The organism is Mesorhizobium sp. L-8-10 (assembly GCF_016756635.1).
GTDB lineage: Bacteria > Pseudomonadota > Alphaproteobacteria > Rhizobiales > Rhizobiaceae.
Genome location: NZ_AP023263.1, coordinates 3,005,446 through 3,119,921, shown reverse-complemented (window position 1 = coordinate 3,119,921; position 114,476 = coordinate 3,005,446). Strand labels below are relative to the sequence as shown.

The following is a 114,476-nucleotide window of genomic DNA, read 5'->3' as shown; positions in this document are numbered from 1 at the left end:
GGCTGATCATGGTCGACCCGAAGATGCTGGAGCTCTCCGCCTATGACGGCATCCCGCATCTGCTGACCCCCGTCGTCACCGACCCCAAGAAGGCGGTGACGGCATTGAAATGGGCCGTGCGGGAGATGGAGGACCGCTACCGCAAGATGGCGCGGCTCGGCGTGCGCAACATCGACGGCTACAACCAGCGCGCGGCCGCGGCCCGCGACAAGGGCGAAGTCGTCGTGATGACGGTGCAGACCGGCTTCGAGCAGGGCACCGGCGAGCCGCTCTTCGAGCAGCAGGAGATCGACCTCGCGCCGATGCCTTACATCGTCGTCATCGTCGACGAGATGGCCGACCTGATGATGGTCGCCGGCAAGGAGATCGAGGGCACCATCCAGCGCCTGGCGCAGATGGCGCGCGCCGCCGGCATCCATCTCATCATGGCCACGCAGCGCCCTTCGGTCGACGTCATCACCGGCACGATCAAGGCCAACTTCCCGACCCGCATCTCCTTCCAGGTGACGTCCAAGATCGACAGCCGCACCATCCTCGGCGAGCAGGGGGCGGAGCAACTGCTCGGCCAGGGCGACATGCTGCATATGGCCGGCGGCGGGCGCATCGTGCGCGTGCACGGCCCCTTCGTTTCGGATGAGGAAGTCGAGAAGGTGGTCGCTCACCTCAAGGCGCAGGGCCGCCCGGAATATCTCGAAACCGTGACCGCCGACGACGAGGAGGAAGAAGAGGCAGCAGACCAGACGCCCGTCTTCGACAAGGGAGCCGTGGCGGCCGAGGACGGCGATGCGATCTACGACCAGGCGGTCAAGGTCGTGCTGCGCGACAACAAGTGCTCGACCTCCTACATCCAGCGGCGGCTCGGCATCGGCTACAACCGCGCCGCCTCCCTGGTCGAGCGCATGGAGAAGGAAGGGTTGGTCGGCGCTCCCAACCATGTCGGCAAGCGCGAGATCATTGCGGGCCGCCACGACGCGGATTGACGAAGCATCCGGCGAAGACGGCCGTCCCGCGACCGTCTTCACTGCTTCTCCGCGAAGGCACCCTTTGCCAATCTCGACGCATAGGCCTTCACGTCCCCGGGCCACATGGCGATCCGCGCTGCAAAAGCCGCTTCGTCGCCTGCGAACAGGGCGCGGACGGCCTCCTCGAAACCCGGCAGATCACCCGCGAGCGCGGCCATGAAGCGATAGGCCCGCTCGCGCTCCATTCTGGCGCCGGTCCGGCCGCCATCGGCATGGCGCGCCAGGTCGACCAACCGCCGCAAGGCCTGGGACGCGCCACCCGGCTGTGCGGCAAGCCACTCCCAATGACGCGGCAGCAGCGTCACCTCTCGCGCCACCACGCCGAGTTTCGGCCGCCCTCGCCCGCGGCCCGCGGTGCCTCGGGCCTCCGCGTGCGGCTCCGGCCCGCCTCCTTGCCTTCCGCGCTCAGCCAGACGCGCCACCACGTCGGTGGTGCTGCCGCGCAGATCGAGATCGATAACGGCACCGGTCGCGTCGTCGAATGTAACCAAGGAACCGCCAGCGCCGGCCTCATGCGCCTTGACCGCAAGCGCTACCTCGGCGAGCGCGCCGCGCGCGATCTGCCTCACACCGCAGAAAGCCGTGCAGGGCTTCGACAGAAAATCCGTCATGGTTTTCGATTTTGGTTCACATATTATTACCCGGGCAATATTGCACGACGCCGGGCATAGAGCTAGACCGGGTCACGTACGATATCGCGGGAAAACCAGATGAAGGGCAACGATCGAAAGGCGGCCGTGGACGCCTACAAGGAACGCAAGGTCGCGGCGGGAATCTATGCGGTACGCTGCGGGCCCTCGGGCGAATGCTGGGTTGGTCGGGCGCCCGACATTTCGACTATCCAGAACCGTCTCTGGTTCACGCTACGCCAGGGAAGCAGCCCGCATCGATCGCTGCAGGCCGCTTGGGGTACGCATGGCCCCGACGCGTTCACTTTCGAGATTGTGGAGCAGATAGACAACGAGGACATCGCCTATCTGCGCGACGGGATGCTCAAGGAACGCCTTGCGCATTGGGCCGGCGCACTGAAAGCGGAACCGATCTGACGACAAGCGGTTCCGACCTTCCCCGGGAGCCGGACGATCCGGCAGCGGCGCGGAGCGCTGCCGGTTCTTTCTCAGAAGGCCTGCCATCCGTCCCGCGCGCGCCGCGGCGCCTCCTCGAACGCCAGCGCCGCAGCCCCTGTCCTCCCCGGCATGGCGCCACGCGGCCGGAGATTGTCCTGGAGCGGAGCGGCGGCTTCCTCGCGCAGATGGCCGGCAAGCACGGCGAGCATCCGCGCCTGCCGCGCGAGGCTGCGGCCCGCGGCCGTGAACTGGTCGGCTGCGGCAGCGTTCTCCTGGTTCGCGGCTGCCAATGCGTTCAGCGCCGTGTCGACGCCCCGAAGGCTGGTCGCCTGGTCGGAGGCGCCGCGCGCCACCGTCGTCACCATGGAGCCCACATCGCCGACCCTGGCGGCGAGGCGCTCGATGGCGGTACCGGTCTCGGCGACAAGTTGCACGCCGCTCCTGACCTCGCCCGACGAGGACGAGACCAGCAGCTTGATTTCCCTCGCTGCTTCGGCGCAGCGCAGCGCCAGCGCGCGCACCTCCTGGGCGACCACGGTGAAGCCGCGCCCCGCCTCGCCCGCCCGCGCCGCCTCGACGGCTGCGTTGAGCGCCAGGAGATTGGTCTGAAACGCGATTTCGTCGATGACGCCCACGATCCTGCCGATCTGCTCGGACGATCTTTCGATGCCGCTCATGGCGGTCACCGTCCTGCCGACGACAGCCCTGCCGCGATCGGCATCCTCGGTCGCGGCCTCGACCGCCGAACGCGCATGCCCCACGCCGCTCGCCGTGTCCGACAGCGAGCGCGTCACCTCCCGTGTCGCCGCCGCCACCTGCTCGACTTCCGCCGCCTGCCGCCCGGCGCGCTCAGCCAGTTCGCCCGCGGCATGGAAGACGTCGGCGGCCTCGGCACGAATCTGCCGGCCGGTGGCGACGACGGCGTCCATCGTCTCCTGGAGCCTGTCCATTGCCTGGTTGAAATCGTTCTTGAGGTTGCCGCAGTCGCGCGGCACATCCACCTTCAGCCGCGCCGTCAGATCGCCCTCGGCGACCCTGGCCAGTGCGGCGCTGATCAGCCGGACCACCGCAGCCTGCAGCTTGACGGCCGCCACACGGGCGCCGTCGCTGTCCCGGCGCCGCACCTCCAGGGCCTCGCGCTCCGCTGCCGCGGCCTCATCCGCGCAGCGTTTCTCCAGTAGTGCCAGGCGAAGGCCGTCGAGCGATCGGGCAAGCGACCCGGCCTCGCCACCACGCCTCAGACCCGGCACAGCCGCGTCGAGGTCCCCACGGCCCAGCCCGGCGATCCGTTCGTCGAGAGAAGCCAGCGGCCGCCCGACTGCCGCCAAAGCGACGATCGGCACGACCAGCACCGAGATGAACGCCGCAACGGCTTGCACGAGCAACGGGATGGTGGAGCCGGACACGCTGCCCGCGACGAGCCATCCCGCCGCCAGGCCGCAGACTTGAACCAGCGCTACGGCGAAGGCCAGCTTCGTCGCGATCGACCATCGCCCGAGAAAACCTGCCGGCTGGTGCGCACTCATACCGGATCCCCGATTGCGCGATCAGCGAACCTCGTGTCGCTCAGGGTGCGATCGCGCTCGCGGCTGACTGTCCCCGACAGAGGAGTCTAGGAGACGTAGCTTGCTTCAGTCTTGCACCAAACTGTGCACGGGACGACCGTCGCGGGTTTCATCGCCGGTATCCGACGCTAAACTGCGCCGAAACGATTCTTGATAAATGCGGTTGGGGTTCCGTGAAGACGACCGAGGCGATCCGCGACCTGTTCGCGGCGATCTCCGCGATTGTATCGCCGGGGGATGCGGCGCGAGTGATGCGCAGCATGACGGCCCTCGTCGGCGCCGAACACTATCTGCTGCTCGACATCCCGCCGACCCATGCGCCTGAGCATATGCGGGTGATCGCCTCCAACTGGCCACACGACACGGTCGAGATCATCGGCCTGGAAACGGTCGCGAGGCTTGCTGGAGCGACGGGCGCCGCTCAGCTCGGCGCAACCTCATCGCAGTTCGTGCGGCTCGCGGGCGCCTCCCAGCGCGTCCTGTTCGGGCCCGAGCGGGCTCGACTGCTCGACGAGTTCGGCCATCGCGAGCTGGTCGCGGCGCGCATTCATGCCGGTCTCGGCCGCGGCCTCCTTGTCTTCTCCAGCCCGGCCGAGGACAGGATCGGGCTCGATCAACTGCCCCGGATCCAGCTCCTGTGCTGCCATGTGTGGTCCAAGCTGAGCCGGGGAGCCGCTTCGGCCCAGTTCGAGGATCCGCTGTCCGAGCGTGAACGAGAGTGCCTGAGCTGGGTCTCCGAAGGCAAGACGACGGAAGAGGTCGCGGTCATCCTCGACGTCTCGGCCAACACGGTGAACCGCTACATCCTGCACGCCACGCAGAAACTGTCCGCCGCCAACCGCAGCATGGCGATCGCGCTCGCCATCCGCAACGGCATCATCTGACGATGTCGGTCCGCAACATCACCAAGGGCAGGAACGGACCGAAAGCGCAGACGCGCAGCCTCGAGGCCTTCGAGGAGCTGGCCTCCGCCTTCGCCGACCTGGCGGCAGAGGTCGGCGCAGAGGAGTTCTGCGTCTTCACGGCAGGCCCAAGCCTCAGCCAGGGCAGGCTGACCCCGGCGATCGATTCGGAATTTCCGAAAGTGTCGCGCACGAGCAGGAAGCTCGCCGCCAAGGCTACGGCGAGCCTGGGCGTCAGGTTGCGCAGTTCGACATTGCCGTTCCGCTGGCGGCGCGACCGACGCACCCCGGCGCCCGACCTGCATCTCGTCGACATCGTCGACCCGATCGGGCTCGAGAGATCCGGCTTCGCCCTGCCGCTTCACGCCGCGTCCGGCCGCAACGGACTGGCGGTGTTCATCGGCGAGACCCCCGGCCTGGGAGACGCGATGCTTCTCGATTTCCATCTCCGCGCCATCGGCCTCTTCTCCACCTTGCTGCAGGCGACGGCGGTCCTGCCGAATAAGATGCCCGCAATGTCGAACCGGGAGCTCGACTGTCTGCGTCTGACGGCCGACGGCAAGACAAGCGAGGAGATCGCCGAGCTCCTGAACCTCTCGGCGCATACGGCGAACCAATATCTCACGGCCGCCGCCCAGAAACTCAATGCCGTCAACCGCGCGCATGCGGTGTCGAAGGCGCTCCGGCTGGGCCTGATAAGCTGAACCGGCAAGGGCGGCGCCCGGGACGGGGTGCGCGGTCAGCCCGCGGAGAGCGTGTCCTGCGCCGCACCGGAAGGGGACGCCTTGCGCAGCCTGGCAGCGTCGAGTGCCGCCTCCAGCAGACGCGTATTCTCCGCCGGGTCGTCGCAGGACTGGTCGAAGGAAACGTAGTTCACCACCACCGCCGCTTGGCGATCGGTCAGCTTGAGCGTGAAATAGACGGTCGCGCCCTCCGGCCGAAGCTGCATGTCGAGCAGGATCTCCGGCTCTCCCGACCAGCCCAGGCGCACCTCGCCGCCATGGCCGAAGCTCAGCGTGCCGGGGAGGAAATAGAGTTCCGCGGCAGATTCGACGATATCGGCGATGGTCGAGAAATGCTCGAGCCTGACATAGGCGACATAGTCGACCACTTCGACCAGGCGAAGCTCGCTCGCCACTTCCTCGATCGCCTTCGCGACGATGACTTCGCGGGCGGCGGTATGCGGTTGACGGATCATGACAAATCTCTGTTACGCTGCGCTTTCGCCGGCTTCGCATAGACCACTTTGATCAATTCGGCGACCGCTTGGTAGAATTGAGGTGGAATCATACTATCCACCGAAACTTGTTTGTACATGGAGCGCGCGAGTTCGACATTCTCGAAAACGGGAATGTTGTTCTCCTGGGCGATCTCGCGGATCTTCAGCGCCACCAGATCCTGCCCCTTTGCCACGACGACCGGGGCCGCATCCTGGTCGCGCACATAGCGCAGCGCGATCGAAAAGTGGGTCGGGTTGGCGATCACCAGCGTCGCCTTCGGCACCGCCAGGATCATGCGCTGGCGCGCGCGATCACGCGCCACCGAGCGAATCCTCGCCTTGACCAGCGGATCGCCGTCGGACTGCTTGAGCTCGTCCTTCACCTCCTGGCGCGTCATCCGCAGGTCCCGGCGCCAGTGGATCCGTTGCCAGATCAGGTCGACGCCGGCGATGATCGCCATGACCAGGGTGATGGTCACCAGAATCTGGATGAGCAGTCCCCGGATCGTGAGGCCGAAGCTGCCGGGCTCGGTGAACATGCCTCCGAGAATGGTCGAGTGGACGCCGCGCAAGGTCAGGGCGAGGAAGGTCACCGTGAGAAGCAGCTTGCCGACGGACTTCAGGAACTCGGCAATGCCCTGCGCACCGAAGATACGCGACCAGCCCTGGGCCGGCGAGATGCGCGAGAGCTTCGGCTGTACACGGTCCAGTACCATGCGGGGGCTGTTCTGCAGCGCCGACGCGGCGATGCCGGCCGTCACCATCAAGGCGATGAAGACGACAAGCAGCTTGCCGATCTCCATGAACACCGTCTCGTAGAGGGCCGAGGCGTCGAGATCCGAATTGAGCGACCATTCCTCCGGCTTCTCCAGGAAGATCGACAGGAACGCGCCGAAGCCGACGATCTGGTCGTAGGCGAAGAACAGCGTGAAGACGAGGAAAGCCAGGAAGGACGCGAAGAGGGGCGCCTCCTTCGAGACGGGAAGCTGTCCCTTCTCGATGGTGTCACGGATCTTCTTCTCCGTGGCTTCTTCTGTTTTGCTGTCCTTGTCGGGCGCGTCAGCCATCGATCAGGCCAAGGTCAATGGAAGAACGTCTTGGATCGTTCCGTCACGCCGCTTCCTCGACCGAGGGAAGCTGAATGATGCCGTCACTGGCCATGGCGGTCGCCTTCGACACGATGGCGCGGCGCGACCTGTTGATATCGACCGGGTTGAGGATGTCGGAAGGCTGCGCCAGTTCGGATTCGATCATGCGGCGCGTGCGCGCGCCGATCGAGGACAGCACGGCCTCGACGATGACGGGGTTGGCGTCGCGCAATGCCGTGGTGAGCATGTCGATCTCGAAGCCGTCGAACAGCGCGACGCGAGCCTTGGCCGTGAGATTGATGACGTCCTCGAAGGAGAAAAGCTGCGCCCGCAGCGCGCCGAGATCCTCCGCGCCGGCGGCCTCCAGCTCTCCCATGACTTCGTCGAGATCCGACTTGTCGAGTTCGTTGAGCACGCCGACCACCTTGGCCTGGCCTTCCCGGGACAGCTTGCCCGATGTCGATTCCAGGAACTCGGCGCGCATCCGGCGTTCGACCAGCCGCCTGGCGGTGTCGGTGACCGAGCCGAGCGACAGCATGCGCTTGACCACTTCGCCGCGAATGTCCCTGCCGAGCAGGAGGACGATCCTGGCCGCCGCATGCGAGGCCATGTTGGACAGGACATAGGCGACGGTCTGCGGATGTTCGTTGGCCAGGAAGCCGGCGATCAGCTCGGGCTCGAGCGCCTCGATACCGGCCCAGGGCGGGGTCTCCTCGAACGTCGCAAGACCCGTCTCGCGACCGAGAATGGCGTTCATCTCGTCCTGCGAGAGGGTCTCGGTCAGGATCGTGTCCATGGCGTCGGCCGAATCCAGCAGTCCCGCGCCCTCGGCGAACTCGTCCTCGAATTCCGCCACGATGCGCTCGAGCTCGCTCTGCGGGATCGTCTTCAGCTTGCGCGCACCCTCGATCAGCGCCTTCAGTTCTTCCTGCTTGAAGAATTTGAGCAGGCGCCCGGCGGCGGGCTTGCCGACCGCGACCAGGATGGCGGCCGCCTTCTGCGGCCGGGTCAGGTCCATCATGCCGGTCGCCCCGGCCGTCTCCCCCAGGTCCAGGTCGGATGCGAAGCTTGCAGCGGACATCATTTGGACGGCTTCGCGTTGACGATTTCAGTCACCCGGATCCCGAAGCGGGAGGGATCGCTTTCCATCACGGTGATCTCGCCCCTGGCGATCTTGCGCCCGTTCACGACCATGTCGACCGGCTCGCCGATCCGTCGGTTGAGCGCGATCGTGGCGCCCTTTTGCAGCGTCAGCAGATCCGACACCGGAATCTCCGTGCTGCCCAGCACGATCTGGACGTCGACCAGTATGTTCATGACGACGCCGGCGTTGGGCATGGCGTCGGCCAGCGCCGTCGTGAAGGTCGGCTCGGCCGGCGCCGGCTGCTGCGGCGGCGCGTCGTGCAAGGCCCCGCGCAGTTCGTCGATCGCCTTGTCCAGTTCGTCCTCGTGCTCGTCGAGAAGCGGATTGGGGAGTGGGGGTGTCATGTTCTGGCTCCACGCCCGGCGTCATCGGCCGGGGCCTGACTATTGCGACAAAAGGCGATCGACGAAGTCCTGGCTTTCATCGAAGGGATGTTTGATGCGGACCGAATAGTTCTGCCCGAGCTTGCCGAACTCGCAGACGAACAGGGTCTTGTTGCGCGCTGACAGCCGGGTTGTCGACTGGGCTGCTGCCGGTATTTCGAGGATCTGGCCGACCTGCAGCGCGGCGAGCGCCCCCAGCGACATCTGCGACAGCGGCACCACGGCATCGAGCGTCACCGACGATTTGCGGACCTCTTCCCGGAGACGCTCCGACCAGGCGCTCTGGTCGACCTGCGCCTCGACCTCGGGTTCCTCCGTCTCGTCACGCGGGGTAAGAAGCACACGCTGCGGCATGGTGACCGACAGGCGTCCCGTCGACCTGGGCGACGTCAGGCGGAAAACGATGCGCACCGAGGGGCCGTCGCGCAGCACCTGCTTGCGGATCTCCTGCCCGGAAAAGGCGGTCGGCACGGGCAGGCGCAGCTTGAGCGAACGGGGGCCGGACCCGTTGAAGGCTTCGGCGACCTCCTGCAAGGCGGTGGTCGCGATCTCCAGTTCGATCTGCGAGAGCGGACGATCGATATGCGCCGGCGCCAGTTCGGGATCGCCGCCCAGGAAGGCGGACACCAGCAGCGACACGGTCGCCGGCTCCAGGTCGAGCAGCAGCGCATCCGGGGAGATGACCGACTGGATGATCGCCACCGCATTGGTTTCGCCCGAACCCGAGAGAGCGTTTCCGTAGCGCCCGAGCTCGATGCCCTCCAGTTCCATGCCGAGCGGCGACGAGAGATGCCGGTTGATGTTCTGCACGATCGTGGCGAGCGCGCGCTGCGCGAATTTGTGGGCGGCACCTGTGATCCTGTCCGGCTCGGCGGTGTCGCCGACCAGTCTTTCAAGGATAAAGGAGCGCGCCTCCGCCGGACTTGCCATGGATCAGGCCGCCTTGCTTTCGGCGTGGCCCATGTTCAGCGTGCTCTGCTCCACCGCGTCGATGGACGGACGGTCGTGCGAAGAGATCGTCTTGCGCCCGAACTCCAGCGCCACCTGCGGCAGCGAGCCGTTCATGTAGGCGAGCAGGGTCTGCTTCACGATGACATAGAGCCGGTTGCGCTTCTCGCGCACGGTCTTGATCTGGGTGGCGATCGGCCCGACCACAGCATAGGAAAGAAAGATGCCGAGAAAGGTGCCGACCAGGGCTGCGCCGATCAGGCCGCCGAGGATCTCCGGCGACTGGTCGAGCGCGCCCATGGCCTTGACCACGCCAAGCACGGCCGCGACGATGCCGAGCGCCGGCAGGCCGTCACCCATCGCCGTCAACGCATGATAGGGCTTGAGCTTGTCGGCTCGGATCGTCTGGATCTCCTCGTCCATCAGCGCCTCGATCTCATGCGGCCGCGCATTGCCGATGATGATGATGCGGCAATAGTCGCAGATGAAATGCGTGAGATCGTGGTTGCGCAGCACCGTCGGGAACGCCTGGAAGACCGGCGATTCCTCGGGATTGTCGATATGCGCCTCGACCTCGTTGCGCGACTTGGTGCGCAGCTCGCGCATGATCGAATGCAGCACCCCGAGCGTCTCGAGATATTCCTGCTCCTTGGGCACGGAATACCTGAACGCCTCCATTATCGCCTTGCCGGTGTCCTTCACCGTCTTCATCGGATTGGCGACGACGAATGTCCCGAGCGCCGCGCCGCAGATGATCACTGCTTCCCATGGCTGGATGAGGACGTCGACATGGCCGCCCATGGCCATGAATCCACCGAGCACGCAGCCCAGTGTGATGACGAGACCGATCAGAATTCCCAAGTGCCACCTTCCCTATTTCGCCGGGCCGCATTTCGCCGGGGGATCGCAAAGGGGGTAACAATCGTGCCTTGTGTGAGGCTTGAAGCGGGCGCCGCCGCCTGGCTCGCTTCGGCAGCCGACAGCCTCGCGCAAGCACGGCCGGTTATCCCCGTTGCGGACCCTGCAGAAGCGGAGCGGCCGCGTGATCAATACCTATATGAGCTACCAGCTTATCACCCGCGACCTGGCGAAGTCGCTGGACCGCGTCGAGGCGCAGCCCATGGTGCAGCGGGAGACCGAATATTATCTCGCCAACATCGGCAAGGTGAAGTCGATCGAGGAGTTCGTCGCCGACGACAGGCTGTTCCGCTATGCGATGAAGGCCCACGGGCTGGAGGACATGGCCTATGCCAAGGCCTTTATGGTGAAGGCGCTGGAAGGTGGCGTCTCCGACCAGAACAGCTTCGCCAACAAGCTCACCGACAAGCGCTACGCCGAATTCGTCCGGAGCTACAATTTCGCCGCGCTCGGGCAGGAGGCCACCGTCTACAATGCCACCCTGCAGGGGACTGTCTCCAAATACACGCTGGCAGCCGTGCAGGCCGGCGTCGATCCGAGCAATCCCGTGCTCAAGGAGCACAACGAGTTTTACGCCGCCAACATCGGGAAGGTGAAGTCCATCGAGGAGTTCGTCGCCAACGAAACGCTGTTCACCTATGCGATGAAGGCCCACGGGCTCACCGACATGCTCGGCGACAAGGACCTGATGATCGAGATGCTGGAAGGGGGCATCGACGATCCGGACAGTCCGGCCAACAAGAGCGACGACGAGCGCTTCGCGCAGTTCGTCGCTGCCTTCAATTTCGTTCGTTACGGCGAAGCGACGACCACGACCAATCCCGCCCAGCAGCCGGCCGTCGACAAGTTCATGCGCCAGACCCTGGAGGAGGATGCCGGCGCCCAGAACGAAGGCGTAAGGCTGGCGCTCTATTTCGAGCGCAACGCGCCCAAGATCAAGGATGCCTATTCGGTGCTCGCCGACACCGCGCTCGCCAAGGTGGTGCGCACCGCCCTCGGCCTCCCCGATTCCCTGGCAACCGCCGACATCGACCGCCAGGCCAAGTTGATCTCGGACCGGATCGATTTCGCCGATTTCCAGGATCCCGAGGCGCTCGCCAAGTTCATGACGCGCTTCACCGCCATGTGGGAAGTCGCCAATCCGTCGACCACGACGCAATCCAATCTCTCCGTCCTGTTCAGCCAGCCGATCGAATACGGCATCTCGCCCAGCGTGATGCTGACGCTGCAGGGCCTGAAGCTGGGAGGTTCGTGAGATGCAGAACGGTCTCTACGTCGCGCTGTCCTCGCAGATCGCGCTCGAAAAGCGCCTCGACACGCTGGCCGACAACGTCGCCAACGCCAACACGGTCGGCTTTCGCGCCACGAATGTGAAATTCGAGGATCTCGTCTACGGTTCGGGCGACAAGGGCATCGATTTCGTCACGCCGGGCGAGACCTATCTGTCGCAGGAATCCGGCCCGATGCGCGAGACCGGCAACCCCTTCGACTTCGCCGTACAGGGCGAGGCCTGGTTCGGCATCCAGACGCCGGCAGGCACCGTCATGACCCGCGACGGCCGTTTCACCATGCTCGACACCGGCGCTCTGGTGACGCTCGAAGGACATCCCGTGCTCGATGCGGGCGGCGCCGCCATCCTGCTCGATCCGCGCGGTGGACCACCGACCGCCGGCGCCGATGGCACATTGCTGCAGGACGGCGCCCCCGTCGGCGCCGTCGGCCTTTTCCAGTTCGACCCGGGGCCGAACTTCACGCGCTACGGCAATTCAGGCGTGGTGCCCGACACGCCGCCGCAGCCGGTGGTCGACCGTTCGGACGTCGGCATCGTCCAGGGTTTCGTCGAGGAGTCGAACGTCAATCCGGTCAAGGAGATGACGCGCCTCATCATGGTGCAGCGCGCCTTCGAGAACGCCGCGGCCCTGATCCGCGAAAGCGAGTCGACCTTCACCGAAGCGGTCAAGACGCTCGGCTCCAAATAGCGTCGGATGATGGACCAGGCCGAGACGTCGACGGACCTCGCGGGCGTGGTGCAGGCAGCGCCCGACCTCCCCTCCCTGGCGGAGAACGATCCCTTGCTGGCGCTCGAGCGCGCCTATGGCCGCTTTGCCGGCGAGCGCGGATTGCTCAAGCGCGGCGGAAGGATCTGCGAGGTGTCGCCGACCCACTACCGCGTGCGTGGCCTGTCGGGAGAGGTCCGGCTGGGCGACATCGTCGAACGCGGCGGGCGCAAGGCGGACGGCTCCGGCGAAGTGGTGCAGATCACCCTCGACGAAGTCGTCGTCGCGCCCTTCGGCCCGTCGAGCGAGATCAGCGTCGGCGACCATGTCTTTTGCAAGGGCGGCTTCTCGCTGGCGCCGGGCGCGTCCTGGCGGGGCCGCGTCATCGATGCCCTCGGCCGTCCGATCGATGGCGGCCCGGCCCTGATACCGGGTGCCGAAGCCGGCTTCGAGGGCGTGCCCGGCGCCCTGGAGCGCCAGCGTGTCGAGACCCCGTTCCTGACGGGCGTGCGCGTCATCGACATCTTCACCCCGCTCTGCTTCGGCCAGCGCCTCGGCATCTTCGCCGGTTCGGGCGTCGGCAAGTCGACGCTGCTCGCCATGCTCGCGGCGGCCTCCGCCTTCGACACCGTCGTCGTCGCGCTGGTCGGCGAGCGCGGCCGCGAGGTGCGCGAGTTCCTGGAGGATACGATCGGCGACGAGAGCATGGCCAAGACCGTCGCGGTGGTCGCCACCAGCGACGAAAGCGCCATGATGCGGCGGCGCGCACCCGGCACGGCCATGCGGGTGGCCGAGTATTTTCGCGACCGCGGCGACCGTGTGCTGCTGCTGCTCGATTCCATCACCCGCTTCGCCCATGCGCTGCGCGAGGTTGCGATCGGCACCGGCGAGCCGCCGGTGGCGCGCGGCTATCCGGCATCGGTCTTCACCGACATGCCCAAGCTCCTGGAGCGTGCCGGTCCCGGCGGCGCCGGCGCGGGCTCGATCACCGCGATCCTCTCCGTTCTGGTAGACGGCGACGATCACAACGATCCGGTCGCCGATTCCGTGCGCGGCATCCTCGATGGGCACATCGTGCTCGACCGCGCCATCGCCGAACAGGGACGCTATCCGCCGGTGAACCCGCTCTCCTCCATCTCGCGCCTGGCGACCAAGGCCTGGCGGGACGACCAGCGGGCGGTGGTCTCGCGGCTGCGCGCGATGATCTCGCGCTTCGAGGACACCCGCGACATCCGCCTGATCGGCGCCTACCAAAGCGGCCTCGACCCGGATCTCGACATGGCGGTGCAGCAGGTGCCCGTCATCTATGAAGCATTGACGCAGTCGCCGAAGGACGGGCCCTCGCCCGACCCGTTCAGCGACCTCGCGCGACATCTGAAGAAACAGGAACGATCGCATGTGGCCAAGGCGGGCTAAGGCGGCGGCGACGGGGCCGGCCGATGTCGGGGCGGCACGCCGCGCATCGAAGAAGGGCCGCCTCCGCGAGGACCTGCTGCTCGGCCTGTTCGGCGTGGCCCTCGGCCTCGGCTGCGCGCTCTTTCCCTGGTACGTGTTCTTCAACCAGGAGAAATTCGGCGTTCGCGCCGTGCAGTTCGAGGGCGGCGGGGACAAGGGCGGAGGCGGCGGTGTCGTGGCCACGCCGCAGATCGCGCGCATACCGGATTTTCCCGAAGTCAAGGAAGAACCCGAGCTCGATCAACTGGCCACGGGAACCACGCCGCCGGACGAGGAGGCCGGGGACGAGACGGCGAAGCTGCTGGAACTGCCCTTCCCTCCGCAACACGTGCCATTCCAGCTCGTCTACGTCGCCAACGGCCGCGCAATGATCCAGGACGACACCGGCATATGGGTCGTGCAACGCGGTTCCGTGCTGCCCGACATGAGCCGCGTGGCTTCGATCGAGGAACGGCAGGGCAGCTGGGTTCTCGTGACGAGCACCAACCAGGTCGTCGGTATCAGCCATTAGTTGGCCCCGGTCGCCGGCGCGGCCTCCCCGGGCCGCTTGGCTTCCGCGCTACCGGATCGGCCCGAAAATCGTACTCGATTTTCGGAAAGCACGAAGCGACACTTGATGATGGCAGAGCGGCCTTTGCGCGTCCGCGCAACGCTCTGACGGGCGTGGGCCATGCGGTCGCGCGCTCCAACCGTCGATCCCATCGGCTGTTGGATATGAGCCCGGCTTTCGCAAGGCCCGCGCAAGACTGACCCCATAGTGTCGGCGTCAGCGCTTGGGAAAGTTTCATGAAACCTGTCCAACTCTTCGATCTCGCGGCGGCGCAGGCGCGCTGGCTCTCCGTGCGCCAGAATGCGGTTGCCGGCAACATCGCCAATGCCTCGACGCCCGACTTCAAGCCGACCGATGTCGAACCCTTCGACAAGGTGCTTGCCAAGACGGCGCCGACCCTCGTCGCCACCAATTCGAATCATGTCGGCGGCGGCGCCTTCGGCTCGGCGATCGGTCGCAGGGAATTCGAAACGGACGTGCCGGTTCGCCCCTCCGGCAACGCGGTGGTGCTCGAGGAAGAATTGATGAAGGCCGGCGAAGTACGGCGCGCCTTCGAGCTGAACACGGCGATCGTGAAGGCCTTCCACCGCATGATCATGATGACGACGAGGAGCTGACGTGGATCCGATCGCAACCGCATTGAAGGTGGCGAGCTCCGGCCTGCAAGCGCAGTCGGAGCGGCTACGCATCGTCTCGGAGAACCTGGCCAACGCGCAATCGACCGGCAACACGCCTGGGTCGGACCCTTATCAACGCAAGACCATCGCATTCCAGGCCGTGATGGATCGGCAGACCGGCGGCGACTTCGTGCGCATCTCCGAGATCTCGCGCGACGACAGCGAGTTTCCGGTTCACTTCGACCCCGGTCACGAGGCCGCCGACGCCAACGGCTATGTCAAGCTGCCCAATGTGAACACACTCATCGAGATGGCCGACATGAGCCAGGCCAACCGCGCCTACCAGGCGAACCTGCAGGTGATCAAGCAGGCGCGGGACCTGATCTCGATGACGATCGACCTGATGAGGAGCCAGAGCTGATGAACCCGCTAAGCGCGATCGGTGCCATTACCCAGAACAGCCCCCTGTCCGGCGCGGTCGAGGCCATGTCGGGCCTCGCCTCGGCAGCCGTGCCCCCCGGCGGCGCCGCCTTCCTGGAAGCGCTTGGTAATGCCGCCCGCAACGTGGTCGGAACGCTGGAGAAATCCGAGACCGTGTCCTTCGAAGCCCTGAAGGGCGGCGAGGTCCAGACGCGCGATGTCGTCGACGCCGTGATGAGCGCCGAGCAGTCGCTGCAGGCGGCGATCGCGATCCGCGACAAGATCGTGAGCGCCTATCTCGAAGTCAGCCGCATGGCGATCTGAGGAGTGCCTAGATGAAAGCGCTCGCCATTGCCGCCACGGGCATGAACGCCCAGCAGACCAATCTCGAGGTCATCGCCAACAACATCGCCAACATCAATACGACCGGCTTCAAGCGGGCCAAGGCCGAATTCAGCGACCTGCTCTATCAGACCGAGCGGCTAGAAGGCGTGCCAAACCGGGCCAATCAGAACATCATTCCGGAAGGCGCCCATATCGGCCTCGGCGTCAAGACGTCCGCGATCCGCAACGTCCACCTCCAAGGCACGATGACCAACACCGGCAACAAATACGACATGGCCATCTCCGGCAACGGCTGGTTCCAGATCGAAGGCGCCGACGGGCAGATCCGGTACAGCCGTGCCGGCGCCTTCAACACGAATGCCGATGGCCAGATCGTCACCGTCGACGGCTTCACCGTCTCGCCGGCCATCACGGTGCCGCAGGACATGGTCGAGCTGATCGTCAACAAGTCCGGCCAGGTCTTCGCCAGGATCGACGGCCAGGCCGACCTGCAGGATATCGGCCAGCTCTCGCTCGCCACCTTCGCGAACGAGGCCGGCCTGAAGCCGCTCGGCGACAATCTGTTCGAGGAGACGGCCGCTTCCGGCGCCGCCGTGGTGGGCGTGCCGGGCGATCCGGGCTTCGGCACGATCGAGCAGTTCTACCTCGAGAACTCCAATGTCGATCCGGTCAAGGAGATCACCGAGATGATCTCGGCGCAGCGCGCCTATGAGATGAATTCCAAGGTGATCCAGGCCGCCGACGAGATGGCCGCGGTCATCTCCAAGAACCTGAGGTGACAGGACGATGAATCGTCGCCGCCCCGGTTCCAGGACGCGCTTTATCGGCATGGCGCTCGCGCTCCTTGCCGGCGTCGAGCCGCTGCGGGCCGGCGAGCTGGCGGTCGTCACCAACCGCGTCGTCTATCCCGGCGAGACCATAGCGGCCGCCATGCTGGAGGAAGTGCCGCTGGTGCGGGGCAACCGCAAGCTCGGCCCGATCTTCCAGCAGGCGGGCCAGCTGCACGGCAAGGTGGCCCGGCGCACCATCCTGCCCGGCCGGCTGATCCCGCCGAGTTCGGTGCGCGATGCCTTCCTCGTCCAGGCCGGTGCTCCCGTCGAGGTGACGCTCGTCGACAAGAACCTGGTGATCACGGTCACGGCCATGCCCCTGGAGGCCGGCGCGGCCGGCGACGTCGTGAAGCTGCGCAACATCGACAGCGGACGCGTGTTCTCCGGCGTGGTCATGACCGACGGCACGGTACGGGTCGGAGCATCATGAAGCGTACCGCCGTTATCATGCTCGCGGTCCTCACCGGCCTGCAGCCGGCCATTGCCGATGGGCTCAGCGAAAAGGCCGTGCAGGAGTACAACAAGAGGAACGGACCGGACGCATCGCACGATCCCGACGCGATCGCGCGCATGTTCCAGGTGTCGTCCACGCCGAGCGACCTGCCGCGCGGACAGACGATCTCGCGCATCAAGGACATCGCGTCGCTACAGGCCTCGCGCGACAACCAGCTTGTCGGCTACGGCCTCGTCATCGGCCTGCAGGGAACCGGCGACAGCCTGCGCAACTCGCCCTTCACCGACCAGTCCATCAAGTCGATGCTGCAAAATCTCGGCGTCGCCACCGAGGACGGACGCGCGCGGGCCAAGAACGTCGCTGCGGTTATCGTCACCGCCAACCTGCCGGCCTATGTGCAGTCGGGCGCGCGCATCGACGTCGGCGTCTCGTCGCTGGGCGACGCAACCTCCCTGCTGGGCGGCACGCTCGTCATGACCCCGCTCAGGGCGGCCAACGGCGAGATCTACGCGGTCGCGCAGGGCTCGATGTTCGTCGCTGGCTTCTCCGCACAGGGCGAGGCCGAAACCCTCACCCAAGGCGTGCCGACATCAGGACGCGTGCCAAACGGCGCCATCGTCGAGCGCGCCCCGCCTGCCCGGCTGGGTGACATCAACCTGATGACGCTGCAGCTCTTCAACCCCGATTTTTCGACCGCCGTGCGGATCGCCGACGCGATCAACGCCTTCGCCTTCCAGCGCTTCGGCAGGGGCGTCGCGTCCGAGCAGGATTCGCGCACGGTGTTGATCAAGAAGCCCGCCAACATCTCGGCCGCGCGCTTCATCGCCGAACTCGAGAACCTGCCCGTAGGCACCGACATGCCGGCGCGCGTCGTCGTCGACGAGCGTTCGGGAACGATCGTCATCGGCCAGCAGGTCAAGATCTCTAAGGTTGCGGTGAGCCACGGAAAGCTGACCGTGCGGATCACCGAGATGCCGAAAGTCTCGCAGCCGCTTCCCTTCTCCAACGGCGTCACGGCGGAGGAACCCTATACGGTGATCGAGGCCAATCAGCAGGGCACCAATGTCGCGGTGGTCGACGGCCCCGACCTTGAAACCCTTGTCAACGCGCTGAACAGGATCGGGGTGAAGCCCGACGGCATCATCGCCATCCTCCAGGGCATAAAGACGGCCGGCGCGCTGCAGGCCGACCTGGTCGTGCAATAGGTGAAGCGATGACCCGTTCGTCCCGGCTGCAAAAAGTTCTCTTCTCGGCGGCGCTGCTGCTCGCCGGCGCGTCGCTCAACGGCGGCGCGGCCCTCTCCCAGGCCGTCGCCGTGGGCGGCCAGGTGACCGACGAGATCCGCGAGTTCTGCTCCAACATCGCCGATGCCGCCAAGGACCGGCGATACGCACTGCAGGTCCAGGAACTCGAGACCCTGAAAAAGGATATCGACATGCGCGTCGCGCAGCTCGAGGCCAAACGCGCGGAATATGAGACGTGGCTGAAGCGACGCGAGGAGTTCATGGCCCGTGCCGAGCGCGGCGTGGTCGAAATCTACTCCAAGATGAAGCCGGACGCGGCCGCCGAAAGGCTTTCCGACGTCGAGCCCATGCTGGCCGCGGCCATATTGATGAAGCTGAACACCCGCCAGGCGGGTTTCATCCTCAATGAAATGAACCGCAAGGCCGCAGCCGAGCTCACCGGCATCATGGCCGCCGCCTCCCGCCCCCAGGATCCGACATGAGACATGCCGCCTTGCTGATCGTGGCCGCCGCGGGCCTGAGCGGTTGCAGCCAGTCTCTGAACGAGCTCGGGACCGAGCCCAGGATGTCGGCGGTCGGCAGCGGCCTGCAGACGACGCTCGATGCCACCAGCGCCTACCCGTCGGCGCCGGTACAGCCGGTCAAGCGCTACTCGCTCTGGGACGACCGCCAGGCGCATTTCTTCACCGACGCGCGTGCCTTGAACGTCGGCGACATCCTCACCGTGTTCGTGCTGTTCGACGAGAAGGCGCAGTTCAACAACCAGTCCGACCGCCGCCGAAAGCAGGGCCGCAAGATCGGCTTCGAGGCCGAAGCCAAGGCCGGCGGCAACGGCAGCGACGTGACAGCCGATATGGACCTGTCGTCGTCCTCGACCTACGAAGGCGATGGCGCAACGGTCCGGTCCGAGAAGGTCCGGCTATCGGTCGCGGCCGTCGTCACCGACGTCCTGCCCAACGGCAATCTCATCATACGGGGCACGCAGGAGATCCGCGTCAATTTCGAGATGCGGGTGCTTACCATCGCCGGCATCGTCCGCCCGGCCGACATCGACGGTGCGAACACCATCCCCTATGAGCGCATCGCGGAGGCCCGGATTTCCTATGGCGGCCGAGGCCGCATCACCGAGGTCCAGCAGCCGACCTGGGGCAAGCAGCTCGTCGACGCGATTTCCCCGATCTGAGGTCTGAAGCGGCGTGTCGATCGTTCCCGAAGCAGAAGTGAAGCGCGGCCCCTCGACGGTGGTCCAGATCGCCGTGCTCCTGGCGCTGACCGTGATGGCGGCCGGCATCGGCTGGCTGTCGGGCGGCTTCCTCAACGGCGAGGCCAGGACGGCGACCCCGCCGCCCGCCGCCGATGCCGGCGCGGAACACGAAGCGGCGACCATCGCTCCTGCCAACATCGTCGATCTCGCACCGATCACGACCAACCTCTCGGTTCCGGAGACGGTGTGGATCAGGCTGGAACTGTCGCTGGTCTTCGATCAGCCGCCGCAGGACCCGATGCTGGCCGATGCCATACAGCAGGACATACTGGCCTATATCCGCACCGTGAAGCTGATGCAGGTGCAGGGCGCCAGCGGCTACCAGCATCTCAAATCGGATCTCGTCGAGCGCGCCGGCATCCGCAGCAAAGGCATGGTCAAGGACGTCCTGATCCGGACGATGCTGTTCGAATGAAGCGCCTTTTCGCCGTCGCTCTCCTTTTCGCGGCCTCGCTGGAGCCCGCAAGCGCCCAGCAGATAGACCTCGGCGCGCTGGCCGGCCAGGCCGACGGCGCGACCGTCGGCTACATCATCCAGCTCTTCGGCCTGCTCACCGTGCTGTCGCTCGCACCGGGCCTGTTGATAATGGTGACGAGCTTCACCCGCTTCACGATCGCCTTCTCGATCCTGCGCACCGGCATCGGCCTGCAGACGACGCCGGCGAACTTCATCATGATCAGTCTCGCCTTGTTCATGACTTTCTACGTCATGGCGCCGGCCTTCGATCAGGCATGGAGCAACGGCGTGCGGCCGCTGATGGACAATCGGATCAGCGAGGAGCAGGCGGTGCAGCGCATCGCCGAGCCGTTCCGCGCCTTCATGCTGCAAAATGTGCGCGAGAAGGACTTCAGCCTCTTCGCCGATCTCGCGCGCGAGCGCGGCCAGACGGTGACCACCGGCGAAACGGTCGACCTTCGCGTGCTGATCCCCGCCTTCATGATTTCCGAGATCCGGCGCGGTTTCGAGATCGGCTTCCTGATCGTGCTGCCGTTTCTGGTCATCGACCTCGTCGTGGCGACGATCACCATGTCGATGGGCATGATGATGCTGCCGCCGACGGTGGTGTCGCTCCCCTTCAAGATCCTGTTCTTCGTGCTGATCGACGGCTGGAACCTCCTGGTGGGCAGCCTGGTGCGCTCCTTCGGCTAGAGCATGTCGCCCCCAAGTGGAGCCCGGAACCGGGATAACGACATGCGCAAAATCAAGATCCTGCAGAATGTTGCGTGACCCCCTTTTTCACGCAACATGCCGGAAGGCCTTGGAGACACCTTCCCGAAGCCTGCCGGGGCTTCTAAGCAGATTCCGGAAAAGTGTCTCACGGTTTTCCGACAAGAATCTGCGACAGAACAAAGGCCTAAGCAGACCATTCGTTGGCTTGCCAAGGAATGTCTGCTTAGCTTCCTCCCCGGCGGAACCTTCCACAGCCTCGGCACGGCCGATCGAGAAAATTCCGTGCTTTATCGATTTGGTAGCATTTGTCCGCGATAAAGGCATCACAGCAGGACGGGGTTGATCAGCAGTACGCGTTCGACAGGCATGATGCCGCGCCGCCCTACCGGTTGAGTCCGGTATGTCCCTTGTGTGTTGAGTAAGTGTAGGGGCAGAGTCCATGTCCAGTATCATGACGAACGTGTCTGCAATGACGGCGCTGAAGAGCCTGCAGCAGACCAACAAATCCCTGGAAACCACCCAGTCGCGCATCTCGACCGGCTATCGCGTCGCCGAGGCCTCCGACAACGCCGCCTACTGGTCGATCGCGACCACCATGCGGTCCGACAACAAGGCGCTGTCGACCGTCCAGGACGCGCTCGGCTTCGGCGCCGCCAAGCTCGACACGGCCTATACGGCGACCAACGCCGCCATCAAGGTCGTCGACGAGATCAAGGCCAAGCTGGTTGCCGCCCGTGAGCCCGGCGTCGACAAGTCCAAGGTCCAGTCGGAGATCACGCAGCTCCAGCAGCAGCTGAACAGCATCGCTACCTCGGCCTCCTTCTCGGGCGAGAACTGGCTGTCGTTCGATGAGGCCACCGTCGGAACCTCGAAGCAGATCGTCGCGTCCTTCACGCGCTCTTCGACCGGCACCGTCAGCACGGGCACGCTGACCATCGACATTGCAGGCGCCAAGCTCTTTGACACGGTAGCCGACGACGGCATCCTCGACACGGTCATCGGCGCCACGGGTGTCTCGGTCTCGACGCTTAACATCTCGGCGCTCACCGACTCGGCTGCGGACGTCGCGACGCTCGACGCGCTGATCAGCGGGGTCGACGCCGCACTGCAGTCCATGACCACCTCGGCTTCGGATCTTGGCGCTGCCAAGACCCGCATCGACCTGCAGAAGGACTTCGTGTCGAACCTGATGGACGCGATCGATCGCGGCGTGGGCACGCTCGTCGACGCCGACATGAACGAGGAATCGACCCGTCTCCAGGCTCTGCAGGTCCAGCAGCAGCTCGGCATCCAGGCGCTGTCGATCGCCAACGGCAACTCGCAGCAGATCCTGTCGCTGTTCCGCTAAGCCAGACGCGGGCCCTGGCGGGCCGGCGACACTGACCGGAATCGGGCCGCGGTTGACCTCCACCGCGGCCCGATTTCATTTTCGCACAAGCTTCGGCACCTAGTCTCCCGGCACCGCAGATTCCGGGAGCCGGTACCGTTGCCAGAGCAATTAAAGCAAATCGTAGCTAACCTCCGCGAACTCGGGCCCAAGCGCCTGGCGATCGCCGGATTGGTCGTGGCGCTGGTGCTGGTCGTGCTCGGCATCGGTTCCTTCTACCTCAACCGCCCGGCCTACGAGACGCTCTATGTCGGGCTCGAACGCTCCGACGTGAACCAGATCGGCATGATTCTCGGCGAGTCCGGCGTCTCCTTCGACGTCGGCTCGGACGGCACGTCGGTGCTGGTACCGACCGGCATGACCGCCCAGGCCCGCATGCTGCTGGCGGAGAAGGGCCTGCCCTCGAGCACCAATGCCGGCTACGAACTGTTCGACAATGTCGGGTCGCTCGGCCTCACCTCCTTCATGCAGGAGGTCACCCGGGTTCGGGCTCTCGAAGGCGAAATCGCACGCACCATCCAGTCGATCGCCGGCATCAAGGCCGCGCGCGTCCATATCGTGGTTTCCGAGCGCGCCAACTTCCGTCGCGATGAGCAGGAGCCCTCCGCCTCGGTGGTGATCCGCTACAGCGGCATCGACGCCACCAAGACCGCCATGTCGATCCGCCATCTGGTCGCCGCCGCGGTACCCGGGCTGGCCGCCGACAAGGTGACGGTGCTCGATTCCAACGGCTCGCTGCTGGCCGCGGGCGACGACCCCGCCAACACCACGCTGACCCGCACCATCGGCGTCGAACGGACCATCGAGAGCCAGATCGAGGACAATATCCACCGGGCGCTGGCGCCCTATCTCGGCAGCGAGAACCTGCGCACTTCGGTGCGCGCCGACGTCAACACCGACAGCCGTCAGATCGAGGAGACCATCTTCGATCCGGAATCCCGCGTCGAGCGCTCGGTGCAGGTCGTGCGTGCCAATGATTCGGCGAACCGCAGCAGCCAGAACACGCCGGCGACCGTGCAGCAGGATCTTCCCAACGCCGACACGCCGACACCCGACGGCCCGCAATCTTCCGAGCAGAGCGAGCGCAAGGAAGAGACCACCAATTACGAAATGAACACCAAGCGGATCGCCACGGTCAGCAACGGTTACACGGTTTCGAAACTCTCCATCGCCGTCGTCGTCAACCAGGAGCGCCTGCTCGCCATCCTCGGCGCCGATGCGACGCCGGAGCAAATCGCCGAGCGCGTCGCCGAGATCCAGAAGGTCGCGGCCACGGCGGCCGGCTACAGCGAGGCGCGCGGCGACAACATCACCGTCACGTCGGTCGAATTCATGGAAGGGCTGAACGGCGAGGCGGTCCACGAGCCGGGCTTCCTCGACGCGATCGCCAGCCAGGCCGGCACCGTGATCAACGCCGCCGCCTTCATCCTCGTCGCCTTCCTGGTCGCTTGGTTCGGCCTGCGGCCGCTCACGGCCGCCCTCGGCAAGTCGGACGCGTCCGAGCAGGAAGCCGCCCTGCCCTTCCCCGCGCCGAACGCGCTGCCGAACTTCTCGGAGAACTTCCAGTTCCCGACGCTGCCCACGATCGGCGCGTTCAACCAGTCGGAGGACGAGGACAGCATCGCGGAACTGCGCCAGAAGATGCGCAGAGGACCGCAGGAACGCCTCGCCCAGATGGTCGACCTCAATGAGGAACGTACCGCGATGATCCTGCGCAAATGGGCCAACCCGGAGGCTGCATGATGCGGGCGCCCGCCCTCGCCGACGTTCTGGAGGATTTCGGCTACCGGCGCCCCGTGGCGCCGGATGTCGTTCCGTTCGCCTTCGCCGACACTTCCCTCCTGCCAGGTGCTCCCTTCATCGCTGATGAACCGGCCGCCAGCGAACCCGACATCGACGAGTTGATGCGGATCGAGGCCGAAAGGGTGGAGCGTGAGCTCACCGAACGCCTGAGGGCCGAATATGAGGCGACGCTCGCCGCCGAACGCGAACGCCACGCGGCCGAGACCGAGGCGCTCGAGCGCCAGTTCGGCGAAGCGATGGGCGCGGCCGTCGCCGACGAGATGACAAGGATGCGGGAAACCTTGACGGCGCTCGTCACGGCGGTCACCGCGCGCATTCTCGGCCCCGTGCTGACAGCCGACCTGCAGCGGCGCGCGGTCGACACGCTCGCCGCCACGGTGCGCGCTGCCCTAGAGGACGACGAGAGCATCCGCGTGAAGGTCTCCGGCTCACCCGCCCTCTATGAAGGGTTGCGCGCGGCGGTCGGCGACGACATCGCGCATTTTTTCGATTTCAGTGAAAGCCCGGCCGCGGACCTTACGGTCCGCATCGATGAGAGGGTGTTCGAGACCCGCCTGTCGGAATGGTCGGCAGCCATGGAAGAGTCGCTCACATGAGTGCTGTTGGAGACGATCGGCGCGAGATCATCATCGTTCGCCGCAGCAGCGACGATGCCGATGAGGGCCATCATGGCGGCGTCTGGAAGATCGCCTTCGCCGACTTCATGACCGCCATGATGTGCTTCTTCCTCGTCATGTGGCTGATCAATGCCGCCAACGAGGAAACCAAGCTGGCGGTCGCCAGCTACTTCAACCCGATCAAGCTTGTGGACCGCAGCAGTTCCCCGCGTGGCCTAGACAATCTGAGCGACGATCAGCCCGCCAGCGAGAACAAGAGCAAGCCCGCCGAGGCCGACGCCAAGCAGGATTCGGCGGAAGGCGCCGCAAAGGCCGGTCCGTCGCCAAAGGACAATTCGGCGCTGTCGGCAGACGACAAGAATTTCTCGGACGAGAACCTGTTCCGCGACCCCTATGCGGTGCTCGCCGAGATCGCCGGCGATACCGGCGCGCAGCAGAACATCAGCGCCAGGGGTGACGGGGGAGCCGCCGACTCTGGCCCGGCCACAGGCGCCTCGGGCGGCGATGCCTATCGCGATCCCTTCGCGCCCGACTTCTGGTCGCAGGAAATGGCTGCGCCTCCTCCCGCCGAGACGGCCATGACCAAGGCCGACAGTACCGAACTCGCGGAGGCCTCCACCGGACAGCAGCCGGCGGCGACCCCGGCCGAGACCGGCATGAGCGAACTGCAGCAGGCCTTCCCAACCGCGCCGGAGGAGGAGCCCGAAGAAGTAGCGGCGCAGATTGAAGAGCCGGTTGATCAGGCAGGGCAGGCAGACAAGGCGTCACCTGACGAGGATAGCCCTGACGCCGCCGTCGAGCAGACCGCGGCCCGCATCGGCCAGGAACTTCACGAAGCCTTCAAGGACGGCGACAAGATGTATGGCGGCATTACCGTCGTACCGACCGACAAGGGCGTCATGATCTCGGTGACCGACCAGCTCAATGTCGGGATGTTCGAGATCGGCTCGGCGGTTCCGCGCCGCGAACTGGTGCTGGCCATGGAGAAGATCTCCAAGGCGCTGATGGCGGAGAAGGGCAACATCGTCATCAACGGCCACACCGACAGCCGGCCCTTCGCCAGCAAGACCTACGACAACTGGCGGCTTTCGACGGCGCGCGCTCACTCCGCCTACTACATGCTGGCCCGCGCCGGGCTGGACGAGCGCCGCATCGTCGAGGTCGCCGGCTATGCCGACCGCAAGCTCAAGGTGAAGGACGATCCGAATGCGGAAGCGAACCGCCGCATAGAAATCCTGCTGGAGACAGGGAATTGAGGATCGACCTCCCCCGCCTGGACAGGTTTGCGCGGCATCGCCCACGCTTCACCTGGCCAGGCCCTTCTCTTGCCGAGGGTTTCTGTCGGAAAATCCTGGGACACCTTTCCGAGACCTCTCTGGTCGCGGCGGCGCTGTGCCTGCCCGCGACCTGGGCTGCCGCCTCGGGCGAAGCGGTGCCGGTGCTGGCTCCCTACCAGATGGTGCGCTCGCTGCAGGTGCTGCAGGAGCGGATTGCCGACGGCGACCATGCCGCCCTGCCGATGCAGAAGAAGATGATCGAGCTGATCGACCGCAGGCTGGGCGCCGCCGTGGCCGCGGAGTTCGCCGACCGCCGCAATGTCGATGCGTTGATGATCTACGGCATGAGCGGCGGCAGCCCGCGCACGCTCGAGACCGTGGCGACCAGGCTGGAGCTCGCCGGGCGCGACAAGGTGCTCGCCGAGGGTCTGATCGCATATTACCGCAGCGAAACCGGCAAGGCCGCGATGATCCTCGCCCCGCTCGACCCCATGGCCGAGGGACCCGAGCTCGGCGCCTTCCTGGCGCTGGTCAAGGGCAACATCCAGGCGGTCGACGATCCGCAGCAAGGGCTGGCGCTTCTGGACCAGGCGCGGCTGCTCGCGCCGGGCAGCCTCGTCGAGGAAGCGGCGCTGCGCCGCTCGATCGCGCTCGCCGCCGCGACCGGCGATCCCGCCCGCTTCATCAGGGCGTCCGAGCAATATATCAGGCGCTTCCTGCGCTCGCCCTATGCCAGCCATTTCGCCGACGGTTTTATCAATGGCGTCGTCGAGATGCAGGACAAGCTCGACATGGCCGCGGTCGAAACGATCATCGCGGCCATGAACGCCGAACAGCGGACAGCCATCTATCTGCGGATCGCCCGGAAAAGCGCGATCCTGGGCCACGGCCAGCTCGCCGCCTTCGCCGCCGAGAAGGCGGGCAACGCCGGAACCGAGGGACCGGCGGCGAAGCCCGATCCGCGCGCCGAGCTCTACGATGCGCTCGGCTCCGTCGCCTCGGCCTCCATTGACGACGTCGCCAGGCGTCTCGCCGAAATCGACAGGAGTGCGCTGTCGGCGCGCGACATACGCCTGCTCGACGCCGCGACCGAGGTTGTGAGCGGCGTGCTCTCGCCGCCGATAAAGCCGGCCGACATTCAGAATGCGCCGTTGCCGATCGATGAACCCGTGGCGACGCCAGCCGATGCGCCGGAACAGGACGGGATGATGGAGGCGGCGGCGATACAGGTTGATCCTGCTCCGGAAACGGCAGCGGCCGGCGCACGGGCAGCCAGCGCCGACGACACGCAAGGTGCTGCCGCCTCGGGCGAGGAACTGCCCGATCCGGGCGCCGCGGCGCCGACAGCCGGACCGGCTTCCGGCGAGGAGCCGGTCGACGTCGCCTTGCCGGAAGCCGAATATGTCGGGGCGGCCCGCAAGAAATTGCAGGAGATCGACAAGCTGCTGGAAGGAACACGGAAATGAACGTCTCGTCGCCGGCAATCGAGCAGCACGCGCCGAAGGCCACCGCCAGGAATGACCGGGGAACCGTATCGAACGGCGAGCGAGGCTTCGGCAAGCTGCTGAAATCGATGGGCGGCGGACAGGGTGGGCGTGGTCTCTCGGCGGACCGTTCCGAGACCGTCCGCGCCCCGAGCGCCATGAAGTTGAGGGTTGCGCCCGACGAAGCCCTGACCGATGTGCCTCCTCCCGACGGTGAAATGCTGGTCCAGCCGCGAACGGACGAGGCCGCGGAATCCGAACCGCCGGGCGACGCGCCAGACGCCGACACGGTCGAAGATGCCGAGGGACTGCTGCCGCTGCTGACGATGGTCGAGCAGCGGCCGGCGAATGTCGCGCCGGTCCGCAATGCCGAGCCCTTGCAAGACGCCTTCGGCAAGAGACCGGCGACGCAGTCGCGCGCGTCCGTGCCTGAAGTCGAGAGGCCTGTCGAAGGCCGGCAGGAGCGGACCGTGACGGTGCTGGAGCCGGCGAATGCCGACGGAGCCGCCAGCCGGCCCGCTCAGGCGCCTTTCGGCAAGACCCTCGCCGCCAATCTTGGCGCCCTGGCCACCCAGCCCCACGATCGCCCCCTGCCGGCCCAGGACGTCCCGGTGCCGCGGACCGGCGAACCGGCCATATCCGATGTCCAGCCCTCCGTATCCGAACGGAGCGAGAACCGGCAGCGCGGCACCGTGCTGTCCGAAGCCGTGGCACGAGCCTCGCAGCCGCGCGAGGCCGGCGACAAGCGCGCCGAGGCAAAGACTGCGATTGCCGATCCGAAACCGGCAGCACCCGTCCTCCAGCCGACGGCCGTGTCGGCCGGCGCGCCGATCGTCGAGGCGCTCGCCGCCAACCCGCCGTCGCATGCCGCGGCCGGGGCCGCGCATTTGCCGACGCAGCCTGCCTCGACCGGCGCCTTGCAATCGTTGAAGATCCAACTGCATCCGGCGGAGCTCGGCATGGTCACGGCGCGGCTGCGCATATCGGATGGACAGCTTTCGGTCGAGGTCGAGGTCGAGACGTCGGAAGCCTATAACAGGCTCTCCGGCGAGAACGAAGCGATCGCCCGGGCGCTCCGCTCGCACGGTATCAGCGTCGACCAGGTGGTCATCCAGGCGCCGCCGGCGCACGGCAATTCTTCGGCGCGCGACAGCACCAGCTTCGCGGACACCTCGTCCCAGGGGGCCGAACACGATCTCTCGGGCGGCAGCGACTTCGGGCAATCGAACGGCAGCGGGCACAGAAACTCCGGATACGACAATGGTCACGACGCCGACAGGCTTTCGCCCACTCAGTCGCGTGGTGACGGCGGCCCTGCTCACGGCGTTTACATCTAGCGTGCCGGCGCCGGCCGTCGCGGCCGCAGCCAATGCCTGCGAGACCGAGATCCTGCGTGCCTCGGAACGCTACGGCGTGCCGGTCGGCATTCTCTACTCCGTGGGCCTCACCGAGACCGGCAGCAAGGGGAGCCTCCAGCCTTATGCGCTGAATGTCGAGGGCAAGGCGGTGTTCAAGTCATCCCGGCGCGAAGCGATCACGGCGTTCCGGGAGGCACGTCTTCGGGGCGCGAAGCTGATCGACGTCGGCTGCATGCAGATCAACCATCATTATCATTCGGATCATTTCTCGGGCCTGGACGAGATGTTCGATCCGCGCAGGAATGTCGACTATGCGGCCCGCTTCCTGCTCAGGCTGAAGGCGCGCCACACCTCCTGGTCGATGGCGGTCGCCCGTTATCATGCGGGGCCCGACAACGACCCCGCGCAGAAGCGCTATGTCTGCCGGGTCATCGCAAACATGGTGGCGACCGGCTTCGGCAAATGGACGCAAAACGCCCGCGACTTCTGCCGGCCCTGATCCGGCCGGGCACAGCGCTCGGTCCGGATCGCCTCACGCGTGATAACGGATCCGCTCTCGCGCCGCCCGCTTCCGACCTCGTTCTCTCCACACAAAAGCCGCAAATTTACCACCTGTTAACTATATTCAACCCATTGTTCCCAATAGGGAATTTTGCCACGCCGCAGGACCTTCCGGCGACTCCCTAGAACTGACTCACAAAAATTGACGGTTGTTAACAAATCCCGCCAGCGGCTACCCGTTGACACATGGGGTATTGAAACTGATTCGGAGGCGGGCCGATGATCGTTATCGTGGACGAGCGCGAGCGGGTGAAGGAAGGCTATTCCTCGCTCTTCGGGCGCGAGGGCGTGCCGAGCACCGGTTTCGGCGCCAGCGAGTTCGGCGAGTGGGTTTCGACCGCTGCCGAGTCCGACATCAAGGCCGTCGGCGCCTTCCTTATCGGCGAATGCGACAGCAGCCAGTTCTCGCCGCGGATGATCCGCGAACGCACCGGCGCGCCGGTGATCGCGCTCAGCGAACAGCATTCGCTCGAGAACACGCTGCGCCTCTTCGAACTCGGCGTGGACGACGTCGTGCGCAAGCCGGTCCATATCCGGGAGATCCTGGCGCGCATCTCCGCCATCCGTCGCCGCCAGCAGCAGGATCCGAGCTTCACGCAGATCGGACCGATGCGCATCTTCGACGACGGCCGCGATCCCGAAATCGACGGCCAGCCGCTGCCCCTGCCGCGGCGCGAGCGGCGCATCCTCGAATTCCTCGCGGCGAATTACGGCCGCAGGGTGACCAAATCGCAGGTCTTCAATGCGATCTACGGCATCTTCGACGAAGAGGTCGAGGAGAACGTCGTCGAGAGCCACATCAGCAAGCTGCGCAAGAAGCTGCGTGAGAAGCTCGGCTTCGACCCGATCGATTCCAAGCGCTTCCTCGGCTACCGGCTGAACGTCTGACGACGGGAGCCGACGCTCTCCGCCCTGGCGGCCTTTTGCCGCCCGGGCAAGCGGGACAGACCGGAATGCAGACATCAGACAGCCTCACGCAAGTCACGGCGACTAACCTGGCCCCCGGAAACCACCGATCTGAGGGGTATGCTCGATGAGCCTTTACGGGATGATGCGGACCGGCGTGTCCGGCATGAACGGACAGTCCAACCGCCTGTCGACGGTCGCCGACAACATCGCCAATTCGAACACGGCCGGCTACAAGCGCGCCAAGACCGAGTTCTCGACGCTGGTCGTGCCCAATGGCGGCGGCAGCTACAATTCCGGCGGCGTCACCACCGACATCCGCTATCAGATATCCACCCAGGGCGTTCTCAACTACACCACCTCGGTGACCGACCTCGCCGTCGACGGCGACGGCTTCTTCATCGTCCAGAACGGCAGCGGCACGAACTATCTGACCAGGTCCGGTTCCTTCGTGCCCGACGGCGAGGGCCGTCTCGTCAACGCCGCCGGCTTCTATCTCACCGGCTACAGCTTCGCCAACGGCACGCCCAGTGCCACCGCCAACGGCTTCGGCGGCCTCGAAGTGGTCCAGATCGGCGGTGAAGGCGGCATGACCGCAACCCCTTCCACCCGGGGCGAATTCTCGGCCAACCTCCCCTCCACAGCCGAGGATGTCGCCGCCGGCGAACTGCCGTCGGACAATGTCGCGACATCGAAATACACCGCGAAGTCGTCGCTGGTGGCCTACGACAATCTCGGCTCTGAAGTGATGCTCGACGTCTATTTCACCAAGACGGCCGACAACACATGGGAAGTCACCGTCTTCAACAAGGCCGACGCCGCCTCCGGCGGGACGACCTCCTTCCCCTATGCCAACCCGCCCGGCGCCCTGACCACCGGAACGCTCGACTTCGATCCGACCACCGGCAAGCTCACCGCGGGCGGCACGCTCAGCATGAGCATCCCGAACGGCGCGACGCTGGAACTCGACCTCGGTGGCATGACCCAGCTCTCGTCGAAATATGCCGTCGATGAAGCCATCGTGGACGGCAACGGCCCGAGCGCCATCGATCGGATCGAGATCAGCACGGACGGCGTGCTCTCGGCGATCTACGAGAACGGTTCGGTGCGGCAGCTCTATCGCATCCCGCTCGCCACCGTGGCGAGCCCGGATCGGCTGAACGTGCTTTCGGGCAACGTCTATTCGCAGAGCAACGATTCCGGCGACGTACGCATCGGCTTCTCGAATGAAGGCGGTCTCGGCAAGATGGTCTCGCAGGCGGTCGAGAGCTCCAATGTCGACATCGCGCAGGAGCTGACCGACATGATCGAGTCCCAGCGCAACTACACCGCCAACTCGAAGGTCTTCCAGACCGGCTCCGAACTCCTCGACGTCCTCGTCAACCTGAAACGGTGACGGGTGCGTCACAGCATTTGAAGGAACTACAATGTCGCTGACGACCGCCCTGGGCATTGCGCAAAGATCGATTCTGAGCACGTCGCGGCAGACAAGCATCGTTTCCCAGAACATCAGCAATGTCCAGAACCCCGACTATTCGAGGCGGTCGGCGGTTCTGGTCAGCACCGCACCGGGCGCCCGCACGGTCGAGATACAGCGCGCCACCAATGTCGCACTGTTCAAGAACAACCTCGCGGCGCTCTCCTCGCATGCCGGCCAGTCGACATTGCTCTCGGGCATCGAGAACCTGACGCTCCACGTCAACGGGGTCGAGAACGGCCGCTCCGCCTCGACCCTGATCGGCAAGCTCCAGCAAGCGCTGCAGTCCTTCGGGACGACGCCCTCCAACGAGAATCTCGGCGAGAACGTCGTCGAACAGGCGCGCCAGCTCGCCAAGGCGCTGAACGAGGGCAGTGCCGCGATCCAGCAGACGCGCGCCCAGCTCGACAAGGACATCAAGACGTCGGTTGCCTCGCTCAACGACCTGCTCGGGCGGTTCGAGCAGGCGAACAAGGCGGTCATGCATGCCACCCAGGCCGGCAACGACGCTTCGGATGCCCTCGACCAGCGCGACGCGCTGCTCAAGCAGATCTCGGAGATCGTGCCGATCTCGACGATCACCCGCGGCAACAACGACATGGTCGTGACCACCGCCAGCGGCGTGACCCTGTTCGAGGCGGTGCCTCGCAAGGTGACCTTCGAACCGATCCCGTCCTACTCGGCCACGACATCGGGCAATGCGATCTATGTGGACGGGGTGCCGCTGGTCGCCGGTTCGGGCGCGAACACCGATGCCGCCGGCAGCCTGGCGGCCATGCTGCAGATGCGCGACAGCGTAGCGCCCTCCATGCAGGCGCAGCTCGACGAGATCGCGCGCGGGCTGATCTCCTCCTTCGCCGAAACCGACCCGACAGGCGCCGGCTCGGTGCCGCCGCTGACCGGCCTCTTCACCTGGCCCGGCGGCCCGGCCTTGCCCGCAGACGGCACCGTCAGCCCCGGCCTCGCCGGCGCGATCCAGGTCAATCCGCTGATCGACTCGACTGCCGGAGGCGACGTCACGCTGCTGCGCGACGGCGGCATAAACGGCAGCGGCTATGTCTACAACACGAGCGGCGGCGCGTCCTTCGCCGACCTGATCTACAAATACAGCGAAGCGCTCGACGCGCCGATGACCTTCGACGCGGCCGCCGGCATCGGCACCGAGGCGAGCGTGACCGACTACGCCGGAAGCTCGATCAGCTGGCTGGAGCTCGCCCGCCAGCAGGCCTCCGAAGCCGCCGAGTCCAAGAGTTCGCTGCTGGTGCGCACCAGCCAGGCCCTGTCGAACGAAACGGGCGTCAACATGGACGAGGAGATGGCGCGCCTGCTGGAGCTCGAGCACGCCTACCAGGCATCCGCCCGGCTGATCCAGGCCGTCGACGAAATGCTCTCCACACTCCTCGAAGCGGTCAGGTAGTCATGAAAATCTCGTTCGTCTCCACCCAGGCCGTATCCAAGGCGCTCAGTTACCAGCTGGCCCGGCTTCAGACCGATCTGGTGAAGGCGCAACAGGAGGTCTCGACCGGCAAATACGCCGATGTCGGGCTGGCGCTCGGAGCACGCACCGGCCAGGCCGTCGCGCTCAGCCGCGACGCCGACCGCCTGAAGGGGCTGGTCGATTCAAACGCGCTCGTCTCGGCGCGGCTCGACGCCACCGAGGAGGCCCTGACGCACCTCACCAGCGAAGCCGAAACGTTCCTGTCGGCGCTCACCGTCGGCGGCAGCGGCGACACCGAGCAGAAGGTGCTTCAGGTGACCGCCCAGAACATGCTGGAAACGCTGACATCGGTTCTGAACACCAGCCAGAACGGCGAATATATATTCGCGGGCGTCAATACCGACATCCAGCCGATCAAGGACTACAAGGCGGGCTCGGCAAACAAGGCGGCCTTCGACCAGGCATTCTTCGATACTTTCGGTTTCGACCAGACCAATCCGAGCGCCGAAACCATCACCGCCGCCCAGATGACGGACTTCCTCACCAACGTCGTCGAGCCGATGTTCTTCGGGCCGGACTGGTCGAGCAACTGGTCGAACGCGACCGACGACGCGATCACCAGCCGCATCGCGCTCAACGAGACGGCGCAGACGTCGGTCAGCGCCAACACGGCCGGCGCACGCAAGCTCGCAATGGCTTCCTCGCTCGTCGCCGATCTGTTCCAGGGACCGCTCAACGAGAATGCACGCGAGGCGCTGGTCGGCCAGGCACGAACCTGGGTCGGCGAGGCCATATCCGACATCAACAACGCGCAGGCGCAACTCGGCCTGATCCAGAACCGTGTCGACAGCGCCAGCGAGCGCATGAAAATGCAGATCGACATCTTCAAGATCAATCTGAACGACCTGCAGGGGGTCGATCCCTACGAGGCCTCAACACGCGTCAACACGCTGCTTGCCCAGATCGAGACGTCATACGCGCTGACCGCTCGCATCCAGAAGCTCAGCCTGCTCAACTATCTCTAATCAGCGGCATCAGAACTGATCAATGTACCAATTCTCCTACGCCGAGATACAGACCGACTCGATCGCCGATGCCAAGGAGCGCGAGCGGCAACTGCTCGACCGCTCGATCGACCTGCTGATCACCGCACGCGAGAAAGGCGTCGGCTCCATGCAGACTGTGGAGGCGATCCACTATCTCACACGGATATGGACGGCCTTCATCGAGGATCTCGGCCGGCCCGACAACGAGCTCCCGCGGGAGCTGCGCGCCAATCTGATCTCGATCGGCCTCTGGCTGCTGCGCGAAGCCGACGCGGTGCGGCGCGGAGAATCCGACAATTTCGCCGGCTTGATCGATATCTCACAGATAATCCGCGACGGAATCAGATGAAGAACACGCTCAAGATCTCGCTCCGCGCGAAAGAGAAGATCTATCTGAACGGCGCGGTGATCCGGCCCGACCGGAAGGTCTCGATCGAGTTGCTCAACGACGTGCAGTTCCTGCTTGAGAGCCACGTCATGCAGCCGCAGAATGCGTCCACGCCCCTGCGCCAGCTCTATTTCATGACCCAGGTCATGCTTATGAATCCGGACGGCGCCGGCGAAGCCCGCGCGATGTTCCGCAAGTCGCTGCCGCTCCTGCTGACAAGCTACAGCGACGAGCAGATCAAAACCTCCCTGAAATATGTCGACCAGCTGGTGAGCGAAGGCCACGTCTACGAGGCGCTCAAGGTCATTCGCGGCCTCTACCCGCTGGAAGCGAAGATCATGGGCACGGACGAAGAAAACAGCGGCATGCCGGCAGCGGTGGCTTCCGCGTCCGACCTGGCGCTAGCAGCTGGAGAATAAAGATGGCCATCCCCGGACTGAGCGGTGTCTCGAACACCAGCAATACCGGCAATACCGATAACGTCGCGAAGGCGAATGTCGACTACCAGTCCTTCCTGAAGCTGCTCGTCGCCGAGATGAAGCATCAGGATCCGACCAACCCGATGGATGCGACGCAATATGTCTCGCAGCTCGCCTCCTTCTCGCAGGTCGAGCAGTCCGTCCAGATCAACTCGAAGCTCGAGAACATCCTGGCGACTTCTCAGCTTTCGCAGGCAAGTTCGGTCATCGGCAAGCACCTGACGTCGGCGGACGGGGCGGTGAAGGGCGTCGTCGCTGAAGTCAGGCTCTACAGCGACGGCATCATCGCGGTGCTCGACACCGGCAAGGAAGTGCTGGTCCAGCCAGGCGTCAAGGTCAAGGATGCCGCGTGACCCCGATCCGGGCCTCGCACAGAGGACCGACGTTCGGAGGAGCACACCGATGAACGAAGCCGACGCGCTCGAAATCGTCCAGTATGCGATCTGGACCGTGCTGACGGCCTCGGCGCCGGCCGTGATCGTGGCGATGGTGGTCGGCATCGCCATCGCCTTCCTGCAGGCGCTGACGCAGATCCAGGAAATCACCCTCACCTTCGTGCCGAAGATCGTCGCCATCCTGCTCGTCGTGGCGTTGTCGGCGCCTTTTATCGGCGCGCAGATATCGACCTTCACCACGGTCATCTTCCAGCGCATCCAGGACGGGTTCTAGAACGGCGGATGTATCGATGGGGTCGGCGCTGCCGCTCTGTCTGCTTGTCGTCGCATCGGATTCATCCCGACGCCGGTACCCAGTTCGGGTCCGACGCTCTTCTGGCCGAGTTCCGTCACATCGCGCTGCGCGAGGCAGGCAAGGCGTGAGGCGCGGCACGGCCGAGCCGGTCGACACCGCCTGCCAACGCCGATAGCCGGCATCGACTTCTCTCCCGACCAAACCTGGCGCTCGATCCAGAAGCCGAACGACCCGTCAGCGCGCGGCGTGCCGGCGATCCGCCCGGTGCCTGCTTCGCCGAAGCGAGCCTCGCGATAACGCTCCAGTCATCGCGCCCCGCAACGACAAGCTGCTTGACCTTGGCATAATTATTTTCTAAAGTTTAGAAATTAATTGGGAGGACGGCTCGGATGGGCATCCATCACGGCCACGTATTGCGTATCCTGCGCGACGAAGGCCCGCAGTCGCGGGCCGAGCTTGCCCGTAGAAGCAAGCTGTCTGCGACGACCTTGACTCATGTCACCGCGCATCTCCTCAAGGACGGTTCCGTCATGGAGTCGGAAACCGGCGGGCTCGGCTCGGTGGGCCGCCCGGCTCAGGCCATTCGTCTCGTGCCGGATGCCCATGCAATCGCCGGCGTGCACATCGGCGCAGGTGCGGTGCAAGTCACGGTCACCGATCTCAAGGCGTCGTCCAAGGGCACAAGGTTCTTCGACTTCGACGTGCGCGGAGCGGACCCGGCAATCATCGTGAAGCGCGCCTCGGCTGCGGTGACCGAACTCGCGCAGGAAGCGCAGATCGAGACGAGAAGGCTGCTCGGCGTCGGCATCAGTGTGCCGGGCCCGGTCGATATGGCGCGACGCAAGTCGCTCTTCTCGATCAATGTCGGCTGGAGGGACGTCCCCTTCGCCGAGTTGATGGAACAGTCGCTGAGCATGCCCGCCATCGTCGAGCACAATGTGACCGCAATGGCCTTGGCGGAAAGCCGCTACGGCATCGGCAGGGACGTGTCGGCGCTGCTTTACGTCTATCTCCGCACGGGCCTCGGCGCCGGCCTCGTCGTCGACGGACTGTCGTTCCGCCCCGGTGGCCACGGCGCGGTCGAACTCGGCCATATCCAGATCTCGCAGAATGGCGCTGTCTGCGCCTGCGGCAATACGGGCTGTCTGGAGACGTTTCTGCGTGAGGACGCCCTGATGCAGGCGGCGGGGCTGACGGGGCCGGCCCCCGCGCACCTGCTGGCGCATGTCGAGAAGAATGCGGCGGCCTGGGACGTGGTCGTGCGGCACCTCACCACGGCGCTTGCGAGCGCCGTCAATCTTCTGACGCCCGATCTCATCGTCTTCGGCGGTCACCTCGGCGAGGCGCCGGAAAGCCTGTTCGAGCGATTGCGGATCGACCTGCCGCCACGCGTCATGCCGCATATGCGGGACATACTGGAGATACAGCGCTCCGACTTCGGCCCGCTGGCCGGCGCGATCGGTGGGGCCGCGGTGGCGCTCGACCATTTCTTCTATTCGGGAGCACTCCATTGAACGGCGCGGCGACCACGGCAATCGCCGAAGGAAAAAGGCAGGGGCAGTCGATTGCCCAACTGCCGCCATTCCTTCTCAGTCTCATCGCCTTCGCGATCGGCATCGCCGTCTGGTGGGCCATCACCGCCGCCAAGCTGGTGGTGCTGCCAGGGCCGCAGGAAGTGGCGCAACGTGCCGTCGAGCTGACCCGGAGCGGCCAGTTGCCGCTCGATATCGTGTCGAGCCTCAGGCGCGTGCTGTTCGGGTTCCTCCTCGGCGTTGCGCTGGCGATACCCGTCGGCTTCCTGATGGGCTGGTACCAGACCGCGCGTGCGCTGATCGAACCCTACATCCAGTTCTTCCGGATGATCCCGCCACTGGCCGTGATACCGCTGGCCATCGTCACCATGGGCATCGACGAAGCGCCGAAGATCTTCGTCATCTTCCTGGCTTCGTTCCTGTCCTGCGTGGTGGCGACCTATCAGGGCGTGATTAGCGTCGACCGCACCCTGATCAACGCCGCGCGGGTGCTCGGCGCCGGCGATGCGGTGATCTTCCTGCGCGTCATCATCCCGGCCTCCATTCCCTTCATTCTGGTGGGCGTGCGCATCGGGCTGGGCTCCGCCTGGGCAACCGTCGTGGCAGCGGAGTTGATCGCCGCTCAATCCGGCCTCGGCTTCCGCATGCAGCAGGCGCAGCTCTACTACGATCTGCCGACGATCTTCGTCAGCCTCGTCACCATCGGCATTCTCGGCCTCGTCATGGACCGCCTGCTGCAGGCGACGGAACGCCGCCTCACCCGGTGGCAGGAGCGCGCGCAATGAACGCCGAGGCGGACACCATGCAGCCCAAGATCTCGTTCCAGGACGTGACGCGAATCTTCGGTGAAGGCGAAAAAACCTTCCTGGCCCTCGACCGGCTTTCCCTCGACATCGCCGACGGCGAGTTCGTCACGGTGGTCGGACCCTCCGGTTGCGGCAAGTCGACCGCGATGAACATCGCCGCCGGACTGACCGAAGTGTCGCAAGGGCGGGTCCTGGTCGACGGCGAAGCGGTTCATGGCCCCGGGCCGGAACGCGGCGTGATCTTCCAGCAATATGCCCTGTTCCCCTGGCTGACCGTCCGGCAGAACGTCGAATTCGGCCTGCGCATCAAGGGCATGACGGCGGGTGAACGGAGCAGGATCTCCGACCATTTCATCAACCTCGTGGGGCTGAGGGACTTCGCCGATGCGCTGCCGAAGACGCTGTCGGGCGGCATGAAGCAGCGCTGCGCCATCGCCCGCGCCTACGCCGTCAATCCGACCATGCTCTTGATGGACGAGCCGTTCGGCGCGCTCGACGCGCTGACGCGGGTCCACATGCAGGACCAGTTGCTGGACACGTGGAGCCGCGAGCGCCGGACGGTCATCTTCATCACGCATGACGTCGACGAGGCGGTCTACCTCGCCAACCGGGTGATCGTCATGGCTGCCCGGCCAGGCCGGCTGCACGAGATCATCCCGGTCGAACTGCCATACCCGCGTACCGAGGAGATGCGGTTGTCGCGCGAATTCGCGGAGATCCGCAATCGGGTGTGGCACGCCGTCTACCATCAGAAACCGCAGATCGATGCAAGGCAATGAACAGGGAGGAATTGCAGAAATGAACGTCACCAGAAGAGGTTTTCTGGCGTTGTCGGCGGCCGGCACCGTCGCAGCGCCGGCGTTGCTGAGCGTATCCGGCCGCGCGCTCGCACAGTCCAAGCCCATCCGCGTCGGCTATATCGCCGACTATTTCGGCACCAGCCTGACGGCAATCGCTGATGACCAGGGGCTGTGGGCCAAGCACGGGCTCGAGCCGGAGCTGAAGGTGTTCACCAACGGACCGATCCAGATCCAGGCGCTCGGCGCCGGCAGCCTCGACTTCGGCTATGTCGGTCCCGGTGCGTTGTGGCTGCCGGCAAGCGGCAAGGCCAAGATCGTCGCCATGAACGCGCTCGGCCTCTCCGACCGGGTCATCGCGCAGGCCGGCATCGCCACCATGGCCGATCTCAAGGGCAAGAAGATCGGCGTCCCGGAAGGAACGTCGGGCGACATGCTGTTGCGGCTCGCGCTTGCGAAGGCCGGCATGCAGCTCTCCGACGTCGAAGTGGTCAAGATGGACCCGTCGACCGTGGTCTCGGCCTTTGCCTCCAGGCAGGTGGACGGCGCGGGCATCTGGTACCCGCTGGTCGGCGTCATCAAGAAGACCGTGCCCGACCTCGTCGAGGTGGCCAAGAGCGCCGATTTCTATCCGGCGAACTCGTTCCCGTCGGCCTTTGTGGCCCGCAACGAGGTTGCCGAGCAGGATCGCGAGACGGTCATGAAGTATGTCGCCGTCCTGAAGGAAGCCAACGACTACCGCGCCGCCGACGTACCGCGGTCGGTCGAGATCACTGCGAAGTTCCTCGGCGTGCCCGCCGACCCGCTGATCACGGAAAGCCAGAACGGCAAGTTCCTGACCAGCGCCGAATTCGTCGCCGCCACCAGGGACGGCTCGGTCGCAAGCTGGCTGAAGGGCCTCAACGATCAGTTCGTCTCCTTCGGCAAGCTGCAGAATCCGCTGGATCCGAAGGACTACTACCTCGGCGACCTCTATTCCGGCGGCTGAGCCCGTCATCTCCCCTGGCGCGGCGTCATGCGCCGCGCCTGATTGCACCCGAGACACGCATGACGAAACGACCCAACATCCTGTACATAATGTCGGACGATCACGCCGCGCGCGCGATCTCCTGCTACGGTTCCGGCCTCAACAGCACCCCGAACCTCGATCGCATCGCGAATGAGGGCATGCGGCTGGACAATTGCTACGTCACCAACTCGATCTGCACACCGAGCCGGGCGGCGATCCTGACCGGCACCTACAATCATGTGAACCAGGTGACGACACTCGACACCCATATCGACAACAGGCTGCCCAACGTCGCCAAGCATCTGCGTGCCGCCGGCTATCAGACCGCGATCTTCGGAAAATGGCATCTCGGCGAAGGCAGGGCGCATGAGCCGACCGGTTTCGACGAATGGGCGGTCGTGCCCGGCCAGGGAGACTATTTCGACCCGGTGATGATCGACCGCGACGGCGAGACGATCGAGCCGGGCTACGCCACCGACATCATCACCGACAAATGCCTCGACTTCCTGTCTTGCCGGGACACCGGGAAGCCCTTCTTCCTGATGTGCCACCACAAGGCGCCGCATCGCAGCTTCGAACCGCATCCCAGGCACAGGCATCTTTACGCCGACGGCAAGCTGCCGGTGCCAGAGACCTTCGATGACGACTACAGCAATCGCGGCGCCGCGGCGGCCGCGGCCAGGATGCGCATCCGTGCTGATATGACCTACAAGGACCTCGGTCTCGTGCAACCCGAAGGCGGGGCGGAGGTCGGCGACCTTCTGGTTCCCGGCTGGAAGGACCGCAAGGTGCCTGACGTGAACCCGGGTGAGGAACTGCGGCTCATCGACGCCCTGACCGGCGAGCACCATGTCTTCACCGACCCGGCCGAGCTCGCTCTGTTCAAATACCAGCGCTACATGATGCGCTACCTGCAGACGATCGCGTCGGTCGACGAGAATGTCGGGCGCCTGCTGGACTATCTGGACGCGGCCGGGCTGACCGAGAACACGATCGTGATCTATACCTCGGACCAGGGTTTTTTCCTTGGCGAGCACGGCTGGTTCGACAAGCGCTTCATGTATGAGGAATCGCTGCAGATGCCGTTCCTCATCCGCTATCCCCCGGCGGTTCCGGCGGGCACCATATCCTCGAAGATCGCCACCAATGTCGACTTCGCCCCCACCTTCCTGGACTATGCCGGCGTGCCGATCCCGAGCTACATGCAGGGTGCCAGCATGCGCCCGCTGCTCGAGCGGCAAGCCGGCGGCGACTGGCAGGATGTCGCTTATCACCGCTACTGGATGCACAAGGACGAATTTCACAATGCCTTTGCCCATTACGGCGTGCGCGACGCCCGTTACAAGCTGATCTACTGGTACAACGAGCCGCTGGGACAGCCAGGGGCACATGGCGGCGGCGAACCGCCGGAATGGGAACTGTTCGACTGCGCGGAGGATCCGTTCGAGTTGCACAACCGCGCGGACGACCCGGCCTATGCGGATATCTTCGCCGACATGCTGGGCAAGCTCGACCGCAAGATGGCCGAGATCGGCGACCTTCCCGAGCATGACAGCGTGGCCGTCCTAGCCGGCCTGAGGCCACTCGCCGGCGTCGCCTGACACCCATCGAAGAGACCGAGCGCGTGACCGCGCGGCCCATGCCCTGGCGCGACGCCAAGCGGCCCGGATGGGCCGTGCGGCCATCGCGGCCGCGTGGATGCGATGGCATCCAGTGCCGTTGCCAGATTCCACCCATGAACTCCGGCCCATGAACTCCGGCGATGTTTCGCGCCAGATCAGTGAGTTGCCGTCCGTCGATGAAACGAGGAAACGAGACCGACGGCCGCTGTCGCCGATCGGAAGCCCGCAAAACGTGTCATGCACCGCCGCTACGCACCGCCGCTACGCTAGGCGCCGACCTCGATTCGAGGTAGAATATTGACCAACAGGAACCAAGGAACCCGCCATGGCGCTGAGCATCAAAGATCCGGAAACCGAGCGGCTCGCCCGCAAGCTCGCCACGAAAACCGGCGAGAGCATCACCATTGCCACACGGCGGGCGCTGGAGGAGCGGCTGCGCCGCGTCAGCTCCGACGCCCGCAAGACCGCACTTCTGGAGGATCTTGCCGCCAGCCGCCGGCGCTGGAGTTCCCTGCCCGTCCTCGACAATCGCAGCGCCGATGAAATCGTCGGCTACGACGAGAATGGGCTGCCGAGCTGATGGTCATCGATACCTCGGCCATCGTCGCCATAGCGCTCAATGAGCCGGAAGCACCTTCCTTCGAGCAGCGCATTGCCGACGACCCGGTGCGCCTCATCTCTGCCGCAACCGTGCTGGAAGCGGCCATGGTGATCGAGGCCCGCTTCGGCGACCCTGGCGGCGGCGAGTTCGACCTGTGGCTGCACAAGGCCGATGTCGAGATCGTCGCGGTCAAAGCCGAGCATGCCGACCAGGCCCGCCGCGCCTGGAGGCGCTACGGCAAGGGCCGCCACCCAGCCGGGCTGAACTACGGCGACTGCTTCTCCTATGCACTGGCCGCCCTGACCGGCGAGCCCCTACTCTACAAGGGCAACGACTTTTCGCAGACCGATATCCAAGCGGCGTGAGGCACAGGATCACGCCGCCGCCTTCCGGTTCCGTATCGCGGTCAGCCGACGCCGACCTGCCCGATGTCTCGACATTGTTATCGTTTATGGGGCGCGCCAACGGTAGCCTTCCGACAGAACCGTCCTCCCCTGCCAGCCGCTGCGTGCCCATAGACCCAAGCTCGCCAACCGCGCTCGCAGCTATGCCGAGGCGGCGAGTTCCGCCAAGACGAGGCCGACTGGAAGCATTTTGCGCTTGGGCGCGCCGCCACGTTGGTCCGCCGAAGCGCCGTGCAACCCTGAACAGTCGGTTATTCGGCGGACACGACAACCGGGGGAGAACTGTAACCCATCTATCCGGTTCAATTTGTCACCATCTATCGGCTGGACACGGCGGACGAGAAGCGGCGCCGGCGCAGCAAGAAGTGCCGCTGCCTCTCCCCGTCCTTTAGGGCGGAGAGGGAGGCCTCCAAGCCGCGCTTCTCCTGGGAAGCGGAGATGCATGCTTACCCTGGTGCCGCTGGCATCATTGCTTCGGGCGCACTGCGTCGGCCGTGCCCTGGATGAAAGCGACGATCTTCTTGACCTCCTCTTCGGTCAACTTGCCCTTGAAGGACGGCATGCCACCTTCGACCAGCGGGCCGGAGAGCAGGATCTCGGGGGCATTCTCGAGCGTTTCCTTCGAGGAGAAGCCAAGGTTCGGGATGTTGCCGCCGTTGTTGACCCCGGGAACACCGTGACAGAACAGGCAGCTCGAAACGTAGAGCGCCGCGCCGAGCCCGACATCGTCCGCATGGTAGGATACGCCGGAGACCAGTTGAGCCGGCTCGCGCTGTACGAGCGGGGGCATTTCGGTTTTCCCTCCGATCTTGAATGTATAGACACGCCCTGGGCCCGCGGTCTCGGTCGCGCGCTGCATCTGGCCATAGACGCCGCCCCAGCCGACGGCGACCGATACATACTGCTCGCCGTCGAATTCCCACGTGCTGGGCGCGGCAACGACGCCGGTGCCCACAGGCGTCTGCCACAGCATATCGCCCGTCTTCGCGTTGTAGGCGACGAAGCGGCCGTCTGCCGTGCCTTGGAACACGAGATTGCCCGCCGTCGTCAGCGTGCCGCCGTTCCAGGGCGAAACGTAGGGAGCTCGCCAAACCTCCTTCTGCGCGACCGGGTCCCAGGCCAGCAGGTGGCCGTAGGGCGTCATCTTCGGCGCCGCCGTGTTGAACAGGTAGCCGAGGTTCCAGCCGAGGTTGGACATGGCCTCGCCAGGCACATGCGTGTTCAGCTTCCAGTCCGGATTCGGCTGCACCACCAACGGCACGCCCTGGGCAGGGATGTAGACCAAGCCGGTCTGGGGATTGAACGACATGGGGTGCCAATTGTGGGCGCCATAGGGGCTGGGGATCGTCTCCCAGGGCTTGTCGGGCGAGCGTGCGCCCTCGGCCTCGATCGGGCGGCCGTCGGCGCCATAACCCTCTGCCCAGGTCACCTCGACGAATTTCTCGGCCGAAATGAAGTCGCAATTGGTGCGGTCGACCACGTAGAAGAAACCGTTCTTCGGCGCGTGCAGCCACACCTTCCGCTTCCGTCCGCCGATCGTCAGGTCGGCCAGTATGATGTGCTGGGTCGAGGTGTAGTCCCAGTTGTCGCCGGGCGTCTCCTGATAGTGGCAGACATACTCGCCATTGTTGGGATCCAGCGCCACGACCGAAGCGAGATAGAGATTGTCGCCGCCGGCCGGACTGCGCTTCAGCCGGCTCCACGGACTTCCGTTACCCGTGCCGATGTAGAGGCGGTCGAGTTCCGGGTCGTAGGCCATTGAGTCCCAGACCGTGCCGCCCCCGCCGGCCTCCCACCATTTCACCGCGGGGTCCCAGGTCTTGGCCGCTTTTTCCATGGCTTCGTTCTCGAAGCCCTTGGCCGGGTCGCCGGGCACCGTGTGCCAGCGCCACTTCAGCTCTCCGGTCGCAACATCGAAGGCGCTGACATAGCCACGCACGCCATATTCCGCGCCGGCATTGCCGATCAGCACCATGTCCTTGATGATGCGCGGCGCGCCGGTGATGGTGTAGGACATCTGCCGGTTCTCGATCGTGTCGATCTTCCACAGCCGCTGTCCTGTCGCTGCGTCGATGGCGTGCAGATACCCGTCGAAGGCGCCGACGAACACCTTGCCTTCGTGCACCGCGACCCCACGATTGACCACGTCGCAGCATCCTTTGTAGGCATAGTCCTTCGGCACCTCGGGATCGTAGCGCCAAAGTTCCTTTCCCGTGCGGGCCTCGAGCGCATGCACGACGCTCCAGGACGAAGAAACATACATCACGCCGTTGACGACCAGCGGAGTCGCTTCGACACCGCGTCGGGATTGCAGGCTGGTGGACCAGGCGAGGCCGAGCTGCCCCACATTGTCCGCGTTGATCGCCGAGAGCTTGCTGTAGCGGGTTTCCTGGTAGTCCAGGCCGTAGCTCGGCCAGTTCTTCGTCTCTGCGCGGTTGGCGATGATCGTCTGCGAGTTCACCTGCGCAGTCGCGGCCTTGATCTGCTCGGCTGTGAGATCCTGGGCTGCCGCATATCCCGACAACAATGCCGCGATGCTCGCAGCGATGGCTCCGACATGTCTTCTCATTGGTTCCTCCCTGGCAAACCGGCTGGGGTACGGCCTTGTGTTCCTCCCTGCGACCGCACTGGATGGGATGCTAGGCGCAGCCGGCCCGGCTGGCTTGGATTTTTCCGCCAAGGCCGCCACCAGATGATCGAAAGTCCATCTTTTCAGGCTGTGCCGGGCATGTAAGCTGCCGGCATGCCGTGTTCGCAAGGGGATATGCGAAAACGGCAGCACGTCGGGAGGAGGACGAGGTGCAGTTCGAAGAGTGGGACGCCAATCTAAAATCGACTTGCGGCCACTATGACAGTGTGCCCGGGCCAGGCCGGCGAACCGTAAACGGCCACTTCACGGCGTTTACGATGTGCGGCCTGGACGTTGCCAATCTCGCCTGCGACATCGACCGGATCGACCGCACACACGACGGCATCCGCCGCGACGAAACGGAATACCTGTTCCTGTTGCTCCAGTTGTCCGGCAGTACGAGCATCGAACAGCACGGTCGACAAGCGACGCTCGCGCAGGGAGACTTCTACCTGCTGGACTCAACTCGAACCGCCACCTTGCGCTACGAATGCACTCCGGCCCACATCCTGTCCTTGCACCTGCCGCGCGCCTCGATCCTGCTCGAATCGGAGGGCCGGCTCCGCATCGGCGAGGCACTCGACGCCAAGACGGCGGCGGCAAGACGGCTTCATCGGTGTTTTCGCGAGAGGCACTCGCGCCCCGACACGGATCCCGAGTTTCTCTTCGATCTTGCCCGTCTTGCCTTTTCGACAGATCCGGGAAGCTGCGACGCCGGCATGGCGAGTTCAAGCAAGAGCCGGTTCGAACTGGCGATGCGGGAAATGGAATCCAGTCTCACCCGGCCCGAGCTTTCCCTGGCGTGGCTGGCACGGCGCGTCGGCATCTCCGAACGCCAGCTTCAGCGCGATTTTCTTGCCCGTGGCTCAAGTTTCGTAAGGCTTCTGCGCGATCGGCGGTTGAGACTTGCGGCTGAGATCATCGACGTCGCCTTCCGCGCGGGACGGGCCCTGTACATAACGGAGGTTGCACTGGCGGCCGGGTTCAGGGATCTTTCCAACTTCAACCGCGCCTTTCGCTCGCGGTTCGGTTGCACACCGAGCGAATACGCGGTTCGAATTCCTCGTCGCCAATGTGAAACCGGCATCCGCGCCTTGAGCTGACTGCGGCCGAGCCGATTCAAGCCGCGCCTCATCCTCGCACAAGCTTGGACCGCTAGTTTCGGCTGCCGGCGCTCTGCGCCGTGCGTTCCGCAAGAAATGGCGAAGCAGTCGAATGGCGATCACCGACACTACAATTGTTCCCCCGATCGGCAGGCACGGCCGCGACATCGGCTTCGCGATCGGCATCCTCGCCATCCTGTCGGTTCTGTTCCTGCCGATCCCGGCTTTCCTCATCGACGTTGGCCTGGCCGTCTCGATCGCTCTCTCCGTGCTGATCCTGATGGTGGCGCTGTGGATTCCGCGCCCGCTCGACTTCTCCTCGTTTCCGACGGTGCTTCTGATCGCCACCATGCTGAGGCTGTCCCTCAACATTGCGACGACCCGCGTGATCCTGTCGCACGGCAACGAAGGCACCAACGCGGCCGGCTACGTGATCGGCGGCTTCTCCAAGCTGGTGATGAGCGGCGACTTCGTGATCGGCCTGATCGTCTTCCTGATCCTCATCGTCGTCAACTTCATCGTCATCACCAAGGGTTCGACCCGTATCGCCGAGGTCGGCGCCCGCTTCACCCTCGATGCCATCCCCGGCAAGCAGATGTCGATCGACGCCGACCTTTCGGCAGGGCTGATCAACGAGAAGGAAGCACAGCTGCGCCGCCGCGAGCTCGAGGAGGAAAGCTCCTTCTTCGGCTCCATGGACGGCGCCTCCAAATTCGTGCGCGGCGATGCGATCGCCGGCCTCATCATCACGGCCATCAACATCGTCGGCGGCATCACCATCGGCTATATGCGGCACAACATGAGCCTCGGCGAAGCGGCCGACGTCTTCGTGAAGCTGTCGGTGGGCGACGGCCTGGTGACGCAGATCCCCGCGCTGGTGGTGTCGCTCGCCGCAGGCCTGCTGGTGTCGAAGGGCGGCACGCGCGGCTCGGCCGACCAGGCGGTGTTCGGCCAGCTCTCGGCCTATCCGCGCGCCCTCTACGTCGCTTCGCTGCTGCTCATCCTGCTGGCCCTCATGCCCGGCCTGCCGGCCTTCCCCTTCATGATACTGGCGGCACTGCTGGCCTCGGTCGGTTACGTCATCCCGTTGCGCCGCGACCAGGCCATCGCCGAAGCGGCGAGGTCGGAGAAGGAGAAGCAGGCCAGCAAGGATGAAGAGGAAAAGCACTCGATCAAGAACTCGTTGCGCACGCCCGAGATCGAGCTTCTCATCGGCAAGCAGCTCTCGACGAGGCTTCTCGCCTCGCATCAGGAACTGGCCTTCCGCATGGGCAAGATGCGCAAGAAGTTCGCGACACAATACGGCTTCGTGGTGCCCGAAGTGAGGCTGACCGACGATTTCAGCATCCCTTCCAAGACCTATCAGATCAAGGTCCACGGCACGGTGGTGGCCGAGCACCAGATGCGCGTCGGCGAGGTGATGGTGCTGCTGGGTTCCAGCCAGCCGCCGGACCTGCCCGGCGAAGAGGTGCGCGAACCGGCCTTCGGCATGCGCGCCTTCTCCGTGCCGGAAACCTTCGCGGACGACCTGAAGCGCGACAACTTCACCTTCGCCGACAACATGTCCGTGCTGCTGACGCATCTGAGCGAGGTGATCCGCAACAACCTGCCGCAGCTCCTGTCCTACAAGGACATGAAGGCGCTGATCGAGCGGCAGGACCAGGAATACCGCAAGCTCGCCGATGAGATCTGCACCTCGCACATCACCTATCCCGGCCTTCAGGCTGTGCTGAAGCTGCTGCTCGCCGAGCGCGTGTCGATCCGCAATTTGCACCTGATCATCGAAGCCATCGCCGAGATCGCGCCGCATGTCCGTCGTACCGAGCAGATCGTGGAACATGTCCGCATCCGCATGTCACAGCAGATCTGCGGCGACCTGACCGAGGGCGGCGTGCTGAAGGTGCTGCGGCTCGGCAACCGCTGGGACCTCGCCTTCCACCAGAGCCTGAAGCGCGACGCCAAGGGCGAGATCCGCGAGTTCGACATCGACCCCAGGCTGCTGGAGGAATTCGGCCAGGACGCCTCGAAGGTCATCCGCGCGCAGATGGAGGCAGGCGAGCGTTTCGCCCTGGTGACGGCGCCCGACGCTCGGCCCTATGTGCGCATGATCATCGAGCGCCTGTTCGCGACGCTGCCCGTGCTCAGTCATGTCGAGATCGCCAAAGGTGTCGAGATCCGGGTGCTCGGGGCGATTTCATGACTTCAGACGGTTTGCCACCCGTATCGGCCCATTCCGCAGGCGACAGACGGACCTTCGGACTTTCGGGCGGCGGGCGCCTGAAAAGCGGAATGGATCGAATCGGGTGGTGAACGGTTTCGACGCGGCGCAGCTCGTGCTGGCCGCCTTCATGGCATTCTGCCGCATCGGCGGCTGCTTCATGGTGATGCCCGGCCTCGCCAGCATCAGGGTGCCGATGCAGGTGAGGCTGTTCGTCTCCCTGGCCGTTGCCATGGCGCTGCTCGCCAACACATGGGACCAGATCGCGCCCTTCGCGCGCAGGGAACTCGACGCCGTATCGATCCTGATGGTCTCCGAGCTGCTGATCGGCGTGCTCATCGGCCTTCTGGCGCGCCTCTATCTCCTGGCGCTGCAGTTCATCGGCTCGGCGATCGCCATGACGGTGGGCTTCAACGGCATGGGCGGCACGGCCGTCGAAGAGGCGGAGCCGCAAGCCGCGCTGGCCACGCTGATCTCGTTCTCGGCGTTGCTTTTGCTGTTTGTGCTCGACTTCCACCATGAGGTGGTCAAGGCCTTGCTCGCCTCCTACCGCATCCTGCCGCCGGGCACGCTGTTCAATCCGCAGTCGGCGTTGATCGACCTGACCGACACGCTGTCGCAGAGCTTCATGGCCATGCTCAGGCTCGGCAGCCCCTTCATCGCCTATTCGCTACTGGTCAATCTCGCCATCGGCTTCGTCAACAAGCTGACGCCGCAGATCCCGGTCTACTTCATCTCCCTGCCCTTCGTGCTCGGGGCCGGCCTGGTCCTCGTCTATTTCGGCATCGGTCCGTTCCTGCGGCTTTATGCCGACGGCTTCGTGCCGATGACGATCGGGCGCTGAACCCATGACGTCCCGCACAGATCGCCTTCGCCAGCTCGTCGAGCTGCAGAAGCAGTTGAAGGCGATACACGAGATTCGCCATGCAGGCCTCGTGCGCGAAGCCGCCGCCGCCCGGGAGGAAGCGGACGCTCTGATGGCTCAGTCCGCGGAGCAATCGCCGGTCGCCAGCGTGTTCGCCGATCTCTACACCAGGCGCATCGGCGCCGCGCTTGTCCGCAAGGACGAGAAGGACCGCCTCGCCCGCGAGGAAGCCGGTCGAATCGCTTCCGAGACAGCGCGCGCCAACATCGTCAGGCGTTACTATCAGGAAGCGCTGCTGCAGGAGGAAAGGATAGCCGCCGAACGGGAGGCGTTGGAAACGATCACGCGACAAGTTACTGAAAAATAAGCATTTTTCCTAGCAAGCCTGCGGCAAGCTTGATCACCCATAGTGCGACTATCGCGAACAGCCACAGGATTCCCGGACTTGGCAATCTCTCCTCCCAGCGACATCGTTCTCGACGTGGCCCAGGCGGTGGGCAAGACGGATATCGAGGCCGCCCGCGCCCGGCTTGCCGATGCGAGCGCGGCACGGCGCGCCGGTGCCTTCGCGCTGAGCGAGCCGACGCAGGCGGGATCGGAAGCCGAGGCGACGCGCAAAGGCAAGGAGAGTTTCGTCAAGTTCGAGTCCATGGTGCTGCGCAACTTCGTCGAGGCCATGCTGCCCAGGCAGAGCGAGTCCGTCTATGGCAAGGGCTTGGCCGGCGATATGTGGAAATCGATGCTGGCGGAGCGGATCTCGGATGTGATGGCCGAGCGCGGCGGCATCGGCATCGCCGACCGCGTGCTCGGCGATTTCTATGTGGATGGCGACCGCAAGGTCGCGCTGTCGGGCGTTTCGAAAGGCCCCGAGCGCGAAGCCAGGGACACCCAGGCCATGCTTTCGGACGCATTGGTGCAGGAGATCCAGCGCAACGTCATGAAGGCCTACGGCGAGGATCCGACGGCGGAGCGCTGGGGCGAAAAGAGCTGAGCGGTTCCGGAGGAGCCTACCTCAGTCAGCCGGCAGAATCAGAGCGAGGCGGGCAGTGCATCGACACGCCGATGCCAACCCGCGGAGGAATCATCTGAGCGTCCTCCCACGTGGAGCGACCGAAACGAAGAACGGATGCAATGTCGAAAAACTCGGACACCCCGAATCAGACGAACGCCCGGCCCGACCTTGCCGCGCTCCCGGGCGGGCGCCCGCATATGCTGGCCGCCGTCGTCGCCCGGATCGAAGAGACGATCGAGAGCGAGACACAGTCGATCCGCAGCGACGTCAACTTCGACCTCAAGGCTTCCAATGCTCGCAAGAGCAGGCATCTCTACGAGCTGAACCGGGCGATCAAGGGTCTCGGGCCCGACGACCTGCGGCCGGAGGATCGGGAGGGCATCCTGCGCCTGCGCCACAAGCTGGCCCTCAACGAGGCGACGATCCGCGCCCATCTCGGCGCCGTGTCGGAGATCGCGGCGCTCGTGCAGAACGCGATCGAACGGCATGAAGCAGACGGCACCTATTCCTCGACCGGCTTCGCGGTGGCGATGCGGCCATGATCAAATTCGTCGCCGCCGCTTTTTGGCTGTGCGCCGTCACGGTCGGCACGGTCTTCTATTCCTTCTCGCAGGCCAGCCAGCAGGCCGGGCGGGCCGAAAGCGCACCGGCTTATTTCGGCGGCCTGGACTATGTGAAGGCCGACATGATCTCGGTCCCCCATATCCGGGACGCCAGGGTCGACGGCTATGTGCTGGCCCAACTCGTCTATACGGCGAAGCCGGCCGATCTCAACAAGCTCAGCATCCCGATCCAGAACCTGCTTCTCGACCAGGTTTATTCCTACATCTATTCCGACCCGGATTTCGACATGAAGAAATTCGACCTTGAGGGTTTCAAGACCGGCTTGCGCGACAGCATCAACAAACGGGTCGGCTCCGAGCTCATCCACGAGATCCTTGTCGAGCAGATCGACTACATCCCGAAATCCGACATTCGCGAAAAGACCCCGCAGCGCCGCGTCGCGCCGCGCCAGGTCACCGCAGGTCCGGCCGGCCACGATGCAACCGTCACGCCGGCAGCTCCGGCGGAGGCCACAGGCAGCCATTGAAGCGCGACTCGCTGCCTCGCGCAGCGCATGCTGCATCCTTTTGGAAGTTGACGTTATATTATGTTATAATATGTGATGTCGTTCCATCGCGGGGACATAAGCGCCGTCCCGGCCGATCACGGACGGGACTCAGTCGCAGGCGACGGCGATCTGTGCCATGAAAAGATCGCCAGAAGCGTCGAGGCAGCATGTCTGTGAGCACAATCAGTCGTCCCCCCGCCCGGAACTCGAAAAACGCCAAGCCGGAGACGAACCGGCCGCACGAGGCCGCTGCGCCACCGAGCGTGCCGCCATTGCGAAAGATACTTGGCTACAAGCTCCGGCGCGCGCAACTCTCCGTCTTCCAGGATTTCCTGCAGGCTTTCACCAGGATGAAGCTACGCCCGGCCGAATTCTCGGTCCTGGCTCTGATCGCGGAGACGCCGGGGCAGAAGCAAAGCAAGATCGCCGAGCAACTCGGCATCAAGCGCGCCAATTTCGTCGCGCTGATGGACGGGCTTGAGCGGCGCGGGCTGGCCGAACGGCGCAAGGCCGACAGCGACCGCCGCTCGCACTCGGTCCATCTGACACCGGAAGGCACGCGCTTCGTCAAGAAGATGGCCGTCATATGGGCACAACATGAAGAGCGCCTTGTCGAAAGGCTCGGCGGCCCGGAGGAGAAGGAGCGGCTGATCGCCTTGCTGGACAAGATCATCGATCCGTCTGCCCGGCGGTGATTCGCGACAGACAAGTCAGGAAACGGCGATCTCGATCAGAAGATCGCCGGCCCTTGTCTGCTCGCCGGCCGCGACATGGACGGCGCGGACTGTGCCAGCCCCTTGCGCCGGCAGCGTCGTCTCCATCTTCATCGCTTCGACGACGACCAGCATCTGTCCGGCAGACACGGCATCGCCCGGCTGAACAGCGACCGCGCGCACCAGCCCGGAGACAGGCGAGACGACGCGCGAGGGGTCGGCCGCCGCCGCGCGGGCCGCGAGACGGTCGGGCTCGGTGAAATGGAAGGTGCGGCCGTCGCGGTCGAGCCGGAGCCCATCGCTGCCAACGAGCGCCAGCGAGTTTCGCGCGAGGCCGCCATGCGTATAGCGAATCTGAGGCAGCGCAAGCCGAAGGTCGCCGATCCCAGCCTCGACGCCGTCGACAAGGATCGCAGCCAGCCTTCCCCGTTCGAAGCGGACCACGGTTTCCCGGCTGAGATCACCGCACCGCAGCGTGATCGGGCATTCCGCAACGCCGGTCGAGCGGAACCAGCCGCCGCCCGAAGCGAGCGCCAAAATCGCGGCGGCAAGGGCGAAGTCCTCCGGCGTCGGGACAGGCGCGGCAAGCATCGCCGCGCCGTCTGCGACCCATCGGTCGAGCAGTCCGGTGGTCACCGCCCCGGCGACGAATTCGTCAGTACCGAGCAGATCGACGAGGAACGTCCGGTTGGTGCCGGGGCCGATGAGCGGTGCGCGGCGCAGCGCCTGACGCAGCCGGGCCGTGGCTTCGTCGCGGTCGCGCCCGTGGGCGACAATCTTCGCCAGCATCGCGTCGTAGAAGGGCGTCACGAAGTCACCTTCCCTGACGCCGCAATCCACCCTGATGCCATCAAGCCGCTCGATCTCGGCCGGCCGCCAGTGCAGGATCTCGCCGGTCTGCGGCAGGAAGCCCGCATAGGGGTCCTCGGCATAGAGGCGCGCTTCGATCGCGTGGCCGCGCAAGGCGATGTCACCCTGCCCGGCAGGCAGTTCCTCCCCACACGCCACCCGCAGCTGCCATTCGACCAGATCGAGGCCAGCGATCATCTCCGTCACCGGATGCTCGACCTGCAGCCGCGTGTTCATCTCCAGGAAGAAGTGGCTGCCGTCCGGCCCGACGATGAACTCGACGGTACCGGCGCCACAGTAGTCGACCGCGCGCGCCGCCTTGACCGCGTCGGCGCCGAGCGCCGCGCGCAACGCTGCGTCGACGGCCGGCGACGGCGCCTCCTCGACCACCTTCTGGTGACGGCGTTGCGTGGAGCAATCGCGCTCGCCGAGATGGATGCAGTTCCCCTTGCTGTCGCCGAAGACCTGGATTTCGACGTGCCGTGCCTCGACGACCAGGCGCTCCAGAAGCAGGCTTCCGTCACCGAAGGCGTTCTCGGCCTCGCTGCGTGCGCCAATGATTGCCGCGGGGAGATCCGCAGCCTTCATGACCTGGCGCATGCCGCGCCCCCCGCCGCCGGCCGCCGCCTTGATCAGCAGCGGGTAGCCGATGCGATCGGCCTCTACGGCGAGCCGCTCCGCGGACTGGTCGTCGGCCGCATAGCCCGGCACGACCGGAACGCCGGCCTTTTCCACCAGCGCCTTCGCGCGGGCCTTGTCGCCCATGGCTCGGATCGCCGTCGGCGACGGTCCCACGAAGGTGAGGCCGGCTGCCAGGCATGCTTCGGCGAAGTCGGCATTCTCCGACAGGAAGCCGTAGCCCGGATGCACCGCATCCGCCCCGGCCTGGCGAGCCGCGGCGATCACCGCGCCTATATCTAGATAGGATTGCCGCGGCATGTCGCCGCCGATGCGGACGGCCTCGTCAGCCGTGGCCACATGCAGCGCGTCGCGGTCGGCGTCGCTGTAGACGGCCACTGTCGCGATGCCCATCCGTCGCGCGGTACGCATCACGCGGCAGGCGATCTCGCCGCGATTGGCGATCAGCAGCTTGCGGACCGTCATTGCTCCGATTTCGCCGCGCGCTTCTTGTTCGACATTCCCGGCAGCGTGCCCTCGAGTTTGCAGATGATGCCGAGCATCACCTCGTCGGCGCCGCCGCCGATCGACACCAGGCGCGTGTCGCGATAGGCCCGGCTCACCGGATTGTCCCATGTGAAGCCCATGCCGCCCCAATATTGCAGACAGGCATCGGATGTCTCGCGCACCAGGCGCCCGCATTTCAGCTTCGCCATCGAGGCGAGCCGGGTGACGTCCCCGCCCGCCACATATTGCTCGATGGCGCTCCAGGTGAGCGCGCGCAGAGCCTCGACCTCGGTGCGCAGTTCCGCCAGCCGGAAATGCACCGCCTGGTTGTCGAGCACCGGCTTGCCGAAGGACTGGCGCTGGCCGGTGTATTCGATGGTCAGATCGATCATGCGGTCGAGCCCCTTCAGCGAACTCGCCGCCGCATAGAGGCGCTCCTCCTGGAACTGCATCATCTGCATGGTGAAGCCCATGCCCTCCTCGCCGATCAGGTTCCGGCGCGGCACCCGCACCTCGTCGAAGAAGAGCTGCGCCGTGTCGGACGAATTCATGCCGATCTTGCGGATCTTGCTGCGGGTGATGCCCCTGGCGTCCATCGGCACGGCGATCAGCGACTTGTTCTGGTGGACTTGGCCCTCCGACGTATTGGCAAGCAGGCAGCACCAGTCGGCCTGCATGCCGCTGGTGATCCACATCTTGGTGCCGGAGATCACATAATCGTCGCCGTCCTTGCGGGCGGTCGTGCGGATCGCGGCGACGTCGGAGCCGCCGCCCGGTTCCGAAACGCCGAGGCAGCTGACGACGTCGCCCGCGATCGACGGAGCAAGGAAGTTGCGCTTCACATGGTCGGAGCCGAAGCGGTTGAGCGCCGGCGTCGACATGTCGGTATGCACGCCGATCGCCATCGGCACGCCACCGCAATTCACCAGGCCCAGTTCCTCCGCCATCACCATGGAGTAGGAGAAGTCGAGGCCGAGCCCACCATAGGCCGGATCGTATTTGATGCCGAGCAGGCCGAGATCGCCGAGCTTCTTGAACACCTCGTGCGAGGGGAACTGTTCCGCCTCCTCCCAGGCGTCGACGTAAGGGTTGAGCTCCGTCTCGACGAATCTCGCGACCGTCCTGCGAAGCTCCTCATGTTCCGACGTGAACTGCATCGATTTCTCCTCCCGGGTCAGTGCTAAACCCCTCATCCGACCTCGCCCTCACGGGCGAGGCCACCTTCTCCCACAAGGGGAGAAGGCCGGAGCCTGGCTTCACCTGCTCTGCAAATCGTCAACGTCTGCGATCGGCCGGGGGGCAGCTGCAGCACTCCCTTCTCCCCTTGTGGGAGAAGGTGGCCGCGCGAAAGCGCGGTCGGATGAGGGGTACTCGCCACCATCCACCTACATCCGCGCCACGCCAAAGCTGTTCGGCCGCAGTCGCCTGCGCGCACCTTCGGCCGCGATGCTAAGGCAGAGCGCCAGGATCGCGCGGGTGTCGCGCGGATCGATGATGCCGTCGTCCCATAGCCGCGCCGTCGCGAACAGCGCATCGGACTGCGCCTCCACGCCCGCTTTGATCTGCCGCGAGCTCTTCTCCAGCGCCGCCTCGTCGACCGCCGAGCCGTCGCGCGCCAACTTGCCGCGCGCGACGATCTCCATCACCTTGGCGGCCTGCTCGCCGCCCATCACCGCCGTTCGGGCCGAGGGCCAGGAGAAGATGAAGCGCGGCGAGAAGCCCCGCCCGCACATGCCGTAATTGCCCGCGCCATAGGAACCGCCGACGACGATGGTGAATTTGGGCACACGGGCGTTGGCGACCGCCTGGATCATCTTCGATCCGTGCTTGATCGCCCCTTCGCGCTCGGCGGCGGTTCCGACCATGTAGCCCGTCGTGTTCTGCAGGAAGACAAGCGGCGTGCCGGCCTGGTCGCAGAGTTGGATGAACTGTGCCGCCTTCACCGATCCGCCGGGCATGATCGGGCCATTGTTGGCGACGATGCCGACCCGGTGGCCGTCGATCGCGGCATGGCCACACAGCGTGTCGGGCGCGTATTCCGCCTTGAACTCCAGCCACTCCGAGCCGTCGACGATGCGGGCGACGATCTCCTTCATATCGAAGGGAGCCTTGTCGTCGGCGGGCACGAGACCCAGAAGCTCCTCGGCGTCGTGAAGCGGCGCCCTGCCCGCCGCCCGAGCCTCGAGCCGGTCCCAATCGAGATTGCGCATGATCTCGCGACCGATGGCGACGGCCTGCAGATCGTCCTCGGCGACATATTCGCCGAGCCCGGTGACCCGGCCATGTATATCGGCGCCGCCGAGATCCTCGTCCTCGGCATCCTCGCCGATCGCGGCCTTGACCAGCGGCGGCCCGGCCAGGAAGATCCTGGAGCGGCCGCGAACCAGCACGACATAATCCGACAGTCCGGGCAGATAGGCGCCGCCCGCGGTCGACGAGCCATGCACGATGGCGATCTGCGGGATACCTGATGCCGACAGCCGCGCCTGGTTGGCGAATGCCCGCCCGCCCTCTACGAACATTTCCGACTGGTAGAGCAGGTTCGCGCCGCCGCTTTCCACCAGGTAGATGAGCGGCAGGCCGTTCTCGAAGGCGATCTCATGCAGGCGCAGCGCCTTCTTCAATCCCATTGGCGGGATGGTGCCGCCCTTGATGGCGCTGTCCGACGCCGAAACGATACACCGGGTCCCGGAAACGACACCGATGCCGGCGATGGTGCCGCCTCCCATGATGTTCTTGCCGCCGTCGTCGTCATGCATCCTGTAGCCGGCGAGCGGCGAAAGCTCGAGGAACGGCGCGCCGCGATCGAGCAGCCTTTCGACCCGCTCGCGCGGCAGGATCTGGCCCCTCTCCTCGAAGCGCGCCTTCCTGGAGGCCGAGTTGCGCCGCACCGCGTCTTCGAGTGTCCGCACCCTTGCCAGCTTCGAGGCCATCGCCTCGGCATTGGCCTGGAAGCTCGGCGAACGCGGATCGAGCGCGCTGGCGATGACAGGCATCAGCCCTTGTCCTCGCCGGAGAGCACCTCGGGCACGACAGCTCGGTGAAAACCGTCAAAGGGCGCGGTGCTTCTGCCCTTGCCGATCGGGAACAGCGCCGAGCCGAGCGGCCCGCCGCCGTCGATCGGAACGGTCACGCCGGTCACGAAGGAGGCCGCCGGCGACAGCAGGAAGCAGACGACGGAAGACACTTCCGCCTCGACGCCGATCCGGCCGAGCGGCACATGGCTCTTCAGTTGCGGAATGAGCGTCCGCGTCATGCCGCCATAGGTGTCCATGCCCGAGGACGCGATCCAACCCGGCGCGACGCAATTGACGCGGACGCCGGCGGGCGCCCACTCATAGGCGGCCGACTTCGTCAGATTGACCATGCCGGCGCGCGCTGCGCCCGAATGCGCCATGCCGGGCATGCCGCGCCACATATCGGCGGCCATGTTGACGACAGCTCCGCCATGACGCTCCATCGACTGGAGGAAGACCTCGCGCATGACGAGGAAACCGCCCGTCAGATTGTTGGCGACCACTGCCTCGAAGCCCTTCCTGGAGATGGCGGCGAGCGGCGCCGGAAACTGGCCTCCGGCATTGTTGACCAGCCCGTGGATGCGGCCGTTCCGGCCGACGATCGCGCCGACGGCCGCCTTCACCGCTTCCTCGTCTCGTATGTCGAAGGCATGGGCTTCCGCGCTGCCGCCGTCCTCCACGATCTCGGCAAGGACGCGGTCGAGTTTCTCCTGCTTCCGGCCGGTGATCACGACATGGGCGCCGAGACTGGCGAGTTCATGCGCGATACAGCGCCCGATTCCGCTGCCGCCGCCGGTGACGACATGCACCTCGCCGCCGAAGCAGCCGTCACGCAGGACGCTCCTGTAACCCATATGACGCAGTCTCCTCTTGGTCCGGGACGCTAAATCACGTTGACGTAAACGTCAATCCGCCGCTATATGCCGGCACCGGTTGCTGCCGAGGACGGATTTGTCCTTGTCACACGCTCGCGCTAAGCAGGTTTCGGAAAAGTGTTCTGCGATTCTCCGATAAGAACCTGCGGCAAGAGGATAGGCTAACCAGGTTTGGCGTGGGCGAAGCCACGCAAACCTGCTTAGAGTCGGGCGATCGCGCAAATCGGTCGGGAACAATCAGAAGGACAGGAACGATCATGGCCATCCAGGACATTGCCGAGAAGCTCAAGGAACGCGTCGCCAGCGCTGGTTTCGAACGTTCGGTGAAATTCGACACCGGCGCCGATGGGGTGATCGTGATCGACGGCGCCGGCGTGTCGACGACGGATGCGCCGGCCGACTGCACGATCAAGTTGTCGCTGGAGGATTTCGAGGCGCTGATCGCCGGTGACCTCAATCCGACCATGGCCTTCATGAGCGGCAAGATCAAGGTCGAGGGCGACATGAGCGTCGCCATGGCATTGAGCCAGTTGCTCTGAGCAGCCAGCACCCCTGAGCACGGAAAGCCCGGATCGACTCCGGGCTTTTTGTTGCGCCGACAAGCGCTTCGGCGCAATGCAGGCGCAATCCTGATGCATGAGATCGGGCTGCAGCAATCGTTCCACAGGAACATTCATGACAGTCAGAAGCCGGGCCATATCCATGGCGGTTATCGCCTGCGCAGCCTTTCTCGCCGGCTGCGTCGAGGAACGTTACGACGGGCCGGATTGGGACGCACCGATCTACGGGCCAGGGCCAGGCGACTACGAGTATTCCCCGCGCTACGAGCCGCGGCCGCGATACCCTCGCTACGAGCCTCGTCCGGATTACTACGAGCCTCGGCCGCGCTATCCCGGCGGCGACCACTACCGCCCACGCCCACCGCGCGAGGAACCGCGTGGTGAGTATCGTCCGAGGCCGGTGCGCGAAGAGCCGCGCGGCGACTACCGTCCACGGCCACCCCGTGAAGAACCTCGTCCTTCGCGTCCGAGGGAGGAGCCCCGGCCGTCGCGTCCGCAAACCGTGGACTGCGCGGCAACGCCGAACCGGGTGGAATGCGCACGACGCCGTACGGGCACAGGCGGCACGGACAACCCGGCCGGCGAGATAATCCAGCCCGAACCTCAGCCGCGCCGCGCCGGCGGCTGACAAGAAAGTCAATTGGCGGTTCGACCGACGGCCCGAAGATCGGAGATCTTGGGGCCGTCTTCCTTCGTGCCTTCAGGCTGCGAGCCAGGCGGCGCGGCGTCTCGTCCGGCGGCCACTCGCCCTGAGCACGCCTTCCGCACCGTCGAGCGCGCCCGGCTGCAGTTCCAGCCCCAGGAAACGGTGGCGCTCGTAGGGGCCGGGCATGGCGACGCCTCCCGTCTTTTCGGCCGAGAAACCGAAGCGCTCGTAGTAGGGCGCGTCACCCACGAGCAGGATCGCCCGGTGCCCGAGCCTCCTTGCCTCCTCTATCGAATGACGCATCAGTGCCGAGCCGAGGCCGGCGCCCTTCAAGTCGGGATCGACCGCCAGCGGGCCGAGCAGAAGCGCCTTGCCGCCATGCTCGCCCAGCCTGACGTCCCACAGCCGCACAGTGCCGATGAGCGCACCCGACGCGTCACGCGCGGCAAAGGCGAGGCCTTCCGACGGCCTGCGGCCGCGACGCAACTTCTCCGACGACTTGCGCTTGCGGCCGGAACCCATGGCACGGTCGAGCAGAGACTCGCGCGCCAGCATGTCGGCCGCGGTCTCGGCGACGATGACGACGGCCGATGCGTCGGGGACGATGTCGCCGGAGGGCGACGAGAGAAGCGATTTGTCCATTTTCCGCGATCCTTCACCAGCGGAGATTTGTCCACGAGCGAGCCGCCGCGCGCGAAAAGCCGCGCGCTGCGGGGATCTGACGGCCCAAGCGGATTCCCATCGGAAAGCCGTTTGGCGGGTGCGCGTCGGAACCGGTTCCGGCCGACGCGCCCGAGCCGTCAGATCACGTAGGATCGGAGCGGCTCGAAGCCGTTGAAGGCGACCGAGGCGTAGGTCGTCGTGTAGGCGCCCGTCCCCTCGATCAGGACCTCGTCGCCGATGGTCAGCGAAACGGGCAGCGGATAGGGCGTCTTCTCGTACATCACGTCGGCCGAGTCGCAGGTCGGACCGGCCAGCACGCAAGGCGCCACGACGTCGCCGTCGCGCGGGGTCACGATCGGGTAGCGGATCGCCTCGTCCATCGTCTCGGCGAGGCCGCCGAACTTGCCGATGTCGAGATAGACCCAGCGCACATTATCGTTGTCGGCCTTCCTGGAGATCAGCACGACTTCCGACTTGATGACGCCCGCATTGCCGACCATGCCGCGGCCCGGCTCGATGATGGTCTCCGGGATGTTGTTGCCGAAGTGCTTGCGCAGCGCGCTGAAGATCGCCTGGCCGTAGGCCTGCGCCACCGGCACGTCCTTCAGGTAACGCGTGGGGAAGCCACCGCCCATATTGACCATGCCGAGCACGATGCCCTCCTCGGCAAGCGCCGCGAAGACCGCCTTGGCATCGCCCAGCGCGCGGTCCCAGGCCGACAGATCGCACTGCTGGGAGCCGACATGGAAGGACACGCCATAGGCGTCGAGCCCGAGCGTCCGGGCATGGCGCAGCACGTCGACGGCCATATCAGGCACGCAGCCGAACTTGCGCGACAGCGGCCACTCGGCGCCGGCGCCGTCGGTCAACACCCGGCAGAAAACGCGGGCGCCGGGAGCGGCGCGCGCGACCTTCTCCACCTCCTCGACGCTGTCGACGGCGAAGAGACGGATGCCGAGCTGGTAGGCGCGCGCCACGTCGCGCTCCTTCTTGATGGTGTTGCCGTAGGAGATGCGGTCTGCGGTCGCGCCGGCATCCATCGCCATCTCGATCTCGGCGACCGAGGCGGTGTCGAAGCAGGAGCCCATCGAGGCCAGCAGCCGCAGGATCTCGGGCGCGGGATTGGCTTTCACCGCATAGTAGATCCGGGAATCCGGAAGCGCTTTCTCGAAGGCGCGGAAATTGTCGCGCACGACATCGAGGTCGACGATGAGGCAGGGGCCGTTCGGACGTCGGGCGGCGAGGAAATCGAGGATGCGCTGCGTGGCCATCGGGTCTCTCCAATCACGCCCATTCGGGCGCGCAAACAGGCAGCGGTTGCGCGGGCAGTCGGCCTCGCGAACACGCAGTTGGACAAAGGTCGCGGTCGCATGCCCATGGTGCCAGTCGGTGGAGACACCGGAACCATGAACGCGTGACCACACGGCGATGAGCAAAAGCCTTCGCGGCTGAAGCTCGCTTTGTCTGCCTTGGCTTGGATTGGGAAACCCGCTCCGCACTGCCGGCAATGAAGGTGTGCCTCTTCAGTAACCCCGGTCTATGGACGACCGGCAGACACCAGAAAGGCCCGCACCGTCGTTGCTTCAAGGCGTCCTCGGCTATGCGGTTGGCCGCTTAACCGACCGGGCTCGTTAACTCCCGGGTACCGTCCCGATGACCTCGCCATTCGAGGGTCGGGGGACGCCCACAGGCACGTGCGACTTTGGGCAAGGGGGGATATAGGAGGGTCGACCGTCACAATCAATTAAAATCGCGACGCCGCTTGAAAAAATCCGTCCTGCGAACAATGCTCTCGCAATCGTATCCGGATTCTGAACGATGGCTGGCGGCGCCAACAGCTTCAACGCTTTCCTCGGTTACAGCCAAGTGGCTGTTCCCAATGCGCAATCCGGCCCGCTGGCACGGCTTTCGCTGGCCGTGAAGGATATATTCGACGTGGCCGGCTACAGGACCGGTTGCGGCAATCCCGACAAGTTCGCGGAGGCTCGGCCGGCGACGCGGACGGCGCCTGCGGTGCAGACGCTTCTCGACGCCGGGGCGCGATTCGTCGGCAAGACCCAGACTGACGAACTGGCTTTCTCGATGATGGGGCTCAACGCGCATTTCCCGAGCCCGGTGAATGCGGCCGCCCCGGACCGGGTGACCGGCGGCTCGTCCTCCGGCTCGGCCGCCGCCGTCGCCGCCGGGCTCGCCGCGATCGCCGTCGGTTCGGACACCGGCGGGTCCATCCGCGCGCCGGCCAGCTTCTGCGGGCTGATCGGCCTGCGCTCGACGCATGGCCGCATTTCCCTGGAGGGCGCGATGCCGCTCGCGCCGAGCCTCGACACCTTCGGCTGGTTCGCCGAGGACATCGAGGTCTATGAGACCGTGGGCAAGCTGCTGCTTGGTCGCGATCCGGCCCGCGCTTCGCTTGCCCGGGCTCTCACCCTGCCCGACCAGGAAGCACTGCTTGCCGGCCCGGAAGAGAGGGCCGAATACCGGCGGATAGGGGCCTTCGCCGGTGCGGTCCAGGAAACGCCCTGGCCCTTCACCTCGACCGTCGACGAGCTCTATTGGTGCTTCCGCCGTCTCCAGTCGCACGAGGCCTGGGCCGCCCACGGCGCCTGGATATCGGCGGCGGACCGGCGCCTGGGGCCAGGGGTCAAGGAACGCTTCGAATTCGGAGCCGGCATCGGGGACAAGACGGTCAAGGCCGAGACGGTGCGCCGGCTGGTCTTTCGGGCGGAGCTGGAGGCCCTGCTCGGTGCCGACGGCGTGCTCGTCCTGCCGACCGTGCCGGGAGCCGCGCCGCTCAAGGCGTCGGGCTTCGAGACGACACAGGCCTATCGCGAGCAGGCGCTGCGCATGCTCTGCCTCTCGGGACTATCCGGCTTCCCGCAGATCACCCTGCCGCTCGGCAAGGTCCAGGGTGCGCCTTTCGGCCTGTCGCTGCTCGGTCCCGCCGGCAGCGACATCGCGCTGATCCGCCTCGGCAGGAAGCTTCTCGAAAGAGCGAAGGGCGGCTGATTTCACATGGACACCTTGACCCGCATGCGCGCCTTCATCGACGTGGTCGAAGCCGAAGGCTTTTCGGCCGCGGCGCGCAGGATCGGCCGCTCGAAGGCGCTGCTGTCCAAATATGTGCGCGAGCTCGAGGACGAACTCGGCGCGCTGCTGCTCAACCGTACGACCCGCCAGTTCTCGCTGACCGAGGCGGGCCACACCTACTATCGGCGCGCCTCCGAGATCCTGCGGGAGATCGATACCCTGGCCGATGCGGTGCGCGAATCCTCGGGCGACGTGCGCGGCCGCATCAAGCTATCGGCGCCGCGCACCTTCGCCGACGCGCCGATCGGGCAATCGCTGATAGACTTCGCCAAGGAATATCCTGACATCGTGCTGGAGATCGACCTCGACGACCGGTTCGTCGATCTGGTCGAGGAAGGTTTCGACCTGGCGATCCGCATCTCGCGCCTGGAGAATTCCTCGCTCATCGCACGGCGGCTCTCGCCGTTCTCGGTGGTCGTGTGCGCGTCGCCCGAGCTCATCGAGAAGCACGGCCTGCCCGAGCGCCCGCAGCAGCTCGCCGCCTTGCCCTGCATCATCGACACCAATGGCCGCTGGCTCTCCAACTGGCCGTTCAAGGGCGATTCGGGCGAGACGTTCAGCGTCTCGGTCGCCGGCCCGATCGAGGTGAACAGCCCGCTCGCCTCACGTGCGGCTGCGCTCGCCGGTCTCGGTTTCGCCATCCTGCCCGACTTCATCGCGGCGCCCGAGGTCGAGGCCGGGCGCCTGGTGACGGTGCTGCATGATCGCGTCCTGACCGGAGGCGGCATTTTTGCGGTCTATCCGCACCGCCGATACCTGCCGGCCAAGGTGCGCGTGTTCGTCGACTTCCTGGTGCAATGGTTCAAGACCCGCGATCAGATGTGATCGCCTCGTCATGGTGCGGTCCCAATTTCGCCGGTTTTGTGCTAACTGTGGCAACTCCAATCCGTGGGGACAAATCGGCATGCAACTGAAAGGACGACGAGCGATTCCAGCGACCGCCCTCGTTGCGCTCCTGACGTCGACCGTGCCGGCGAGCGTTCATCCGCACGTCTTTGCCGAGGCTCGGCTCGAGGTGATGCTCAATTCCGACCGGACGGTGAAATCGCTGCGCCACCTGTGGCGCTTCGACGACGTCTTCTCCAGCACGGTGCTGATGGAATTCGACAAGAACGCCGATCTCAAGCTCGACGACGCTGAACTGCAGGAGATCGCCTCAACGATCCACGCCTCGCTCGCCGAATACAACTACTTCCAGGTGGTGACTCTCGACGGGAAGGACGTGGCGATGAAGCCGCCGCCGGCCCTGATGGTCAATTACGAGCAGGACCAGTTGATCGTGCTGTTCGAATCGGAGCCGAAGGCGCCGCTGAAGCTCACCGGCAAGGTCGATTTCGGCGTCTATGATCCGACCTTCTACACGGCGATCGACTTTACCGAGGACACCAACATGGCGGTTGCCGACCTGCCTGCCGGCTGCAGCCGGTCCGTCATCAGACCCGATCCCGACGAGGCGCTCGCCCAGAACCAGGCGACGCTGACCGAGCAGTTCTTCAACGATCCGGCCGGAACGGATATGTCGAAGATCTTCGCCACCAAGCTGGAACTCACCTGCCAAGGATAGGCCCCGTGAGCAAGACAAGCATCCGCACGGTTCTCGGCTTCCTCGTCGCAGCCTATGTCTTCACCCATTTCCTTGGTCTCGCCCATGCCCAGAGTTCGCTCGGCATCGGCACCAGCGAGGCGACGCTGCCATCGACCGGAATGTTCGCGGGCTGGCTGAACTGGATCAATGTCCAGCAGCAGGCATTCTACCGTTCGCTCACCGGCGCGCTGAAGGCGATGCGCCAGGACGGCAGCCAGCTCTGGATGCTGGTCGGCCTCTCCTTCGTCTACGGCATCTTCCACGCGGCCGGCCCCGGCCACGGCAAGGCGGTGATCTCGTCCTACATGCTGGCCAACGAAGTGGCCCTGCGGCGCGGCATCATGCTCTCCTTCGTCTCGGCCTTCCTGCAGGCGATAACCGCCATCGTCATCATGGCGCTGCTCTTCCTGGTGCTGCGCGGCACGTCGATCTCCATGACCAGGGCGACATGGACGCTCGAGGTGGCGAGCTATGCGCTGATCGCCGTCTTCGGCGCCTGGCTGCTTTGGCGCAAAGCCGGTCCGCTGGTTGCCGCGCGCTTCGGCGGCGCACCGGTGCGTAGCCTGTCGGCCGCCCATGCCCATGCGCATTCCCATGCCGGTCACCATGGATACGGTCATGCCCACGATCATTCCCAGTGCGGCCACGACCACCATGGCCACGGCCACCACGGCCATGAACACCAACATCACGATCACCACCATCACGGCCACGCCCATGCGCACGCCCATGGGCCGGGCGAGGTCTGCGCGACCTGCGGTCATTCGCACGCGCCGGATCCGGCGCTGCTTGGCGGCGATCGTTTCGAATGGAAGACGGCATGGTCGGCCGTCGCCGCGGTCGGCATCAGGCCCTGCTCGGGCGCGCTCATCGTGCTCACCTTCGCTTTCCTCAACGGACTGTGGGCCGGCGGCATCCTGTCGGTCTTCGCCATGGCGCTGGGGACCGCACTGACCGTCTCGGTTCTTGCCACGCTTGCGGTAACGGCCAAGAACTGGGCGGTGGCTGCCGCGGGCGACGGCCGCGCCGGCAACCGCATCCATGCCATGATCGAGATCGGCGGCGCCGCCCTGGTGATGCTGCTCGGCCTCACTCTGCTGACGGCGAGCCTCTCAGCGTAGAACTTGGCCGCGTCTTTTCGAACGCGCGACTGACGCTGCATCGTTTGGCTCTGCGTAGCCGGCTTTCCGACAAATCAGATCCGATTTCCGAGCCAGTGCGGCCGGCGCGTCGTCAACTGGCGGCGTCCAGGGATCGCACGCGCGCCTCGTTGCGCTGAAGCTCGGCGTCAAGCGCGCGCCCTTTCGACGTCAAGCTGTATTCCACATGCAGCGGCATGGTGCCGAAGTCCCGTCTGACGACCAGCCCCTCGTCTTCGAGCGCCTTCAGTCTTTGAGACAGAACACGCGCCGAGATGTCCCCGGGAAGCGCGCGGCGCAAGGCGCCGAACCGGATCGCCTCATGACGACCCAAGGTCCAGATAATGTGACTCATCCACCGCTGCGCAAGAAAATTAAGAAAATCATCCAGAACGCACCCGGTATTTTTGCCATCAATACTATCTTCTCTTATATTGTTGCTTTGATCCATGGTTACTTTCCGGTCACTACTGTTCATATGCCGCCGTTCAATCTAGCTTTCAGGCACAATCCCGAATCGAAGGAGCGAGACGTTAATGCCGAATGCAACCCCCGTTCCCGCCAGAGGCTTGATTTCGCCGAAGGACCATACGCTGATCCTCATCGACTTCCAGTCACAGATGGCTTTCGCCACCCATTCGATCGACGCGATCACGCTGAGAACCAATGCGGCATTGGTTGCTCATGCCGCGGCAGGCTTCAGCGTGCCAACCATCCTCACGACGGTCGCGGAGAAGAGCTTCTCCGGCCCGATGTTCGACGAGATAAGCGAGGCCTTCCCCGGACAGGCGATGCTCGACCGGACAAGCATGAACACCTGGGAAGACAAGGCCGTCATCAGGCGCGTGAACGAGATCGGCAAGAGCCGGCTCGTCCTTGCCGGCCTGTGGACCTCCGTCTGCATCGTCGGCCCTGCGCTTTCGGCGCTCGACCAGGGATTTGAAGTCTATGTCATCACCGACGCTTGCGGAGATGTCTCCAAGGAAGCGCATGAACGCGCCGTCGACCGCATGATCCAGGCCGGCGCCCGGCCGATGACGTCGCTGCAATATTTGCTGGAGCTTCAGCGCGACTGGGCCCGCTCGGAAACCTACGATCTGACCACCGGCATCGCCAGGAAGTACGGCGGCGCTTACGGCCTGGGCATCATCTACGCCAAGACGATGCTGGGCGAGCATGCCAGCGAGGCAGGCGCGGCCGCCTGAGGCAGGTGTAACCGCCAGATGCCGTCCCAAGGGCGCCGCTTCGACGGCGCCACCTTCCAACCTCGGAGCCCGACGATGAAACTCTATCTCGTCTCCCTGGGCGCCGGCGTCCTCGTCGGCGTTATCTATGCGCTGCTCAATGTCCGCTCGCCAGCGCCGCCGATCGTGGCGTTGATCGGGCTCTTGGGCATTCTGATCGGCGAGCAGGTCGTGCCCGTCGCCAAGCGTCTTGTCTCGGGCGCGCCGGTCACGACGTCGTGGCTGTCGTCGGAATGCGCGCCGCATGTGCTCGGCGAACTTCCGCAGCGGCCGAAGTCTTCGGGTGGGGCCGCGGGAGCACGACCGTCGTGAGCCTGACCCGCCGCAACCTGAACACCGGCGCTGCGCTTCTCGGAGCCGTGTCGATGCTTGGCGGAAGGACAGCCTTCGCCGCCGACCAAATGGAAAGGGCTCCCATGGATGCCGAGTTGATCCTCGTCAATGGTCGTTTCACCTCGCTCGACCGCGAGAACCCGGCGCCGAAGGCCGTGGCCATATCCGGTGGGCTGTTCGTCGCCGCAGGCGACGAACAGGAGATCAGGGCACTGGCAGGCCCGGGAACGCAGATCGTCGATCTCGGCGGACGGCGCGCCGTGCCCGGTCTGATCGACAGCCACATGCATATCATCCGTGGCGGCCTCAACTACAATCTGGAGCTGCGCTGGGATGGCGTGCGCTCGCTCGGCCAGGCCATGGAGATGCTGAAGCGCCAGGTCGCGGCGACGCCACCCCCGCAATGGGTACGCGTGGTGGGCGGCTTCACCGAACACCAATTCGCCGAGAAACGACTGCCGACCCTGGATGAGATCAATGCGATCGCGCCAGACACGCCGGTGTTCATCCTCCATCTTTACGACCGCGCCCTGCTCAATGGCGCCGCCCTGCGCGCCGTCGGCTACACCGGCGAGACGCCGAACCCGCCGGGCGGCGAAATTCAGCGCGACGCCAAGGGGAACCCGACCGGCCTGCTGCTCGCGCGCCCGAATGCCAGCATCCTCTATTCGACGCTCGCCAAGGCGCCGAAGCTGCCGCCGGAATATCAGCTCAACTCGACGCGACATTTCATGCGCGAGATGAACCGGCTGGGCGTCACCTCGATCATCGACGCCGGCGGCGGCTTCCAGAACTATCCCGAGGACTATGCGATCATCGAGAAGCTGCACTCCGACGGCGAACTGACAATGCGGATTGCCTATAACCTGTTCACGCAAAAGCCGAAACAGGAACTGGCCGACTTTGCCGGATGGGTGAAAGAGGTGCGTCCCGGCCAGGGCGATGATCTCTACCGCCACAACGGCGCCGGCGAGATGCTGGTCTACACGGCCGCCGATTTCGAGGACTTCCGCGTCGAACGGCCGGAGATGCCTCTCTCGATGGAGGCCGACCTCGAGCCGGTCGTGCGACTGCTCGCCGAGAACCACTGGCCCTGGCGGCTCCACGCCACCTACGACGAAACCATATCGCGGGCGCTCGACGTCTTCGAGGCGGTGGACAAGGATATTCCTTTGCAGGGGCTGAACTGGTTCTTCGACCATGCCGAGACGATCTCCGACCGGAACATCGATCGCATCGCCCAACTCGGCGGCGGCATCGCCGTCCAGCACCGCATGATGTTCCAGGGCGAGGATTTCATCGAACGCTACGGCGCCAAGGCGGCGGAGCGGACACCGCCCGTCGCCCGCATGTTGGAGGCCGGCGTTCCGGTCGGTGCCGGCACCGATGCGACGCGGGTGGCGAGCTACAACCCCTGGGTCTCGCTCTCCTGGCTGGTGACGGGACGCACGCTCGGCGGTCTCAGGCTCTACCCGCAGCGTAATCTTCTCGACCGCGAGGCGGCCTTGCGGCTCTGGACCGAAGCCAATGGCTGGTTCTCCAACGAGACGGGCAGAAAAGGCCAGATCAAGGCCGGCCAGTTTGCGGATCTCGCGGTGCTCGATCGCGACTACTTCTCGATGCCCGAGGACGAGATCCAGGACATCGAGAGCGTCCTTACCCTGCTTGGCGGCAAGGTGGTCCACGGCGCGGGCGACTATTCGGGCCTCGCGCCCGACCTGCCACCGGCCATGCCGGACTGGTCGCCGGTGCGCCGCTGGGAAGGATACCAGAAGCGTGCCGATGCCGGCGGAACGCGTTACGCGTTCGTGGGCTGCGGCTGCGCAAATGCTTGCGGCGTGCACGGGCACGACCATGCGCGCGCCTTTGCAGCGCAGACGCCGGCCGCCGACGAAGGCGCTTTCTGGGGCGCCCTCGGCTGCTCTTGCTGGGCGTTCTGAGACGTGAAACGACCACCAGCGAGGACACAGCCCATGCCGTCAGCCGTCGCCTCAGGAATGCAGTCCGTCGTCGAACGCTTGCTTGCCGTCCGCTGGATTGAGGCGGCCGCGCGTTTCGCGGTCGCAGTGCCGTTTCTCATCAGCGGCATATCGAAGCTGTTCGACTTCCCGGGAGCCGTGGCCGAGGTGCGAGGCCTGACCGCGATCGAACCCGCATTGCCGCTCGCCGTTCTCGTGATCGTCGTCCAGCTCGGCGGTTCGGCGTTGCTGATCGCGGGCGGGCGGCTCGCGTGGATCGGTGCGCTGACGCTCACCGGCTTCACCGCAGTCGCGACGCTTCTGGCGCATTCCTTCTGGCTGAAGGCCGAGGCCGAGCAGTTCCTCCATCGCAACATCTTCTTCGAGCACGTTGCGATCGCAGGCGGCCTGATCCTGCTCGCCATACTGACGGTGAAGCCGTCGCGGGCTCGAGGCTGATGGCGGCGACCGTCGAGCAGAGCGGCAGTTCGGCCTTCTCGCCGCTCAGGCAGCCCGTCTTCGCCGTGCTATGGGCCGCGACCGTTCTCGGCAATACCGGCAGCTTCATGCGCGACGTGGCCAGCGCCTGGCTGGTCACCGACCTTTCGGCCTCGCCGGCAGCCGTCGCCTTGGTGCAGACGGCCGGTACGCTGCCTATCTTCCTTCTCGCCATTCCGGCCGGCGTGCTGTCGGACATACTCGACCGGCGCCGACTTCTGATCGCCCTGCAGGTGATGCTGGCGGCTGTGAGCGCGGCCCTCATGCTCCTGTCGCAGTCGGGCCAGCTGACGGTGGGCCTGCTGGTCGCCCTCACCTTCGCGGGCGGCGTTGGCGCAGCCCTGATGGGGCCGACCTGGCAATCGATCGTCCCCGAGCTCGTGCCGCGGCATGACCTGAAGAATGCCGTCGCGCTGAATTCGTTGGGGATCAACATCGCCCGTTCGATCGGGCCGGCCGCGGGCGGCCTGCTCCTCGCCTCTTTCGGCGCGGCACTCACCTATGGCGTCGATGTGCTGAGCTATGCCTTCGTTATCGCCGCGCTGCTCTGGTGGCGGCGCATCCCCGAGGCCGACGATGACCTGTCGGAGCACTTCACCGGCGCCTTCCGCGCCGGCCTGCGTTATGCCCGGGCCAGCCGGCCCCTGCATGTGGTGCTGTTGCGGGCCGTGATCTTCTTCGCCTTCGCCAGCGCGGTATGGGCATTGCTGCCGCTGGTGGCCAGGAATCTTCTGGACGGCGACGCCGGTTTCTACGGCATTCTTCTCGGTGCCGTGGGCGTGGGGGCCATTGCCGGGGCATTGCTGTTGCCGGCGCTCCGGCGTCGTCTCGATGCCGACGCACTCCTGCTCGGCGCCTCGCTGGTTGCCGCGGCCGTAATGAGCGCCCTTGCTTTCGCACCGCCGCGGTGGGCGGCGATCCTGGCGCTGCTGCTCCTCGGAACCGCCTGGATCGTGGCGCTGACAACGCTCAACGCCGCCGCACAGGCGATCCTGCCCAATTGGGTGCGTGGTCGGGGCCTGGCGGTCTATCTCACCGTCTTCAATGGCGCCATGGCGGGCGGGAGCCTGGGCTGGGGCCTCGTAGCCCAGCAACTGGGGGTTCCGACGACACTCATAGTGGCCGGCGTCGGCCTCGCACTCGCAGCATTCGGCCTGCATCTGGTCAAGCTTCCGGCCGGCGAGGACGACCTGATGCCGTCACGGCACTGGCCCGAGCCGCTGACCGCCGAGCCGGTCGACCATGACCGTGGGCCGGTGCTCATCCAGGTCGAGTACCGCATCGAAAAGAAGGATCGGCCCGGCTTCCTAGATGCGATGCGGCACCTGGCGGGAGAACGCAGGCGCGACGGCGCCTTCAACTGGGGGATCACCGAGGACGCCGCCGATCCCGAGCGCATTATCGAGTGGTTCATGGTGGAATCCTGGGCCGAACATATGCGGCAGCATAAGCGGGTTTCAAAGGCCGACGCCGACTTGCAGAAGGCCGTCCTCGCATTCCACAAGGGGCCGGCCGAGCCGCGGGTCTCGCATCATCTGGCGTTGCAGACGAAGCGGGCAGGCCAGTGAAACTCCATCGCGCCGCGTCGCATGGGCGACATTGACGTGGTCGATGCTGGAAGAGCTTAATATCTATCGACGGCCTCAAAGGAGCTTCTCATGGGCATGATCACGACCAAGGACGGAACCGAGATTTTCTACAAGGACTGGGGCAGCGGCCAACCGCTCGTCTTCCACCACGGCTGGCCGCTGAGTGCCGACGACTGGGACAACCAGATGCTCTTCTTCCTGGACAAGGGATATCGCGTGATCGCCCATGACCGGCGTGGACACGGGCGCTCCACCCAGACGGCAACGGGCAACGAGATGGATACCTATGCGGCTGACGTCGCCGCGCTCACCGCCGCGCTCGACCTGAAGGACGCCGTGCATATCGGCCATTCCACCGGCGGCGGCGAAGTCGCCCACTATGTCGCGCGCGCCGAGGCGGGCCGTGTCGCCAAGGCCGTGCTGATCGGCGCGGTGCCGCCCGTCATGGTGAAGTCGGACAAAAATCCCGGCGGCTTGCCGATCGAGGTTTTCGACGGCTTCCGCAGCGCCCTGGTGGCCAATCGCGCACAGTTCTACAGGGATGTTCCCTCAGGTCCCTTCTACGGCTACAACCGCCCCGGCGCCACGGTTTCCCAGGGTGTCATCGACAATTGGTGGCGGCAGGGAATGATGGGCGGCGCCAAGGCGCACTACGACTGCATCAAGGCCTTTTCCGAAACCGATTTCACCGAAGACCTGAAGAAGATCGATGTGCCCGTGCTGGTGATGCATGGAGACGACGACCAGATCGTGCCCATCGCCGATTCCGCGCTTCTTGCGGTGAAACTGCTCAAGCACGGCACGCTCAAGGTCTATGAGGGCCTGCCGCACGGCATGTGCACGACCCATCCGGACGTCATCAACGCCGACCTGCTGGCCTTCGTCGAGGGATAGGCTGGCTCGACCGGGCCCGGTCGCCGACAGCGCCCGGGCTCGGCCCCTTACAAGCCCGGCAGCGCGCCGCCCAGTTCGTCCTCGACATAGACCCGGATGATGTCGTCGAAACTCTCCTCGGCGACGAAGCCGAGGTCGCGTGCCCGCGTAGCGGCAAAACGCGTCGGCCAGTTCCGGACGATCGCCCAGACGGCAGCGTCTGGCTCCTCCCGGATCAGTGCGGCGACGTGATCGCCTGCGACGCGGCGCAAGGCGTCTATCTGCTCGCCGACGCTGACCGCGACACCCGGCATCGTGAGATTGCGGCGCGGACCGACGCGGGCGCCGTCGAGGCCGGCCGCATGGACGAGGAAGTTCACCGCCGAGCGCGGACTGGCATGGGTATGGACGACCGAGCGCGGCACCGGAAGCTGGGCGGGAAGACCGTTGAGGGGCTCGCGGATGATGCCGGAGAAGAAACCCGATGCGGCCTTGTTCGGTTTGCCCGGACGGACGCAGATGGTCGGCAGCCGGATGCCGATCCCGTCGAAGAAGCCGCGACGCGTGTAGTCGGCGAGCAGCGCTTCGCCGATCAGCTTCTGCGTGCCGTAGGAGGTGAGCGGCGTCGGATGGAACTCGTCCGGGATCATGTCGGGGAACGGCGCGCCGAACACCGCGATCGAAGAGGTGAAGACCACGCGCGGCCGGTTGCCGGCCTCGCGGAGCGCTTCGAACAAAAGACGGCTTCCGTCGAGATTGACCCGGTAGCCGAGTTCGAAATTCGCCTCCGCCTCGCCAGAGACGATACCGGCAAGATGAAAGACCGCGTCAGGCCGCTTCGCCGCCAAGGCCGTGGCCGTTTCCGGCGCGGCGAGATCGCCGGCATGGATGGCGATGTCGACACCGTCCATCTGAGGCCGCTCCGGCGCAACGATATCGTGCAGGTCGAGCGCCTCGATTTGCCGGCCGGCAAGCGTTCCCTCTCGCACCAGCCGTTGGGTAAGCTTGCGGCCGACCATTCCGGCCGCGCCCGTGATCAGGATCCGCATGTCAGTTCTCCCCACGTCGTTGCGCACGCGCCCTCAGCCAGAAGATCAGAAAGAATGCCGCCACGAAAGCCACGGCCACCACCCCGGCCGCGGCGGTGGAGAGATTTCCCACCGCCAGCATGATGGTGGGCAGGTAATAGGCGACGAGGCCGAAGCCGATCATGATCGCGGCCGCGGCGATGGCCGAATTGCGGTTGCTGTTCTGCACGGCCCTTCCCTTTCAGCTCTTGAGCAGCTTTGCGTGGCTTCCCGCACGCTTCACCTGCCTAGCCTCTTTTCTTGCCGCAGGTTCTTGTCGGAAAACCATGGGACACTTTCCGAAAACCTGCTCAGTGCCGATGGTCGGTCTCGGCGCCAGCGCCATATTCGGGCTCGACAGTGGCATGATCGATACCGTGCCGGGATGCAAGCTCCATCTTGATCGCGCGGATCGTCGCAACTGCATCCGCATCATCGTCGAGGCAGGCGCGCAGCGTCGCCATATTGCGCGATCCGTCGATCGACCAGACATGCATGTGGCGGACCTCGCGCAGGCCCGCGACCTTGTCCTGCAACTCGCTGGCAATCCGGTCGCGGTCGAGCCCGGCCGGAACGCCTTCGAGCAGCACATGGGCCGCCTCGCGCATGAGCGACCAGGCCGTCGACAGGATGAGCAGCGCGACGAGCACGGAGAGGATCGGGTCGATCGGCGTCCAGTCGGTGGCGAGGATGACGATTGCCGCCACGATGGCCGCCGCCGATCCCAGCATGTCGCCCAGGACATGAATGAGGGCGCCGCGCATGTTGAGACTGCCGCGGTCGCCGCCGCGCAGCACGACGAAACCGACGATGTTGACCGCGAGGCCCAGAAACGCGACGACGAGCATCGGGCCGGCCAGGACCTCGGGCGGCTCCATCAGCCGGCGCACGGCTTCATAGACGATCCAGACGGCGATCGCGAAGATGGTGATGCCGTTGGTGTAGGCGACCAGCGTCTTCACCCGGCCGAAGCCATAGGTCAGGCGCACTGTGGGCGGCCGATCGGCGAGATGGAAGGCGTACCAGGCAAGCCAGAGCGCGATAGAATCGGTCAGCATGTGGCCGGCATCGGCGATGAGCGCCAGCGAGCCGGTCACGACGCCGCCCAGGGCCTCGGCGACCATGAAGCCGCCGGTGAGGCAGGCGACGACCAGCACCCTGGTCTTGTCGGTGGTGCCCTTGCCATGATCATGCCCTTGGCCGTGCCCATGGCCATGATCGCGTCCGCCCTGCCCGTGCGTATGTGCCAAAGATGTTCTCCTAGCGGCGAAGGGCGGCCTTGATATCCTCCAGCCGTCGTTTCTGGCTGCCGTCCGCCAGGAAGTTCGCGGGATCGAGCCATTCCTCATAGGCCTGACGCAACGGCGGCCACTCCTTGTCGGTTACGGAATACCATGCCGTGTCGCGATTCTCGCCCTTGACCACCATGTGCTGGCGGAAGACGCCCTCGAAGACGAAACCGAAGCGTTCGGCGGCCCGCTTGGAAGGCTCGTTGCGATTGTTGCATTTCCATTCATAGCGGCGATAGCCGAGCCCGTCGAAGACATGGCGCATGAACAGGAACTGCGCCTCGGTTGCCGCCGGTTTGCGCGACATCAACGCCCCCCAATAGATGTTGCCGATCTCGATCACGCCGAAGGCCGGCTCGATGCGCATCAGGGTCTGGCGGCCGGCGATCTTGCCGCTCGCCTTGTCGATCACCGTGAAGAACAGCGGATCGGCGCTCGCCTCGGCCTTTTCCAGCCAGGGCTGGAAGGCGGCGCGGTTGTCGGGCGGATATTCGAACAGCCAGCGGAACCGCTCGCCGGCGTCGGCGACCGTCGAGGCCTCGTAGAGCCCGTCGCCATGCCGCGCGGCGTCAAGCGGCTCGAGCCGGACGAAACGTCCTTCGAGCGGTTCTCGCGCCGGCCGCGGCCGCGGCTGCCAATGCTTCAGATCGCCTGTCATGCCGACCTTCCTTCCGTTGACTTTTGCTGCCGGAGGCTCACAAAAACAGACCTATCGGAAAAGAACCAGACGGACAGCCGCAATGCTCCAAACGATCGCCGCTTTCGACCGCCTCGGGGAAGAGAATGCCTTTGCGGTGCTGGCCCGGGCGACCGCGCTGGCGGCCGAGGGCAAGGATGTCATCAACCTCGGCATCGGCCAGCCGGACTTCAAGACACCGCAGCACATCGTCGAGGCCGCGATCAAGGCCCTGCGCGACGGCCACCACGGCTACACACCGGCAACCGGCCTGCTCGCGACCCGCGAGGCGGTGGTGCGCCGGACACTAAGCACGACGGGCGTCGAGGTTTCGCCCGACAACGTGATGATCCTGCCGGGCGGCAAGCCGACGATGTATGCCGCCATCGTCATGTTCGGCGAGCCGGGTGCCGAGATCCTCTATCCGGACCCGGGCTTTCCGATCTACCGATCGATGATCGAGTTCACCGGCGCGACGCCCGTGCCCGTGCCGATCCGCGAGGAAAACGGCTTCGCCTTCTCGGCCGAGGAGACGCTGGCCCTCATCACGCCGCGGACCCGCCTGCTCATCCTGAACTCGCCGGCCAATCCCACCGGCGGCGTCACCCCACGGGCCGAGATCGAGAAGCTGGTCAAGGGCCTCGAGGCACATTCCGATGTCGCGATCCTCTCGGACGAGATCTACGACGTCATGACCTATGACGGCGAAACCCATACGTCGCTTCTGCAGTTCCCGGAGATCCGCGAGCGGCTGATCGTGCTCAACGGCTGGTCGAAGACATGGGCCATGACGGGCTGGCGCCTGGGCTGGTCGATCTGGCCGAACTCCCGGGAGGGCGCCCATCTCTACGACAAGGTGCGCAAGCTGGCGGTGAACTGCTGGTCCTGCGTAAACGCGCCGAGCCAATTCGCGGGCATCGCAGCGATCGACGGGCCGCAGGACGAGGTGGAGAGGATGATGCGCGCCTTCGACCGGCGCCGCAGGATCGTCGTCGAAGGGCTGAACAGCCTGCCCGGCGTCTCCTGCATCACGCCGAAAGGCGCCTTCTATGCCTTCCCCAACATCACTGGCACGGGCTGGAAGGCCAAGCAGCTTGCCTCGGCGCTGCTGGAGGAAACGGGCGTGGCACTGATCGGCGGTCCCGATTTCGGCATACTCGGCGAAGGCTACATCCGCCTGTCCTACGCCAACTCGGAAGAGAATATCTTGCGGGCGATCGAGCGGATCGAGGCGTTCCTGAAGAAATAGGAGATCACAAGCCCGGCCGGGCGATCTCTTCCGGCCAGCCTATGCCGGTGAAGTCCTCGAGCACCCATTCCTCGGGCGAGACCTGTCGGAAGCCGTGGTCGCGATAGAGTGCAGCGACGAGTTGGTTCTTGCTGGTCTTCAGATAGGTTCCGACGAGGCGTTTCGCGCCGCGCGCCCGCAGCAGATCGCAGAGCGCGGCGAAGACCGAGCGCTCGACGCCGCGCCCGAGCACGCGGCAGCTCATCAGCAGCGTTTCGATCTCAGCCTGCTCTTCGTCATGTTTCAGGATCAGGACGCCGACGAGGCCATAATCGCCGAACCGGTCCGAGACGCGCCAGGCGAGCATCGTGACGGCAGGATCGTCGAGCAGCCGGGCGACGTCGCCCTCGGTCTTGCGCCGCGTGGTCAGGTTGAACTGGTTGCTCTTGTTGATGAGTTGCGCGACGCGGGCAATGTGCTCGGCCTTGACTTCGAAGAGATCGACCCGAAGCTGGAGCTGGCGCCTGAACTCCTCTGATGTGAGCGCCCCGGCGAGATCGCGACGCCGGCGTTCCTGGAGCATCATCTCCGAGCGCCCGCGATCCTCGGCACTGACCGTCTCGCTGTCGAAGCCGCGGAAGGCGCCGAACACCGTGGGGAATGCCGTCAGTTCGTCCGGCACCTGGATGCAGGTCACCATCGGCAACGTTTCGCCGACATGGCCGATCTCCATCGCGCTGTCGTCGACAAAGACCATGCTGTCCGGGCCGATGTTCAGTTCCTCGGCAAGGCTCGCGATGTTGCCCGGCTTGTCCAGCCAATTGATCCGGTGAGCGACGAGATCCTTTCGCTGCAGCACCATTCCGTCGTGCCGGTCGAAGACCTCCCAGACATCCTGCTCATTGTTCTTGCTGCAGAGCGCGATCATGATGCCCCGGCTGCGCAGGGTCTGAAGCTGGTGCTGGAAGTCCCGGAACACCGATCCCGGAAAATCGTCGCCGAGCCGGATGCCGGCCAACCCGTCCTCGCCGACCACGCCACCCCACAACGTGTTGTCGCAGTCGACGACGACGCATTTCTTTGCCGCTGCCGACTGGGAGCGGATCAGCGATGCGCAGCTTTCGGCGATCCTGTCCCAGAACGCTTCGCTGTAAGGCTGCCGGTACAGGTACCACTTGCGCCAGTCGAGCGAGTTCTCGGCACCGACCAGCCGCTGGATCCCGTCGAGATCGAGAAGGCCGACATGGCCGATCTCGCGCATCCGGCGGATCCAGATGTCGACGACCTGCCGGTGCAGCGCGCCGATCGTGGCGGCACTGCCGAGCGTTTCGATGGCATGGTCCGACGAATGTGGGAACGGCGGCACCGTGCAGACGATCCGCCCGGGAAAGCTTCCGCGCAAGCCTGCGACCGCCTCCGCGAGTTCCTCGACTTTCTCGAACAATCCGGCTGCGCCGCCGCCGCGGACCACTGCCTGGAAATCGGCGCGCGCGAAATCCTCGATCCGCCAGAGCATCACAATGGCGGTGGGCGGCCGGTCGCCATAGTCGGCCTTCCAGCCGAGGCCGAGCTGAATCAGCTGATTGTAGGACGCGACGGTCAGCGCCGGTGGCCGGACAGGATCATCGACCAGGCGGGAACCGAGATAGGGCACGAGCGGATCCGCGGTGAAGGTTGCCGCGATTACGATATGCTCGTTTCCCGGCGCCCTTCCGGCGCGCGACAGGCGAAGCCAGTCGGTCCGCCGCCCCATCAACGACATGGTTCACCCCCGCGCCTGGATTCCGACGCGTAGATCATCGCACCGACGCCGGCCCGCGAGATATGCGGAGGGCGCGAATAGTCAGCCGCGCCCGACATAAGGCATTTTGGTCGCCATGACAGTCATGAACAGCACGTTGGCGTCGAGCGGAAGGCTCGCCATGTGCAACACCGCATCGGCCACATGCCTGACGTCCATCACCACTTCGGGAGCGATGCTGCCATTGGCTTGCGGCACGCCCACGGTCATCGGCGCCGCCATATCCGTCAGCGCATTGCCGATATCGATCTGTCCGCAGGCGATGTCGTAGGGTCTGCCGTCCAGCGCAAGGGTCCGGGTGAGGCCCGTGATCGCGTGCTTGGTGGCCGTATATGGCACGGATCCGGGCCGGGGCGCATAGGCCGAGACCGAGCCGTTGTTTATGATGCGCCCACCCATCGGGCTCTGGCTGCGCATCGCGCGGAACGCAGCGCGGGCACAGAGGAAGGAGCCGGTGAGATTGACGCCGACCACCTCGTTCCAGACCTCGACGGGGATCTCGTCGATCAGCGTCGACTTGTAGCCCATGCCGGCATTGTTGAAGAGCAGGTCGACCCGGCCGAAGGCCTCGGCCACCGTCTCGAACATCTCATCCACCCGCGTCGCGCTGGAGATGTCGCAGGCGACGGGCAGCGCCCTTGCCTCCGTCGGGCCGGCCTCGGCGATAGCCTGCTCGAGCATTGCGAGCCGCCGACCGCAGAACACCGTGTTCCAGCCGTCCTTCAGGAGCGCGGTGGCCACCGCCTTGCCGATACCAGTGCCGGCGCCCGTGACGATCGCAGTTTTGGCCATGCCTTGATCCTTCATTCCGGGGAGAAGGCATTGCAAATGGAGGCCGGTGTGGCAAGGCACAAACGACGCGCCGAGCAATGGCGGTTGCGGCAGCGACCGCCAACGAAAGGGCGGCCATTTGCGGCCGCCCAGTTTCGAACCACGCTTGGGAGGAGGAAAAGCAGGCCCGATAAGCAAATGATGCGCCCGCTGGGTTAACAAGACGTTAACGCAAAGTTGGCATGAAAGTATTCACCCGCGATCTTGCAAGGAGACCAACCGCCACGCAAGGAAATCGTGTTTGCAACGACGCGACGCACCTTCGGCACGCCGTTCCGGTCCGCGATCGCTCGCACGAGAAGAAAAGGCGGCACCCACCGGACCAGGGCGAGTGCCGCAACCCAACCTTCGCACCGGGGTGGTGCGGGGTCCGGGACGGCCGCTGAGCAAAGCGGCTCCGCCGATGGCGCCTAGGGGTTGGGAGGGCCGGGAAACGAGAGGAGCGTTGTCCCGGGTTGGTGAACACGATCGGCTCGGATGCTCAGGCAACCAAGCTTCAGGCGAACGGGAAGTTGTCGACGGCGAGCGTTCGCCCTCGCGCGTTGCCGCAGACGAAACGCTCCGACGAAGATTCCGGATTCAGGAATATCGGCCATGATCGGTTCCCTCGCTCGTCTTCAAAGAAGAGACGGCCCGCCCCGCCGCAGTGCGGGCCGTCCCAGGCCTGGGGCGGCAACTCTCCGCCGCCCCAGCCGCCGTCGCGATGTCGGATCGGTTCGAAGCCGCTCTTGCGAACCGGGGCCTCGATGTTCAGACGAACAGGAAGTCGCTCAATGCCAAGGTCGGGAGATGCCCGGCGCCACTCTTGAGCGTCACGATCAGTTCGGCATCGTGCTCGTTGCCGGTGCCGTCGCGGTCGAACCAGAGCCGCCCATTGTCGGTCTCGAACAGGAACTGGGCACCCGTGCCCGAGACGGCCGGATTCGCGCCCACCACGAAACCGGGATTCCCCGAGGCGGCAATTCCGAAATCCGAACGGTCGATGACCAGCTTGTCCTGACCGCGCGTGAAGTCGGTGATCTGGTCGCCGGTGCCGAAGCCGTCGAAGCGGAATACGAACTGATCCCTGCCGGCGCCGCCGATGAGGAGATCGCCGCCCGCACCGCCTTCGAGAACATCGTCGCCCGCACCGCCGGAGAGGAAGTCATCCATGCCACCGCCATAGAACGTCTCGTTCGCCGCAGTGCCGCGGATGTCGTCGTCCAGCATGCTTCCATGGACGATCTCGACACCCGTGACGGTCAGGCCCTTGGCCATGCCGCCATTGTTGGCGTTGTTGGCCAGATCGAGGATCACCGACTTGGTCGAGAGGAAGTCGAACTTCAGCGAATCGATGCCGAGGCCGCCGTCGATCAGGTCGGTTCCAATCTCCGCCGTTCGTACGAGCGTGTCGTTGCCGGCGTCGCCATAGAGCTTGTCGTTGCCAGCGCCGTCGAGGAGGACATCGTTGCCGGCGCCACCGCGTAGCGTATCGTTGCCGGCATTGCCGACAAGGCGGTCGGCAAGCGTTCCTCCCGTAACGGTGTCGTTGCCGCTGGTTCCGTAGAATTCCAGGCTCTCCGCACCGGTGAAGCTGGTCGTCGCGTTGACCCTCACCAGGCCGCTGGTGACGACGAAACTCACGCCGTTCGCCTGGTTGGACAGATCGACCGCGATACGGTCCGTGCCGACGCCGGCATCGGCATAGTCGCTGTGGTTGATGCGCAGGTAGTCGTTCCCGGCGCCGGCATAGAGCCGGTCGGCATGGCCGTCGATGCCTGAGCCGCCGGTCGCATGCAACGTATCGTTGCCGTCGCCGCCTTCGAGCCGGTCGGCGCCAAGGCCGCCATGGAGCGTATCGTTACCGCCGAGACCCTTCAGCGTGTCGTTGCCGGCACCGCCATTGAACAGATCCGAATAGGCCCCGCCGGTAAGACTGTCGGCGCCTGAGCCCGACCAGATCTGGACGGCTTCGACGTTCTTGAGCGTGACGTCGCCGTTGGTCAGCACGGCATTCGCTGACAGCACGAAGCTCAGGTTCTTGGCCGACTGACTGCGGTTAACCGAGGCCACATCGAAGCCGACGCCACCATCGACAGAGAATTTGCCCGCCGTGCTCCCCCTCGCGTAGTTGATCCTGGCGGTGTCATTGCCGGTGCCCAACTGGATCGAGTTCACGTAGGTGCCCGCCTGGAGCTCGACGCTGACAGCGTCGTTGCCCGTGCCGGCATCGATGACGTTGGCGCCGCCGGAGTCGACGATCGAGTCGTTTCCGTCGCCGCCGATGAGCGTGTCGTTGCCCAATCCGCCGTCCAGCGTGTCGCTGCCTTTCCCTCCGGTCAGCCGGTCATTGCCGCCATTGCCGTAGAACTTCACGGAAAGGGCGCTCCCGGCCGTCAGCGTATCGCTGCCAGACCCGGCGGCAATGGAATAGTGCTCGGCGTCGGTGACGGTGGTTCCGTCGCTCAGCCTGCCGGTGACGCCCGATATGGAGAAGGTCAGCGCGGCGGTAAGATCGGAGCGCAGGATCGAAACCGAATCCGTACCTGCGCCGGCCCTCACGACGTCCCGGCCGCCGCTTCCAACGGAGATGACATCGTTGCCGTCGCCGCCGTCAACCGTGTCGACTCCGGTTCCGGCATCGAGATAGTCGTTGCCCTTGCCTCCCGACAGCACGTCGTTGCCGCCCCAACTCATCATTCTGTCGCTGCCGTCCCAACCGGTCCAGCGGTCGGCACTCGTCGAACCGGCGCTGCTTTCGAGCCAGTAGGCCTCCATGCCGACGAAGGTCGTGCCGTCCGAAAGCGTGTTGGAGAGGTTCGACGCCTTGGCTGTGAAGGTGCCGGCCAGCCGTTCGACCCGCAGCACGTCAAGGCCTATCCCGCCGTCGATCGTATCCTTGCCTTGGCCGATCACCACTTCGACGGTGTCATTTCCGTATCCGGCGCGGACTATGTCGGTGCCCAGACCACCTTCGAGCATATCGTTGCCATTGCCGCCGTCGAGCGTATCGTTGCCTTCGGCGCCTGCCAGGCTGTCATTGCCCTCGCCGCCGACGACGGTGTCGTTGCCCTCTCCACCCGTCATCGAGTCGTTGCCATAGCCACCGTCCAGGCGGTCGTTGCCGACTTCGCCATCGAGGAAGTCCATGCCGAAACCGCCGCTCAGCCTATCGTGGCCGTCGCCGCCGGTCAGGAAGTCGATGCCGTTGCCGCCGTTCAGCGTGTCGTCGCCCTCGTCACCGTTGAGAAAGTCCATGCCGATGCCGCCATTCAACGTATCGTTGCCGAGACCGCCATTCAGCATGTCGTTCCAGCGGCCACCGGTGAGCGAATCGGCGAAGTCGGTGCCCGTTATCTGGTATTCCTCGACATTGATGACCTTGATCCCGCCAAGCACGGTCGTCTGCGCGATCGGATCCTGGGCAACGAAGTTGATGCCCGCCGCCTCCATCGAGTAGTCGACCATCAGCCTGTCGAAACCGAGCCCGCCGTCGACCGTGTCGCCGTTAGCCTCTTCGAGGAAGCCGACCATGATCATGTCGGCACCGGTTCCGGCGTCGATCCTATCGGCGCCTTCGCCACCTTCGATGATGTCGCTACCGGAATTTCCATTGATGACGTCGGCGCCTTCGTTGCCGAAGAGCGTATCGTTCTGGAAGCCGCCCGACAGCGTGTCGGCGCCGTCGAAGCCCAGAAGCATGTCGTTACTCAGCCCACCCGTGATGACGTCGGCGCCGAAAGTGCCGTTGAGTTGGTTCGGCGCGTCGTTTCCAGGAATGTTTGCCACGTCTGTCTCTCCGTAGTTAAAACTCTCATGTCCGCCCGCGGCATCCGGGGCAGTTCAAACCGTTGCTTCGATAGCCGGACCGCTGGTCTGGTTCAGACGCGGGCGCGGCTTTTGCTTGGGAGGATGGCCGGCTCCGTTTCCCTGCCTTGGCCAACCCTCGAGCCGAGCGGCCCCTGGCCGTCGGCCCCACGTCCCTGCCCGTCACCACGACAGGTCCGCGCCTGCAGACGCCGACCGCGCGGCTCCGCGGGGAGCATCAATCGAGTCGCCGCTTTCGCGATGTTTCGGATTTCTTCGCTTCCTGACCAGAGGCGTATAGACAGCGTGTCATTTAGGGGCTGATACGAAGCCTGGGAAATCCAATGTTGATATGGCCGTCATCCACGGCGCAAATGGAGTTCGTTTTCTGCAAATTGTGTTCGCCCTACGCCAAGCGCGAAGGAGAATTCTCAGAAACAATCAGAACTGCAGTGAAGGACGTCGCGGAATAGCCACAATCGTTCTTAGCTTCGATTGTCGGTTGCATTTCCAAAAAATGCCGCATTGGACGGGGGCCCGATGTCGTAGTGATTTGTTACTTAATCTTTCAGTCAACTCAGGCGTCATTTGACGATCTACTAATTCCGGTCGCCTTCCGAATGAATCCAGCGCTTGTATGGGGGCATACACGCACATGAACTTGAACGGTTTCGACCTTAATCTCCTCCGGGTCTTCGACGCACTGATGCGCGAGCGCAGCGTGACGCGGGCCGGCGATCAGATCGGGCTGAGCCAGCCCGCCGTCAGCGCGGCGCTGCGGCGCCTGCGCGAAATCCTTGACGACCAGCTCTTCATTCGTCGCGGCAACGACATGATTCCCACGCCGCGCGCCCTCGAGCTCGGCTCATCCGTGCGGGAGGCGCTGGGCAAGATCGAGTTCGCCTTCCACAAGCGCCGGCACTTCGACCCCGCGACCATGCAACGGCGGTTCACGCTGCTCGGCTCGGACGTGTTCTCGATGATGATGATGCCGGCCCTCTCCAGGCGCTTCGCGGACGAGGCGCCAGGCGTCTCGCTGCAGCTCGTGGACAATGCGAGCGGGACCGCCGAGAAACTGCTCCAGGAAGATGCCGTCGACATTGCGATCGACACCGAGCTCGACATGTCCGACTGGACATCGAGCATGCAATTGCTGCGCGCGCCCTATGTCGCCGTTGCTTCGGCCGACCACCCGACGATCGCGGCTGCCGGCATCCCCTCCTGGGGAACGATCCCGCTCGACCTGTTCTGCGAGCTCCATCATGCGGTGCGGTCAGTCAACGGCATGGTGAAATGCGCGGTGGATACGTCGCTCGCCAGAATCGGGCGCAAGCGCCATGTGGCGCTGATGTTGCCGCATACGCTCGGCGTCGCACTGGCCACCGCACGTTCGCTCCATCTCGCCATCGTCCCGCGGCAGTTCGCGGAGTTGGTGGCGCCCAATCTCGGCCTCGAGATCTACCGGGCGCCGGTGCCGCTGCCCGCGACCGACATCAAGATGTTCTGGCATGCCCGCCACGACGCCGACAAAGGCCATCAATGGCTGCGCCTGCAGGTCTGCAAGGTCAGGGACGAGTTCGAGCTCAAGATGAGGCGCCGGGCCGATCCTGCGGTCCCGCGTCTGATCGCATGACCTTTGCGGCGGGACGGTGACGGTGCCTCGCCCCGCCGCGCTTTCGCGCAATTACCAGGGGATGTTCGACTTCGGTGCGTCGGTCGACGTCGGCGCCGCGGTCTTGATCGAGGATACCGTCGCCTCGACGTGATCCACCAATGCATCGGGCAGCTTGAGTCGGCCGGCCAGCAGGTCGAGATAGCCTCGTTCCGCACGCGAATCCGGCTCGATCGTAAGGCGCGAGGCTGTGTAGAGCTCGACCTTCTGCGCCTCGGTCTGCGCGGCGGCCACCAGGGCGTCGATCGACAGCGGATGCTCGATCTCGGACATCAGGAAGTCCTGCGCCTCACCGTCCAGGCCGGCCAGGCTGACCCGGTCCGCGATCTTCTTGCGTTCCTCGTCGTCGATATGGCCGTCGGCATTGGCGGCCGCGATCATGGCGCGGATCAGCATGAGGGCGAACTCATCCTCCCCTTGCGGTGCCTGGGCGGGATGGAACTCCGTATCCGAAGGAGGCGGCAGCAGTTCGGGCTCGCGGGCGGGCGTGCCCGAGGCGTCCGTCTGCTGGGCCGGCTGATCGCCGCTCCTGTAGTTCTGGTAGGCCTTGTAGGCCAGTCCGGCGATGGCCGCGAGCCCGCCGACCTTGAGCGCCGACCCGGTGACCTGACGCCCGGCACTGGTGCCGAGCAGCACGGCCACCAATGCGCCCGTCGCCAGCGGATTGTCCTTGGCAAGCTGGGTCGCCTGGCCTGCCTTCTCGCGCAGCGTCCCGCTGGTCCCGGGGATCGTCGAGCCGAGCAAATCGTCGAGCAGTTTCTTGGGGTCGAGCATCCTGGCCTCCATCTGGTGGTCCCGTCGCCCGCGGCGACAGGTCTCCTGCGAGCGCCGCTCGCCCATTCGAACGCGCAAAGGACGCTCCATCACTTGAACAACGCATCATGCTTTCCGAGAATCGAGTACGACTTTCGGGCCGATCCGCTTGATCTATGCAGCCCTTGGCGACACTACAATGACCGAGATGAAGGCGGCTGGGAAGCCGGTCAGCTTCCGATGTGCCTCGCGCCGCCGCGCGCCTCGGCGAGTTCGACCTGCCGATGCCGCTCGGCATAGCGCGCGCGGTCGGCATCGCTGCGGAGGTCATGGCAATGCGGACAGGAGACGCCTTCGCGATAGGTCCCGGCTGCCCTGTCGGAGGCGGTCAGCGGGCGCCGGCATGCGCGGCAGAGCTCCGCATCGCCGATCTCCAGGCCATGGCCCACGGACACACGCTCGTCGAAGACGAAACACTCGCCTTGCCACAGGCTTTCGGACGCCGGAACCTCCTCCAGATATTTGAGGATGCCGCCCTTGAGGTGGAAGACCTCTGCGATCCCCAGCGACTTCACATAGGCCGTCGCCTTTTCGCAGCGGATGCCGCCGGTGCAGAACATCGCCACCTTGCGGCCCTCCAGCGCGGCACGGTTCTCACTTGCCCATTGCGGGAAGTCACGGAAGCTCCCGGTCGCGGGATCGACCGCCCCGCGAAAAGTGCCGATCGCCACTTCATAGTCGTTGCGCGTGTCGACAACGAGCGTATCGGGATCGCTGATCAGGGCGTTCCAGTCGCGCGACTCGACATAGGTCCCCGCACTCTCGCGCGGGTCGATGTCGGTCACGCCCATCGTCACGATCTCCTTCTTCAGGCGGACCTTCATGCGATGGAACGGCATTTGCGGCGCGGTGCTGTATTTGACCTCGAGCCCGGCCAGTGCGGGCACAGCCCTCAGCCGATCGATCAGCGCGGCGATCGCATCCTCGCTTCCGGCGACAGTACCGTTGATGCCCTCATGGGCGAGCAGCAGCGTTCCCTTGATGCCGTGGCCGCAGCAGAACTGCGCCAGCGGCGCCTTGAGATCGGTGAAGTCGGGGAGCCACGTGAAACGGTAGAGCGCGGCGACCCGGAAGGGCGCGGTGGAATGCATGGCCTGCCCTAGCCCCTGGCGCGCCCGGATGCAAGCCGATGGCTGGAGCGGCCTTTCGCGATGCAACCGGTCGATGCGACGAGGTGTTGAACGATGGACCGGCGGCGCCGGCTCTGATATTTCGGGCCGTCGGGACGACACGCGTCCTCAGGGACGCGTGACGCCCCGGCACTTCCTCACGCTTCGTGTTTTCCGAAGATCGACAACGATTCTCGGGCCCACGCTTTAAATCGGTTCAAACAGACAGGACGGGACTGCCATGGCGAACAAGACAGAAAAGCTCCTCGCGCTGCTCAAGGGCCAGCCCGTCATTCCCGTCCTGAAGATCGCCGACGTCGCGGATGCGGTTCCCCTTGCCCGGGCGCTGGCGCGGGGCGGACTGCCGATGATCGAGGTGACGCTGAGGACCCCCGACGCGATCGAGGCGATCCGCCGCATCGCCCGGGAGGTGGAAGAGGCCGTGGTCGGGGCCGGCACCATCCTCAACGCCGGCCAGTTCGAGCAGGCAGCACAGGCCGGATCGCGCTTCATCGTCAGCCCCGGCGCGACGAGCCAGCTCTTCGCCGCGGCGCGCGGCAGCGAGGTGCCGTTGCTGCCCGGCGCGATCACGCCCGCCGAGATCATGACCGCCGCCGAGGAAGGCCTGGATTTCCTGAAGTTCTTCCCGGCCGAGCAGGCAGGCGGCATCGCCTTCCTGAAATCGCTCGCCTCGCCTTTCGCCGGCATTCGTTTCTGCCCGACCGGCGGCGTCACGTCAGGCAATGCGCCCGACTATCTCGGCCTGCCGAACGTCGTCTGCGTCGGCGGCTCCTGGGTGGCGCCCGACGAGATGGTGAAGGCGCAGCAGTGGGACAAGATCGAGGCGCTCGCGCGCGAGGCAGCGGCGCTGGCGGGCTGAGCAGGCCCGCATCCCGACATGACGCTGTGAAAAGGCACTCAAGCAGAGAAGCCGCGCCGCTTCGTCCGGCCCGGCCTCCCCGCGTGGACTGCGGAATCCACCGAACCGGAAAACGCTGGCAAGCGGGTCAGTTGAAACGCGCCACCGACAGGAAGGTCACAGCCTTGCCGGTGAACCGGTTCGCATCGGCCAGTTGCTGGTCGCCCTGCTGGAAGCCGGCGGTGTAGACCTCGCGCGGCGCCGAGTAGACGATCTTGTTTGCATAGGACGGCGCCTTCGTGCCGTCGGTGTTGTTGGCGATGTAGTTGCCGTCGAGCGCCCAGCGGGCTGCCCTTGGCTGCGCCGCCAGAACCACCGGCTTGGGCTCGGGCTTGCTGTCGGCGGCTCCCGGACGCGCCGACTTGGCCGTGGTCTTCACTCCGCTGAACGCCGAGGCCGGATCGGAACCGGGCGCACGGGCCGCAAGCGCCATTTTCGGCGACGCGGCGACCGCGGCGGTGCGCTCCATCTTCGGCACCGCGATGATCTCCTCGGGCGCCGGCTTGAACCCGGCCGTCTCCAGCAAAGGCGAGGCGGACGGCACCGGCGCGCGAGGTTCGGGCGCGGCATAGGCAGCAGCCTCCGGCACGGCCGTCATCGATGCCGGAAGGGCGGCCACCGCGGCGGACGCGATCGTGTCGGCCGGACGGCTCGACGGAAGCGGCACGGCCACCGCGTTCTGCAGCTCTTCCACCTGTGTGCTCGCGACCAGAAGCGCGTCCTGGGCGGTGGCGAGTTCGGCAGGCGGCGCATAGGCCGGCCGGCGGGTCGGCAGCGGCACGTTGAGCGCGACTTCCGCCGCGGGCTCGTCACCCTGACTGGACAGGTCGACCAGCGGGCCCCGATTGCTGTCGAGGTCCACGAGCGGCGCGCCGACGTCGGTCTTGGGGCGCGGCGCCACCGCCGGCAGCGGCACGTCGCGGGTCGGCAGCGCGGCGACGATGGTTTCCTGGGCGGGCTCTTCGGCCGGGCGCGCGACGTCGGCCGGGCGCGCCAGTTCCGGCGGAAGAATGCGGATCTGTCCGTTTGCCGGGTTCTCGACCTTCTGAGGCGCAGGCTTCTGCTGGCGGGCCGGCTTCGGCTCGGGTTCGTCGGCCGCGGCCGCCACGACAGCGCCGCCGCTTTCTTCCTCTTCATCCGCGCCGCCGCCGAACAGCGCAGCCAGCAGGCCGCCGGAACGCGAGCGGCCGCCCGAACTCGCCAGCGCGATGGCGGACCCGCCGCTCTTCCTGCGCGATTCGTATGCGGCCACGGCCTGTTCGAAGCCCGGCAAAGGCTTGCCGTCGCTCGGCACATGAAGGGTCTTGCCGCTCGGGAACAGCGCCACCAGTTCCTTGCGGCTCATCTTCGGCCAGTGACGCACATTGCCCACGTCGAAATGAACAAAGGGCGAGCCGGATGTCGGATAGTAGCCGACGCCGCCGCCCTGCATCTTGAGCCCGATCTCGCGAAGCTTCTTGAGCCTGACGTCGGGCAGATAGAAATCCATCGCCTTGCCGAGCATATGCTGGCTCTTCTTGGCAACGCCCTTGGAGCGGCTGCGCAGCATCGAGTTGGTCGCGGGCGAGCGGTAGGCCGAAACGACATGGATATAGTCGTTCGACCCCGAAGCGCGATAGGCCTCCCAGACAAGATCGAGCAGGCGCGGATCCATCTTGGTCGGCTCGTTGCGCCGCCAGTCGCGCAGGATATTGTTGATCTGCTTCAGTCCGTTGGCGTCGTAACGGCCATTGCGCTTGAAAGTGATCTGGGCCTTCTCGCCCGTATGGATGAAATAGAGCTTCAACGTGCGCGTCTCCGCGCTCGCCGCCGCTCCCCCTCCCAGGAGGATGCTGGTCGCCAGCATCAGAAGTGCCAGCCATTTCGGCCAGACGGCTCCCCTCGGATCCCGTCCGCGAATTCCCAGGTCGATCTTGATCAAATCAAAAGGCCTTGCAGACTGCCGTTTGTCCCCGGATTTGATGCCCGGATGCCCCTCAGGTGCTCTCCGAATATCGTTCCTAATGGTTAATCAGAGCTTATTGAAGCCGAAATGCGGTAAGACCATGGCGACAATCCGCCGAAAAATCTACGGCTGAGATCAAGGTAAACCGGAGGTTTACACGAGAAATTGTGGACGGCGGCCAGACGGACCGATCACTGATTCGGGCCGGACGAGCCACATCCCGGGCCTTGCTCCAGACGTTCGGACGACGGGACGTGCCTCAGGAAGCCAACCGATCCGAACGCTGCTGATCCGGGTCGATGCCGTATTCCTTCAGCTTGCGGTAGAGGGTCGAACGCCCGATCCCCAGGCGCCGGGCGACCTCGCTCATCTGGCCGTTGTAACGCTCGATGGCCAGCTTGATCAGGTCGAGCTCGATCTCGGCGAGTGCCCTGACATTGCCGCGCTCGTCGAGCGCGCGCAGGATCCCGAACTGTTTCTCGCCGCCGGCAGGGGCGGCCGCCGCTGCCGGGGACTGCGCAGCGACTGGCGCGGGAACGGAGGGTGCAGTTGCGGCGGGGGCCTCCGGCGCCCCGGCGATCTCCGGCGACAGTTCGATGCCCTCGACCTGCGCCCGGATCTGCGGGAAGTCCGCGGCGGTCAGGACGTCGCCGTCGCAAAGCACGGTGGCGCGGAAGACGGCGTTCTCGAGCTGCCGGATGTTGCCCGGCCAGTCATAGGCCTGCAGCATCCGCAGCGCCTCCTCCGAGATGGCGCCGATCCCGCGGCCTCCCGATGCCGTCATGCGGGCCATGAAATGGCTGACCAGATGCGGAATGTCGTCACGCCGGTCGCGCAGCGGCGGCACGAAGATAGGGAAGACGTTGAGGCGGTAGAACAGGTCTTCGCGGAATTTGCCCTCCTTCACCTGCTGAAGCAGGTTACGGTGGGTCGCCGAGATCAGCCTGATGTCGACCTTGACCGTGGCCCGCGCGCCGACCGGGTCGACCTCGCCGTCCTGTACGGCGCGCAGGAGCTTGACCTGGACGTCGAGCGGCAGGTCGCCGATCTCGTCCAGGAACAGCGTACCCGAATGGGCCTCGACGAACTTGCCCGTGTGTTTTTCCGTTGCGCCGGTGAAGGCCCCCTTCTCGTGGCCGAACAGGATGCTTTCCACCAGATTTTCGGGGATTGCCCCACAATTCACGGTCACAAAAGGTTTCGAGCGGCGTTCGCCGGATCCCTGGATGGCGCGGGCCACCATCTCCTTGCCGACACCGGACTCCCCTTCTATCAGGATTGGGATGCTGGACGCAGCCGCTTTCTGACCGAGCCGGATCACCCGCTCCATGGTTTCGCTGCGGGTGACGAGGTCCTTGAAGGTCAGCGTTCCGCCCGACGGCTTGCGCGCCCGGCGCACCGCCTCCCCGACCGCCTCGACCTTGAGGGCGCTCGATATCGCTGCCTGCAGCCGATCCGGCGACGCCGGCTTGACGACGAAATCGAAGGCGCCGGCCCGCATCGCGGCGACAACGGTGTCGATCCCGCCTTGCGCCGTCTGCACGATGACGGGCAAGGCGATGTCGCGCTCGCGCATGGCGGCCATGACGCCGATGCCGTCAAGGCCGGGCATCATGAGATCGAGGATGACTGCCGACACATCGCGTCCGCGCGGCCCGTCGAGTACCGCGAGCGCCGCTTCGCCGCCGTCGACGACGATCGCCTCGTGGCCGAACTTCGTCACCGCCGCTTCGAGAAGCCTGCGCTGGACGGGGTCGTCATCGACTATGAGGATCGGACCGGCCATGAAACAAATGGATTGTCGCCCGCAGGCGGGTGGTTGTCGCCTGGAATTTGCCACAGCGGTTCTAAATAAGCCTTCAAGAAAGCCGGTGAACGAAACCTTTCCCCTGCCACGGACCGGCAGGGCCCTCGCGAAGACCTGGGTCGCCGAAGGAGAAAGGAACGCCTGATGCGTCAGGACACCCAGCCGCCGTCGACTTGCGCATCGTGCTTTCCGAAAACCGTTCCGATTTTCCGGCCGATGCGCTAGGAGAGCGGCTTACCCCGGTAACCGGAAGGCCCTGAAATGCCCATTCGCTCGAAGCTGTCGGCGTTCGCATCCCGCACGACCATGTCGAAACCCGCCTCCGCCGGCGCATCCGGCCCGGCGCTCGGTGACCTGCCGGAATGGAATCTGGGCGATCTTTATTCCGGCATGGAAGCCCCGGAGCTCCGCCGCGACATCGACGAAGCCGGCAAGCAGGCGATCGATTTCGAGAGCCGCTGGAAGGGCAGGCTGGCCGCGGAGGCCGGCAAAGGCGCCGCCGGCGGGCTCGGCGCGGCACTGCGCGAATATGAGGCGCTGGAGGAACTGATCGGCCGCATCGCCTCCTATGCCGGGCTGATCTATGCCGGCAACACGTCCGATCCGAAGCGCGCCAAGCTCTATGGCGACGTGCAGGAGAAGATGACCGACTCCGGCTCGCATCTCCTGTTCTTCCCGCTCGAGCTGAACCTCGTCGACGACGCCCTCATCGAGGCCGCACTCGATGCCGATCCGGCGTTCGGCCACTACCGCCCCTGGGTGCTCGATCTCAGGAAGGACAAGCCCTACCAGTTGGAAGACCGGGTCGAACAGCTCTTCCACGAGAAATCTGTCACCGGCCGCGGCGCCTGGAACCGGCTCTTCGACGAAACAATGACCGACCTGCGCTTCGACGTCGACGGCGAGGAGCTCGCTCTGGAGCCGGTGCTCAACAAGCTGCAGGATCCTGACGGCGAGATCCGCCGTAAGGCGGCCGGAGCGCTGGCCGACACCTTCAAGCAGAACCTGCGGACCTTCACGCTGATCACCAACACGCTCGCCAAGGACAAGGAGATCTCCGACCGCTGGCGGGGCTTCCAGGACATAGCCGATTCCCGCCATCTGGCGAACCGCGTCGAGCGCGACGTGGTGGACGCGCTGGCTGCCGCGGTGCGCGACGCCTATCCCCGGCTTTCCCATCGCTACTATGCGCTGAAGGCGAAATGGCTCGGCATGGACGCGATGAATCACTGGGACCGCAACGCGCCGCTGCCGGAGACCCCGCAGGCGACGATCGCCTGGGACGAGGCCAGGGAAACCGTGCTCTCGGCCTATCATCGCTTCTCGCCCGAAATGGCCGAGATCGCGCGTTCCTTCTTCGACCGCAAGTGGATCGACGCCCCGGTGAGGCCCGGCAAGGCGCCGGGCGCCTTCGCTCATCCGACGGTGCCCTCCGTGCATCCCTACGTGCTGCTCAACTACATGGGCAAGCCGCGCGACGTGATGACGCTTGCCCATGAGCTCGGCCACGGCGTCCACCAGGTCCTGGCCGGCGGACAGGGCGCGCTCATGGCCTCGACGCCTCTGACGCTCGCCGAGACGGCCTCGGTGTTCGGCGAGATGCTGACCTTCCGCTCTCTGCTCGACAGGACCACCGACCCGCGTGAGCGCAAGGCGATGCTCGCCCAGAAGGTCGAGGACATGATCAACACCGTCGTGCGCCAGATCGCCTTCTATCAGTTCGAGCGGAAGATCCATACGGAGCGGCGCAACGGCGAGCTGACCTCCGACAGGATCGGCGAGTTCTGGCTGGAGGTGCAGGCCGAGAGCCTCGGCCCGGCGATCAGGCTTCGCGAGGGCTACGAGACCTTCTGGGCCTATATCCCCCATTTCATCCACTCGCCCTTCTACGTCTATGCCTATGCCTTCGGCGACTGCCTGGTGAACTCGCTCTATGCGGTCTACCAGAATGCCGAGCGCGGCTTCCAGGAGAAGTATTTCGAGATGCTGAAGGCCGGCGGCACCAAGCATCATTCCGAGCTTCTCGCCCCGTTCGGCCTCGATGCTTCCGATCCCGGATTCTGGCAGATCGGTCTTTCGGTGATCGGCGGGCTGATCGACGAACTCGAAGCCCTGGACTGAGGCGGAAAACAAGCGTGCCGGCGCTCTGCCGGCATTCTCGGACATCGTGACGACACCCATGCCGCCCTCGCCCTTCGTCCTGTTCCGGGATGACTTCTCCGGCAGCGAGCTGCTGTTCGACGAGCCTATTCGGGTCTTGACGGCTCAAACGCCCGATGAGTTCGACGCCGCCCTGGAGGCGGCGGAAGATGCCCATCGCTCCGGCCGCTGGCTCGCCGGCTACCTCTCTTATGAAGCCGGCTATCTGCTCGAGCCGAAGCTGCGGCCGCTCCTGCCGGGGGGCCGCCGCGCGCCGCTTCTGAGCCTCGGCATCTTCGACGGGCCATCCGCGCGGAGGCTGTCGTCTGCACCCGAGCCGCTGGGCAACGGACCGATCTTCGATGCCAGGCCGTCCTGGTCCTTCGAAGACTACGAGAAGCGCTTCGCGCGCCTTCATCGGCATTTGCGCGAAGGCGATTGCTATCAGGCCAACCTGACCTTCCCGATCGATGCGCAGTGGAGCGGCGATCCGCTGGCCGCCTTCCGCACGCTCGCGGCGCGCCAGCCCGTCAGATACGGCGCCCTGGTCTCGCTCGGCGATCCCGTGGTGCTGTCGCGTTCCCCTGAATTGTTCTTCAAGGTCGATGCCGACCGCTGGATCGAGACCCATCCGATGAAAGGCACCGCGCCGCGTGGCAGGACCAGGGCCGAGGACGCCAGGCTCAAGCGCTTCCTGCGCAACGACCCAAAGAACCAGGCCGAGAACCGGATGATCGTCGACCTCCTGCGTAACGACATCTCGCTGGTGAGCGAGGTCGGCACGCTCGATGTACCGGAACTCTTCCGCATCGAGAGCTATGCGACGGTGCATCAGATGGTGAGCCGCGTGCGCGCCAGGCTGCTGCCCGACCTCACCATCCGCCGGCTGTTCGCCGCGCTGTTCCCATGCGGGTCGATCACCGGTGCGCCGAAGATCCGGGCGATGGAGATCCTCAATGCGCTGGAAGGGCGCCCGCGTGACGCCTATTGCGGCTCGATCGGCTGGATCGAGCCCGGCGGGCGCATGCGCTTCAACGTCGCCATCCGAACGATTTCGCTCCATGCCGGCGGCGACGCGGTGTTCAATGTCGGCGGCGGCGTGGTTTTCGATTCTTCAGCGGAAGCGGAGTATGAGGAATGTCTCCTGAAAGCACGCTTCGCCACGGCTTCGAACTGATCGAGACGCTCCGTCACGAGCCCGGCCTTGGCCTGGTGCGATCGGAGCGGCACCTGGCCCGGCTGGCTGCCTCGGCGCGCGAGCTCGGCTTCCCCTGCGATCCGACTGCGGTCCATGACGCAATCGCGCGCGCTGTCGACCCGACGCAGGTCCTGCGGGTGCGTCTCGCCCTGGCATGGAGCGGCGGTGTCAGTTGCACCGTCCATCCCTTCGCCCCGATCGCGCCGTCCACAGTCTGGAAACTCGCGATCGCCGCCACGTGCCTCGACCGCGACGACCCGCTGGTCCGCCACAAGACGACACGGCGGGAGGTCTACCAGGCGGCTCGCGAGGAGTTCCCGCCGGAGGCCGTAGACGAGGTAATCCTCACCAACCGCGAGGGTCAGCTCTGCGAGGGAACCATCACCAACATATTCCTCGATATGGGCGATGGCGGTCCGTTGCTCACGCCGTCGCTCGATTGCGGTCTGCTGCCCGGCGTGCTGCGGGCGGAACTGATCGACACCGGACACGCAGTGGAAAGGGAACTGACGCCGGGCGACCTCGCAAACGCCAGCGTCATATATGTCGGCAACTCCCTGCGCGGCCTGATCCGGGCCGCCTTGCGCTAGCAGTCGCTTCGGCTATCTTGCCGGCAAAGACCAATCCAGTCCGGATCAGCGTGACGCCCACCCATACTCCCTATGATGGCTCGACGAAGCCGTTCACTATCGGCCTCAAGCCCCTCGACCTCGACGAATGGATCGAGGTCGACGACGATATCGACGCCTATCTCGCCGAGAAGGACCGGCTCCACGCCCAAATCCCCGACAAGGTCTTTGTCGAGGAGAGAGACACGCGCCAGGCCCAGCAGGAGGTGCTCGACCTTCTGGCCAGCTATCTGCCCAGCCGCTTCCCGGAGACCTACCGGCGCGACGGCGACGCGCTGCTGGTCGGCCGGACTCGCCGCCAGATTCTGGACGACGGTTCTCCGCCGCTGCTCATCGCCGCCCGACTGGTTCAGGAAGACCTGGTCCTGATGCGAAAGGGTGAGGACGGCTGGCGGCTTGCCGCCGCCACGCTCTGCTTCCCTGCCTCCTGGTCGCTCCAGGAAAAAATCGGCAGGCCGCTGCAGGACATTCATGCGCCGGTTCCGGGCTTCGGCCGCGGCACCCGCACCGCCGACATCATCGGCCGCATCTTCGACAATCTCGCCGCGGCCCGACCGGTCGAACGCCGGAACTGGTCGCTGCAGGCCGGCGGGGATTTGTACAAGCCGCTTTCCGGCGCCGAGCGCACGGAGCGCGCGGTTGTCCGCCCGTCGCGATTTCCAGAGGCCGACATCGCCGCGCACGCCTTCATGCGGGTCGAGCGCCAGACGCTGCGCAAGCTGCCGGAAAGCGGCGATATCCTGTTCACCATCCGCACCTATCTCGACCCGATCGAGAGGCTCGCACGCCATCCCGACCGCGCCCGCATCGCGGCCTCCTTCGCCGATCAGCTTGCCGCGCTGGAAGGGTCGCAGCTCGATTACAAGGGTCTCACGGCCGACCGTGACCGCCTGGTTTCGGCGCTGCGGACGATTGCCGCGGACGCAACCTGACCGGCCGGCGTAAACCCTGACCGCGAAATCTTCTTTATTGTGACGGCAATCTGTGGTTAGCCCGCATTTCGTGCAATTCACGCGCCTTGCGCCCGGCATCGAGTCGGCGACATCCCCCCATCCAAGGAGTTCTTGAAATGGCAAAAACGGAGTGGCCGGTCCACGGCGAAATCACCGGCCCGATCGTCATGATCGGCTTCGGCTCGATCGGCCGCGGCACACTGCCCCTCATCGAGCGCCATTTCAAATTCGACAAGTCGCGCATGGTCGTCATCGACCCGCAGGACGCCGACAGGAAGCTGCTCGACGATCGCGGCATTACCTTCCTCAAGGAGGCCGTGACGAAGGAGAACTACAAGAAACTGCTGAAGCCGCTGCTGACCAATGGCGGCGGCCAGGGTTTCTGCGTCAACCTGTCGGTCGACACCTCGTCGCTGGACCTGATGAAGCTCTGCCGCAAGCTCGGCGTGCTTTACATCGACACGGTCGTCGAGCCCTGGCTGGGCTTCTATTTCGATGCCAAGGCCGACAATGCGGCCCGCACCAACTATGCGCTGCGCCAGACTGTCATCGAGGAGAGGGAGAAGAATCCCGGCGGCACGACGGCCATCTCCTGCAGCGGCGCCAATCCGGGCATGGTTTCCTGGTTCGTCAAGCAGGCGCTGGTCGATCTCGCGAAGGAGCTCGGATTAGACTTCGAGGAACCGGCACAGCACGACCGCCAGGGCTGGGCCAAGCTGATGCAGAAGGCCGGCGTCAAGGGCATCCACATCGCCGAACGGGACACGCAGCGCACCAAGAAGCCCAAGCAGATGAACGTGTTCTGGAACACCTGGTCGGTGGAGGGCTTCATCTCCGAGGGCCTGCAGCCGGCCGAGCTCGGCTGGGGCACTCATGAGAACTGGATGCCGAAGAACGCCAGGAAACAGAAATACGGGTCCAAGGCGGCGATCTTCCTGGAGCAGCCCGGCGCCAACACCCGCGTGCGCACCTGGTGCCCGACGCCCGGGCCGCAATACGGCTTCCTCGTCACCCACAACGAGGCGATTTCGATCGCCGACTTCTTCACCGTGCGCTCGAAGAAGGGCAAGGTTCAATATCGGCCGACGTGCCACTACGCCTATCATCCCTGCAACGAGGCCGTGCTGTCGCTTCACGAGATGTTCGGGGCGGCCGGCAAGGCCCAGCCCGTGCACCATGTGCTCGACGAGAACGAGCTGGTGGACGGCTCGGACGAGTTGGGCGTGCTGCTCTACGGCCACGCCAGGAACGCCTACTGGTACGGTTCGCAGCTCACGCTGGAGCAGGCCCGCAAGCTGGCGCCCTACCAGAACGCCACCGGTCTGCAGGTCACCTCGGCCGTGCTCGCCGGCATGGTCTGGGCGCTGGAGCATCCCGAGGCGGGCATCGTCGAGACCGATGAGATGGACTATCGGCGCTGTCTCGAAGTGCAGACGCCATATCTCGGGCCGGTGAAAGGTTATTACACCGACTGGACGCCGCTGGAGGGCCGGCCGGGCCTGTTCGAAGAGGATATCGACGAAGAGGACCCCTGGCAGTTCCGCAACGTTCTGGTGCGCTGATCGCGCCTGCGTCCAGCAGTCGGCCAGGGCCGCCGCAGCTTCAATTTCGCAGCGCCCCTTGCGCGCCCGGGATGGGCGTGCGGCGCTCTTTCACGCCTTGCATTCGCCGGGAAATCGGGCGATTGATCCGCCGGGGTGCGGGCCGAGGAGAGGATTCGCCGATATGACGATCATGCGCAACGTGTTGGCAATGGCCGCGTCGGCCGCGATGGTCGCCGGGTGCGTCGCAGCCGGCCCCGGCGGCGGGCCTGTGGCCAACGCTTCCAGCCCCTTCGACGGCGAATGGATGAGCACGGACGGCGTCGCCATCTCGCGCTTCTCCGGTGGCGTCTTCGAGACGATCGCAACCGATACCGGCAACAAGCTCGCCGACGGCAACTATCACCTTGTAGACGCCAGGACGGCCTCGATCACCGTACGCTCGCTGATCCGCCAGACCACGTCGAGCGTGAACTGCGCGCTGGTCGCGCCCACGCAGCTCAACTGCACCAGCTCGACCGGCCAGCAATTCGTCCTGACGCGGCGCGCTCGCGCATGACATCAAGGCATGTCTCCCGAAAGCGTGCAGCGGTTTCGGGAATAAGACATGGGCCAAAGCTGCGTGTTGCCTGAACGCTTCACGCCACACGCCGTAGCGTGCTTCGCGGCGCCTGCTTGCGCCGTGCGCGCCGGATTGCGATAACCTCCTGAAACGATCGGGAGGAACCATGTTTTTCGACAGCCTGGAAACCCGCGATCCCGAGCAGCGCGAGCGTGACCTGTTCGCCAGGCTTCCGGGCTTTCTCGCCGAGGCGATGTCAGGCGCTCCCGCGCTTGCCGCCCGGCTGGAGGGAACCGACCCCGTGGCGATCCGTGATCGCGCCGCGCTTGCGGCGCTGCCGGTGCTGCGCAAGTCCGAACTTATGGAGCTTCAGCAGGCGAACCCGCCCTTCGGCGGCTTTGCCGCCTCCGCGGCGCTCGCCGGAAAGCACGTCTTCATGTCTCCCGGCCCGTTGTGGGAGCCCGAAGGTGCCGGCTCGGATCCGGGCGGCGCGGCCCGCGCATTCCATGCGGCCGGCGTGCGGTCCGGCGACATCGTCCACAACACCTTCTCCTATCATATGACGCCTGGCAGCTTCCTTCTCGATGCCGGCGCGCGGGCGCTGGGCTGCGCCGTCTTCCCCGCCGGCACCGGCAATACCGAGATGCAGGTCGAGGCGGCGGCGACACTGAGGCCCCGCGTCTATTGCGGCACGCCCGACTTCCTCAAGGTCTTGCTCGACAAGGCCGGGGAAATGGGCAAGGACCTGTCCGGCTTCCGCGCGGGTCTGGTCTCGGCCGGGGCGCTGTTTCCCTCGATGCGGGCGGAATACCGGATGCGCGGCGTCGACGTGCTGCAATGCTACGCCACCGCCGAAATGGGCGTCATCGCCTATGAGAGCGCCGGACCGGACGGCACCCCCTATCCAGGCATGATCGTAAACGAGGAGCTGATCGTGGAGATCGTGCGGCCGGGTACCGGCGACCCCGTTCCGGAGGGCGAGGTGGGCGAAGTCGTCGTCACCGGCTTCAACCCGTCCTATCCGATGATCAGGCTGGGCACCGGAGACCTTTCGGCGGTGCTGCCCGGTCGGTCGCCATGCGGCCGCACCAATACGCGCATCAAGGGCTGGATGGGCCGGGCAGACCAGCGAACCAAGGTGAAGGGCATGTTCGTCGACCCGCGGCAGGTAGCGGAGATCGTCGCCCGCCACCCGGAGATCAGGCGCGCGCGCCTGGTCGTCGGCCGCGCCGAAGACCGCGACGTCATGGCGCTCCATGTCGAAGTGGAGGGGCATGCCGATGCCGGCGGGATCGAGACGACCTTGCGTGAGGTCACCAAGCTCGGGGGAAGCGTCGTGCTTGCTGCCGCCGGCTCGCTGCCTAACGACGGCAAGGTCATCGCCGACGAGCGCGACTATTCCCGCTGACCGCCTCCCGAAACGGCAGCCGGCCGGCTGCCGTTTCCGCTTGCATCCTCCCAATCGCAATGTGAACATATGAAGGAGACGCATCCGGAGGGATAGGCGCGCCGGGGGCAAGCCTGCGATACGAGGCTCTCCGTAGCACAGGCTTCAACGAGTGGCGCTAAGTCACCGCTGGTTCAACTGGGAGTTCGAACGATGAGAAAGATGTCTGCGATCGCCGCGGGCGCAGCCTCGATGCTGGCCCTGTCGGCCGGCGCTTCCTTTGCCGACTATACTTTGACCATCCTGCATATCAACGATTGGCACAGCCGTATCGAATCCAACAACAAATACGAATCGACCTGTTCTGCCGAGGAAGAAGGCAAGGGCGAATGCTTCGGCGGCGCCGCTCGCCTGGTGACAGCGATCGCCGACCGCCGCAAGGTGCTCGACGGCCAGAACATGCTGCTCCTCAACGGCGGCGACAATTTCCAGGGCTCGCTCTTCTACACGACCTACAAGGGCACGGCCGAGGCCGAGTTCCTGAATATGATGAAGTTCGACGCCATGACCGTCGGCAATCACGAGTTCGACGACGGCGAAGAGGTGCTGGTGCCCTTCCTGGAGGAGGTCAACTTCCCGGTGCTCAGCGCCAATGTCCATCCCGACGCCAAGTCGAAGGTCGGCGACAAGATCAAGCCGTCGATCGTGGTCGAGGTCGGCGGCCAGAAGATCGGCATCATCGGCGCGGTCACCAACGACACGCCCGAGATCGCCTCGCCCGGCCCCAACATCACCTTCGAGGAGGACATGAAGGCGATCGCGGCCGAGGTCGAAAAGCTGAAGGCCGAGGGCGTGAACAAGATCATCGCGCTCACCCATGTCGGCTATCCGCGCGACAAGGAGGCCATCGCGAAGATTCCCGGCGTAGACGTGGTCGTGGGCGGCCATTCACATTCGCTGCTCTCGAACACCGATCCGAAGGCCGAAGGCCCCTACCCGACGATGATCGACAATCCGGAGGGCTACGAGGTTCCGGTCACGCAGGCTGCCTCCTATTCCAAATATCTGGGAGAGTTCGCCGTCACCTTCGACGACAACGGCGTGGTCAAGGAGGCCAAGGGCGATCCGATCCTGCTCGACAAGTCGATCATGCCCGACGCAGGGGTGCTTGAGCGCATCAAGGCGCTCGGCGCCCCGATCGAGGAGATGAAGTCCAAGGTGGTCGCCGAAACAGCCGCGCCGATCGATGGCAGCCGCGAGACATGCCGGGCACGCGAATGCGAGATGGGCAACCTCATCACCGACGCCATGCTCGACCGCTTGAAGGGCCAGGGCGTCACCATCGCCGTCCAGAACGGCGGCGGCATCCGCGCATCGATCGACCAGGGTCCGGTGACCATGGGCGAAGTGCTGACCGTGCTGCCGTTCCAGAATACGCTGGCGACGTTCGAGATCTCCGGCAAGGACCTGGTGGCTTCGCTCGAGAGCGGGGTCAGCGAGATCGAGGAAGGCAAGGGCAAGTTCCCACAGGTCGGCGGCCTGAGATACTCCTTCGACAAGTCGGCCAAGCCGAACGAAGGGCGCATCAAGTCGGTCGAGGTGATGGAAGACGGTGCCTGGAAGCCGATCGAGCCGGAGAAGCTGTACCTGGCCGCCACCAACAACTTCGTCCGAGGCGGCGGCGACGGCTACAAGCTGTTCGCATCCAACGCCCGGAACGCCTATGATTTCGGCCCCAGCCTGGAGCAGGTGGTCGCCGACTATCTCGCGGCCAACCAGCCCTACACGCCGAAGCTCGAAGGCCGCATCAGCGAAGTCGGCGCCACGCAGGTCGCGGCCGGCGAACCGGAAAAGCCGGCGGAAACCGCGCAAGCGGCGCCCGCCGTGCCGGAACTGCCGACCGCTTCGGGCGACATCGCCAACACGCCGCCGACCGTGTCCAGCGATGCGGCGCCTGCGCAGCCTGCCCCCGCAGCCCCGATGGAAGCCGCACCGGCCCAGACAACTCCGGCCCAGTCCATGGCGGGCGAATCGAGTCATGTGATCGAGACCGGCGACACCTATTGGGACCTGGCCGAGAAGAGCTACGGCGACGGGGCGAAATGGAAGGCAATCTCTGCCGCCAACCCCGAATACAGGCCGCGCCGTCTTCCCGTGGGCGCCACGCTCAGGATTCCGGCCGCCAACTGATACCCAACGGCCGACGATTTCGCACTTTGGCACGAAACGCGGCGGGCAACCGGGGCCCGCCGATCTGCCCCTGGCAGGCTGCGGCCAGACGCTGCATTGAATTCGCGCCCGGCATCGCTAGGTTCCGCCCATCAACGAGGCGAAGATGAACCTGACGAGCAGCAAAGCCACGACCGACATCCCCGCTCCTTCCCGCAACGGCAAGGTCGGCATCCTCCTGGTCAATCTCGGCACGCCCGACGGCACCGATTTCGGATCGATGTGGCGCTATTTGCGCGAGTTCCTGTCGGATCCGCGTGTCATCGAGTTGAACAAGCTGGTCTGGTATCCGATCCTCTACGGCCTGGTGCTGACGACGCGGCCGGCCAGGTCGGGTGCGAACTACGCCAAGATATGGAACCGCGAACGCGACGAGTCGCCGCTGCGCACCTATACGCGCGCCCAGAGCGAAAAGCTCGCGGCCACCTTCGCCGCCCGACCCGACATCGTCGTCGACTATGGCATGCGCTACGGCAACCCGTCGATCGCCAGCGCCGTCACCAGGATGAAAGCGGCGGGCTGCGACAGGATCCTCACCTTTCCGCTCTATCCGCAATACTCCGCCACCACGACCGCGACGGCCAACGACAAGCTGTTCCGCGCCCTGATGACGATGCGCGACGCGCCGGCCGTGCGCAGCGTGCCCCCCTACTACAACGAGCCCGTCTATATCGACGCGCTCGCCCGCTCGGTCGAGGGACATCTGGCCGGCATCGGTTTCGAGCCCGAGGTCGTGATCGCATCCTACCACGGCATTCCCAAGCCCTATTCCGACAAGGGCGATCCCTACCGGCAGCACTGCATGGAGACCACAAAGCTGCTGCGTGAGCGCCTCGGCTGGAGCGAGGACAAGCTGATCACGTGCTTCCAGTCGCGTTTCGGCGCCCAGGAATGGCTTCAGCCCTATACCGACAAGACCGTCGAGCGCCTGGGCAAGGAAGGCGTCAAGTCGATCGCCGTCGTCAACCCGGGCTTCTCGGCCGATTGTATCGAGACGCTCGAGGAGATCGCCGTCGAGGCGCGCGAGATATTCCTCCATGCCGGCGGCGGGAATTTCACCCATATACCCTGCCTCAACGACAGCGACGAGGGCATGGCCGTCATCGAGGCGATGGTGCGACGCGAACTGTTGGGCTGGGTCTGACCCTGCATCGTCCCGCCCTGCCCTTCCGGGCGGAACGAAATGCAATCCGAGCGATTGTGTCCGCCGCAATTCGTCCTTAATTCTGCTCCTGTCCGGAGTTGGCGACCGGGCGATCGGGCAACAAGCCAGAGCGAGGGGAGAACGGCATGCCTTTCACGGGCCTGGACGTCATCATTCCGGTACTTGTCATTCTCGTGCTGCTGGTGCTGTTCACCGGCATCAAGACCGTGCCGCAGGGTTACAACTACACCGTCGAGCGTTTCGGCCGCTACACAAGGTCGCTGACGCCGGGCCTCAACCTCATCGTGCCATTCATCGATCGTATCGGGGCCAGGATGAACATGATGGAGCAGGTCCTCGACGTGCCTACCCAGGAGGTCATCACCCGCGACAACGCCATCGTGGCCGTCGACGGCGTCGCCTTCTTCCAGGTGCTGAACGCCCCGCAGGCGGCGTATCAGGTCTCGGGCCTGCAGAATGCCATCCTGAACCTCACCATGACCAACATCCGCACCGTCATGGGCTCGATGGATCTCGACGAACTGCTGTCGAACCGCGATGCGATCAACGAGCGCCTGCTGCGCGTTGTCGACGAGGCGGCTCACCCATGGGGGATCAAGATCACCCGCGTGGAGATCAAGGACATCAACCCGCCCGCCAACCTTGTCGAATCCATGGCACGCCAGATGATGGCCGAGCGCGAGAAACGCGCCCAGATCCTCGAGGCGGAGGGCAAGAAGCAGGCGCAGGTTCTGGAGGCAGAGGGCCGCAAGGAAGCCGCCTTCCGCGACGCCGAAGCGCGAGAGAGAGCAGCCGAGGCCGAGGCGCGTGCCACGCAGGTGGTGTCCGAAGCCATCTCGCGCGGCGACATGCAGGCCATCAACTATTTCGTGGCGCAGAAATACACCGAAGCGCTGGCCAAGATCGGCTCGTCGAGCAACAACAAGGTCATCCTCATGCCGCTCGAGGCGTCGTCGCTGATCGGCTCGCTGGGCGGCATCGGCGCCATCGCCAAGGAGGTCTTCGGCGAAACGCCGGGAGGCGCGCCGCGACCCGCCAGCCGTCCGCCGCGCTTTCCCGAACAAGGCTGAGGACAGGCCGTCATGATCGAGAGCCTTCTTTCCGAGCTGGGCCCCTGGAACTGGATGGTTCTCGGCTTCGTGCTGCTTGCCCTGGAGATCCTCGTTCCGGGCGTGTTCCTGTTGTGGATCGGGCTCGCCGCGCTTGCGACCGGCGCAATGTCGCTCTTCCTGTGGCACGCCGGCTTCTGGACCTGGCAGGTTCAGGTGCTGGTGTTTCTCTTGCTGTCGCTGGTCGCCGCCTATGCCGGCAAGAAGATCATGGCGGGCAAAGGCGATCATACCGACCAGCCGCTGCTCAATCGTCGCGGCGACCAGTTGGTCGGTCGCATCGCGACCTTGACGGAACCGATCGTCGACGGGCGCGGCCGCGTCAGGATCGGCGACACGATCTGGCGGGTCTCCGGGCCCGACCTTCCCGCCGGCGTCAAGGTGAAGGTGACGGCGGCGACCGATCTCGACCTGGAACTGGTGGTCGAGGCTGTCGAGACGTCGGGCGAAGCCGCCTCAAACAATAGTTGACACAATAAACATCAGTTTATAATGATGCGACCTCGTCGGGAGTTCGCATGAACAATCACCAACTCGGCCAGCAGGAGCGCGCTGTTCTGGCGGCGATCGCCGCGAACCCGTTCATCAGCCAGTCGGAGATCGCCGCCGCGCTCGGCCTCGCCCGCTCGACCGTGGCGGCCCATATCGTCTCGCTCGGCAACAAGGGCTATATCCTCGGGCGGGGCTACGTCCTTCCCGACGCGAAGCGCATCCTGTGTCTCGGCGGCGCGGTCGTCGACCGCAAGTATCACGCCGCGAGGGCGGTGATGCTGGAAACCTCGAACCCTGTCTCCAGCCAGCGCAGTTTCGGCGGCGTGGCGCGCAACGTCTGCGAGAACCTGACCCGCCTCGGCGTCAGCACCGGCCTCGCCTCGATCGTCGGCGACGACGATGCCGGACGAGCCCTGGTGAGCCATATGCGCAATCTCGGCTGCGACACGACCGCCGTGGTGGCGCAACAGGACGGCTCGACCGCGGAATATGTTGCCGTCGTGGCTCCGGACAGCAGCCTCGTCGTCGGCCTCGCCGACATGGGCATCTTCGACAACCTCACCGGCGCATTCCTCGACGGCGTCTGGTCGAGCCTCGCCTCCTCTTCCTGGGTCTTCGCCGATTGCAACGCGACGGCAGAGCTCCTGGAGCAGCTTGTCACACGCAAGCGTTCGGCCCGTTTCAGGCTGGCCATCGATGCCGTGTCGGCGCCGAAGGTGCACCGCCTGCCGGCCGATCTCAGCGGCCTCGACCTTTTGTTCCTCAACATGGACGAAGCGGCCGAGTATCTCGCGGACACGTCTCTTGCACCCGAGGCTGCGGCGGTCGCGTTGCGGGCCCGAGGACCGGAAAGCGTCGTCATCACGCGGGGAAGCAAGGGGGCGCTTATCGCCACCGCCGATGGTGTGAGACATTGTCCGTCGATCGAAACCCATCCGGTCGACGTGACCGGCGCAGGCGACGCGTTGATCGCAGGTACCCTGTACAGCCTGCTTTCCGGCGAGGACCTTTTCGAGGCTGTCCGCACGGGATGTCTCCTGGCGGCCAGGACGACCGAGAGCCATTTATCCGTCCATCACGAACTGTCGCCGGACTTCCTGGAAAGGTCCAGGAGCCGGCTTGCTAGCGGAGCCGACCATGCGCCATGAACCACTACGCCCGACGCTGAGCGAGGAAGTCGCCGACGCCCTGGCGGAAGGCAAGCCAGTCGTCGCGCTGGAATCCACGATCATCTCCCACGGCATGCCATTTCCGCAAAACGTCGAGACCGCGCGCGCCGTCGAGGCGACCGTTCGCGCGAACGGCGCCGTGCCGGCCACCATCGCCGTGCTCGATGGCGTGCTGCGTGCCGGACTGGACGCCGAGATGCTCGAGCGTTTCGGCGATGACAAAAGCGTGGTGAAGGCCTCGTCCCGCGACCTCGCCTGCGTGCTCGCGGCCGGAGGTTCGGCCGGCACCACGGTCTCGGCAACGATGCGCATCGCCGAGCTCGCCGGCATCGGCATCTTCGCCACCGGCGGCATAGGCGGCGTCCACCGCGAGGCGGAAGCGACCTTCGACATCTCGGCCGACCTGACCGAACTCGGCCATACGCCGACGACGGTGGTCTGCGCGGGCGTGAAGTCGATCCTGGATATCCCCAAGACGCTCGAATATCTGGAAACGCAGCGCGTGCCTGTGATCGTCTTCGGCTCGACCGAGTTCCCGGCCTTCTATACGCGGCACAGCGGCGTCCATGTCGACCAGCGGCTCGACACGCCGGAGGCGATCGCCCGGACGATCGCGCTCCATCATCGTCTGGGATCTGGAACCGGCCTGCTCATTGCCAATCCTATTCCTGAAGCTGCCGCACTCGATCATTCCGGGATCGATGCCACCATCGCGGCGGCGGTCGAGGAGGCGCGGCAGCGCGGCATATCGGGCAAGGAGGTGACGCCCTTCCTGCTTGCACGGCTCAACGAGCTGACTTCGGGCAAGAGCCTCGAGGCCAACATCGCGCTGGTGCTCAACAATGCGGCGCTCGCCGCGCGCATCGCGGCCGCGGGCGACGGTTCGCGGTAAACCGACTGCAGGCACGACTGGAGGATCAAGATGCAGGCTTCGACATTCCCCGTGTTCGATCTCGGGCGGTTCGAAAAGGCCGGTCCCGGGGAGAAAAAGGCGCTCGGGGCCGAAGTAGACAGGATCTGTCGCACGACCGGCTTCCTGGCCATCACCAATCACGGCGTTCCGCAGCCCGTGATCGATGCCGCATGGTCGAAGGCGCGCGCCTTCTTCGATCTTCCGGCGGAAGAAAAGGAACGCGCCAAGGCCCCGTACAAGGGTTATCCCTACGGCTATCTCGGGCCGGAGCTGGAAGCCCTCGCAAGGTCCCGCAATATCGATTCCCCGCCGGACCTCAAGGAGAGCTTCAACGGCGGCCCGCTCAGGGTGCCCGAGGGCATGAACGATCCCGAGGCGCTCGCCTTCTGCTATGCCGAGACCATCTGGCCGGAGGCGCCGGACGGCTTCGTCGCGGCCTGGAGGGACTACTACGCCGCGCTCGAGGATCTCGCCATGCGCGTCATGCGGCTGTTCGCGACCGCGCTCGAGCTTCCGGAGACCTATTTCGACCGCTTCATCGACGCGCCGATCAGCGCACTGCGCGCCCTCAACTATCCGGAACAGCACGTGCCGCCGAAACCCGGCCAGATCCGTGCCGGCGCCCATACCGACTATGGCAGCCTTACCATCCTGTTGCCGCAGGCTGGCTCGCGCGGACTGGAGATCATCACGCCGGACGGAGAGTGGACGCCGGTGCCGCCGATCCCGGGCGCCTTCGTCATCAACATCGGCGATCTGATGGCGCGCTGGACCAACGACAGATGGGTCTCCACCGTGCACCGCGTGGTAAATCCTCCGGCGGATGAAGGCGGCATGGATCGTCGCCAGTCCATGGCCTTCTTCCACCAGCCCAACTGGGATGCCGAGATCGTCGTGCTGGATGCCTGCCTGGGCGCCGGCGAGACACCCAGATACGAGCCGGTCCGGTCAGGGCCCTATCTCATGGGCAAGTTCAAGGCCACGACCAGGTAGCACCGTCCTTCATGAACTTTGTCGGTCGTGCTGCCTCTCATCCGCTGGACAGCAGCCGGATGAGAGGCAGCAACAACAGTTCCATTGGAATAGCGGCATCAGCATCGGCCAGCGGATTAGGCATCCATCTCCGATGCGTGGCGCGACGGCGCCCAGCGGCCCCTCTCAGGCGACCCCGATCCGCAAGAGGTCGTGCAGGTGCACGATGCCGACCGGCTTGTCCTTCTCGACCACCATCAAGGTCGTGATGGCGGAGGAGTTGATGATCTGCAGCGCGGTGGCTGCGAGCGTGTCCGGGTTGACCGTCTTGGGCGCTCGCGTCATCACCTCATCCACCGTCATCGCCAGCAGATCCTTGCCGATGCTGCGGCGCAGGTCGCCGTCGGTGATGATCCCCGAAAGGCGTCCGTCAGCCGCGATGATCGCCACGCATCCGAAGCCCTTGCTTGAAATCTCGACGATCGCATCCCTCATGTCCGAGCCGGAGGTCACCAGCGGCAGCTTCTCGCCGATATGCATGACGTCGCGGATCTGGGTGAGGTTGGCGCCGAGCTGACCGCCCGGATGGAAAGTACGGAAATGCTCCGGCGTGAAGCCGCGTGCTTCCAGCAGCGAGATCGCGAGCGCGTCGCCGACGACCAGTTGCATCAGTGCCGAGGTGGTCGGCGCCAGGCCGTGCGGGCAGGCTTCGGCGGCTCGTGGCAGGCATATCGCAACGCTCGCCTCGCGCGCCAGCGTCGACGTCTCTCCGGCTGTCACGGCGATCAGCGGTATGGAGAAGCGGCGCGCATAGGCCACGATGCTCTTGAGCTCGGTGGTCTCGCCCGACCAGGACAGGGCAAGGACGACGTCGCCGCGCGAGATCATGCCGAGATCGCCGTGGTTCGCCTCGGCCGAGTGCACGAAGAAGGCCGGCGTGCCTGTGGAGGCGAGCGTGGCAGCGATCTTCGCCCCGATATGCCCGCTCTTGCCGACGCCGGTGACGATCACGCGCCCCGGGATGGCGGACAGGAGTTCGACCGCCTGGCCGAAAGGCTCGGCGAGCCCGTTATCCAGCGCCGCGGCCAGGGCGGAGAGGCCTGCCTGCTCGACCGTCACGGTCCTCAGCGCGGAAGCGATCGCCGCTTCCCTGTTCGCCGTCTTCCTCAAGCCACCGGCCTCCCGGTCTGCCGCCTTCTTCAAGCTGCCTGTGTGCATGGCTGAAGCGCTTAGCGCGTTCGGTCGAAGCTGTCCATTGATCATTGCCCGCGGCCAGGGCGGGTTGCACGTCCAGCCTCTGGCGGGGGCGTTCCTCAACCCTCCGTTAACCATCGCAATTTACGGTTCAGTAAGCATGGCGCTTCTGCGCCCGTTCAGGCAGCCAAGGTGAAAATGTCAGGGGTACGGCCCGCAGCAAACCGCGTACTGCTCCACGCCCTGTTCCTGGCCGCGGGAACCGCGGCGTCGATCGGTGCTGCCTGGGCACAGGAGACCTCGCCCCTGCGCGGCGCAGTCACTGAAGACAATATCAACAACGAGTTGCTCGGCCGGCAGCAGTTGGCGCAACGGCCTTCGCCGCTTGATCCGCAGCCAGCCGAAGCGGGCATTCCGACGCCACGATATCAGCCGGTCAGCCCCGGTGCCGTTCCTGACGAGCAACAGCGGCAACCGGCACGGGCGCAGCGTTCCTTGTTCCGGGAGGAGAACCCGGACGACACTTTCGACGAGGATGCGACGCAGGAACAGGCAAGGCCGCCCACGACGGCACGGCAACGAGCCGAAGCAGCCCGCCAGCGCGCCGCACCCGCCCGCAACGTGGCGGCCACTGCGGAGGAGCCGGCAGAAGCCAGGCAGCCGACGGAACGCGCCGAACCGGTCGACGAGACGCCGACCGGCACCGTCCGCACCGGCCGTATCGACGACGATCTCGATCTGCGCGTCGATCCCAGGGCAGAACGCGCCGCGGCGATCGAGACGCTCGCACAGCAGGCCGACGACGATCCCTATGCGCCGCTCGGCCTGCGGCTCGGCTCCTTCATCGTCACCCCGACCGTCGAAAGCGGCATCACCTGGACCTCCAACGCCAATTACGAGCCGCAGCCACAGTCGGCCGTTCTGTCGGAGACGACACTTCGTCTCAACGCGGTTTCGGACTGGTCGAGCAACCTAGCGACGTTCAATGCCTTCGGCACCTTCCGCAAATCGATCTCCGGCGCCGAACTCGACGAGAAGCCGGCCGGCATCGACGGCACGCTGCAGCTCGATCTCGGCAACGAATACCAGGCGCTCGCTACCCTCGGCTACGTGATCGCACCTGAATCGGCATCCTCTCCGGTCACCATCGAAGGCACCGCGGAACGCCCGATCCGCCAGACGCTTGCGGGCAGCCTCGGCGTGGAGAAGGACATCGGCAAGTTCCGTTTCGGCCTCACCGGCGCCGCCGAACGCGACTGGTATGGCGACGCCCAGCTATCGACCGGCGAGGTGCTTTCCCAGCAGGATCGCAACTCGACCCTCGGCACGCTGGCGCTGCGCGGCGGCTACGAGATCTCGCCCGCCGCCACGCCCTTCGTCGAGGCCCAGGTCGGGCGGCGCATCTACGAGCAACGGATAGATGACGCCGGCTACGAACGTTCGGGCAACCTCTTGGGCTTGCGTGCCGGCGTCGAGATCGACCTCGGCGAGAAACTCTCGGGCGAGGTCTCCGCCGGCTGGATCGAGGAGACATTCGACGACCCGCGGCTGGCGCCGATTTCGGCGCCGAGCGTCTCGGCCGAATTCGCCTGGTCGCCTCTTCGCGGCACTACGGTGGGGCTGATCGCCGAAACCACGGTCGAAGGTGCCACGACACCAGGCGAGAGCGGCTCGGTGCTTTATGCCGGCCGGCTGAACCTCGAGCGCCAGATGCGCTCCAACCTCACCGGCAACCTGGCGTTCGGCCTCGGCTATCGCGACTACACAGGGATCGACGGGGACGACGTGATATTCAGCGCTGAAACAGGCCTCACCTACTGGTTCAACCGCTATGCCGGCCTGACCGGCCGGCTTCGGCACGAGCAGCAGACTAGCAGCCTTCCGGACCGCGACTACCAGGTCAACAGCGTCTTCGTCGGCCTCCGCATGCAGCGTTGAGGCTTGCCCCGCCTGAACCGTGTCTCCCGAAAGGGGGTACCGGTTTCGGGATAAAGACATGCGTCAAATCAAAGACCTAAAGCGTGTTGCGTGAATCCGTTTACGTCCATACGAATGGTCTGCTTAGGCCTTTGTCTTGTCGCAGATTCTTGTCAGAGAACCGTGGGACACTTTTCCGGAATCCTAGCTACAGCGCGTCGCGTGAAAACGGATTCTATGGACGTCGGTGCGGCAGATCGTGATTGTTGTGATGCGCACGAGCGCATCAAGCGGGCCAACACCGGGGATCGGTTCTCATCGAGCACAATCCGACCCGGCTCGACGAGCACGGTGGCTTTCATCTTTGCGATCATAGTCTCGTTCCGTGTCGATCGAGGTACGCCCTCAGTGGTGGAGAAAAAGAACCGTCGGACAGGCGTTCAGCACATCACGCGTTGTTGATCCAAGAATTTCTCGAATCCCGCGACGTCCGTAGGCGCCCATCACGATCATTTCCGCGCCGATGCTTTTGGTAAGGCCCAGGATTGTCTCCGAGGGCCTCCCTGCTTCCCGGTCCCCTAGGCCGATCGCGCGCGTCTGCGAGCCCCCATGTCGGGCAAGGAGCTCGCATGCACGTCCGGCGGTTTCCGTAGCGGCAGCCGCCTCATCCGCGACTGTCACAACGTGCACAGCTCGATCTTGGGCAAGCCCGAGCAGCGCGAACATGTGCAAGGCCCGAGAGGCTGCAGGACTACCGTCGAATGCGACCAGAATTGATCGTTGGCTGCCCGCCACCCCACGTTCGCTAGGCTCGGAGGGGACCAGCAGGATCGGACGGGGCTCCTCGCGAACTATCCTCTCAACGCACACTGGAAGATCGTAAAGTTCTCCCTCCACATCGAAGATACTCTTTCGACCGATAGCTATGAGGTCGTGCACCGTCGCCTCTCGAGCTACGAGTTGTAGAGGATCGCCTTCAGCCGCTCGGATGTGGTGCGAGGAGATACCCGCCTCGGCGACTTGCGCCGTGAACTCCTGAAGGACCCTATCCACCCGCTCGCGCGCGGTTCCGAGCCGTGACAAATCAAGAGCAGCCTTGATTGCAATCCCGCCGATCGGGACGGGCTCCGGGCGCTGAATCCACCCCGAATTGACGATCCCAAGCCCCTGAACGTGGGCGCCATGCTGACTGGCGAGTTGAAGGGCCACTTCCGATGCCCTGGCGCTCGATTCGGAACCGTCGAGCGCAATGAGGATGCTTCGCAGCATTTTCTGGACCTCCTACAATCGTCCCTGCACTTTCGGCCAGATTGATTGGCGTGGCTAAAGGACCGGGAATTCCGCGCTCTAGAAAGAGATCGCGTGTTCGCAGAAGGATGAGCATTCCCGCAACTTTCGCTTTGATCTCTATCAATGGAAGCGACTTGTCATCCCTTCAACCCCAGCCTGATCTGCTTTTCGATCTCGATGATCGCGAAGAAGGCAGCACCTACGCCGACAATCAGGAGACCGTCTGCCAGAGGCACGGGTTTAGTGCCGAGGATCGCCTGCAGGGATGGCAGATAGGTGACCGCGAACTGCGCAGCTGTGATGACGATGACCACGGTCCAGACCACGCGCGTACCTTTCACCGCGTCCCAGGTCAGCGATGTGCCGTGTATGTTGCGGATGAAGAAGAGGTCAAAGATTTCCAGCACCACCAGCATGTTCAACGCCATGGTCTGCGCGAGTTCGAGCGGGTATCCCCTGTCGACCGCGTAGGTGAAGACCCCAAATACCGCCGTGAAGAACAGCAGCGCGACAAGTAGCATGTGCCAGACGAGTTCCCCCGACAGGATCGGCGTGTGCCGGGGCAGCGGCGGGCGCCCCATGGTGCCAACCTCGGTCGGCTCGAAGGCCAGCGCGATGCCCAACGTGATGCCGGTAATCAGGTTGACCCAGAGGATTTGCACTGCCGTCACCGGTAGCGCGAGGCCCGCCAGCAAGGCCAGAACCACCACTATCGACTCGCCGGCATTGGTGGGCAGTGTCCAACTGATGACCTTCTTCAAATTGTCGTAGACCGTGCGCCCCTCGCGCACGGCCGCAGCGATTGTGGCGAAGTTGTCGTCGGCCAGCACCAGATCGGAGGCTTCCTTGGCGGCTTCCGAGCCCTTGAGCCCCATGGCAATGCCCGCATCGGCCCGCTTCAGCGCGGGCGCGTCGTTAATCCCGTCGCCGGTCATGGCGACCGACAGGCCGTTCGCCTGCAGCGCGGTCACGAGGCGCAATTTGTGTTCCGGGCTGGTGCGGGCAAAGACATCGACCGAGGCAGCCTCCAGCGCCAGTTGCGCATCGTCCAGCTTGTCGAGATCGCGGCCCGTCAACACGCGGGTTGGGGTTTCCAGCCCGATCTGCGCGGCGATCGCGGCTGCGGTGCCAGCATGGTCGCCGGTGATCATCTTCACCCGGATTCCGGCGCCGCGGCATTCGGCGACAGCGGCAATGCTTCGGGGCGCGGCGGATCGATCAGGCCAACGAGGCCCAGAAAGGTCAGCCCGTTCTCAAGCGCGGCGGCGTCGAGCCGCTCACCCGTATCGTCCCGTTCGGCCAGCGCCAGCACCCGCAGGCCCCGCCGTGCCAGCGTGTCGGCCCGGTCGTGCCAATGCGCGTAATCCACCCCGCCGCACATACGCAGCACCCGTTCCGGCGCGCCCTTAACATAACTCGCGCGGCCCCAAACGCCGTCTGTAAGCACTGCCATGAAGCGGTGGCGACTGTCGAAGGGAATAGCATCCAGCCGCCGCGCCGTCTGGTCGCCCCCAACCTTGCCCGCAAACGCCAGGAGCGCTCCTTCCATCGGATCACCTTCAACCGTCCATTGCCCGGCTCGGTCATGCAGCGCCGCATCATTGCACAGCGCGGCCGCCCGCGCGAGGCGCGACAATTCCCCCGCAGGCGTGATCTTCCCCAAGGGTGCGTAGCCCTCGCCCGTCACCGTGAAGCTGCCCTCGGGCGTCTCAGCTGCTACGACCACCATCTCATTGCGCGTCAGCGTCCCGGTCTTGTCGGTGCAGATGACCGAAACAGAGCCGATCGCCTCAATCGCCGGTAGACGACGGACAATAGCATGGCGTTTGGCCATGGCTTGCACGCCGATGGCCAGCGTAATTGTCAACACCGCCGGCAGCCCCTCGGGAATCGCCGCGACGGCGATGCCCACCACGGCCATGAACATCTCGGAAAACTCGTGATGCCCGACGAAATAGCCGTAGACGAGCAGAAGAGCGGCAGCGAGCAGGATCAAAAACGAAAGCCAGCGCGCGAAATGGTCCATCTGCGCGACAAGCGGCGTGGTCAACTGCTCCACCTCGGCCAGAAGCCCGCCGATGCGGCCGATTTCGGTGGCGGCGCCTGTCGCCACCACCAGCCCGCGTGCGGTGCCTTGCGTGACCAGCGTGCCCGACCAGAGCATCGAGCGCCGGTCGCCAAGGGCCGCGCCGGCGGTGACGGGATCCACGTCCTTCTCCACGGGCACAGACTCACCCGTGAGGATCGCCTCCTGCGCGGCAAGCCCCCGCGCCTCGATCACGCGAAGGTCGGCAGGCACCTTGTCACCCGCCTCGACCAGCACGATGTCGCCCGGCACGATCTCTGCCCCGTCCACCGTCAGCCGCTGCCCGTCGCGCAGAACTGCGGCGCGCGATGCCAGTATCTGGCGGATCGCCGCCATCGCTGCCTCGGCCTTGCCCTCCTGGATGAAGCCGATAACCGCGTTGGCCAAAACGACGGTCAGGATCACTCCGGTATCGACCCAGTGCTGTAGGGTCGCTGTTACCACTGTCGCTCCCAAGAGCACATAGATCAGCACGTTGTGGAATTGCATGAGGAACCGCAAGAGAGGTCCGCGCCCTCGCACCTCGGGCAAGCGGTTTGGCCCGTGCTCGGCCAGCCGCCGCGCCGCCTCGACCCTGGTCAGTCCCCCTGGCCCGGCACCCAGCGCCAAGAG

Annotated in this window: 109 protein-coding genes and 2 pseudogenes (2 of these 111 only partly in view); 78 read left to right on the top strand and 33 right to left on the bottom strand. The window is 65.3% G+C overall.

From position 1 onward, the window contains the following. Positions 1–980, top strand: partial view of a DNA translocase FtsK gene (locus JN280_RS14510; protein ID WP_202313075.1) — the 3' end only. It extends 1,570 nt beyond the left edge of the window; only the last 980 of its 2,550 coding nucleotides appear in the window; its start codon lies off the left edge, out of view; it ends in the stop codon at positions 978–980. A 38-nt stretch (positions 981–1,018) separates the two neighbouring features. On the opposite strand, the gene JN280_RS14505 is transcribed toward JN280_RS14510, so the two are convergent. Beyond that, positions 1,019–1,633 (bottom strand): DUF2239 family protein, encoded by a 615-nt coding sequence (locus JN280_RS14505; RefSeq protein ID WP_202313074.1) that lies wholly within the window; start codon positions 1,631–1,633, stop codon positions 1,019–1,021. 99 nt (positions 1,634–1,732) lie between these two features. Here JN280_RS14505 and JN280_RS14500 point away from each other — a divergent pair, with 99 nt between their 5' ends. Next, the gene (locus tag JN280_RS14500) at positions 1,733–2,068 is read left to right on the top strand and encodes a GIY-YIG nuclease family protein (protein ID WP_202313072.1); all 336 of its coding nucleotides are present in this window, start codon (positions 1,733–1,735) and stop codon (positions 2,066–2,068) included. A 71-nt stretch (positions 2,069–2,139) separates the two neighbouring features. Here the strand turns inward: JN280_RS14500 and JN280_RS14495 are convergent, their stop codons facing one another. Continuing rightward, a complete protein-coding gene (locus JN280_RS14495) occupies positions 2,140–3,615 on the bottom strand; it encodes a methyl-accepting chemotaxis protein (protein WP_202313070.1) in 1,476 nt (491 codons plus the stop codon). A gap of 212 nt (positions 3,616–3,827) precedes the next feature. Between JN280_RS14495 and JN280_RS14490 the strand changes: the two genes are divergently transcribed. Beyond that, positions 3,828–4,538: a helix-turn-helix transcriptional regulator gene (locus tag JN280_RS14490; RefSeq protein ID WP_202313069.1), complete on the top strand. Its 711-nt coding sequence runs from the start codon at positions 3,828–3,830 to the stop codon at positions 4,536–4,538. A 2-nt stretch (positions 4,539–4,540) separates the two neighbouring features. Next, the gene (locus JN280_RS14485) at positions 4,541–5,260 is read left to right on the top strand and encodes a helix-turn-helix transcriptional regulator (protein WP_202313068.1); all 720 of its coding nucleotides are present in this window, start codon (positions 4,541–4,543) and stop codon (positions 5,258–5,260) included. Positions 5,261–5,295: 35 nt separating this feature from the next. On the opposite strand, the gene JN280_RS14480 is transcribed toward JN280_RS14485, so the two are convergent. From JN280_RS14480 to motA, 6 genes are read right to left on the bottom strand one after another with little or no spacing between them, the layout of a single operon-like run. Next, positions 5,296–5,754: a hypothetical protein gene (locus JN280_RS14480; RefSeq protein WP_202313067.1), complete on the bottom strand. Its 459-nt coding sequence runs from the start codon at positions 5,752–5,754 to the stop codon at positions 5,296–5,298. Beyond that, positions 5,751–6,842 (bottom strand): flagellar biosynthesis protein FlhB, encoded by a 1,092-nt coding sequence (flhB, locus tag JN280_RS14475; protein ID WP_202313066.1) that lies wholly within the window; start codon positions 6,840–6,842, stop codon positions 5,751–5,753. Before flhB ends, JN280_RS14480 begins: the two co-directional genes overlap by 4 nt. Positions 6,843–6,885: 43 nt before the next feature. Beyond that, positions 6,886–7,947, bottom strand: coding sequence for a flagellar motor switch protein FliG (locus tag JN280_RS14470; protein WP_342216187.1), 1,062 nt, complete (start codon positions 7,945–7,947; stop codon positions 6,886–6,888). Then, positions 7,944–8,351: a flagellar motor switch protein FliN gene (gene fliN / locus JN280_RS14465; RefSeq protein WP_202313065.1), complete on the bottom strand. Its 408-nt coding sequence runs from the start codon at positions 8,349–8,351 to the stop codon at positions 7,944–7,946. Before fliN ends, JN280_RS14470 begins: the two co-directional genes overlap by 4 nt. A 39-nt stretch (positions 8,352–8,390) precedes the next feature. Then, on the bottom strand, positions 8,391–9,320 hold the full coding sequence (locus JN280_RS14460; protein WP_202313064.1) for a FliM/FliN family flagellar motor switch protein: 930 nt from the start codon (positions 9,318–9,320) through the stop codon (positions 8,391–8,393). Between the two features lie 3 nt (positions 9,321–9,323). Beyond that, a complete protein-coding gene (motA, locus tag JN280_RS14455; protein WP_202313063.1) occupies positions 9,324–10,199 on the bottom strand; it encodes a flagellar motor stator protein MotA in 876 nt (291 codons plus the stop codon). Positions 10,200–10,380: 181 nt separating this feature from the next. Between motA and JN280_RS14450 the strand changes: the two genes are divergently transcribed. The 36 genes from JN280_RS14450 (at position 10,381) to JN280_RS14275 (ending at position 42,245) form a co-directional block, all read left to right on the top strand. Beyond that, complete coding sequence (locus tag JN280_RS14450; protein ID WP_202313062.1) at positions 10,381–11,511, top strand: DUF1217 domain-containing protein; 1,131 nt, start codon at positions 10,381–10,383, stop codon at positions 11,509–11,511. A gap of 1 nt (position 11,512) precedes the next feature. Continuing rightward, on the top strand, positions 11,513–12,235 hold the full coding sequence (gene flgF / locus JN280_RS14445; RefSeq protein ID WP_202313061.1) for a flagellar basal-body rod protein FlgF: 723 nt from the start codon (positions 11,513–11,515) through the stop codon (positions 12,233–12,235). Positions 12,236–12,241: 6 nt separating this feature from the next. Then, positions 12,242–13,669: a flagellar protein export ATPase FliI gene (fliI, locus tag JN280_RS14440; RefSeq protein WP_244743320.1), complete on the top strand. Its 1,428-nt coding sequence runs from the start codon at positions 12,242–12,244 to the stop codon at positions 13,667–13,669. Continuing rightward, entirely contained in the window at positions 13,650–14,219 is a 570-nt protein-coding gene (locus JN280_RS14435; protein ID WP_202313060.1) for a hypothetical protein, read from the top strand. Before fliI ends, JN280_RS14435 begins: the two co-directional genes overlap by 20 nt. A gap of 275 nt (positions 14,220–14,494) precedes the next feature. Then, positions 14,495–14,875 (top strand): flagellar basal body rod protein FlgB, encoded by a 381-nt coding sequence (gene flgB / locus JN280_RS14430; protein WP_202313059.1) that lies wholly within the window; start codon positions 14,495–14,497, stop codon positions 14,873–14,875. 1 nt (position 14,876) lies between these two features. Then, entirely contained in the window at positions 14,877–15,296 is a 420-nt protein-coding gene (gene flgC / locus JN280_RS14425) for a flagellar basal body rod protein FlgC (RefSeq protein WP_202313058.1), read from the top strand. Then, a complete protein-coding gene (locus JN280_RS14420; protein WP_202313057.1) occupies positions 15,296–15,619 on the top strand; it encodes a flagellar hook-basal body complex protein FliE in 324 nt (107 codons plus the stop codon). The genes flgC and JN280_RS14420 overlap by 1 nt, the downstream gene beginning before the upstream one ends. A gap of 11 nt (positions 15,620–15,630) precedes the next feature. Then, positions 15,631–16,419 carry a flagellar basal-body rod protein FlgG gene (gene flgG, locus JN280_RS14415; RefSeq protein ID WP_202313056.1) on the top strand — a complete coding sequence of 263 codons (789 nt, stop codon included), beginning with the start codon at positions 15,631–15,633 and terminating at the stop codon, positions 16,417–16,419. Between the two features lie 7 nt (positions 16,420–16,426). Continuing rightward, entirely contained in the window at positions 16,427–16,900 is a 474-nt protein-coding gene (gene flgA / locus JN280_RS14410; RefSeq protein ID WP_244743318.1) for a flagellar basal body P-ring formation chaperone FlgA, read from the top strand. After that, positions 16,897–18,129, top strand: coding sequence for a flagellar basal body P-ring protein FlgI (locus JN280_RS14405; protein ID WP_202313055.1), 1,233 nt, complete (start codon positions 16,897–16,899; stop codon positions 18,127–18,129). Before flgA ends, JN280_RS14405 begins: the two co-directional genes overlap by 4 nt. Positions 18,130–18,137: 8 nt before the next feature. Beyond that, positions 18,138–18,650 carry a MotE family protein gene (locus tag JN280_RS14400; RefSeq protein WP_202313054.1) on the top strand — a complete coding sequence of 171 codons (513 nt, stop codon included), beginning with the start codon at positions 18,138–18,140 and terminating at the stop codon, positions 18,648–18,650. Beyond that, on the top strand, positions 18,647–19,351 hold the full coding sequence (flgH, locus tag JN280_RS14395; protein ID WP_202313052.1) for a flagellar basal body L-ring protein FlgH: 705 nt from the start codon (positions 18,647–18,649) through the stop codon (positions 19,349–19,351). Before JN280_RS14400 ends, flgH begins: the two co-directional genes overlap by 4 nt. A gap of 13 nt (positions 19,352–19,364) precedes the next feature. Beyond that, positions 19,365–19,847, top strand: a complete 483-nt coding sequence (locus JN280_RS14390; protein WP_202313050.1) for a flagellar basal body-associated FliL family protein — start codon at positions 19,365–19,367, stop codon at positions 19,845–19,847. Further along, positions 19,844–20,581, top strand: a complete 738-nt coding sequence (fliP, locus tag JN280_RS14385) for a flagellar type III secretion system pore protein FliP (RefSeq protein WP_202313048.1) — start codon at positions 19,844–19,846, stop codon at positions 20,579–20,581. The genes JN280_RS14390 and fliP overlap by 4 nt, the downstream gene beginning before the upstream one ends. A 460-nt stretch (positions 20,582–21,041) precedes the next feature. After that, positions 21,042–21,950, top strand: a complete 909-nt coding sequence (locus JN280_RS14380) for a flagellin N-terminal helical domain-containing protein (RefSeq protein WP_202313046.1) — start codon at positions 21,042–21,044, stop codon at positions 21,948–21,950. Positions 21,951–22,088: 138 nt separating this feature from the next. Next, complete coding sequence (gene fliF, locus JN280_RS14375; RefSeq protein ID WP_202313044.1) at positions 22,089–23,732, top strand: flagellar basal-body MS-ring/collar protein FliF; 1,644 nt, start codon at positions 22,089–22,091, stop codon at positions 23,730–23,732. Then, positions 23,732–24,388, top strand: a complete 657-nt coding sequence (locus JN280_RS14370; protein WP_202313042.1) for a hypothetical protein — start codon at positions 23,732–23,734, stop codon at positions 24,386–24,388. The genes fliF and JN280_RS14370 overlap by 1 nt, the downstream gene beginning before the upstream one ends. Then, complete coding sequence (locus tag JN280_RS14365) at positions 24,385–25,665, top strand: MotB family protein (protein ID WP_202313041.1); 1,281 nt, start codon at positions 24,385–24,387, stop codon at positions 25,663–25,665. Before JN280_RS14370 ends, JN280_RS14365 begins: the two co-directional genes overlap by 4 nt. Beyond that, entirely contained in the window at positions 25,662–27,152 is a 1,491-nt protein-coding gene (locus JN280_RS14360) for a chemotaxis protein MotC (RefSeq protein WP_202313040.1), read from the top strand. Before JN280_RS14365 ends, JN280_RS14360 begins: the two co-directional genes overlap by 4 nt. Then, positions 27,149–28,507 carry a flagellar hook-length control protein FliK gene (locus JN280_RS14355; protein ID WP_202313039.1) on the top strand — a complete coding sequence of 453 codons (1,359 nt, stop codon included), beginning with the start codon at positions 27,149–27,151 and terminating at the stop codon, positions 28,505–28,507. Before JN280_RS14360 ends, JN280_RS14355 begins: the two co-directional genes overlap by 4 nt. After that, on the top strand, positions 28,431–29,027 hold the full coding sequence (locus JN280_RS14350; protein ID WP_202313038.1) for a transglycosylase SLT domain-containing protein: 597 nt from the start codon (positions 28,431–28,433) through the stop codon (positions 29,025–29,027). The genes JN280_RS14355 and JN280_RS14350 overlap by 77 nt, the downstream gene beginning before the upstream one ends. A 281-nt stretch (positions 29,028–29,308) precedes the next feature. Then, on the top strand, positions 29,309–29,977 hold the full coding sequence (locus JN280_RS14345) for a response regulator transcription factor (RefSeq protein WP_202313037.1): 669 nt from the start codon (positions 29,309–29,311) through the stop codon (positions 29,975–29,977). Positions 29,978–30,122: 145 nt separating this feature from the next. After that, positions 30,123–31,391, top strand: a complete 1,269-nt coding sequence (locus JN280_RS14340) for a flagellar hook protein FlgE (protein WP_202313036.1) — start codon at positions 30,123–30,125, stop codon at positions 31,389–31,391. Between the two features lie 31 nt (positions 31,392–31,422). Then, positions 31,423–32,889 (top strand): flagellar hook-associated protein FlgK, encoded by a 1,467-nt coding sequence (gene flgK / locus JN280_RS14335; protein ID WP_202313035.1) that lies wholly within the window; start codon positions 31,423–31,425, stop codon positions 32,887–32,889. A 2-nt stretch (positions 32,890–32,891) separates the two neighbouring features. Next, positions 32,892–33,935: a flagellar hook-associated family protein gene (locus JN280_RS14330; protein WP_202313033.1), complete on the top strand. Its 1,044-nt coding sequence runs from the start codon at positions 32,892–32,894 to the stop codon at positions 33,933–33,935. Positions 33,936–33,957: 22 nt separating this feature from the next. Then, the gene (gene flaF, locus JN280_RS14325) at positions 33,958–34,305 is read left to right on the top strand and encodes a flagellar biosynthesis regulator FlaF (protein WP_202313031.1); all 348 of its coding nucleotides are present in this window, start codon (positions 33,958–33,960) and stop codon (positions 34,303–34,305) included. Then, a complete protein-coding gene (gene flbT, locus JN280_RS14320) occupies positions 34,302–34,763 on the top strand; it encodes a flagellar biosynthesis repressor FlbT (RefSeq protein ID WP_202313029.1) in 462 nt (153 codons plus the stop codon). Before flaF ends, flbT begins: the two co-directional genes overlap by 4 nt. Positions 34,764–34,765: 2 nt before the next feature. After that, positions 34,766–35,176, top strand: a complete 411-nt coding sequence (gene flgD / locus JN280_RS14315; protein ID WP_202313027.1) for a flagellar hook assembly protein FlgD — start codon at positions 34,766–34,768, stop codon at positions 35,174–35,176. Positions 35,177–35,225: 49 nt separating this feature from the next. Then, positions 35,226–35,492 carry a flagellar biosynthesis protein FliQ gene (gene fliQ / locus JN280_RS14310; protein ID WP_202313025.1) on the top strand — a complete coding sequence of 89 codons (267 nt, stop codon included), beginning with the start codon at positions 35,226–35,228 and terminating at the stop codon, positions 35,490–35,492. A 410-nt stretch (positions 35,493–35,902) separates the two neighbouring features. Next, on the top strand, positions 35,903–37,027 hold the full coding sequence (locus JN280_RS14305) for an ROK family transcriptional regulator (protein ID WP_202313023.1): 1,125 nt from the start codon (positions 35,903–35,905) through the stop codon (positions 37,025–37,027). A gap of 50 nt (positions 37,028–37,077) precedes the next feature. Next, positions 37,078–37,830 (top strand): ABC transporter permease, encoded by a 753-nt coding sequence (locus JN280_RS14300; protein ID WP_202314765.1) that lies wholly within the window; start codon positions 37,078–37,080, stop codon positions 37,828–37,830. 17 nt (positions 37,831–37,847) lie between these two features. Next, a complete protein-coding gene (locus JN280_RS14295) occupies positions 37,848–38,630 on the top strand; it encodes an ABC transporter ATP-binding protein (protein ID WP_202314764.1) in 783 nt (260 codons plus the stop codon). Positions 38,631–38,649: 19 nt separating this feature from the next. Beyond that, the gene (locus JN280_RS14290; RefSeq protein WP_202313022.1) at positions 38,650–39,636 is read left to right on the top strand and encodes an aliphatic sulfonate ABC transporter substrate-binding protein; all 987 of its coding nucleotides are present in this window, start codon (positions 38,650–38,652) and stop codon (positions 39,634–39,636) included. Between the two features lie 59 nt (positions 39,637–39,695). Further along, on the top strand, positions 39,696–41,258 hold the full coding sequence (locus JN280_RS14285; protein ID WP_202313021.1) for a sulfatase family protein: 1,563 nt from the start codon (positions 39,696–39,698) through the stop codon (positions 41,256–41,258). A gap of 346 nt (positions 41,259–41,604) precedes the next feature. Next, the gene (locus JN280_RS14280; protein ID WP_202313020.1) at positions 41,605–41,859 is read left to right on the top strand and encodes a type II toxin-antitoxin system VapB family antitoxin; all 255 of its coding nucleotides are present in this window, start codon (positions 41,605–41,607) and stop codon (positions 41,857–41,859) included. Beyond that, positions 41,859–42,245, top strand: coding sequence for a type II toxin-antitoxin system VapC family toxin (locus tag JN280_RS14275; RefSeq protein ID WP_202313019.1), 387 nt, complete (start codon positions 41,859–41,861; stop codon positions 42,243–42,245). Before JN280_RS14280 ends, JN280_RS14275 begins: the two co-directional genes overlap by 1 nt. Before the next feature lie 505 nt (positions 42,246–42,750). Here JN280_RS14275 and JN280_RS14270 read toward each other — a convergent pair. Continuing rightward, a complete protein-coding gene (locus JN280_RS14270; RefSeq protein WP_202313018.1) occupies positions 42,751–44,853 on the bottom strand; it encodes a PQQ-dependent dehydrogenase, methanol/ethanol family in 2,103 nt (700 codons plus the stop codon). Positions 44,854–45,083: 230 nt separating this feature from the next. Between JN280_RS14270 and JN280_RS14265 the strand changes: the two genes are divergently transcribed. From JN280_RS14265 to JN280_RS14230, 8 genes are all read left to right on the top strand, one after another. Next, positions 45,084–46,016: a helix-turn-helix domain-containing protein gene (locus JN280_RS14265; protein WP_202313017.1), complete on the top strand. Its 933-nt coding sequence runs from the start codon at positions 45,084–45,086 to the stop codon at positions 46,014–46,016. Between the two features lie 112 nt (positions 46,017–46,128). Next, entirely contained in the window at positions 46,129–48,216 is a 2,088-nt protein-coding gene (gene flhA / locus JN280_RS14260; protein WP_202313015.1) for a flagellar biosynthesis protein FlhA, read from the top strand. Between the two features lie 148 nt (positions 48,217–48,364). Further along, positions 48,365–49,078, top strand: coding sequence for a flagellar biosynthetic protein FliR (gene fliR / locus JN280_RS14255; RefSeq protein WP_244743532.1), 714 nt, complete (start codon positions 48,365–48,367; stop codon positions 49,076–49,078). A gap of 4 nt (positions 49,079–49,082) precedes the next feature. Then, the gene (locus JN280_RS14250) at positions 49,083–49,466 is read left to right on the top strand and encodes a hypothetical protein (RefSeq protein ID WP_202313011.1); all 384 of its coding nucleotides are present in this window, start codon (positions 49,083–49,085) and stop codon (positions 49,464–49,466) included. 78 nt (positions 49,467–49,544) lie between these two features. After that, on the top strand, positions 49,545–50,090 hold the full coding sequence (locus JN280_RS14245) for a rod-binding protein (protein ID WP_202313009.1): 546 nt from the start codon (positions 49,545–49,547) through the stop codon (positions 50,088–50,090). Positions 50,091–50,230: 140 nt separating this feature from the next. After that, positions 50,231–50,653 (top strand): hypothetical protein, encoded by a 423-nt coding sequence (locus JN280_RS14240; protein WP_202313008.1) that lies wholly within the window; start codon positions 50,231–50,233, stop codon positions 50,651–50,653. Beyond that, positions 50,650–51,201 (top strand): hypothetical protein, encoded by a 552-nt coding sequence (locus JN280_RS14235; protein ID WP_202313006.1) that lies wholly within the window; start codon positions 50,650–50,652, stop codon positions 51,199–51,201. Before JN280_RS14240 ends, JN280_RS14235 begins: the two co-directional genes overlap by 4 nt. Before the next feature lie 284 nt (positions 51,202–51,485). After that, positions 51,486–51,917, top strand: coding sequence for a MarR family winged helix-turn-helix transcriptional regulator (locus JN280_RS14230; protein WP_446720756.1), 432 nt, complete (start codon positions 51,486–51,488; stop codon positions 51,915–51,917). Between the two features lie 15 nt (positions 51,918–51,932). Here JN280_RS14230 and JN280_RS14225 read toward each other — a convergent pair whose 3' ends face one another. The 4 genes from JN280_RS14225 to JN280_RS14210 form a co-directional block, all read right to left on the bottom strand. Further along, complete coding sequence (locus JN280_RS14225) at positions 51,933–53,888, bottom strand: acetyl/propionyl/methylcrotonyl-CoA carboxylase subunit alpha (RefSeq protein WP_202313002.1); 1,956 nt, start codon at positions 53,886–53,888, stop codon at positions 51,933–51,935. Continuing rightward, entirely contained in the window at positions 53,885–55,066 is a 1,182-nt protein-coding gene (locus JN280_RS14220; RefSeq protein ID WP_202313001.1) for an acyl-CoA dehydrogenase family protein, read from the bottom strand. Before JN280_RS14220 ends, JN280_RS14225 begins: the two co-directional genes overlap by 4 nt. Before the next feature lie 228 nt (positions 55,067–55,294). After that, positions 55,295–56,905 carry an acyl-CoA carboxylase subunit beta gene (locus JN280_RS14215; RefSeq protein ID WP_202313000.1) on the bottom strand — a complete coding sequence of 537 codons (1,611 nt, stop codon included), beginning with the start codon at positions 56,903–56,905 and terminating at the stop codon, positions 55,295–55,297. Beyond that, positions 56,905–57,780 carry an SDR family oxidoreductase gene (locus tag JN280_RS14210; protein WP_244743315.1) on the bottom strand — a complete coding sequence of 292 codons (876 nt, stop codon included), beginning with the start codon at positions 57,778–57,780 and terminating at the stop codon, positions 56,905–56,907. The genes JN280_RS14215 and JN280_RS14210 overlap by 1 nt, the downstream gene beginning before the upstream one ends. Positions 57,781–58,058: 278 nt before the next feature. Here JN280_RS14210 and JN280_RS14205 point away from each other — a divergent pair, with 278 nt between their 5' ends. Both JN280_RS14205 and JN280_RS14200 read left to right on the top strand, forming a co-directional pair. Beyond that, positions 58,059–58,340 (top strand): SCP2 sterol-binding domain-containing protein, encoded by a 282-nt coding sequence (locus tag JN280_RS14205; RefSeq protein WP_202312999.1) that lies wholly within the window; start codon positions 58,059–58,061, stop codon positions 58,338–58,340. A gap of 136 nt (positions 58,341–58,476) precedes the next feature. Further along, complete coding sequence (locus JN280_RS14200) at positions 58,477–58,989, top strand: hypothetical protein (protein WP_202312998.1); 513 nt, start codon at positions 58,477–58,479, stop codon at positions 58,987–58,989. A gap of 72 nt (positions 58,990–59,061) precedes the next feature. Here JN280_RS14200 and JN280_RS14195 read toward each other — a convergent pair whose 3' ends face one another. Both JN280_RS14195 and odc2 read right to left on the bottom strand, forming a co-directional pair. Beyond that, a complete protein-coding gene (locus JN280_RS14195) occupies positions 59,062–59,649 on the bottom strand; it encodes a GNAT family N-acetyltransferase (protein WP_202312997.1) in 588 nt (195 codons plus the stop codon). Between the two features lie 158 nt (positions 59,650–59,807). Further along, a complete protein-coding gene (gene odc2, locus JN280_RS14190; protein WP_202312996.1) occupies positions 59,808–60,941 on the bottom strand; it encodes an ornithine/lysine decarboxylase in 1,134 nt (377 codons plus the stop codon). A 547-nt stretch (positions 60,942–61,488) separates the two neighbouring features. On the opposite strand from odc2, the gene JN280_RS14185 reads away from it, so the two are divergent. The 4 genes from JN280_RS14185 (at position 61,489) to JN280_RS14170 (ending at position 65,463) form a co-directional block, all read left to right on the top strand. Further along, positions 61,489–62,676 (top strand): amidase, encoded by a 1,188-nt coding sequence (locus JN280_RS14185; RefSeq protein WP_202312994.1) that lies wholly within the window; start codon positions 61,489–61,491, stop codon positions 62,674–62,676. Positions 62,677–62,682: 6 nt separating this feature from the next. Then, positions 62,683–63,582: a LysR family transcriptional regulator gene (locus JN280_RS14180; protein WP_202312992.1), complete on the top strand. Its 900-nt coding sequence runs from the start codon at positions 62,683–62,685 to the stop codon at positions 63,580–63,582. A gap of 79 nt (positions 63,583–63,661) precedes the next feature. Beyond that, on the top strand, positions 63,662–64,321 hold the full coding sequence (locus tag JN280_RS14175; RefSeq protein WP_202312990.1) for a DUF1007 family protein: 660 nt from the start codon (positions 63,662–63,664) through the stop codon (positions 64,319–64,321). Positions 64,322–64,326: 5 nt separating this feature from the next. Then, entirely contained in the window at positions 64,327–65,463 is a 1,137-nt protein-coding gene (locus JN280_RS14170; RefSeq protein WP_202312988.1) for a nickel/cobalt transporter, read from the top strand. Positions 65,464–65,575: 112 nt separating this feature from the next. On the opposite strand, the gene JN280_RS14165 is transcribed toward JN280_RS14170, so the two are convergent. Beyond that, a complete protein-coding gene (locus JN280_RS14165) occupies positions 65,576–65,932 on the bottom strand; it encodes a winged helix-turn-helix transcriptional regulator (protein ID WP_202312986.1) in 357 nt (118 codons plus the stop codon). Between the two features lie 85 nt (positions 65,933–66,017). Between JN280_RS14165 and JN280_RS14160 the strand changes: the two genes are divergently transcribed. From JN280_RS14160 to JN280_RS14135, 6 genes are all read left to right on the top strand, one after another. Beyond that, the gene (locus JN280_RS14160) at positions 66,018–66,686 is read left to right on the top strand and encodes a hydrolase (RefSeq protein ID WP_202312984.1); all 669 of its coding nucleotides are present in this window, start codon (positions 66,018–66,020) and stop codon (positions 66,684–66,686) included. A gap of 75 nt (positions 66,687–66,761) precedes the next feature. Beyond that, positions 66,762–67,037, top strand: coding sequence for a XapX domain-containing protein (locus tag JN280_RS14155; protein ID WP_202312982.1), 276 nt, complete (start codon positions 66,762–66,764; stop codon positions 67,035–67,037). 53 nt (positions 67,038–67,090) lie between these two features. Then, positions 67,091–68,998: an amidohydrolase gene (locus JN280_RS14150; protein ID WP_202314762.1), complete on the top strand. Its 1,908-nt coding sequence runs from the start codon at positions 67,091–67,093 to the stop codon at positions 68,996–68,998. A gap of 33 nt (positions 68,999–69,031) precedes the next feature. Next, positions 69,032–69,475 (top strand): DoxX family protein, encoded by a 444-nt coding sequence (locus JN280_RS14145; protein ID WP_244743313.1) that lies wholly within the window; start codon positions 69,032–69,034, stop codon positions 69,473–69,475. Next, a complete protein-coding gene (locus tag JN280_RS14140; RefSeq protein ID WP_202312981.1) occupies positions 69,475–71,082 on the top strand; it encodes an MFS transporter in 1,608 nt (535 codons plus the stop codon). Before JN280_RS14145 ends, JN280_RS14140 begins: the two co-directional genes overlap by 1 nt. 90 nt (positions 71,083–71,172) lie before the next feature. Next, entirely contained in the window at positions 71,173–71,997 is an 825-nt protein-coding gene (locus JN280_RS14135; protein ID WP_202312980.1) for an alpha/beta fold hydrolase, read from the top strand. Between the two features lie 47 nt (positions 71,998–72,044). Here the strand turns inward: JN280_RS14135 and denD are convergent, their stop codons facing one another. The 4 genes from denD to JN280_RS14115 all read right to left on the bottom strand — a co-directional run bounded on the left by denD (position 72,045) and on the right by JN280_RS14115 (position 74,990). Beyond that, on the bottom strand, positions 72,045–73,025 hold the full coding sequence (denD, locus tag JN280_RS14130) for a D-erythronate dehydrogenase (protein WP_202312979.1): 981 nt from the start codon (positions 73,023–73,025) through the stop codon (positions 72,045–72,047). A 1-nt stretch (position 73,026) separates the two neighbouring features. Next, positions 73,027–73,233 carry a hypothetical protein gene (locus JN280_RS14125; RefSeq protein ID WP_202315358.1) on the bottom strand — a complete coding sequence of 69 codons (207 nt, stop codon included), beginning with the start codon at positions 73,231–73,233 and terminating at the stop codon, positions 73,027–73,029. Positions 73,234–73,354: 121 nt separating this feature from the next. Beyond that, entirely contained in the window at positions 73,355–74,293 is a 939-nt protein-coding gene (locus tag JN280_RS14120; RefSeq protein WP_244743311.1) for a cation diffusion facilitator family transporter, read from the bottom strand. A 10-nt stretch (positions 74,294–74,303) separates the two neighbouring features. After that, positions 74,304–74,990, bottom strand: a complete 687-nt coding sequence (locus JN280_RS14115; RefSeq protein WP_202312977.1) for a GNAT family N-acetyltransferase — start codon at positions 74,988–74,990, stop codon at positions 74,304–74,306. Between the two features lie 82 nt (positions 74,991–75,072). Between JN280_RS14115 and JN280_RS14110 the strand changes: the two genes are divergently transcribed. Continuing rightward, positions 75,073–76,257, top strand: a complete 1,185-nt coding sequence (locus tag JN280_RS14110; protein ID WP_202312976.1) for a pyridoxal phosphate-dependent aminotransferase — start codon at positions 75,073–75,075, stop codon at positions 76,255–76,257. A 4-nt stretch (positions 76,258–76,261) separates the two neighbouring features. On the opposite strand, the gene JN280_RS14105 is transcribed toward JN280_RS14110, so the two are convergent. The 3 genes from JN280_RS14105 to JN280_RS14095 all read right to left on the bottom strand — a co-directional run bounded on the left by JN280_RS14105 (position 76,262) and on the right by JN280_RS14095 (position 82,636). Further along, positions 76,262–77,998, bottom strand: a complete 1,737-nt coding sequence (locus JN280_RS14105) for an HAD-IIIC family phosphatase (protein ID WP_202312975.1) — start codon at positions 77,996–77,998, stop codon at positions 76,262–76,264. An 81-nt stretch (positions 77,999–78,079) separates the two neighbouring features. Further along, complete coding sequence (locus JN280_RS14100) at positions 78,080–78,829, bottom strand: SDR family oxidoreductase (protein WP_446720826.1); 750 nt, start codon at positions 78,827–78,829, stop codon at positions 78,080–78,082. Between the two features lie 789 nt (positions 78,830–79,618). Further along, positions 79,619–82,636, bottom strand: coding sequence for a calcium-binding protein (locus JN280_RS14095; RefSeq protein WP_202312972.1), 3,018 nt, complete (start codon positions 82,634–82,636; stop codon positions 79,619–79,621). A 673-nt stretch (positions 82,637–83,309) separates the two neighbouring features. On the opposite strand from JN280_RS14095, the gene JN280_RS14090 reads away from it, so the two are divergent. After that, positions 83,310–84,287 carry a LysR family transcriptional regulator gene (locus JN280_RS14090; RefSeq protein WP_202312971.1) on the top strand — a complete coding sequence of 326 codons (978 nt, stop codon included), beginning with the start codon at positions 83,310–83,312 and terminating at the stop codon, positions 84,285–84,287. Between the two features lie 51 nt (positions 84,288–84,338). Here JN280_RS14090 and JN280_RS14085 read toward each other — a convergent pair whose 3' ends face one another. Both JN280_RS14085 and trhO read right to left on the bottom strand, forming a co-directional pair. Beyond that, complete coding sequence (locus JN280_RS14085) at positions 84,339–85,100, bottom strand: tellurite resistance TerB family protein (RefSeq protein ID WP_202312970.1); 762 nt, start codon at positions 85,098–85,100, stop codon at positions 84,339–84,341. A gap of 209 nt (positions 85,101–85,309) precedes the next feature. Further along, positions 85,310–86,230 (bottom strand): oxygen-dependent tRNA uridine(34) hydroxylase TrhO, encoded by a 921-nt coding sequence (gene trhO / locus JN280_RS14080; protein WP_202312969.1) that lies wholly within the window; start codon positions 86,228–86,230, stop codon positions 85,310–85,312. 259 nt (positions 86,231–86,489) lie between these two features. Between trhO and JN280_RS14075 the strand changes: the two genes are divergently transcribed. After that, positions 86,490–87,128: a 2-dehydro-3-deoxy-phosphogluconate aldolase gene (locus JN280_RS14075; RefSeq protein ID WP_202312968.1), complete on the top strand. Its 639-nt coding sequence runs from the start codon at positions 86,490–86,492 to the stop codon at positions 87,126–87,128. Positions 87,129–87,255: 127 nt separating this feature from the next. Here JN280_RS14075 and JN280_RS14070 read toward each other — a convergent pair whose 3' ends face one another. Further along, positions 87,256–89,088, bottom strand: a complete 1,833-nt coding sequence (locus JN280_RS14070) for a DUF882 domain-containing protein (RefSeq protein WP_342215952.1) — start codon at positions 89,086–89,088, stop codon at positions 87,256–87,258. Between the two features lie 283 nt (positions 89,089–89,371). After that, the gene (locus JN280_RS14065) at positions 89,372–90,898 is read right to left on the bottom strand and encodes a sigma-54-dependent transcriptional regulator (RefSeq protein ID WP_202312967.1); all 1,527 of its coding nucleotides are present in this window, start codon (positions 90,896–90,898) and stop codon (positions 89,372–89,374) included. Between the two features lie 327 nt (positions 90,899–91,225). Here JN280_RS14065 and JN280_RS14060 point away from each other — a divergent pair, with 327 nt between their 5' ends. The 14 genes from JN280_RS14060 (at position 91,226) to JN280_RS13995 (ending at position 107,398) form a co-directional block, all read left to right on the top strand. Next, on the top strand, positions 91,226–93,040 hold the full coding sequence (locus JN280_RS14060; RefSeq protein ID WP_202314759.1) for a M3 family oligoendopeptidase: 1,815 nt from the start codon (positions 91,226–91,228) through the stop codon (positions 93,038–93,040). Between the two features lie 58 nt (positions 93,041–93,098). Further along, complete coding sequence (locus JN280_RS14055) at positions 93,099–94,235, top strand: aminodeoxychorismate synthase component I (protein WP_202314758.1); 1,137 nt, start codon at positions 93,099–93,101, stop codon at positions 94,233–94,235. Then, positions 94,196–94,846 carry an aminotransferase class IV family protein gene (locus JN280_RS14050; protein WP_202312966.1) on the top strand — a complete coding sequence of 217 codons (651 nt, stop codon included), beginning with the start codon at positions 94,196–94,198 and terminating at the stop codon, positions 94,844–94,846. Before JN280_RS14055 ends, JN280_RS14050 begins: the two co-directional genes overlap by 40 nt. A gap of 44 nt (positions 94,847–94,890) precedes the next feature. Continuing rightward, the gene (locus JN280_RS14045) at positions 94,891–95,817 is read left to right on the top strand and encodes a heme-dependent oxidative N-demethylase family protein (RefSeq protein ID WP_202314756.1); all 927 of its coding nucleotides are present in this window, start codon (positions 94,891–94,893) and stop codon (positions 95,815–95,817) included. A 137-nt stretch (positions 95,818–95,954) separates the two neighbouring features. Beyond that, entirely contained in the window at positions 95,955–97,400 is a 1,446-nt protein-coding gene (locus JN280_RS14040; RefSeq protein WP_202312965.1) for a homospermidine synthase, read from the top strand. A 163-nt stretch (positions 97,401–97,563) separates the two neighbouring features. Next, complete coding sequence (locus JN280_RS14035) at positions 97,564–97,938, top strand: hypothetical protein (RefSeq protein WP_202312964.1); 375 nt, start codon at positions 97,564–97,566, stop codon at positions 97,936–97,938. Positions 97,939–98,107: 169 nt separating this feature from the next. Then, on the top strand, positions 98,108–99,349 hold the full coding sequence (locus JN280_RS14030; protein ID WP_202312963.1) for a phenylacetate--CoA ligase family protein: 1,242 nt from the start codon (positions 98,108–98,110) through the stop codon (positions 99,347–99,349). A 192-nt stretch (positions 99,350–99,541) separates the two neighbouring features. Further along, on the top strand, positions 99,542–101,518 hold the full coding sequence (locus tag JN280_RS14025) for a 5'-nucleotidase C-terminal domain-containing protein (protein WP_202312961.1): 1,977 nt from the start codon (positions 99,542–99,544) through the stop codon (positions 101,516–101,518). Between the two features lie 145 nt (positions 101,519–101,663). Further along, entirely contained in the window at positions 101,664–102,701 is a 1,038-nt protein-coding gene (gene hemH / locus JN280_RS14020; protein WP_202312959.1) for a ferrochelatase, read from the top strand. A 146-nt stretch (positions 102,702–102,847) separates the two neighbouring features. After that, the gene (locus JN280_RS14015; protein ID WP_202312957.1) at positions 102,848–103,792 is read left to right on the top strand and encodes an SPFH domain-containing protein; all 945 of its coding nucleotides are present in this window, start codon (positions 102,848–102,850) and stop codon (positions 103,790–103,792) included. A 12-nt stretch (positions 103,793–103,804) separates the two neighbouring features. Then, positions 103,805–104,302 (top strand): NfeD family protein, encoded by a 498-nt coding sequence (locus JN280_RS14010; RefSeq protein ID WP_202312955.1) that lies wholly within the window; start codon positions 103,805–103,807, stop codon positions 104,300–104,302. Positions 104,303–104,349: 47 nt separating this feature from the next. Beyond that, entirely contained in the window at positions 104,350–105,471 is a 1,122-nt protein-coding gene (locus JN280_RS14005) for a carbohydrate kinase (RefSeq protein WP_202312953.1), read from the top strand. Further along, positions 105,461–106,384: a pseudouridine-5'-phosphate glycosidase gene (locus tag JN280_RS14000; RefSeq protein ID WP_202312951.1), complete on the top strand. Its 924-nt coding sequence runs from the start codon at positions 105,461–105,463 to the stop codon at positions 106,382–106,384. Before JN280_RS14005 ends, JN280_RS14000 begins: the two co-directional genes overlap by 11 nt. Before the next feature lie 30 nt (positions 106,385–106,414). Next, positions 106,415–107,398, top strand: coding sequence for an isopenicillin N synthase family dioxygenase (locus JN280_RS13995; RefSeq protein ID WP_202312949.1), 984 nt, complete (start codon positions 106,415–106,417; stop codon positions 107,396–107,398). 165 nt (positions 107,399–107,563) lie between these two features. Here JN280_RS13995 and JN280_RS13990 read toward each other — a convergent pair whose 3' ends face one another. Then, entirely contained in the window at positions 107,564–108,595 is a 1,032-nt protein-coding gene (locus JN280_RS13990; RefSeq protein WP_202312947.1) for a KpsF/GutQ family sugar-phosphate isomerase, read from the bottom strand. 174 nt (positions 108,596–108,769) lie between these two features. Here JN280_RS13990 and JN280_RS13985 point away from each other — a divergent pair, with 174 nt between their 5' ends. After that, entirely contained in the window at positions 108,770–110,509 is a 1,740-nt protein-coding gene (locus tag JN280_RS13985; RefSeq protein WP_202312946.1) for an outer membrane beta-barrel protein, read from the top strand. Between the two features lie 207 nt (positions 110,510–110,716). Here the strand turns inward: JN280_RS13985 and JN280_RS39430 are convergent. From JN280_RS39430 to JN280_RS39415, 5 genes and pseudogenes are all read right to left on the bottom strand, one after another. Continuing rightward, positions 110,717–110,862 (bottom strand): annotated as a pseudogene (locus JN280_RS39430) (NAD(P)-dependent alcohol dehydrogenase); the annotation flags it as partial. A gap of 31 nt (positions 110,863–110,893) precedes the next feature. Beyond that, positions 110,894–111,757, bottom strand: a complete 864-nt coding sequence (locus JN280_RS13980; RefSeq protein WP_202312945.1) for a universal stress protein — start codon at positions 111,755–111,757, stop codon at positions 110,894–110,896. Between the two features lie 158 nt (positions 111,758–111,915). Continuing rightward, positions 111,916–112,929 (bottom strand): HAD-IC family P-type ATPase, encoded by a 1,014-nt coding sequence (locus JN280_RS39425; protein ID WP_244743529.1) that lies wholly within the window; start codon positions 112,927–112,929, stop codon positions 111,916–111,918. Between the two features lie 2 nt (positions 112,930–112,931). Further along, positions 112,932–114,353: an HAD-IC family P-type ATPase gene (locus tag JN280_RS39420; RefSeq protein WP_244743527.1), complete on the bottom strand. Its 1,422-nt coding sequence runs from the start codon at positions 114,351–114,353 to the stop codon at positions 112,932–112,934. Positions 114,354–114,362: 9 nt separating this feature from the next. Further along, positions 114,363–114,476: pseudogene (locus JN280_RS39415) on the bottom strand (cation-transporting P-type ATPase); its annotated part runs 66 nt beyond the window's last position; the annotation flags it as partial.

Coding starts and splice junctions, on each gene's coding strand:
- JN280_RS14340 (WP_202313036.1), top strand. CDS start 30,123: ATGAGCCTTTACGGGATGATGCGGACCGGCGTGTCCGGCATGAACGGA.
- JN280_RS14145 (WP_244743313.1), top strand. CDS start 69,032: ATGCCGTCAGCCGTCGCCTCAGGAATGCAGTCCGTCGTCGAACGCTTG.
- JN280_RS14040 (WP_202312965.1), top strand. CDS start 95,955: ATGGCAAAAACGGAGTGGCCGGTCCACGGCGAAATCACCGGCCCGATC.
- JN280_RS14100 (WP_446720826.1), bottom strand. CDS start 78,829: ATGGCCAAAACTGCGATCGTCACGGGCGCCGGCACTGGTATCGGCAAG.
- JN280_RS14110 (WP_202312976.1), top strand. CDS start 75,073: ATGCTCCAAACGATCGCCGCTTTCGACCGCCTCGGGGAAGAGAATGCC.
- JN280_RS13985 (WP_202312946.1), top strand. CDS start 108,770: ATGTCAGGGGTACGGCCCGCAGCAAACCGCGTACTGCTCCACGCCCTG.
- odc2 (WP_202312996.1), bottom strand. CDS start 60,941: ATGGCCACGCAGCGCATCCTCGATTTCCTCGCCGCCCGACGTCCGAAC.
- JN280_RS14275 (WP_202313019.1), top strand. CDS start 41,859: ATGGTCATCGATACCTCGGCCATCGTCGCCATAGCGCTCAATGAGCCG.
- JN280_RS14240 (WP_202313008.1), top strand. CDS start 50,231: ATGTCGAAAAACTCGGACACCCCGAATCAGACGAACGCCCGGCCCGAC.
- fliN (WP_202313065.1), bottom strand. CDS start 8,351: ATGACACCCCCACTCCCCAATCCGCTTCTCGACGAGCACGAGGACGAA.
- JN280_RS14495 (WP_202313070.1), bottom strand. CDS start 3,615: ATGAGTGCGCACCAGCCGGCAGGTTTTCTCGGGCGATGGTCGATCGCG.
- JN280_RS14380 (WP_202313046.1), top strand. CDS start 21,042: ATGTCCAGTATCATGACGAACGTGTCTGCAATGACGGCGCTGAAGAGC.
- JN280_RS14155 (WP_202312982.1), top strand. CDS start 66,762: ATGAAACTCTATCTCGTCTCCCTGGGCGCCGGCGTCCTCGTCGGCGTT.
- JN280_RS14150 (WP_202314762.1), top strand. CDS start 67,091: ATGCTTGGCGGAAGGACAGCCTTCGCCGCCGACCAAATGGAAAGGGCT.
- flaF (WP_202313031.1), top strand. CDS start 33,958: ATGTACCAATTCTCCTACGCCGAGATACAGACCGACTCGATCGCCGAT.
- JN280_RS14005 (WP_202312953.1), top strand. CDS start 104,350: ATGAACAATCACCAACTCGGCCAGCAGGAGCGCGCTGTTCTGGCGGCG.
- JN280_RS13980 (WP_202312945.1), bottom strand. CDS start 111,757: ATGCTGCGAAGCATCCTCATTGCGCTCGACGGTTCCGAATCGAGCGCC.
- flhA (WP_202313015.1), top strand. CDS start 46,129: ATGGCGATCACCGACACTACAATTGTTCCCCCGATCGGCAGGCACGGC.
- JN280_RS14185 (WP_202312994.1), top strand. CDS start 61,489: ATGGCTGGCGGCGCCAACAGCTTCAACGCTTTCCTCGGTTACAGCCAA.
- JN280_RS14220 (WP_202313001.1), bottom strand. CDS start 55,066: ATGCAGTTCACGTCGGAACATGAGGAGCTTCGCAGGACGGTCGCGAGA.
- fliQ (WP_202313025.1), top strand. CDS start 35,226: ATGAACGAAGCCGACGCGCTCGAAATCGTCCAGTATGCGATCTGGACC.
- JN280_RS14135 (WP_202312980.1), top strand. CDS start 71,173: ATGGGCATGATCACGACCAAGGACGGAACCGAGATTTTCTACAAGGAC.
- flgK (WP_202313035.1), top strand. CDS start 31,423: ATGTCGCTGACGACCGCCCTGGGCATTGCGCAAAGATCGATTCTGAGC.
- JN280_RS14215 (WP_202313000.1), bottom strand. CDS start 56,905: ATGCCTGTCATCGCCAGCGCGCTCGATCCGCGTTCGCCGAGCTTCCAG.
- flgG (WP_202313056.1), top strand. CDS start 15,631: ATGAAAGCGCTCGCCATTGCCGCCACGGGCATGAACGCCCAGCAGACC.
- JN280_RS14285 (WP_202313021.1), top strand. CDS start 39,696: ATGACGAAACGACCCAACATCCTGTACATAATGTCGGACGATCACGCC.
- fliP (WP_202313048.1), top strand. CDS start 19,844: ATGAAGCGCCTTTTCGCCGTCGCTCTCCTTTTCGCGGCCTCGCTGGAG.
- JN280_RS14025 (WP_202312961.1), top strand. CDS start 99,542: ATGAGAAAGATGTCTGCGATCGCCGCGGGCGCAGCCTCGATGCTGGCC.
- denD (WP_202312979.1), bottom strand. CDS start 73,025: ATGCGGATCCTGATCACGGGCGCGGCCGGAATGGTCGGCCGCAAGCTT.
- JN280_RS14165 (WP_202312986.1), bottom strand. CDS start 65,932: ATGGATCAAAGCAACAATATAAGAGAAGATAGTATTGATGGCAAAAAT.
- flgF (WP_202313061.1), top strand. CDS start 11,513: ATGCAGAACGGTCTCTACGTCGCGCTGTCCTCGCAGATCGCGCTCGAA.
- JN280_RS14355 (WP_202313039.1), top strand. CDS start 27,149: ATGAACGTCTCGTCGCCGGCAATCGAGCAGCACGCGCCGAAGGCCACC.
- JN280_RS14235 (WP_202313006.1), top strand. CDS start 50,650: ATGATCAAATTCGTCGCCGCCGCTTTTTGGCTGTGCGCCGTCACGGTC.
- JN280_RS14050 (WP_202312966.1), top strand. CDS start 94,196: ATGTCTCCTGAAAGCACGCTTCGCCACGGCTTCGAACTGATCGAGACG.
- JN280_RS14075 (WP_202312968.1), top strand. CDS start 86,490: ATGGCGAACAAGACAGAAAAGCTCCTCGCGCTGCTCAAGGGCCAGCCC.
- flbT (WP_202313029.1), top strand. CDS start 34,302: ATGAAGAACACGCTCAAGATCTCGCTCCGCGCGAAAGAGAAGATCTAT.
- JN280_RS14225 (WP_202313002.1), bottom strand. CDS start 53,888: ATGACGGTCCGCAAGCTGCTGATCGCCAATCGCGGCGAGATCGCCTGC.
- JN280_RS14280 (WP_202313020.1), top strand. CDS start 41,605: ATGGCGCTGAGCATCAAAGATCCGGAAACCGAGCGGCTCGCCCGCAAG.
- JN280_RS39420 (WP_244743527.1), bottom strand. CDS start 114,353: ATGCAATTCCACAACGTGCTGATCTATGTGCTCTTGGGAGCGACAGTG.
- JN280_RS14350 (WP_202313038.1), top strand. CDS start 28,431: ATGGTCACGACGCCGACAGGCTTTCGCCCACTCAGTCGCGTGGTGACG.
- flgA (WP_244743318.1), top strand. CDS start 16,427: ATGAATCGTCGCCGCCCCGGTTCCAGGACGCGCTTTATCGGCATGGCG.
- JN280_RS14505 (WP_202313074.1), bottom strand. CDS start 1,633: ATGACGGATTTTCTGTCGAAGCCCTGCACGGCTTTCTGCGGTGTGAGG.
- JN280_RS14085 (WP_202312970.1), bottom strand. CDS start 85,100: ATGCTCGACCCCAAGAAACTGCTCGACGATTTGCTCGGCTCGACGATC.
- flgB (WP_202313059.1), top strand. CDS start 14,495: ATGAAACCTGTCCAACTCTTCGATCTCGCGGCGGCGCAGGCGCGCTGG.
- JN280_RS14090 (WP_202312971.1), top strand. CDS start 83,310: ATGAACTTGAACGGTTTCGACCTTAATCTCCTCCGGGTCTTCGACGCA.
- JN280_RS14470 (WP_342216187.1), bottom strand. CDS start 7,947: ATGATGTCCGCTGCAAGCTTCGCATCCGACCTGGACCTGGGGGAGACG.
- JN280_RS14460 (WP_202313064.1), bottom strand. CDS start 9,320: ATGGCAAGTCCGGCGGAGGCGCGCTCCTTTATCCTTGAAAGACTGGTC.
- JN280_RS13990 (WP_202312947.1), bottom strand. CDS start 108,595: ATGCACACAGGCAGCTTGAAGAAGGCGGCAGACCGGGAGGCCGGTGGC.
- JN280_RS14010 (WP_202312955.1), top strand. CDS start 103,805: ATGATCGAGAGCCTTCTTTCCGAGCTGGGCCCCTGGAACTGGATGGTT.
- JN280_RS14015 (WP_202312957.1), top strand. CDS start 102,848: ATGCCTTTCACGGGCCTGGACGTCATCATTCCGGTACTTGTCATTCTC.
- JN280_RS14270 (WP_202313018.1), bottom strand. CDS start 44,853: ATGAGAAGACATGTCGGAGCCATCGCTGCGAGCATCGCGGCATTGTTG.
- JN280_RS14060 (WP_202314759.1), top strand. CDS start 91,226: ATGTCGAAACCCGCCTCCGCCGGCGCATCCGGCCCGGCGCTCGGTGAC.
- flhB (WP_202313066.1), bottom strand. CDS start 6,842: ATGGCTGACGCGCCCGACAAGGACAGCAAAACAGAAGAAGCCACGGAG.
- JN280_RS14250 (WP_202313011.1), top strand. CDS start 49,083: ATGACGTCCCGCACAGATCGCCTTCGCCAGCTCGTCGAGCTGCAGAAG.
- JN280_RS14175 (WP_202312990.1), top strand. CDS start 63,662: ATGCAACTGAAAGGACGACGAGCGATTCCAGCGACCGCCCTCGTTGCG.
- JN280_RS14365 (WP_202313041.1), top strand. CDS start 24,385: ATGAGTGCTGTTGGAGACGATCGGCGCGAGATCATCATCGTTCGCCGC.
- JN280_RS14105 (WP_202312975.1), bottom strand. CDS start 77,998: ATGTCGTTGATGGGGCGGCGGACCGACTGGCTTCGCCTGTCGCGCGCC.
- JN280_RS14055 (WP_202314758.1), top strand. CDS start 93,099: ATGCCGCCCTCGCCCTTCGTCCTGTTCCGGGATGACTTCTCCGGCAGC.
- JN280_RS14140 (WP_202312981.1), top strand. CDS start 69,475: ATGGCGGCGACCGTCGAGCAGAGCGGCAGTTCGGCCTTCTCGCCGCTC.
- JN280_RS14485 (WP_202313068.1), top strand. CDS start 4,541: ATGTCGGTCCGCAACATCACCAAGGGCAGGAACGGACCGAAAGCGCAG.
- flgD (WP_202313027.1), top strand. CDS start 34,766: ATGGCCATCCCCGGACTGAGCGGTGTCTCGAACACCAGCAATACCGGC.
- JN280_RS14295 (WP_202314764.1), top strand. CDS start 37,848: ATGCAGCCCAAGATCTCGTTCCAGGACGTGACGCGAATCTTCGGTGAA.
- JN280_RS14205 (WP_202312999.1), top strand. CDS start 58,059: ATGGCCATCCAGGACATTGCCGAGAAGCTCAAGGAACGCGTCGCCAGC.
- JN280_RS39425 (WP_244743529.1), bottom strand. CDS start 112,929: ATGATCACCGGCGACCATGCTGGCACCGCAGCCGCGATCGCCGCGCAG.
- JN280_RS14200 (WP_202312998.1), top strand. CDS start 58,477: ATGACAGTCAGAAGCCGGGCCATATCCATGGCGGTTATCGCCTGCGCA.
- JN280_RS14405 (WP_202313055.1), top strand. CDS start 16,897: ATGAAGCGTACCGCCGTTATCATGCTCGCGGTCCTCACCGGCCTGCAG.
- fliI (WP_244743320.1), top strand. CDS start 12,242: ATGATGGACCAGGCCGAGACGTCGACGGACCTCGCGGGCGTGGTGCAG.
- JN280_RS13995 (WP_202312949.1), top strand. CDS start 106,415: ATGCAGGCTTCGACATTCCCCGTGTTCGATCTCGGGCGGTTCGAAAAG.
- JN280_RS14210 (WP_244743315.1), bottom strand. CDS start 57,780: ATGGGTTACAGGAGCGTCCTGCGTGACGGCTGCTTCGGCGGCGAGGTG.
- JN280_RS14065 (WP_202312967.1), bottom strand. CDS start 90,898: ATGGCCGGTCCGATCCTCATAGTCGATGACGACCCCGTCCAGCGCAGG.
- trhO (WP_202312969.1), bottom strand. CDS start 86,230: ATGCATTCCACCGCGCCCTTCCGGGTCGCCGCGCTCTACCGTTTCACG.
- JN280_RS14345 (WP_202313037.1), top strand. CDS start 29,309: ATGATCGTTATCGTGGACGAGCGCGAGCGGGTGAAGGAAGGCTATTCC.
- JN280_RS14435 (WP_202313060.1), top strand. CDS start 13,650: ATGTGGCCAAGGCGGGCTAAGGCGGCGGCGACGGGGCCGGCCGATGTC.
- JN280_RS14035 (WP_202312964.1), top strand. CDS start 97,564: ATGACGATCATGCGCAACGTGTTGGCAATGGCCGCGTCGGCCGCGATG.
- JN280_RS14370 (WP_202313042.1), top strand. CDS start 23,732: ATGCGGGCGCCCGCCCTCGCCGACGTTCTGGAGGATTTCGGCTACCGG.
- JN280_RS14160 (WP_202312984.1), top strand. CDS start 66,018: ATGCCGAATGCAACCCCCGTTCCCGCCAGAGGCTTGATTTCGCCGAAG.
- JN280_RS14030 (WP_202312963.1), top strand. CDS start 98,108: ATGTTTTTCGACAGCCTGGAAACCCGCGATCCCGAGCAGCGCGAGCGT.
- JN280_RS14305 (WP_202313023.1), top strand. CDS start 35,903: ATGGGCATCCATCACGGCCACGTATTGCGTATCCTGCGCGACGAAGGC.
- JN280_RS14500 (WP_202313072.1), top strand. CDS start 1,733: ATGAAGGGCAACGATCGAAAGGCGGCCGTGGACGCCTACAAGGAACGC.
- JN280_RS14330 (WP_202313033.1), top strand. CDS start 32,892: ATGAAAATCTCGTTCGTCTCCACCCAGGCCGTATCCAAGGCGCTCAGT.
- flgH (WP_202313052.1), top strand. CDS start 18,647: ATGAGACATGCCGCCTTGCTGATCGTGGCCGCCGCGGGCCTGAGCGGT.
- JN280_RS14290 (WP_202313022.1), top strand. CDS start 38,650: ATGAACGTCACCAGAAGAGGTTTTCTGGCGTTGTCGGCGGCCGGCACC.
- JN280_RS14115 (WP_202312977.1), bottom strand. CDS start 74,990: ATGACAGGCGATCTGAAGCATTGGCAGCCGCGGCCGCGGCCGGCGCGA.
- fliR (WP_244743532.1), top strand. CDS start 48,365: ATGGCATTCTGCCGCATCGGCGGCTGCTTCATGGTGATGCCCGGCCTC.
- JN280_RS14180 (WP_202312992.1), top strand. CDS start 62,683: ATGGACACCTTGACCCGCATGCGCGCCTTCATCGACGTGGTCGAAGCC.
- hemH (WP_202312959.1), top strand. CDS start 101,664: ATGAACCTGACGAGCAGCAAAGCCACGACCGACATCCCCGCTCCTTCC.
- JN280_RS14400 (WP_202313054.1), top strand. CDS start 18,138: ATGACCCGTTCGTCCCGGCTGCAAAAAGTTCTCTTCTCGGCGGCGCTG.
- JN280_RS14420 (WP_202313057.1), top strand. CDS start 15,296: ATGAACCCGCTAAGCGCGATCGGTGCCATTACCCAGAACAGCCCCCTG.
- JN280_RS14000 (WP_202312951.1), top strand. CDS start 105,461: ATGCGCCATGAACCACTACGCCCGACGCTGAGCGAGGAAGTCGCCGAC.
- JN280_RS14195 (WP_202312997.1), bottom strand. CDS start 59,649: ATGGACAAATCGCTTCTCTCGTCGCCCTCCGGCGACATCGTCCCCGAC.
- JN280_RS14480 (WP_202313067.1), bottom strand. CDS start 5,754: ATGATCCGTCAACCGCATACCGCCGCCCGCGAAGTCATCGTCGCGAAG.